Source organism: Lysinibacillus sp. S1 (assembly GCF_044986265.1).
GTDB lineage: Bacteria > Bacillota > Bacilli > Bacillales_A > Planococcaceae > Lysinibacillus > Lysinibacillus capsici.
In genome coordinates this window covers 4,547,162-4,662,504 of the sequence record NZ_CP173154.1, presented here as the reverse complement: position 1 = coordinate 4,662,504, position 115,343 = coordinate 4,547,162, and the positions used below count along the sequence as shown (strand labels likewise).

The following is a 115,343-nucleotide window of genomic DNA, read 5'->3' as shown; positions in this document are numbered from 1 at the left end:
TAAACTGATAATGCATCCATATCTGCACGTAAGGCAACGGTTTTTCCTTCCTTGCCCCCTTTTAACTCCGCAATAATGCCTGTTGGCTCTGTTCGTCTATACGGAATACCAAGGTTCTCTAAATATGCTGCTACATAATTCGTTGTTTCATATTCTTCCCAAGAAAGCTCTGGCTCACTGTGCAATTTTTGACGAATTGCCACAAGCTCACTATTTAATTCCGCAATAATTTCTTTCATTTTATTCATGCTGACTCTCTCCTTCTTTATAGCCAATTGACAAAAATACCCGCTAAAATCACAGATGTTATCGTTACACTAATGAAACCTCCCACAAGCATCGGTGGTAACATATGACTTAACAGCATTTCTCGTTCTTTTTGATCGGCTGTGGACGATTTCACTACTTCATTCGTTAAAATATAATCTGCTGGGAACCCATAGAGCGCTGTTAAGGATACAGCAAACGCTAAATTCGGGCTGACCTTTAAAACTTTTCCTGCGATGAAAGAGAAAATATACATACCAATGACTGCTAAGACAATAGACACTACTAATGGCACAATAATACGCATCAGCATTTCAGGGGAAGCCTGTTTTAAGCCATCAAATATAAAGAGCATTAACCCCATAATGGCAAAACCGAAGCCATTTGCTTTTTGCAATGGTTGTCTTTCTAAAAAACCAAATGTCGATGCAAGGACACCAAACACTAGGCATAGCACTAACGCATTGACTGTCACAACAGGTGCTAATGCTGTAGATGTACCATACGCTAATAATCCAACAAGCGCTAAACGGAAAAATTTAAAGTATTCTGTATTGTACTTGGTAGGAATTTTCCTAAATAATTTTGGTTGCTCAGATGCCTGTTCAACATCTTCCTCTACCTGTGTTACCGATTGTATATTCCCTTGCTGATGTTCTTTTAATAAACGTYTTGCTTCACGCTTCAATACAATGGACGTGATGGGATATCCTGCAAAACCTTGAATGACATAAATTACAATGGCAAAGACGGCTAAATCCTCTAAGCCAGCTGCAGAAGCGCCTTCTGACATTACTAGCGCTGCCACAACACCACCGACTAATGGTGGAACTGCAACAATCATCGTTTTTAAATCAAATAGCAAGGCACCAATTGTAAATAATATGGCGATGATGCCTACAATACCAGCTAAAGAAATAACGATGGCTTTCCACTGGTTTTTCAATTCCTTAAGGGACAGAAGTGTACCCATATTCGTAATTAATAAATACATTAACATCGTGGCAACGACTGGACCAATCCCGGCAATACTAACAATATCTTTCGGGAAGAATGTCCAATAGCCAATTAAAAATAATACCGCACAGACGAACACAGATGGAATCCACGCCTTCGTTCTTGTTGCTACGATATCTCCGATGTAAAGAATAGCAAGTACTATCGTCAGTGCTAACATTTGCGACATATCAAAGAATTCTCCTAACTTAGTAATTTTTTAATGTCATCTATAATAATACTAATTATTCTTAAAATTCTATTTTTACAGAAAAGAAGAAAAACAGCGCATGAACGAGCATATTCGTGACACTAAAATTACGGTTTTCCAAATATTTAGATTTTAAAGAATTCTCATAAAGCGCTTACAAAAAAATAGAACCATTATAAAATGGTTCTACTTTCTCTTACATGCTATTTTTTGAAACGATTACCTGTGTTCGCATAGAWCAAAWAWAATATCGTAAKGGMGWCAAAAWGTACAAGACCTACATGAAATAACCATTSTGTATKGMAAAATTCGTTTAKTMTCCATAAAAGGACAMAAAAACAGTAGCCATACAWCATTWTTCCCATAAATCTTGCCAGTGCCTTTTCATCATATTGTTCTTTATCTTCCTGTGCCATCGTATGAAAGCCTTCAAGTAGAAAAGCTCCTTTACCTTGCGATAGAACAATGGCGAAGATGAGAAACGGCAGCATGATTATTAAATAGACAAGTACTCCCAAGGTTAATCATCCTACTTTTCATTTTTAATAAATTGCTCAATTGCTGGTAGTAATTCTTCATGCAGTGGCAGCGAAGGGTCTGCATAGGTTGCTAAGTTTTTGGCGCGATCTGCCGGTGCCTTTTTCAATACGTGATTCATACCCGCTAGATAAAGTAATTTTGAGTCTTGTTTGCCTTTCTTCAATGCCTCAGCATCGGCTTCCTTCACTTGTAAATCCGTTGTTCCTTGTACTAGCAATACACGGCTTTTTACTTTTGCAAGCTCATTAGCAGGTTGATATTTTAGCAAGGAAATCAGGAAAGGCTGTACAGATGGACGGAAAAGGGCCTGTAGCTCTGGCGAAATATTTTTCACTTGCTCCCCTTGCTTTAAAGCTGTCAAAATATTCGTGGATTCATTAAAAAGCTTTGGTGCTAATTGACCTTTTAATTGCTCTAAAAGCACTTCATCTAACGATCTACCTGCACCGGCAATGGAGACAAAGGATGCTACGCCTGTCTTTTGAGCCGCGAGCAAACCAATGAGTGAGCCTTCGCTATGACCAATCACATGGACACTTGTGTAGGCTTTATCAGCCATCAATGTTTGGATAATTTGTACAGCATCATCAACGTATTGGTCAAACGTTCCTTCCTCTTCCTTTGTTAAGAGCGCTTGATTGTCACCAAGTCCTCGCTTATCATAACGCACCGTCGCAATGCCCTGTTGTGCTAAACCTTCGGCCAACATTTTCAAGCTATTATTTTTTCCAGCCAAAGCGGAATTACCATCTTTATCAGTTGGCCCCGATCCTGCTATTATCAGTGCCACTGGTGATGGAGATGGAGAAGCCTTTTGTACAGCTACCGTTAAGTTACCGTTTTGAACGGGAATTTTTAATGTGTCATAGGTAACAGGTTGCTCTTTATAAGCCTTTAGTATTAAAGGAAATTTCCCACCATTTTGTTGAAATGTAGCCTCTATTTGTTCATTTTTGATTGTGCCATTAATGGCAATAGCAGAGCCGTTTAAATTTATGGACACTTTTACTTTATCACCTGTATACGTCACACTTTGAAATGGAAAATTAGATAAGCCCTGTGCTGGCACGGATAATGTACCACTTTCCTTCTTTAAATCGATAATAATCGGTAATGGTCCATTTGGCGTTTCAATAGTTCCTTCCCATTTTCCAATAAACTGTTCATTCATTGCATTTGTCCCCTTTGATCCTTGATGTTGTGCAGTGACCTCTTTTTGCCCACAGGCAGCTAAAAGTAAAATTGTACAGCAAATCAATAACCATTTTTTCATCTAATCTTCCTTTCTATATGAAAATCACCAATAAAATTGGCAGTAACGTAATCGCTATTAAGATGTAACACCATTTGTTCGCGAAATTTACAGTCCAACCAATCCCGAACTTTTTAGGCACTAATAAGGATGGATCATTTTTATTGCAATAAAAAATACCCCATTTCCAGTATTGATCATCTGTGGCAGCTGTTTCATTTGTATGTACCTCATCAAAACGTTCATTACTTTTACTGAGCTTCCAAATGAACACTAGTAAACCACCCAACGTAACGACATTAAAGACAAGAAAAAGTGGGAAGAAGTAGGGAGCCGTTTGGTCTTGTAAAATAACAGTTGTATAGTGTAAAACAACAAATAGAATTGTCATACTAAAATTAATGGCTGCCAGGTACCAGCTTCCGTATTTACGCTGAGTTAACTCCCGATGAATGGATGCTTCTTTGGCCTGTGCACTTAATTGAATTTTGGCACTTTTCATGCCTTKACTCATCATGAAAAAACAAATTTGTATTGCCAATAATATAAGTGGCATACTGATGACTGAGAGCCGCGATTTTTGAGTCCAACCATCGACCTCTCCTGCCCCATTCCAATGAGTTGCGAAAACCTTAGGGATTAAMTCATAGTTCATGTACGTAAAAGCGATTAATGCAAGTGTGATGATAATGGGTACACTAAAAAATATAGGTGATAATGTTTCCTCTTTCTGGCGGATAGACAAATCTGTCACATATACTGTTTTTATTTGTGCCTCCCACTGCTCCTGCACCTTTAATTTTTTCGTTTTAGCATGATAACTCATGTAAAGACCTGATGATAAAAGGAGCATGACATACAAAAGGATAAAGGAAATTAAAGATACCTTCTCCTCTTGTATAGGTGAAAGATAGAGAGCGATTTGACCTACTAAGAATAAGCCAGCAATCCCTGCGATGATTTGGCTATAATGCTTCTTCCACAGCTTTAATTGTGGATGTTTGACATATGGTTCGGGTATGGAAACACCAAAAACAAGTGTTTTTCTTGTTAAATGTGGTGTCATCATTTCCATAATTCCGACAATGATAAAGATGCCTACAATTATAAGCATACTACCCCTACTTCCATTGTTTTAAAATTCGCTGGAACAAACTTGTCATTTGCTCTTTCTCGAGGCCACGCGCAAAAGCCTCCGCCATGATAGGCTTCAAGGCATTTTCGACTTTTTCAACCTCCGTTTCTTCCAGCGCTCTCTTTTGACCACCAATAATGACCGCTTTTGCTTTCGGCTTCAATTCAATTAAACCCTTCTCTTCAAGCTCATGATAACTTTTACTGACCGTGCTAACATTGATGCCTAGATCTGTAGCCATCGAACGTACAGACGGTAAAGTATCACCATTTTTCAGCTCACCTTGCGCAATGCATTCTAWTATTTGAWTGGCCAATTRTTTATAWARCTNNAATTCAMTGTTWGGATCTAATWGTATTTSSATAATAACCMTMYWATYTRTAYTGCTTATAACCAAACAGAAATCTGTTATGCATRGAGTAATACAGATTTTCTTTAATGTCAAATGAAGGAATTTTTTATGGTGTTGAGTAGAGGTTTTTTCACAATAAGAGCGGGAGCCCTTCCTTAGGAGCGCTTTAATCTTCATTTAGAGCGGGTTCTCCTTCCTTAGGAGCGCTTTGAACTTCATTTAGAGCGGATCTTGAGTACTTTAGACCCCAAATAAGAAACAAAAAGGACCCAGAATAATTCTGGATCCATGGACACTTATTGCTTCTATTTGATTTTTAACTGATATGGTTTACACTTCTTCTTAATCTATAGCAAAACAGAATGTTCTGTTTCACCTTTAGGCTTAAGATTTAGAAGCTTCAACCTTCAACAGTTGTGGCGGACTTTCCTGAGATTCTTGGTCTTTGGGTGTTTGACTATTACTACTCATTCTGCATCCTCCYCATCAGATTAGATTAATAAGTGGTTCCTCTCTTATTATGAGCCTTCTTCTATTTTTTATACATGCTTTAGCTTTTCTCTGCAAAGAGTTGTTGGGCTATCGTTAAAGCATTTTGCACTCTTGGAAAACCGATGTAGGGTGCTAATTGTAAAAGTGCCTCGACCACTTCTGTCTGTGTCAAGCCTGCATGTAATCCACGCTGAATATGCGTTTTGGTTTGTGGTGCAGCACCTTGTGTAACTACCGCTGTTATCACGACGAGTGCTCGACTCTTTGCATCCAGCCCAGGCCGTGCATAGACATCACCGTAAGCAAATTCAATAATCATTTTGCGTAAATCGGGTGCTATATCGGCTAATGCATCGGATTCAATCATCCGTGCTGCTTCTTCTTCTGTCACATATTGTTTAATTGTTTCGAGCCCCTTTGTAAAACGTTCATTCATTTCTTCATCCCTCCTACATTTACTTATACAAAAACCCCAATTCCGCGTCTCCAGAATTGGGGATTGTCCTTCACATATGTAAGGTTCTCTTCTTCACGTCACCCTCTGGCTCAGTGAAAAAGGATAAAGGTTTTCATAGTGCCTCACAGGACAGCTTTAATGAATATCTATGCAAAAAGTCACAAGGACATGCACGCAAAAATTAAATGGCTACAAGACAGGCTTTCGCTTTTTCAATTTGGATTTTTACTTGTTCAAAGCCAGTACCACCTAAGGAATGGCGGCGACGAACAGCAGCTTCTGGCGCTAGTACATCATAAATATCCGCTTCAATTAACGTACTTTCTTGCTGCATTTCTTCCAATGGCAAGTCTAATAAATAAATGCCCTTTTGAATACATGTAAAGACAAGCTTACCAGTCACCTCATGTGCCTCACGGAATGGCATCCCCTTTGTAGCAAGATAATCTGCTAGCTCCGTTGCATTTGAAAAATCAGCGTGAACAGCCTGATGTAAGCGTTCCGTGTTGACAGTCATTGTACTAACCATACCTTCAAAGATTTTAAGTGAACCAAGAATCGTATGAACAGTGTCAAACATCCCCTCTTTGTCCTCCTGCATATCTTTGTTATATGTTAATGGTGTGCCTTTTAACACCGTTAATAAGCCCATTAGATTCCCATAAACACGCCCTGTTTTACCACGAATAAGCTCTGCCATATCTGGGTTTTTCTTTTGTGGCATAATCGAAGAACCTGTTGAGAAGGCATCATCCAGTTCGATAAATTTAAATTCATCTGTAGACCAGATAATAATTTCCTCAGCAAAGCGTGATAAATGCGCCATAAGTAAGGAGGAATGACTTAAAAATTCAACGATAAAATCACGATCACTTACAGCATCCATGGAGTTTGCGTAAACCTCGCTAAACCCTAATAACTCTGCTGATTTTAAACGGTCAATCGGGAAAGTTGTCCCTGCCATTGCCCCAGCACCTAAAGGTAAAATATCAATACGTTTTATGGATTCTGTAAAACGTTGTTTATCACGCTCTAGCATCCAAAAATAAGCCATTAAATGGTGTGCAAAGGAGATTGGCTGTGCACGTTGTAGATGCGTATAACCTGGTGCAATCGTTTCAATATGCTCTTGTGCTTTGTCTAATAGTGTTTGTTGGAACGTCACAATTAAATCWATTGCTTCCTGCACACGCTTTTTCAAGAAAAGATGCATATCCGTTGCTACTTGGTCATTTCGGCTACGTCCTGTATGTAGTTTGCCACCGACAGGACCTATTAAATCAATTAACATTTTTTCTAAATTTAAGTGTATATCTTCATTGGCAACGCTAAATTCAAGCTCACCTGCGATTGCCTTATCTTTTAATTGGGCAAGACCACCTAGTATGGCCTCTACATCAGCTGCTGGTAAAATTCCTGTAGCACCAAGCATTGTGACATGTGCAACACTACCTTCAAGGTCCTCTAGCACAAGTTGCTGGTCAAAGCCAATGGATGCGCCAAATTCGTCTACCCATGCTTCTGCTGATTTTTGGAAACGTCCACMCCAAAGTTTTGTCATGTCAGCTCACCTTTTCCTCGATTACTTATCAAAAGGTGTRKTWAAAGSACRARTGCCTCACMMCACCTTGSWTGTTYAACATTACTTTKTATTCACAGATGAGTTCACTACAGTTGGTAGCCCCCATAACTCGATAAAGCCTACAGCGGAAGCATGATTGAATTGATCTTCCTTCGAGWATGTTGCTAGCTTTTCACTGTATAATGAATTTGGTGATTTACGTCCTTCTACAATCGCATGTCCTTTAAATAGTTTCACACGTACTGTACCATTCACATATTGTTGTGTTTGCGCAAGGAATGCTTCCAGAGCATCACGTAATGGTGAGAACCATAGACCGTCGTAAATTAATTCGGATAGTTTTTTCTCGATTACTGGCTTGAAGTGTGCTAATTCTTTTACAAGCGTTAAGTCCTCAAGCTCTTTATGCGCTGTTAACAGCACTTTTGCACCTGGAATTTCATAAACCTCACGAGATTTAATACCAACTAAACGATTTTCAACGTGATCGATACGTCCTACACCATGAGCACCTGCTACTGCATTTAATTCTTGAATTAAATCAGCAAGCTTCATTTCTTTTCCATTTAATGCTACTGGTTTACCAGCTACAAACTCGATTTCCACATACTCTGCTTCATTCGGTGCATTTTCAACAGAAACAGTTAAGCCATAAGCTTCTTCTGGTGGTGACACCCATGGGTCTTCCATAATGCCAGCTTCATTCGCACGGCCCCATAGGTTTTGGTCGATTGAGAATGGTGAATCCAATGTTGCAGGAATCGGTACATTATGCTTCATTGCATATTCGATTTCCTCATCACGGCTCCAGCCCCACTCACGTACTGGTGCTAATACCTCTAAATCTGGATTTAATGCTTTAATCGATACTTCAAAACGAACTTGGTCATTCCCTTTACCTGTGCAACCATGCGCAACAGCATCTGCGCCTACTTGATTAGCAATCTCTACTAGTTTTTTCGAGATAAGTGGACGGGAAAGTGCTGATACTAATGGATACTTTTGCTCATACCAAGTATGTGCTTGTAAAGAAATTAATGCATACCCTTCAGCAAATTCGTCTTTCGCATCTACCATATAAGATTCAATCGCTCCTACTTGAAGAGCTTTATTTTTTACGAATTCAAGATCTTTCCCTTCGCCAACGTCAAGACATACTGCAATTACGTCCCAACCTTGTTCTTTTAACCATGGAATTGCTACCGAAGTATCAAGTCCACCCGAATAAGCTAATACCACTTTTTTATTTGCCATTAAAAATGCGCCTCCATTGCTCTATCGATATGTATGTTTATACATTCATTTAAAAGTTTATACACGAATAGTATCATGTTATAAAAATAAATACAAGTGTATTTTTATAAATTCATAGACTTTTATTTTTATTGTCAAAAGTAAGTCGTTCCYTGTATAAGGTTGACAAGAAATCCATGGCAATTCACTCGAAAAAACGTTTTTTTACTATATATATAAATGTATACTATATAAATTTAGCAACGGACGAAAAAAAAGAATCCATGATACAAACTGGATTCTTTCTAGTTACTCGGCTGATTGTATCTTATACAAGACTTTTTTAGGATTAATCAAAATCAGTAGAACGGCCGCCGCCGAATATAAAATAGCATTATACATAATTAAATCAATTAGGTTTCCATTAATGGAGCCGATAAAAAAATTAAAGAGCTGATGAATAATAATAGGAATGATTAAATTCTGATTGATCGTATAAAATACTGTCATGATGATGGTCGTAGCTATAATCGTTAACATAAAGAAGAAGCTATATTTGATCAAATCCATTCCCATAAACCCTGTTGTAAGCCATATCGGTAAATGCCACATTCCCCACCAAAAGCCTATGATAATTGAAGCTATTAATGGCGAATACTTCTTTTGCAGCTCCAGCAGTGCAAAGCCCCTCCATCCTAACTCCTCACCCAGTGGTCCTGACAAAAGCGTTTTAACAAAATAAAAACTGAGCATGCCCCATGAAGACAGCGTAAAAATAGAGGTTTCTTCATAATTATTCATGATATGAAACAAAATCATGATAAAGATAGCTGTTTGTATCATCACGATTAAAACAATTACTGAAAGTGACAATTTGTTTTTGAATTTTTGTTTGACAAAGTGGATAAAACGTTGCCCAGGATAGATTCTTGGAAATAGTAACGCAAAGGCAAAGGTGGATGACCAAGCCGATAGACAGCGTACGGTATCAAATAGCCAAGTAGGATAGCCTAATAGCTTGACGGCTCCTACAACACAGAAAAGTGGCCAAAAAATAATATTGGTTAAAATAATAAAGCTTGCTACTGGTTTTTTTAATTTCTTTTTTCTACGCAAGTAGATCCCCCATTTCATCTGAATATCTTCAGCATAAACCTAGGGGTTGCTCACAGGTCAAACCCATTTTGCCATTATTTTATCGGTACATACATTTCTAAAAAAATACGTTCAAGCCCTTCTTCATAAGTGGTAAGCAATAAGTTGATATAAACAAGCCCTAAAAGCTCATAGCCATTTTCCTTAGCTACTTTTCTTATACTAGCCTCTACTTTATTGTCTGTATTTTTGCCACCTGTTGACCAGCGCCCATCTTCAATAACTGTATAAAGACATTTGGGATGCGCTAAAACTTCACCTTTAATTGGATGATCGCTATTTTCTACTTTCCTGACAACCATAAATTTATTTTCGAGCATTCCGCTATCATCGAATCTAATAACTCTTCTTAAAGAAGTAAGAATTACCGCTTTCTTTATACTGTCTGCATTTTCTTTTAACGAATCATATTCATCATAGGCTGTATAATGATCTATTACGCCCATTATTTCTAATGGTTTCATTTCCTTTATAGTATACGTGCCTAGATATTGGCTAATTTTTTGACAATCCTCTTTTACAAGCTGGAGCTTTTTTAATTGTAGCTTTTTATAAGCTATTTCCTCTAACATTACTTGTTCTTTTTCTACTAACAATGATTGGATGCCCTCTATACTCTTGCCTTTTCTCAATTCCTGAATCTTTTTGATTTCAAAATCAATTTCTCTATAAAAATTGATTGTTGTGATATCGTATATATCAAAATGATTGTATGTTCTATACCCATTTTCACTATTTTGCTGGGGCTTTACTAATCCCTTTTCTTCATAAAATTTTAAGGTATCTCTAGAAACTCCTAAAAATTTTGCAACTTGACCAATTGTATACATCTATGTCTCCTTTTCAACTCTTCCTTTTTACTACTATAGCTACAATTATATGTAAATATGAAAAAACCGTAGACATGCACGTGAAGCATGTTTACAGTTTCAAATGTTGTTATTTCTTATGGAAAAATGATTTGCCTAGCCATTCAATGGTTGCAGGGGCTAATGCATACAATTTACTCGACAATCCCATAATTCTAGGTAGATTAATCTCACGAACAGGACGATCAATCGTTTTCACTGTCTCTTGAGCTACTTCCTCCGCTGACAATAAAAAGCGCCCTAAGGATTCTCGGTAGCCACTTGTATCATTGGCTTTATCTAAAAATGGTGTATCAATGGGACCAGGATGGATGGCTGTCACTTTTACATTGTAAGGAGCTAATTCCATACGCAATCCATTGGTAAAACCGACAATAGCATGTTTCGTCGCAGCATAGACACTCGCTTTTGGTGTGGCCACCTTCCCAGCCTGAGAACCAATGAATATTAAATGGCCCTGTTTGCGCTCTATCATCTTAGAGGCTAATCGTTTGGCAAGATAAATGGGTACGCTAACATTTAATTCGATCATTTGCGCAATATCCTCATCCTGTAAAGCAGGGGCTACAGCAAACTTCCCTACACCTGCTGAAAGAATCGCTACATCAATCGGTGGTAGCTGCGCACAAACATCATCAAGTGTATGTAGATTGGTTAAATCCGCTTGGATCACTTGAGCACCTAAACGCTCTAGCACCTTTAGTGCAACGGCATTGCGACCTGTGGCATAAACGATATGCCCTTGAGCTACTAGTAATTCAGTTATTTTTAAGCCAACCCCACTTGTAGCTCCTGTCACAAAGATTGTTTTGTTAGGATGTTTCATGTATAAACCTACTTCCTTTGAAATAAAAAGATACCTGCTTCTGTCTTTGTTGACGTAATATACTCATTGGCCTCTAGGTAATCTAAATGACCAAGTGTTTTAGATAAAGTTAAACCAAGCTGATGCTGGAAGATAGCCGGATACAAGCGTTTTGTTACTTGGACAACTGTTAATTGATCATCGCCTAATAATTCAAAAACCTTCATTGATTGTTGGTGCTGTCGCTCTAATCGTTTATCAATTAACAACGGAATATCCTCTAGCTCTGCTCCATGCCCTGTATGCATCATTTTGACAGGTAATTGACGTAGAATTTCAAGGGATGCATTATATTGTAGTAAAGATTTTGTACGTCCTACAGTACGATCCAATGGTGGCTCTATTAATGGATTGGGTGTTATTTTTTCAAGCAATAAATCTCCACCAATCACATGATGAGTTTTTTCATCCCAAAAAATAAAGTGACTTTGTGCGTGACCTAATGTTTCGATTGCCTTTAATCCTGGATGCCCAGGAACTTCATCTCCATCTGCCAAAATTTGCGTTAATGGTCGTTCCCCTACAAGCTCCAATTCACGACGAACATGGACACTTTTTGCAATATATTCTTGTGGTACCCCATGCTCCAATAAACGTTCACTGTAAAATTGTTCATGATAGCGTAAAAAGTCTTCATCATGACGAAGCCATTTGTCATTATAGGCATGCCCTAAAATTTCTGCATATGGAAAAGCATCGACCCATCCCGCATGATCTGGATGATGATGGGTTAACACAACCTGTTCAATATCTTGCATGTCAAAGCCTGCTGCTCGAATCCCCCATTTTAAAGCATCATAGGCTTCCATTGTTTTTGGGCCAACATCAAAAATGCTAAGTGCATCGCCTTTTACAATAAATGCATTGACATCTCCTACTGCATAGGGTGTTGGTATTTCTATTTTGTATATAGACAAAGTTGTCTCCCCCTTTTCACGCACTTGTGAATACTGATTCATTCTATTTTACAAGTTTTTTCTGTTTTCGTCATCCTCCTGTTGACAGGTTGCCTATTCCTCACTATAATTTTGAATAATCTAATTATTTATGTGCGTTGAAGAAGACGAGTACGTATCTGGTGAAGGTGTTAGAGAGTGTTACATTTGCTGAGAGTAACATCACCCGCTCCCATTACCGAACCTACTTCTGAGCAGTTATGCAAACATAACCGTTTCCCTTGCGATAAGAGGGCTAAGAGTTGTGCCAACAATTGGCAAACAAAGGTGGTACCGCGGAAACGAGAGCGTTTTCGTCCTTCTAGATAAGGACGAGAGCGCTTTTTTATTTTGAACTGGAGGTTTTGTTCATGAAAAAAATTTTATTTATCGGTGCAGGCTCAATGGCGGAAGCATTGATGCAAGGCTGGATTAAACAAAAGGTGTTCACACCACAGGAAATTTACGTCACCAATCGCTCAGACAAGGAACGCTTACATTTCCTACATGAAACATATGGTGTCCATTGTGTGTTTGATCCTGCGATTTTTCAACAGGCAGATCTGATTATCTTAGCGATGAAGCCGAAAGATGCTATTGCTGCTATGTGTGATTTAAAGCCTAAACTTACGGCACACACTGCTGTACTATCTATTTTAGCAGGCATTGCGATTGATACAATTACAGAATTTTTAGGGAGTCGCCCAGTAGCAAGGGTGATGCCGAATACTTCCGCTACAATCGGCATGTCAGCAAGTGGCATTGCATTCAATAACGAGGTATCTGCAGACCAGCGTATCCTATTCCTCCAGTTATTAGAGGCTGTTGGCTCCGTTATTGAAGTCGATGAAGATCAGTTACATGCAGTCACAGCCCTTTCAGGTAGCGGCCCTGCCTATATCTATTATTTAATGGAAGCTTTTGAACGAGTAGGGACGAAGGTAGGCTTATCGAAAGATACGGTGCGCTTGCTAATGACTCAAACACTTGCGGGGACAGCTGAGATGCTCAAGCAGTCATTAGATGAACCAGATGTCTTACGCAAAAAGGTGACGAGTCCTGGTGGCACGACGGAGGCAGGGATACAGGCATTAGAGCAATATCAATTTAATGAAGCCATCGAAGCCTGCATTAAAGAAGCGGAGGCACGATCTCGTTCACTTGCAAATGGGTAGCATTATGTGCAAAATAGAGTGTATCACTAGGAATTAGGAGGCTTTATTTTGAGTAAATTATTCGAACCCTATACATTGCAATCTATCACCTTAAAAAACCGTGTTGTGATGGCACCTATGTGCATGTACTCAGCACAAGACGATGGCATGGTAACACCCTTTCATTTCGTCCATTATGCAACACGTGCAGCTGGTCAAGTAGGCTTAATCATTTTAGAAGCTACTGGTGTTGTGCCAGAAGGTCGTATCTCAAATAAGGATTTAGGGATTTGGGATGATGCACATATTGAAGGATTAAGTCAATTAGTTGAGGGGATGAAAGCGTACGGCGCTAAAACAGGCATCCAGCTTGCACATGCTGGTCGCAAAGCAACAGTAGATGGCGAAATTTTTGCTCCATCAGCTATTGCCTTTAGTTCAGACTATAAAACACCAACAGAAATGACAGAAGAGGACATTCACTATGTCATCGAGGCATTTAAACAAGCAGCTATTCGTGCCGCAAAGGCTGGCTTTGATGTACTAGAAATTCATGGCGCACATGGCTATTTAATTAGCGAGTTTTTATCACCTGCTACGAATAAACGTCAAGATCAATATGGGGGCTCACAGGAAAATCGATATCGCATTCTACGTCAAGTCATCGATGCTGTTCGCAGTGTATGGGATGGTCCTTTATTGGTACGTGTCTCTGCGGAAGATTATGCGGAAGATGGTACAACAATGGATGACTTTATTGTTTTTAGCCGCTGGATGAAATCTCAAGGTGTTGATTTAGTTGATGTGTCAACAGGGGGCGTTGTACCAGCAGCCATCAATGTCTTTCCAGGCTATCAGGTACCACATGCAGAAGCGATTAAGCATGGGGCTGATATTCCTACTGGTGCAGTTGGTCTTATTACCACAGCCATTCAAGCCGAAGAGATACTCCAAAATAATCGTGCAGATTTAATATTCTTAGCGCGTGTTTTATTACGAGACCCTTACTGGGCACTACATGCAGCTAAAGAGCTAGGAGAAGACGTGCAGCCTCCCGTACAATACGTTCGTGGTTGGTAATTACATTTCCATCAAAAAACAGCTTGTGCTCCAGCAAGCTGTTTTTTCATTAGAAAAGTGGATTTTGTTTTAATTCTACATCAATAGCCTGTACCAATGTCTCCGCGTCATCTGCTGTCACAACTTCCCCATTTACTATCGCAAAAATACCTTGCTCACAGATTTCACAATGGGATGTACAACCAGATTCCTCTATCTCAATATCTTCTCGTTCTACTAATACATCATACGCATCTGCCGCACCAAGTGCTAAATTAGTGATACAAAACTCCACTCTATTTTTTAGCTGCTGTGGTTCCTTCTTTTTTTTAAAAAGAGAAAATACCATGTTTATTGCCCCCCCTACTCTCTAAAAATAATCATACCACAATTCCATAAACTTCATGAAAACTGTAGCGTTAAGCAAAATGATTATCATAAAATACTATTAATCTTTCAGCTCAATCAACATAAGTTTTTCTTATGAAATTAATGTACAACCATTAAACGAAGATGACTGCCTTGAAAAAAGGTAGTTACAAACTTATCATGCAAAACCTTCAAGTACAATTTTGCAGTCAACTAAAATAGCTATTTATGTTGTTCAATCAAATCATCAGTCTACTCCATACATCGTGTAAACAAAACTCCCACACAAATGTAGTGCTTTTATTAAGTAAATATTAAAAACAACCAAGTCTCTTATGTATGACCTGGTTGTTTTATCTCTTATTTAACGTATTGTGTCTTTTTAATAACCGATTTTAACGCCACCCCTACTACACATATAAATCCAATAACTAACAATAAAAATCCTATTGGAATAAGAAAGAATGGTTCTTCTAATGTACCATCAGGTGCTACATTACTCCCTTTCACCATAAAGATTAAAAAACTAAGTACGCCTAATATGATTGGCATTAATGCAAAAATATATTTTTTCATAACTTTTTCTTCTCTCCTAAATATTTTTATGTTTAATTCCTACACTGCAGCTTTCTACAACTCGCTGTAACAATCATAAATCCAAAATATATTCTAAGTCAATTATTTTTTATTGATAAACAATAAATTTTTATTCTAATTCAACCAATCTCAAAATTGACATTTTGAAATTCTAACTATAAAATGACCATAATCTCAAGTGATAATATGGAAGGGTGATTTGTATGAACTATGAAGATTTAATGCAATGGAAAGGTTATTTGTTTTTAGATAATATAGTAGAGCCAGGGACAAACTCTTTGAGAGTTTCTATTTCTAGAGCTTCCGTCAGCGCCGAAAGCGAGGATATAAGTTTTGAGGAATATACTATAAATGATGTCTATCCTATTGAAATTGATAAGACATTACCGGCCATACATATAGAATTCGATTCATATGTAGCCTATACTGTTTTTGACGAATCATTTCATTTTGTCAATCAAGAAGATGATTTCTTGGGTAACTCAGTACGTCTTTTTACAAAATCAACTTATTTAGATTTTATAAGTAAAGGAACTATAGCTCTCGATATCTATTCCTACAAGGAGCTATTCCATTATCAGATTGTTTGTTTAGACCATATTATTGATATTGTCTCATTCGATAAACCCACTATTATAAGCGAATAAGTAGTTTTTAAAACAGTCAATGAAATCTTGTTGTCTGTTTTCTTTATTTCTATTAAAGCATCTCGTAAAAGAGCTCCCGTAAGTTCAATTATTTTTTAATAGAAACTTTAAAATATTTTTTGTAAACTCTTCGTATGAAGTATTCTTTCCACGTTGGTTATACCACTTTCGTATTGTTTCTACTAACCAAAACGGCACAGAATTTCCATCAATTAAATGATAGTATTGCTCATATCCTTTTTTTAAATGCTCCCATCGATGATCATTACCCTGTAGTGTGTACTCAGAGACATCAATTATTTTTGCCCTTCCATTCTGTAGCAAAATATTTTTCAAATGAATATCACGAGGGTTAAGGCCCTTCTTCCGAACATATTCTCTTGCATCCTCTACTTCATTTATAACCTGTTTTGGAATGTGAATACCTTGTAGAATGCAATCAAAAAGCGTTTTTCCTTCTTCGTAACTTAAAACAAGGTATTCTTCATGTGAAGCAAAGCATGTTGAAAAGAAAGGTGAATCTCCAAGTATTTGATACACATTTGCTTCAACTTTTACTTTGTGCACTTTGTCTTTGGCATATAGTTTAAATGCATACGCTGGGGCGGAAAGAGCTTGAAAAACAGCCGCATCTGTCCCAACACCTATACATTTCAAATCATCAGCTTCACCACTTATGGTAACAGGCTCGTTATTTGGATTTGAAAAAACGTTTATTTTAGAAAGAGAACCTATAGCTTTATCCCAATCGTTTTCCATTTCCATCTCTCCCATCATTTGCATTGAAGTATACTACACTATCTAATTACTTTAGTAGGGATTCTATATCGCCCCTAACAATATTCAAATCTCAAGTTTCCTACACACACTCTTTAATTTTAAAACGTTGGGAACTACTAGAAGTTTCTATATCCATTTCTCCATATGGAAAGTATACGGCTTTGTTAGCTACAGAAGAACCAGTTCTATCCTCTATTTACCCTTAACCACCTTTATTAAAAACTCAAAGTGATTTGGGTTTTATTTTTATCATGATTGTCACGAACTTATAGCTAGCCTTGACACAAAAAGAAACGCTGTGTCAGACTACTTCACAGCGTTTCTTCTATTAATCTTTAAAAATCATATTCAGCATCTTTTTTGGCTCGAATTTCTGCAAAAGCCTCTGTAACCATCACGGTATCCTCTGCTAACCGTTCTAAACGAAAAAGGACATCATCATTGACAATTTCTTTACGTAAAAAATCCTTTTCTTCTATAAATACATAGGTCGGTACGATGTGCGCTTTCATATAAGCAAGGATCGGCTTTAGTTGCTGTTCCACCATTAAATAATGCTTGGATGTACCCGCTGTAACAATAACACTGACGACTTTATCGCGGAAGGCATTGACAGGTAAAAGGTCAAAGATGTTTTTTAATGTAGCTGGTATAGATGCTTGGAATGTTGGCGTCCCAATAACGATCGCATCTGCAGCCATAATGGTTTCCGTCACATATTTTGTATCGCCTTCATATTCAAAGTAATTACGTCCATCACTAAAAACTAGCTGATAGTCAGCAAGATCTAGTAATGTTACTTCATGCTGTGGGTATTTTTCTTGTAACATCTCGACTAACTTTTGTGTAGCTGTTCTTGTCTTTGAGCCGACAATAGAACCCGCAAGTGCGACAATTTTCATAATGAGCCACTCCTTATTTTGCTGTGTGTTTTTTTATCGCTGGAATTATATCATTACCAATGATTTCAATATTTTTCATCAATTTTTCGAACGGTACGCCACCAAAATCGATTTGTGCCATAAAGCGTTGCATGCCATATAGTTCGTATTGATAAAGTAGTTTTTCAATAATTTGCTCTTTACTGCCCACCATTAAAGCATCACGTGTATCAGGCGCTTGTGCAAATTGTTGCTTTGGATAGCCCCCACCACGAATCGCTTGGAATCCACCGTTTAAATGTGGATACATGCCCTGTAATGCCTCTTTTGTTGTGTCTGCTACATAAAACAAGCTTGTTGTAGCAATAGGTAATTCATTTGGGTCAAAGCCTTTGCGCTCTGCCGCTTCGCGATAGGCATCCACTGATGGTTTAAAGTTGATAGCAGGTCCACCTAATGTTGTAAGCATCATCGGAATGCCCATATAACCTGCTTTAATGGCACTGGTAGGTGGTCCACCCACCGCACGCCATATTGGCAACGAGCCGTTTTTTGGCTGCGGTAAAATTTGTGCATGGTGGAGAGGTGCTCTAAATTGCCCTTCCCAAGTCACAAGCTCCTCGTCATTGATTTTCATAAGAAGCTCTAGTTTTTCCTCAAAGATTTCTTCATAATCTTGTAAATCAACACCTAATAAGTGATAGGCACCTACACGTGAACCACGTCCCGCTACTATTTCTGCACGACCATTTGATAATAAATCAATTGTGGCAAAATCCTCATATACTCGTACAGGGTCTGAAACACTTAATACGGTTGCGGAGCTAGACAATTTAATAGTCGAAGTTGCTTGTGCGATAGCACCTAACACGACCGTATGTGCCTGTGTTGTAAAATAAGACTGATGACTTTCACCTATGCCAAATACATCAATTCCAGCTTGCTCTGCTAATTGACTTGCCTCGACTAGCTCTTTTAGTCGTTGTTGAGCAGAAATACGCTCGCCTGTTAGTGGATTAGGGATATGATCACCTAAAGAGTAAAGTCCGAATTCGAGTCCTTGTGCTTGATCAATACGATATTTTTCCATCATGTGTTATCTCTCCTTATTCTAGCGGTTCTAAAATAGCTTCAATTTCTGAACGTCTCTCTTCTAAAAATGGCGGGAGGTCTAACTCTTTGCCAAGTTCTTCGACTGCTGAATCTACCGTAAACCCTGGCCCATCTGTCGCCATTTCAAATAAAATACCGTTACGATCTCTAAAATATAGACTTTGGAAATAATAACGATCAACCACACCAGTACTATCCAATCCAAGCTCCTTAATTTTGGTATCCCATTGCTGTAATTCTTCAACGGTTGCAACACGTAACGCAAGATGGTGAATACTGCCTTTACCAGGTTTCTCGCTTGGTCCTTCTAATTCTTTGACAACAATCTCGCCAAGCACTTCCCCTTCTATTGATTGTAGGACCGTTTCTTTGTCCTTTTCTGCAATAACTGTATAGTGAAATAAATCTTGTAATAAATTGACCGTTCTTGATAAATATCGCACAGTGATTTCAATAGTTCCCATGCCTAAAATACGATGTTCCTGCGGTATATCATTTCCATCCCATGGTTGCCATTGAGCAGGGGTTTCTTGTCCTTGGTGGTTTAACAATACCATCCGTAAACCTTCATGATCTTCAAAAAATAAAGCCTCTTTGCCTGCATAAGTAGTGATTTCGCTATGTTCTACCTCTAGCTGCTGAAAGCGTTCTTTCCAATATAGTAGGCTTTCGGAGCTAGGTACAAGTAAGCCAATGCGCGTAATAGCATTCGTCCCTCGCACTGTACGTCCTGCAACAGGCATTTCAAAAAATGTTAATTCTGTACCTGCTGCGCCTGTTAAGTCTCCATAAAATAAGTGATACATGGAAGGTGAGTCTTGATTCACCGTTTTTTTCACACGTCGTAACCCTAAAATAGTTGTGTAAAAGTGATTATTCTGTTTACCATTTTTCGTTAGCATTGATATATGATGGTGTCCGCTTAATTTGTTCATCATAATTGTTCCTCCTCATTATTTTCACTTGACTAAGCAAGTGATTTCACAAAAAAAATTACACGGGCGGCAATTTTTTTTCTCGGCTATGTTTTTCAAGCTTTGTCATTGCAATATATAAAGATTTAATTTCTTCAGCTGATAATACTTCTTCAAAAAACGAAGACTGGAAGTGAAGTTGACTAGGTGTTGCTGCATCAATCATTTGCTCCCCTTTTGATGTCAATGAGATGGTTTTCGTCTTCCAATTTTGTTTACGCTCGATTAGTCCCTCTTTTTCTAGTCGGGCAAGCATGCGAGACATGCCACCTTGTGTTACAGTTACTTTTTCTGCTAATTGAGACTGTGTAATCGGGGCATATGTTTTAATCTGGATTAACACATCAAATTGTGCTGTCGTTAAGTCGAAACGTTTTAAAAATTCATTCGATAACTGATTACTTTGCGTTGTAAAGCGCATCATCCGAATCCACGTTAAGGTGCCTAGTGTATGATTTCTCATGACTTCACCCTCCCTTCAGTTATCACTTTACCACGCAAGTGATACTTCCGCAAGAAAAATATCTCGAATTCAAGATATTTTTTTAACATAGGGAGACCCCCTATATGATGCCAGGTGTTGTAACAGGATATAAATTGCCCTTAAGAGCAAAAGAAATTCTACCCGTTTCTTCTGATACAACCATTACAAGTGCATCACTTTGCTCACTCAATCCCAGCGCTGCACGATGCCTTGTTCCTAATTTCTTTTCCCCTGTATACCGCTCTGACAATGGCAGTACATTGGCAGCTGACTCAATTTGATTTTGATGGACAAGTACCGCTCCATCGTGAAGTGGATTACCAGGGAAGAAAATAGATTCTAATAAAGAATGGGTTAAATCTGCACCAATATGAATACCAGGCTGAATTAAATTCTCTAAAGCATCCTGTCTTTGAATAACAATTAAACCACCATGCCTTCTCAAAGACATATTTTGCACACTGTGTGATAGCTCTGGATACTTTTCAGTAAACGGGGAAAGATAACAATTTAAATAGAACGTTGCAGCTTTCATTTCAATTGTCATAAACTTCTCTTTAATTTTCTCAAAATTACCAAGGAGACAATTTGCATCTGTATCCATTTCCTGCACACTCTGCTGTAAGGACATGATCACTTCGAGAAGCTCATCTTTTAAAGTTTCTTTCATTGGTGAAAAATCACAATTTGTTGGATCCATATGATACACACCTCTTCATTTCATCACTGTTTACGATAGTTTTTCTCTCTATATGTTTTTTATTCTCCTTTAAGTAAAACGACCTCCTACAATGTTGAATAGGAAGTCGTTAATATCCTTACATATGCCCTGCTCGGATTTTCTTTACGATGCTGAAAGTCGTGTAGGCAGCAGCGGGTGCTAATACAACAATAAAAATAATCCACACAGTTAAATTATTTGTTGCTTTTAATGTTTCATAATTTGTCATGACAAAAATAATCAGACCGAATAATAGTAAATAGCTCAGCACATTGGGAAAAATGACGATTAATCGTAATAATGCTGGCGGCATCTTTTGTTGATTCATTTAAACCACACCCCTTTTTTCAATTATACGGGAATCTAGTGATTTATCGTACTATATTTTTCCTTTTATACTTTATATTTGCCTGCTGATAGTTGGAGGTTTGCCGCTGTTGTATTTAATTGGTCGATAAATGCGGTCATGCTCTCCATATTTTCCGCTTGATGTTTAGCCTTTTGAGCAACGGCATCAACACTTTGCGATGTCTGCTTAGCCAAGAGCGAAACATCTTCCATGGTAGCTGTTACTTCCTCTGTACTAGCAGCAATTTCCTCAGTGGAGCTTGATACTAAATCCACTTGTGTTGCTAACACCTGTACATCATTATGAATTCCTTCAAACGATTGCTGTGCTTCTTGTACGATTGCACGTCCTGCATGTAAGACATCTGCTGTTGCTTGGATGGTTGCTACAATATTGGCTGTTTCCTTTTGGACATTCATCACCACCTGGGTGATTCTATCCGCCGCACTCTTAGAATCTTCAGCTAATTTCCGAACTTCTTCAGCTACAACGGCAAAGCCTTTCCCCGCTTCACCAGCACGCGCCGCTTCAATAGATGCATTTAATGCCAGTAAATTCGTTTGATCAGAAATTCCCGTAATCACATTGGTAAATTCCCCGATCATTGTGGATAGTTTTTCAAGCTCCTGTGTTCCAATCACCGCAAAATTCGTTTTCTCATGAACAGTCACTAATTGCTTTTGTAAGGACTGCATAATTTGTAATCCATTATCTGCGTTTTCCTCGGTATTACGTGAAATACTAGAAATTTCTGCTATGGATTCCGAAATATATTGAATGCTACGCGCCAATTCCTCCATTGAATGCGCACTGTCTGCCGTATTATTCTGTTGTGCAAAGGAGGCCTGAGCTACCTGACTAGATTCTCCTTGGATAATTGCGGCTGATTCAAGTGTTTCATGAGCATTTTCTTGAATTGTATAGGTAGCTTCTTTTATTTGATTGGCCCCTTGCTTTATCTCACACATAATTTGTTGGAAATTATCCATCATCCCATTAAATGATGTCACTAATTGGCCAATCTCATCTTTTGCATGGATTGGAATACGCTTGGTTAAATCTGCTTCTCCTTTACTAATTTCCTCTAAGGAGTTGCGCACGTTTAAAATACGCGATACTTGTTTCGAAATAGACAGGCCCGTAGTGAAGAAAATCACACAGACAACGATCAATGAAGCTACAATTGTGCCTACCAAAATTTGTGAGAGGATAGCATTGGATACAATAATAGCTAAGTATGTACCGTTTGATAATGGCTTTACATATTGCGTGACACGTGTGCCATCGTAGCGTCCTGAAAATTCAGTCGACTTTTGTGCTGAAAATTGGGCTGGCTCAAAACCAATATTCGCAAAATTTTGTTTTGCTGTAGCGGCAATGGCTTGGCCTTTTTCATCTACAATAGCGGCGAATAATACGGTTGAGGATAAATAGTTGTTCAGTTGATCGATATAAGATTCACTGCCGATACTTGCTTCTAAATCTAGTAGCTGCTGTCCATGGCGAGCCACCTGTACAATTTGTGGAGTTGCCGGATTCCAGCTACCTACCCCGACAAATTTGAAAAATTGATCATCGACATCGCGAATTTGTGCTTTTTGGACAATTTCTTTCGCTCTTCCATCTAAAAGTTGCATATATTCGGCAGCTTGTCCGTTTGGATCAGCGCCAAAGTTAAAATCAACAGTTGGAGCTACTGATGTCACCGTTGTATTCCCTTTATCATCTGTACTCCAAATCTCGTCGAGGCCACCACGCTCAGCAATGGCCTTTAAATCCTCATATGTAGCACCTTTGTCAATGATATAAGAAGCCATTACAGATTCGGCAATCATTTCTTTTTCCATAATTTCTTCTGCTTTTTCTCTAGATTGAATTGCTCCTTCCAACCCCATGACAATGGAGTTGGCGATTGCTTCTCCATTGCTTTTTTCACTTTTATATGTAGCTTGATAAACATAAATAGAAAATGCCGCTATAATGAACACCACAATGCCCATAATCTCCAGAAGCATTTTCCATTTCATTGACTTTCTCATGATGAGATCCCCCTAAAAATTACGATTATTTCCACTTCATCATACAATATTACTTCCATATATTTCATTAACAATTTATTAAATATAAAATAATAATTTTTGAAGAAGTTTAAATTGTCATTAATTTGTAAAAATTCTGGAATAGATAAGCAAGGAGGATAAATCTAACTATTTTGTACTAGTAGAGGCATGCAAAAAAGGATCATTCTCATGATTAAACAGTAATATTTAAACAAAATTATCTACACACCTTTAGGACTATAAACTAAAAACATCTATTAGAAGAATCTCCTCTAATAGATGTTTCTCACTTAATAACTATATCAAAATAATTTATTATGTTGCCATGTATATACGGCTTGATCAGCTGTTAGGAATGTATTCGGAAAAATCCCCTGTGCTTCAGCTAAAAATTGAGGTAAGTCATATGGAAGAAAACGTGCGCTTAAATGATTTAATAATAAATAGTGTGCTCCAGCTTGCTGTGCGACTTTTGCTGCCTCCACATTTGTTGCATGACCGTAGCTTGCTGCTAAATCTGTTGTTGTACCATCAAAAGTTGCTTCATGGACAATGATATCAGCGCCCATTGATAATTGGATTGCTTCTTCACAATATTTCGTGTCGCCTAAGACTGACAATGTAAAGCCCTTTTTGGCTGGTGCCACCACGTCTTTCGCAAGCACCACATCACCATTTTCAAGTACAATATCGTGGCCATTTTTTAATTGGCCTAGTAAAGGTCCCTTTGGAACACCAAGTGCCTGTGCTTTGTCGATTAATAATTCGCCTGGTAAATCCTTTTGTTCGATACGATACCCATAGCAAGGTACAACATGGCGTAATTCCTTAGCATGAATTATAAAATGAGCATCCTCAAAAATAATGCCTTCTTGTACTTCTACAAAGCGTAAAGGATATGTTAAATGGGTTTTTGATAGGGCCAATGTTTGTTCAATCCACTGTTGTAAGTCAGATGGTCCGAAGATCGTTAGCGGCTCATCCCCACCTTGAAAGGAACGCGAGCTTAAAAAGCCTGGAAGTCCAAAAATATGATCCCCATGTAAATGTGTTATAAATATTTTCGTCACTTTCCGTGGCTTTAACGACGTATGAAGGATTTGATGCTGTGTCGCCTCCCCACAGTCAAATAGCCACATTTCACTCACTTCGTCTAATAGCTTTACCATCAGAGCACTTGTATTTCGTTCTTTTGAAGGCATGCCTGCGCCTGTCCCTAGAAAATGTAGCTGCAACATAAGCCACCTCACTTCTTATTTATATCGTTTTATTGTACCTTATCCATTCCCATAAGAAAAACCTTTGGTGTACAGTTTCTCCAAAGGTTTCTTGATTATTTTGGTTGCCATGAAACAAGCGCTGCATGGAAATCATGACGATAATAATAACGTCCATCCTTTTCTTCGATAAAAGGTAGCAGTGATTCTTCTACATGGGCTCGCTGAAAATTCGTCGTTAATATTTTTTTACTCTGCGTTGTCACAAGCTGTTCATAGCTTTCATATTCATAGACACGTTCGAGCGGGATAATCTGACAATCCGCGTAAATATCCATTTCATAGAGTAGATTCAAAAACTCGATATAATCTCTGCGCGGAAATTTAATGTCATAACCATACTTTTCATATAACTGTTCATAGTGTGGCTGAATGGGACCTGTCGTCATCCCAATGATAGCACGCTTTCTCGCCAGCCGATTCATGTGATATAAAGCTGCTTTTATTTCATACATTCGGTAAAAACAATTCACGCCCAAGACGATATCATGTGGTTCAATCTCATCATGCTCTAAACTTTCCCACTTTGCATGAATATAGGAAACATGCTCCTCCTGCGGCATACACTGTTGTAAGTAATGCAAAATGCTTTCAGAGCTATCCACACATGTGAGCTTCCTTACTTTATCAGCTAATGGAAATGTATAATTGCCCCACCCAGGACCAATTTCTAATACAGAATGCTGAGGTTCAATCTTTTTTTGAAGCTCCTGAAAAATCAATGCAGCATAACGATCTGTTTGTCCCACTTTTTTACGTGCCACTGATTGGGCCCAAAATTGCTCCTCTAGCTGATCATTCACCATTCGTTCAGGCATATTGCCATGCCAGTCCTTCATGCCTTCCTGCCATAATGCCTCATAGTTAATGGCTAACGGTCCTTTTCTCGTCATATAGATACCTCTAACGATAATATTTCATATATTTTTTTCATATCAAGATTTGCACGAACGTGGTCGGCTAACATATTATAGGCATCTTCTCTTCGTTCTGCGTCACTTTTCACATCACTTGGTAAAGCTGCTAGCCCTTTTTTCACTCGTATTTCATTGACGAGTTGGCGGGTAAAGGGACGATTATGGAACAAGCCGTGGAAATATGTGCCAATCACTTGCTCATCTTGACTAACCGCACCATCTTCTCTTCCATCCTCTAATAGTAAAAACGGTGATACCGCACCACGTAAAATTTTTGTACGCCCTAGATGGATTTCATAGCCTGTCAATGTGTCCTGCCCTCTTACGCCTGTCATTTGCACCGTTTTTTTATTGCCTACAAAAATGGTTTCCATCGGCAATAGCCCAAGACCATCTGCAGATTCACCATTCCCCTCCACTGCTTCTGGATCAAGTAATGTTTCACCAAGCATTTGGAAACCGCCACAAATGCCAATAATTTTAGTACCGCATTCACGTAAATGTGTGATGGCTTGATCGAAGCCCTGTGCTTTTAGCCAAGCTAAATCATCCATTGTACTTTTCGTTCCTGGCAGAATGAGTAAATCTGGTGTACCTAATTCATTGACATGACCAATTAAACGTACACCCACCTCAGGCTCATCGAAAAATGGATCAATATCGGTGAAGTTTGAAATACGAGGTAAACGAATCATGGCTACATCTACAGCAAATTCGCCTGGCTTTGGTTTTTTAAAACGTAGTGACGATAATGCAAGAGAATCCTCTGCTTCAATATTGACATCGACATAAGGAATCACACCAAGTACCGGAATACCAGTTTCGCGCTCCACCCATGCCAAACCATCATCCAGTAATTCACGCATGCCTCTAAACTTATTGATAATTAATCCCTTAACACGTGCTCGTTCTTCCTCATCTAACAATGCCAGTGTACCAACAATCGAGGCAAAGACACCGCCACGATCAATATCAGCAACGAGGACTACCGCTGCATCTGCTAAATGAGCCATTCGCATATTCGCAATATCGCGATCCTTTAAGTTAATTTCTGCTGGGCTACCAGCGCCCTCTAGGACAATAACATCATATGTATGTTGAAGCGTGCGAACTGATTTTTCTACGATTGGCATCGCTTCTTGCACAAAATTATTGCGGTAGCTTTTGGCATCCATATTTAAAAAATGCTTACCATGAACGATAACCTCTGACATCATATCTTGCTTCGGTTTCAGCAAGATAGGGTTCATATCTGTCGTTGCAACAACACGAGCCGCCTCTGCCTGTACCCCTTGTGCGCGGCCGATTTCACCGCCATCCTTTGTAACAAATGAATTAAGAGCCATATTTTGTGATTTAAATGGGACTACCTTCAGTCCATCATCTGAAAATATACGACATAGTGCAGTACAAATCATACTTTTTCCAACATCGGAAGCTGTTCCTTGAATCATGATTGATTTTGCTGGCATAGTCACTCTCCTCCGTAATTATTCTATGGCAGAACGCATGTATTCGTTTTCGCTTCGTGTGTATTTCCTCCAGCAATTGTAAAGGGCTTTAAAATTCGAGCCCTTTCACCGCTGGAATCCCTTCATCATAGTAATGCTTTGTCGCCTCAATGGTTGACACTAAATCAGCCATTGCTAGTAATGCTGGATTCGCACTTCGTCCTGTGACAACCAAATGCATTGTAGAAGGGCGGTGTTGGATTGCCTCGATGACTTCTGCTAGGGGAAGGACATCATCGATTGGAAACTTGGTGATCGCTAGGGCATTGTTGAGTTCATCTAGGACCAATAAATCAATGCTGTCATCCTGTAGAGCTGCCTTCGTTTTTTTCCAAGCCTTGGCTAATGCAGCTCGATGCTCCTCAGGTGTTTTTGTCCATGTAAAACCTATGCCCATTTGTTCCATTTCTACGCCTAGCTTACGAAGGGCAATTTGCTCTCCATAAGTACGTTCTGGGGATTTGATAAACTGCAGATAACGCACATTTAAGCCTCGACCAACTGCACGCAATGTAACGCCAAGAGATGCTGTCGTTTTGCCCTTACCTTCACCTGTATATACTAAAAACAAGCCTTTTCTTGCCATGCTGATAGCCTCCTTACAGCCATGTTGTCTTTTCTGCAAACGGTGTTCGTTTCTTGTCGGTTTGTTCTTGCTCCTGTGGGTAGCCAATAAATATTGTACCAACTACTTTTTGAGCGTCGCTTGCACCAATAAACGTATGCATACGAGGATCATGTACGAGGCCAACACCACGTGTACGCCAAACAAAGCCAAGACCTAGCTCCTCTGCTGTCAACCACATAGACATAATGGCACTACATACAGCAAAGACATTATCTTCTGTCGCATCTGTGTCCCCTTCTACTATGTCAGCTGTCACCACAATGGCTACAGGGGTTGTTTGTACAACCTTTAATGAACTTTCCACTAAATTTGGCTTCGTGGGAAAGCGTTCTTGTAAATAAGCACTTGCCATTTCTTCATAACGCTTCATGGCTTCATCTTGAATGACATAAAAATGCCAGGGCTCACGCATCCGGTCATTTGGTGCATAGGTTGCTGCCTGTAAAATTTGCTCAATTTTTTCTTTCTCTACTGGTTGTGTCGTGTAATTACGAATTGCTCGACGTTTTTTTAATGCTTCAATGACAGTCATAGTGCTTCCTCCTTGTGCGCTTATAAGAAATGATTATGAAAAGGTAAGACCTTGCTCTTCAAACCATTGAATTTTTTCCCGTACATTGACAACCTCGCCAACAACAATCATAGAAGGGTTATGGTACCCTTCACGCTCAATGATGCTGGCTATCTCATCTAGCGGCCCTGTAATCGTGCGTTGCTGAGCAGTTGTTCCCCACTCAATGACCGCTACTGGCGTTGTTGCCTTCCGTCCATTTTCGATTAATTTGCGAGCAATGTAGGCAATATTACCAACGCTCAAATAAAAGGCAACGGTATCTATACCCGTAGCTAAAGCGGGCCAATTCAAAAAATCTTGTCCTTTTTCTTCACGACCATGTCCAGTTACAAGGGCAAAGCTTGTCGCGAAGTCTCTATGTGTAACTGGAATTCCTGCGTATGCAGGAGCTGCAATTCCTGCTGTAATCCCCGGAACGATTTCATAGGCAATGCCATGATTTTTTAATATTTCAGCTTCCTCCGCGCCACGTCCAAAAACAAAGGGATCGCCACCTTTTAGGCGTGTAACAATTTTACCTTCTTGTGCTTTTTCAACGAGTAATGCATTTATTTCCTCTTGAATGAGATGATGCTTCCCAGGTAATTTGCCACAATAAACTAGCTCCGCATCCTTTTTTGCAAAATCAAGCAATTTAGGATTTACAAGACGGTCATAAGCAATTACATCAGACTTTTGAATACATTCCAGTCCATACACAGTAATGAGCTTCGGATCACCAGGACCTGCTCCCACGATATATACGATTCCATCCTTCATTGCGTTGCTCCCATCAATAGTTGTTGTAAATATGCTTCTCGTCGATCGATCTCACCATGACGTGTCCATTCAAGGATGTTTGGCTCTAGCAATGCTTGTAATGCCGCACGTCTTTGTGGACCTTTATCATACTTAGCAGCAATCATTAATCGAGCTTGCTGTAAAAAGCATACATAGTCATCATAAGCATCATCGAATTGCTCTTCTAAATCTGCTTTAATCTTGCGGGCTAGACTTGGGCTTGCTCCCGATGTCGAAACAGTTACCACCAATGGACCACGGCGAACAGTAGCAGGCGTAATAAAATCACTTTCACTTTGTTTATCTGTTCGGTTGATTAATTGCCAATGCTGTGCTGCTTCTTGAACGGCTTCGTTAACTGCTGTCACATTCGTTGCAGCGATAATGAGAATGGCGTCATCTAAATCACGAGGTTCAAATTCCTTTTGCTTCCAAGTAATTTGCCCTGACTCTGCAAGTGACTGTAATGTGTTATGTAAGGTTGGACTGACAATCACGATGTTTGCCTTTGCTGGTAACAGGGATGCTACCTTCTGCGTTGCCACGTGACCCCCGCCTACAATCACAACTGTTTTATATTCTAGATTGATATGAATAGGAAAATAATTAGTCATTACTTTTCACCTTCTTACAAGCTGTTAACCAATTGTCAACTAGCTTTGGGTTTGATACAAAATGGAAATGAGTATAGCCAGCCACTAAATTTCCTTCTTGATAGCCTTCTTTCTTTTTGCCAAAACGACCAATTGTTTCATAGGCTGCTGTATTGTGAGAACCACTATATTTGGAATAATGGAACTCATGGCCCTTCGCTTGTTCCTCAGCACCAATTAAGAAATTATCGGCTGTGCCAAAAATTTCACGATAACCAAGTGCTGCTAGTTTTGTTTGCATCGCCACTTCTCCAGGAATTACCCCTACCATGTCATAGCGGTCGCCATGGCTATTTGTAATGGCCTCTGTTAAATACATAAAGCCCCCACACTCAGCTAATGTTGGAAGACCTTCAGCAATGACTTGACGAATAGAGTCTTTAACGACTGTATTGGTAGCAAGTGACTCTGCAAATTCCTCAGGAAAGCCACCACCAATATACAAGCCATCTGCTTCAGCTGGTACAGGCTCATTCGCAAGCGGTGAGAAAAACTGTAGTGTCGCACCTTTCGCACGTAACAAAGCCAAGTTTTCTTCATAATAAAAATTAAAAGCTGCATCTCTTGCAACTGCTATACAAATATTTCGTGAAGGCTCCTCCCTAAATAAATGGCCTGATTCTTGCAAGATAGGAGCCTTTGTTAAATGTATTAATTGATCCAAATCAATCGTTTCCGCAATCAGGTTCCCTAGTTTATCAAAAAATGAATCTAGCTCTCCTCTTTCAATAGCAGGTACTAACCCTAAATGACGACTCGGGATATCGATCCCTTCCTCACGCTTTAGGTAGCCAATAACAGGTATGCCGCATTCTTGTTCAATAGCTGCCTTCGCAATTTCGTAATGACCGACACTACCAACCTGGTTCGCAATAACACCAACGATATTCGGCTTATCTGATAGTAATTGGAAGCCTTTCACAACTGCTGCTACGCTACGCGCCATGCTAGCACAATTAACAATTAAAATAACAGGACTCTCTGTCACTACGCTAATATCAGCAGCAGACCCAGCGTCAGATAAAGGGCTTTTACCGTCATAAAAGCCCATCACACCTTCAATAATAGATACATCTGCATCTATACTTGCACGTGCCACAATATCACGGACTGCTTCGTGTGAAAACATCCAGCTATCAATATTACGTGATACTCTGCCCGTTACAGCTGTATGATAGGTTGGGTCGATATAATCAGGACCGCATTTAAAGCCCTGCACCACGTTCCCTTTGTTTTGAAGTGCCTTCATCAGTCCAATGGTAAAAGTAGTTTTGCCTACACCACTACCCGTACCAGCTAGTACAAAGCGATTTGTTTGCATGGACTTCCTCCTTAAAATAGGTATCTAGCAACTGAAATCGTAGCATTACCCGATTTTTTCTTCTCTAATAGAAGTGATGGAACCTGTGCATAGCGCATAGCTGCTGGTTCACTCACTCCGTATGCACCTGTATATTTAAAGACTGTTTCAGAGGGTGATGGAAATTCGATTTCATTTAATTCATCCGGTGTATACGTAACGAACTCCCAATCATATTTCTTCGTAATCTCTAAGAAACATTGCTCATCTTTCTTCAAATCAATCGTGCATAAGGCTTTCACACTTTTTTTCGAAAGCTTTAGCTCTGCCAAGGTTTCATCGATTACTTGTTCAATTTCCTCTAAAGATGTACCACGGTTACAGCCCATTCCTAGCACAATGGATTTTGGGCGATAAATAACACCGTTTTCTAGAAGAACCTCTTCTTCAGGTTCAATGATTCGATCTGTTATTAATAATGTGGCATGGGGAGTAGCTTGGATGGCTGCCTGTGTTGATGGATAGATTTTAATTTGCTCTGGCATCGGTGTATCACGCATCCACCAATCACGTTCGCCTGTTTCCTGTACAATGGCTACATGTTCCTCATTTACAACAGATGCACTAACTGGTGTCAATTTATCCGCACTATCCCATACCCAGCCAAAGCGGGCTCCAAATAAATCAACTGGAATCGTCTTTTGTACATCAGAAGCCGTTGTAATAATCGGATTTGCACCAAGTGCAGCTGCCACCTCGTGTGTTAGCTCATTGGCACCACCTAAATGCCCTGATAATACGCTAATAACATTTTCCCCTCGATCATCAATCACCACAACACCTGGGTCTGTCTTTTTATCCTTTAAAATCGGCGCAATCATTCGTACAACTGCCCCTAGTGAAATAATTAAAATCAACCCTTTATATTGCTTAAATAGTGTTGGCAATAGCAGGCGCACTGTTCCTGTAAATAGTTGAATATGCTTTTCTTCTTCATCGCCTTGTTCAAATTTACTCATATAATATAAATCACTTGCTGCAAAGGTTTGCTGCAGACGACGTCCTATTTGGACACCATGCTTCGTAATGGCTACAACGGCATAAGGATTACGTTGATCAACCTCTGGTAACACACCCTCTTGTAACTCAATCACTTGTCTTCACACCTTTTCTAAAGCCGTGTGTAAAGCTTGCATCATATAACTTCGAACGATATTGATCTTTATCATGAATGTTCGGGTCTAATGCCCAGCCCGCTAAAATCATCGCATGCTTACGAATACCATTCACACGCATCGCTTCATCTAATTCGATTAAAGTTGTTCGTACGATTTTTTGATCGGGCCATGAAGCTCGTTGAATAACTGCTACAGGCGTGTCATCAGCCCAACCAGCACTTTGTAGCTCTTTGACAATTTTTTTYGTYRGSGTTGCASTAAKGWATAAGGCAATTGTACAATGATGGCTCGCTAAATCACGCAGCTTTTCAAATTCTGGTACAGGTGTGCGCCCCTCTGCACGTGTTAGAATAAGGGTTTGTGTTAGATCAGGAATTGTTAGCTCAGCTCCGATTGCAGCGGCCGATGCAAATACAGAGCTAACTCCTGGAATGACTTCATACCCAATGCCTTCCTTTTTTAATAGCGCAACTTGCTCCATAATGGCACCATACATCGCTGGATCACCTGTATGCATACGTGCCACTGTTTTACCAGCATTGACTCGGTCCACCATCACAGCAACCATTTCCTCCAAATGCATACCAGCTGTACGAATGACCTCCGCATCTGGTCTAGCTTTCGCAATAAGGTCCTCACTCACTAAAGAATCTGTATACATGACAACGTCCGCTGTTTGTAACATATGTAAACCTTTGACTGTAATTAAATCCGGATCACCAGGACCAGCGCCGACAATATAGATTTTTTTCATTATTTACGCACCACCATTAATGTTAAATATTCTAAATCGACACCATCCAACTCACGCACATCCCAAATGATTTCTTCATCAGATGTTACCTTTGTCACCACGGATGCTTTATCTAATAAATCTAAATCGCGTAGCACTTCAAGCATTAAATCAATCACTTTCGCCACTTTAATAAAAACAACAGCATCATGTGTTTCAATCGCTTCACGCATAGCTTCGTAATTGTCATACGCAGGAATAATCGCAACACGATCATCACCATCCGCTAACGCAATGCCTAAGCGTGATGCAGAGCCATTAAACGAAGAAATTCCTGGTACCGTGCGAATTTCGACATCTGGATGCTTGTCCTGCATTAGCTTCATCATATGAATAAACGTACTATACAATAAAGGATCGCCCTCTGTAACAAAGGCTACATCTTTGCCTGCTTGTAATTTTTCGTAGACAAGTTCTACTGACTTTGTCCATTCACGTTCTAGAACAGCCTCATCTTTCGTCATTGGGAATACAAGACCAAGCATATCTTTTTCTTCTGGATTAATATACACATCTACAATACGATGGGCATAGCTTTTACTGCCTTTTAGCTTTTTTGGGTAAGCAATAACAGGTGATTCCTGAATCACTCGAAATGCCTTTACTGTAATTAATTCTGGATCGCCAGGACCAACGCCCAAGCCATATAAAATTCCTAGATTACTCATGATTTTCTTCCTTTCGATAAGCGGAAATAATGTATATTGGATTTAATGGAACAAAGCGTGTCATATCTAAAATTGGTTTACTGCGTGCCAGCTGAGCCTGTAAAATGTCAACAGCAAAACCACAAGCTTTAAATGCCTCAACAGCTTTATATAAATTTTCAATAGTCGCCGCATTTAAGACAATGCGCCCATTTTGCTTTAAACGCTGACAGCATAATTGCAGTAACTCAACCATTTCACCACCAGTGCCCCCGATGAAAATGGCATCAGGGTCTGGAAAGTTGTCTAAACCCTCTGGTGCTTTACTATGGATAGCAGTTATATCGACTCGAAACTTTTGTTGGTTTTGAAGACAGTTTTCTAAATCAGGGGCATTTTTTTCTACGGCAAAAACTTGTCCCTCAGGAGCAAGCTTACCTGCCTCAATGGCCATTGATCCCGTACATGTGCCAATATCCCAAATAATGCTATCCCGTTGAAGCTGCATGGCTTGCAAACTTAAAACTCGAATTTCTTTCTTCGTAATAAGTCCTTTATCTGGCTTTCGTTGTGAAAATTCCTCATCATCAATCCCGAGCGTGTAGCGTTTCGGTGCTATTGTTTGTTTTAAAATCACGACATTTAAAGGAGAAAAATGAGTAACTTCCATTTCATCGAGCGAGTACCAGCCACTTTTTTCGTTGTCGCCCTGTAAATTTTCGGCTACAAAGGCACGATATTCCGTCATACCAAAATGCTTTAGATATTTAGCAAGAGCATTCGGACTATTCTCTACATCTGTTAAAAGTGCTACTTTCTTTTTGCCATCAATTCGCTGTGCCAAGCCCTTCATTGGTCGTCCATGAATACTCGTTACGTAAKCATCCTGCCAGCTCTCTCCCATTTTCGCAAAGGCCAGCTGGACAGAGCTCATATAGGGATAAACCTCTATTTGTAGCTTTTTGGCTAAATAGCCTCCGACGCCATAAAATAATGGATCTCCAGATGCAAGAATCACGGTATTTCTTGTTTCTTCAGACAATCTTTCAACAAGTGTTGAAAGACCTCCTTTTATCAGGATTTTTTCACCCCTAAAGTCTGGGAAAAAATCAAGTACTCGCTCACCACCAACAAGTACCTCACAGTCTTCAATCCACTGAAGGTATTGGGGTAATAAGCTTGCTAATCCGTTATCCCCGATCCCAATCAACTTCATCGATCGATGCAATGTCATCAGCCCTTCCTAATAATTGTCCCTGCATCGAATAGATCGATGTGGAAAGCGTTAAACCGCCCTTAATATGATGGATAGAGGAATAGCAGCAGGCCTCACATAAACGATGGAAGAACGCATCATAGCCCTTCTCCATCATCATCTCACCCACTTGTGAAGCTGTATTTGCCTCCAGAACTTGTGCTATCGTTTCTCTATCTGCCCCTATATCCTCTGCCAGTTGTGCTAAAAAATTAAAATCGATTGGTGCACTTTTGGAATGCACCATCATGACTCCTTGTGCGACTTTAGAAAATTTCCCCATCATCCCAACGAGTGAAACTTGTTTGATGCCTAGACGCTTACAATGCTTTAATGTAAAACCTACAAAGTCACCCATTTCAATAAACGCTTCTTCTGCTAGATGTGGGTATTGTTTCATCGCAAACTTCTCACTTCGTCCACCTGTTGTCACCACTAAATGCTCACAGCCAGMCTCTTTCGCTACACTGATGGCTTGGACAATACTGGCCATATAAGCAGAACTCGAAAAAGGCACGACGGTTCCCCTTGTGCCTAAGATTGAGATGCCCCCAAGTATACCGAGTCGTCCATTTAACGTTTTTTTAGCAATCTCCTCACCCTTAGGTACAGAAATCACCACATTCACGCCTCGAGTAATGTGAAATTCGTCCAACACACCTTGGACCGTGCTATAAATCATTTTACGGGGTACAGGATTAATGGCTGCCTCTCCGACAGGCACTGGCAGGCCAGGCTTTGTGACACGCCCGACGCCAATACCTCCATCTAAATGAATCCCAGGTGTATCTGCCCAGCTCACTGTGCCAACGATGAGTGCCTGATGGGTCGCATCAGGATCATCACCAGCATCTTTAATCGTTTCACAGCTGACAGCATTTTCTTCAAATATGCATTTTTCAATTGTAAAGGTTGCATCTCGACCAATAGGTAAATGAATCGTACTTGTCTCTTGCTCCTCCTTGGTAATAAGGGCAAGCAGTGCAGCCTTTGATACAGCAGTTGCACAGGCTCCCGTCGTATAACCGTGACGCATGTCCTTGGGGTCCTTTTTTGGCTTCCGCTCCATTATTTTTTCGCCTKTTCGTCCGCTAAAASKGAGATGGCATTTAAARCAGCMMCCGTCACTGTACTACCGCCTTTACGACCAACATTTGTAATGTACGGAATCCCTTCTAGTTTAAGCAGCTCTTCTTTTGACTCAGCTGCTGACACAAAACCAACAGGCATACCGATAATTAAATCTGGTTTTGCTAGCCCTTCTTTAATTAATCGAATCAATTCCAGCAATGCAGTTGGTGCATTACCAATGGCATAAATACCACCTTCATGTAATTTTGATGCCTTTTGCATCGAAATAATGGCACGTGTTGTATTTTGTTTTTTCGCTTCTATTGATACATCTTCATCCGCAATATAGCAATGCAAATCACCACCATGTTTTTGGAAACGCTTTTTACCAGAGCCACTTTCAATCATTTGCACATCTGCAATGACATGACGTCCTGCAAGAATAGACTTGATACCCGCTTCAATAGCACCTGGTGTAATGATGACACTACGACCTAGCTCGAAATCAGCTGATGCATGGATAATGCGACGTACAACTTTCCATTCATCTTCTGAGAAGTCATGCTCGCCCATTTCCTCTGCAATAATAGAGAAACTGTAATCGTAAATTTTATCTGGGTCTACCGTTAATGGTTTAAAATCTGTTTTAAAATCCATGGAAAATGCCTCCTAAATTGTATGTTCAACAGCCTGTAATACTTCTTCAAATGTTGAATATTGTTGGCCGTACTGTATATTTGGTCGTGCAATAAGAATCGTTTCAATCTGGCATGCGAGAGCTGCCTCTAGCTTCTCATCAACTGAGCCCACTTTACCGCTTTCTTTGGTAATCATCAACGTCACTCCGTATTGACGAAATAGAGCTTCATTTAATTCCTTTGAAAACGGACCTTGAATAGCCACAATATCTCGCTGCGCCACGCCAAGTGCCTCACATTTTTCCATATTATCTAGTCGTGGAAGCATACGAGCGATTACTCTTGTGTTTTCTAAGCCCTGTAAAACCCTTGTAAATGTAGCGAGTGTTTTACTACCTGTCGTTAGCATAATGACACCGCGTTTTTCTGCAGCTAGCTGAGCTGCCTCCTCATAATCCTTTACAACAGTAATCAAAGGATGGGCATAATGTTCATGAGCTCTTTCATAGCGAATATAAGGAATCTTTGCCTGCTCTGCCGCTGCCATCGCATTTTTAGAGGCTTCCTCCGCAAATGGATGAGAAGCATCTACCACCAATTGATAGCCCTGCTCTGTCATGATGGTCGCCATTTCCTCAGCTGTCAGTCTACCGATTAAATGTGGCAGGCCAACGTCAGCAAGACTAGAGGCTGCCGATTCAGTGACGACCGTAGCGGTTACCGCATAACCTGCGCTTTGTAATGCAAGGGCTAGATCCCTTGCATCACTTGTCCCTGCTAACATGAAAATCATTTTACCGGCTCCTCTTCATGATGATGGTCATGGTCATGCCCATGATCGTGATCGTGATCGTGATGATGATGATGCGCATGTCCATGATCGTGATCGTGAKCAKGATKGTKATGATGATGKGCATGTCCATGTACTGCCGCATAGGCGCGATAATCTTCTAGATCTTGCATACCTGTTGATGTACCGTTGATTGCCTGTTCAWTAYGCTNTRWTWRWWTATTTTGTAACCGTTCATGGTAGCCAAAATAGTTAGCAATTTGAATATCACAATCTGGATAAAGTTCATTAAACTTCTCACACATGCCATGCATGCGTTCCATCAAAATGCCTGTGAATAAAAAGTATGGTAACATGATGATTTTTTTTGCACCTAGTTTGACACAACGTTCAATTCCTTCTTCAACTCGTGGATCTGTGACACCCATAAAAGCACTTTCTACGTATTTYAYRGGTAGTTTTTCCCATAAGAGTCGCGTAATTTTATAAAAATCACCATTAGCAGATGGATCACTGCCACCTCGTGCAATCAATAAAATCGCTGTGTMTTCCTGCTCTTGTTCTGAATTAAAGCCAATTTCAGCTAGGCGATCTTGTAAAATGGCAAAGATTTCATCATGGATACCAATTGTTTGACCATATGTGAAGGTAATCGTTGGATAATGCTCACGTGCATGCTCGATTTCCGCTGGAATATGCAGCTTTGAATGGCCTGCATGCAGTAAAATGATTGGAATTACATGTACCTCTGTAGCTCCCTTTTTCACACAGTTTGTAATACCTTCTTCGATGTTAGGTGAAGCAAATTCAAGGAAACAAGTTTCCACTAAAAATTGTTCATCAATACGCGGTGTCATTTGTTCGATAAATGTACGAACCTCATCATTTCCTGCTGCTAAACGGCTCCCATGGCCGACAAATAAAATAGCTTTCATCTCTCTACTCCTTACTAGTCGCCGCACGGAGCTGGCTCTACTTTTATTTTDGAAGACATAHCBTGATACGTAAAATGCAGTATTTTTTTCACACGTTTAAAATATTTAAATAAGCGTTCATTTGGATGAGCATTTGCTTTATATTCTTCAATAATATCTGTAATGAGTGGAATCAGCTGCTCAGGCTCCAGCCCTTCTACAACAGGCTGTGCTGCGTGTGCTGTACGACCGACTGGTTTTGCTCCAATAAAGACATCAAATTTACTTTTGCGGTAGACGATGCCAATATCATCAAATACAGCCCGATAACAGGCCATCCCACAGCCATTAAAGCCAATATTTAATGTCTTCGGTAAGGACATACCGCCTAGTTTTTCTTGTATTTCCTCTGCATATGGTATTGAATCAGCCTTTTCACCGTAGCAAAAATCACAAGCCTTCAGTGATAACACATCACCAATCGGGGATAATAAAAACCCTACTTCCTGTAATTTCTCTSTGAKCTGTTCAGRGGCAGTCGTTGGTATTTTYAAATGAATTTGWTGATCTGGTGTGTATTCCATCGTCCCCTCATCCCCAACGACCTCCGCTAACATCATCATTTGCTGGGGAGTAAAAAACTTATTGGCTACACCAGGACTTACTGCTAATTCAAAAATAGAKTCTATTTTTTGCTGTACAAGCTTCGGTGTTACTTTGACTGCGCTTGTCCCTTTTACCATTGCAAGTGCCGCTGTAGCCATTTCAAGAGCTGTTTTTTTCGGCTTTGGCGTAGCGGCTATACTGGGTTTATTAAAGCGCCCTGCATTAGGGTCAGCCGTAAAGTCATTTCGCGCTGTTCCTGTCTCTTGGTTCATTGCYCAAGGTTCATTTTCTTCGCGTAAACGTTGATGTGGACGTAATGGCTGTTTCTCTTCACCCAGGGTATATTTACGTTGGTAACCGCGGGGCGTAATCATCTTATTGTCATAGAAAAATGTTGACGAATTCCCGATAATGACAGTTGTCAACATACCAATATCATGTTCTAGCATTTCTGCTAGTGTTGTCATGGTCACTTCTTGACGTTCTCGATAGGCACTTTTCACAAGCCCAACTGGTGTGTCTGGCGAACGATATTCTAAGAGTATTCGTTGAGCCTCGACAATTTGTCTTGTTCGACGTCCACTTTTAGGATTGTATAAAGCAATGACAAAGTCCGCCATTGCAGCTGCCTCGACACGCTTTGCAATTAAATTCCAAGGTGTTAGATGGTCACTCAAACTGATTGTACAAGCATCATGCATAATAGGTGCACCAAGTATGCTAGCGCATGAATTAATCGCAGAAATCCCAGGAACAATTTCAACTTCAATTCCTGTTGCTTCTGTCCAGCCTAGCTCAATTAACACCTCATAGACTAATCCTGCCATGCCATAGACGCCTGCATCACCACTCGAAATTACTGAGACGATGTTCCCTGCTTCGGCTTGACGAACGGCTTCCTGTGCACGCGACACTTCTTCTGTCATGCCTGTACTAACAATCGATTTTGCACTTACTAAATCTTGAATCAGCTCTACATAGGTTTTATAGCCTATAATCATATCACTTTGTTGTAAAGCCTCTACTGCACGTGTCGTAATATGCTTAAAATCTCCAGGTCCAAAGCCTACTACGAAAATTTTTCCTTTTTGCGCCATGTTGTTACCCCTCTTTCACCTTTTCGATCCCTTTAATGGCAGTTGTTTGAGCAGTACGCTGTAATGTACCTTCACGAAGTGTAAAGACATGTTCGTTGTATAAGGATTCATGATGTAAATCTTGTACTAGTGTTCTAGCATGCTCTGTTGATGGCACACGATACCAGTTTCCTTGAGGATAAGCGATTACCACACAAGCATCCTTGCAGCGTCCATTACAGCGCGTTCTTGTCGTATGTATTTCCTGATCGAGTGCTTGCCGTTGTATCTCATCTCGAATGGCTAAGGTAATTTCCTCCCCATCCTTTTTCATGCAGCTACTGCCATTGCAAATAAAGAGATGTGTTTTCATCCCCTCTAAATTCCAAGTTGTCATCTTCTGTCTCCCCTCATTTGCTTTTTGGAAAAAGAAAAACCTTTACTCTATAACGAAGAGTAAAGGTTTTGTAGAAGCCAAATAAAAACGAATAGAATGAAATACAGGTACCCGCTTTCGCTTCAACTTCTCCCTCCGAAAAGTTTGCATGCACAATCAAATAAGCAGGTTTCCTGACTTAAGCTTCATTTTACTGTCGCACCTTCCCAAGTTTGTACCAGTGGCTTTGCGATTTCATCAGCTATTACAGTAGCGGGGGCTGTATTGGATTTTCACCAATTTCCCTATTATCTCGAGCTATTCGAGCACTTATTGACGTTTTATATGAAATTTTTATTAGAATTTTAAATAGAAAACTGTCTTTATCATATCTTATTATTTTAAAATTTCAATATTTCTTTAAAAATTTATGACAAATTTATCAATTTTGAATGGAACTAGATATGAAATTTATATAAATCTATATAATTTGCGCACAAACTTTTATCAGAATATTCACCGTTGACCTTTAATTTTAAAAATTTTATAAAAGGTATAGCATATTTATGGAAATTCATGTTACACTTTGTCGTGAAATCTCACAATTTGAATGTTTTTCGGTGCAAAGTGCTTGTCATTTTGCTTAAAAGGGAAGCCGGTTTGAGTCCGGCGCGGTCCCGCCACTGTAATAGGGAGCTTTATAGAATATGTCACTGTCCAACGGATGGGAAGACCTATAAAGCATTGAACTAGAGCCAGGAGACCTGCCGAAAAATAAGTGATCGTTTCAACCTACGAGGATAGGTGTGCGGCTTAGCAGATGAGACTGTTATTTGCTTTTTTAGCTATGCACTTTTCCACCTAAGGAGAAGTGCTTTTTTTAATTACGCACGCAATATTCTAAAAATCTATTAATTAGTTAGGAGGAAAGCTTTTTGAAATTATCATGGTGGAAACTTAGTTATTTTTTACTGGCCTTTTTAATCGTGCCAAAACGTGCCTTTGCCATGCATATCATGGAAGGTTTTTTACCAATCGAATGGGCTATTTTTTGGTGGGTGATCTCTATCCCATTTATCATTCTAGGATTGCGTTCTATTCGAAAAACCATTGATGAAAATCCTGAAACAAAAATGCTTTTGGGGCTTTCAGGGGCCTTTGCCTTTGTGCTATCCGCCCTAAAAATCCCTTCAGTTACAGGTAGTTGCTCTCACCCAACTGGTGTAGGACTTGGGACAGTACTCTTTGGCCCTCTAGCAATGAGTGTAATTGGAACAATCGTTTTATTATTTCAATCTTTATTATTAGCTCATGGAGGAATTACAACTTTAGGGGCTAATGCCTTTTCTATGGCTATTGTTGGTCCTTTTATTGCTTACTTTGTCTTTAAAGGGGCTCAAAAAGTAGGGTTGTCATTTTCACTAGCCATATTCTTTGCAGCTATGCTTGGTGATTTAGGTACCTACATTGTGACTTCTGTACAACTAGCACTAGCCTTTCCTTCAGAGGTTGGAGGCTTTATGGCATCCTTTACAAAGTTTGCAGGTATTTTTGCCTTAACTCAAATTCCTTTAGCAKTGAGTGAAGGAATTTTAACGGTCATTGTGATGAATTTCTTGAAAAAATACAATGTTAGCGAATTAAAAACGTTACGTGTTTTCTCAACAAAGGAGGCACATTAACAAATGAAAAAAAATTTATTGTTATTAGCAATTGTTGTGTTGTTAGCCATCATTCCCTTATTCATACAAAAAGGTGCTGAATTTGGTGGTGCTGATGGAGAAGCAGAAGCAGCTATCGGTGAAATCAATGCGGAATATGAACCATGGTTTGAAAGTCTATGGGAGCCACCAAGTGGTGAAATCGAAAGCTTATTATTCGTGCTACAGGCAGCTATAGGAGCTGGCTTTATTGGCTACTTCATCGGCTATATGCGTGGCAAACCCAAAGAAGGTTAACCATTATGTTACTCATTGATAAGTATGCCTATCTGAATAAGCYAGCGTCCGTTCATCCGYTAGAAAAAATGATATTTTCACTTGGACTACTTCTCATAACGCTCAWCATGAGAGATGAACGACTTTCACTCATWACATKTWTTGTAATGAGTKCTTTTATCAWTTTAGGTGCAAAAATTCCGCTTGCATACTACGGCAAATTATTATTGCTACCTAGCTTTTTCTTATTAACAAGTCTCGTATCTATTTTACTTTCCTTTACATCATCAACGAATACACTCCCTGCCCATATTTGGTCGTTTACATTTAGGAATTGGACTGTCTTTATTGGGAATGCAAGTGTTTTAGCAGCGCAACAGCTGTTCTTTATTGTCCTTGGTAGCATTAGTTGTTTATACTTTTTAATTCTAACCACTTCCGTACAAGGAATATGTTATGTGCTACGACAATGGCGACTTCCCTCTTTATTAGTGGAGCTCGTCGAACTAATCTATCGTTTTATTTTTATGTTTTTAGAAAGCATGCAAAATATACATCTCGCCCAGCAAGCACGTCTTGGCTATCATTCACCGATGCAATGGCTACGCTCTGTCTCCATGCTTATTGTGGCATTATTTGTGGAAATGTTTCAGCGTAGCCGAGAGCTCAACAATGCCATGCAATCACGTGGAGGCGAGGCTGTCTACTGGCAAGAGATGGGCTCTTATAGCAAGAAAAATTGGCTAGGCATGGCAGCTATTTTACTAGTCCTCATCGTATATGGAGGGTATTTTACATGACAGCATTTTATTTTAAACTCAACCAATTATCTTATGCCTATGCGGATGGTACGAAGGCGTTGTCAGATATTACATTAGACATTCCAAAAGGTAAAAAAATCGCCATACTCGGGCATAATGGCGCAGGAAAATCGACTTTATTTCAGCATCTTAACGGTATTTTAAAACCTACAGCTGGAACGATTGTATTCGAAGGCAACGATCTGGAATATAGTCGAAAAGCTTTAAAGGCCCTACGCCAAAAAGTCGGCATTGTTTTTCAGAATGCAGATCATCAGCTTTTTTCAGGGACCGTCAAGCAAGATATAGCATTTGGCCCATTGAATCTCGGCTGGTCTACTGAAAAAACGGAAGAAAAAATAGCATGGGCCGTTGCGCAAACCGAAGTGAAAGATTTGCTTGATAAACCCATTCATTTTTTAAGCGTAGGTCAGAAAAAACGTGTAGCAATGGCAGGTGTTTTAGCGATGGAGCCCTCTGTCCTTTTGTTAGATGAACCAACAGCAGGTCTTGATAATTATTATGCTACACAAGTATTACAATACTTAGCCAAATTAGATGATGGTGAGAGAACCATTTTACTAGCAACCCATGACATACCTCTCGCCTATGAATGGGCAGATCTAATCATTGTTATGGAGGCTGGAAAAATTATTTATAACGGTGATCCAATCACCTTGTTTTATGAAGACGAATTGTTACATCGCGCGCATCTTGAACGTCCATGGATTTTTGAAATGGTCATAGCTTTGCAAAAAAAGAAGCTATTGCAGGAAAATATCAACATCCCTCGTTCCAAGCAGGAGCTACAACAATTAATAGAACAGATCTAAAGCTTTTAATAATGCTAGGTTTTTTCGTTATACCTACCAAAAATTAAAATAGCAAAGAAAAATTTTCCTCCATTACGAAACTTTTCTAATCTTTGTCCKTATTAATATAGTCGAGATTTAATTTATAACACCAAGGAGAGATAACAATTGAAAAGTTGGTATAAAAAATCAGTCGCTGTTGTAGCATCTGCTGCACTCATGGTTCCTGCTGCTTCTGCCTTTGCTGAGGCACCTCAGCATAAAGCGAAAAACATGCTGGCAAACAGTGCGAAACAAACAGAGAAGAATGAAGAAAAATGGATGAGTAAGGATACAATTGTTATCAAGCATTCAGGTCTTGATAAAAACGTACATAAAAAAATTGGCTCCAAGGTCATCCGCTCCATTCCTTCATTAGGGTATGATGTTGTACAACTAAATAAAGGCGTATCGATCGAAAAAGCCGTCTCTTACTATTTAAAGCAAAACGGAATATCAAGTGTATCTCCTAGTTACATCTATCATTCTTTTAATAAAGAAGCTGATCCTAAAAAACAAGAGATGTATCATTTAAACTTACTGCAAATGGATAAGGCACTAGAATTAGCAGGCAACCATGATGTCACAGTTGCTGTCATTGATTCTGGTGTAGATTTTAAACACCCCGATCTAAAGTCACAAGTACTCCCACCCTATAATGCAGCAGCACCTGCTAATACTACCTATTCAGGCGATCACGGAACACATGTGGCAGGTATTATCGCCGCAGCAAAAGATAATGGCGTAGGTGGGCATGGGATTAATCCGAATGCAAAGTTACTGCCAATTGATGTATTTAACGGCAAAGAAGGTGCTAATGATTTCATCATTGCACAGGGTATTCTTTATGCAATTGAGCAGGGCGTTGACGTCATTAATATGAGTCTAGGAGGCTATGGTGAATCTCCCCTGATGAAGGAAGCCGTTCAGAAAGCGATTGATAGTGGGATTACAATTGTGGCGGCCGCAGGAAATGAATCGACAGATGAATATTCCTTCCCCGCTTCTTTCGAAGGTGTCATTAGTGTTGGTTCAACAAACGAACGTAACAAACTATCGAGCTACTCCAATTACGGACCATCTGTGGATATTGTTGCACCAGGTGAAGACATTTATAGTACCGTTCATGATGCGAAGAAAGGATCATCTTTTGTCAAGTTTAGTGGAACATCCATGGCCTCTCCTGTCGTGGCAGGTATCGCCTCTCTTCTTAAATCCAAAGACCCATCTTTAAAACCGCATCAAATAGAAGCGATTTTAGAAATGACCGCACAAGATTTGGGCGAGAAAGGCTATGATCTTACTTATGGTCACGGATTAGTTGATCCTGTAAAAGCATTACAATTTGATTTAAATAAATTGCCTAAGCATTATTCAGAGACAAAGGAAGATCGTATTAAGAACGCCAAGATCCTTGCTAAAAATAAGCTAAATACAGAACAGGGTGCTTTTGAACAGCAAGACGAAAAGAAATGGTATAAAGTCGATTTAGAAGAAAATGAATATGCTCAATTAACATTAAAAGGCGCTGACAAATACGACTATGCCTTTGATTTATATTTCTACCCAAATAGCGGGATAGGTGATGTAGAGCCTATCCATGTCAATGATGTTCGCGTAGGAAAAAAAGAAGGTTATCTATTTAAAGCAGATCAAAAGGGAACGCTTGTCATTGGTGTCAAAGATCATAATGGAAGCTATAGTTTAAAAGGCAAATCTACTTACATTTTTACAGCACAAACGACGAAGGACTTGCCAATTGATACAATAGACAAGTCTACAATGGAGCCTATTAAAAAGTTCCCATATAGTACAGCAGGTAAAAACTATACATTACTGTCAAAAGATCAACAACAAGATCAAGATTACTTCACGTTCTCTGTCAAAAAACCGACGACGTTACAATTTGATCTATCGGGAATTCCAGGTGTCACTGCCTCTATGGAGCTTTATCTAAAAGATGACTTTAATCCTGTGCCACCAGAAGAAATCGATCAAGCTGAAAATGATGAAGGTGAAGAAGAAGCCTATCCAATGCAGACCGCTTATGGTACAGCAAAAGGTGAACCGGTTCGTATGATTATCGACGCTGTTCCAGATCAAGAGTACGTTTTAAGTGTATCTAATGAAAGTAATAGCGAGTTTTCTATGGAGATGTTCTTTAGTGGCGGCATCGAAAAAGAAGAAACGATCAGCGAATCGATGATCCCTTACACATTAAAAGGTGAAGTAGTTTCCCTCCCACCTGATGAGGATGGTCTACCTGTAGATGAAGCCATGATCGAAGAAAATGTTCCAGAGAGCCAATTACCGCTTATAGAAAACAACATAAAAAAACGTAATGAAATTGACAGCCTGATGAGTATGTTATTGAATCCTACGGCTTCAGGCAACCTAGAAAATGTTGACCCTATCATTAAGCAGGCAATCCGCTTTGAAATAGGTGACGATCAAAAAGCTTATTTCCAAACAGATTATGATGAGGATTATTTCTTATTTAAAGCGAAGGAAGACGCCCTTTATAGCTTCAGCTTTTTGAAAGGCATGAACCAAATGCCGACAGGTACAGTGTTTGAATATGATGAAGAAACAAAAGAATTAATTCCCGTTTCTTCCTTAACTAATGACCTTGGTATACTGGCACTACTACTTGGTTCAGCTGGTAACGAAGACGATGCAAAGGTCATACCATTGAAAAAGGACAAAACATACGTGGTAGCCGTTGTCAATGCTGGAGAAAGGTCTGCTGAGCCTTATACATTGAAAACAAAGAAAATAGGCGATATTCCAGCAGAGTACAATCCAAACAATCATGAGGAAGCAAAAGCGCTAAAAATTCAACCAGGTACTACTTATAGAGACCACCTGATTTATCAAGATGATGTAGATTATTACTACTATAAGCAACAAGGCAATGATGAAGTCATGAGTCTGCTTCTTTCTTCAGTTCCTTTTACTAATGAACAATTGGCTCAGCTACCTAAAGAACTGCAAAAGGACTTGAAATTTGCAGGAGCTATTATCGAAGATACGAACGGCAATATGAAGATTGATGCCAAAGAAATGGAGACAGAAATTCCATTTGGCTTAGGTGATAATATTCTTGAAATGTTACTTGGAATGATGGGTACAAACGATGTAAATACATCGTTTAAGGCAAAGAAGGATCGAGGCTATTTTATTCTAGTCAACAGTATGGGGCTTGGCCAAGTATCGATTCAGCCTTATACATTAACATTGTTTGATCATAAGCATGTGGATGAAGATGCGGATTCAAAGTTAGTAAATGGTGTACCTAGCAAGCCATCTGTTCTTGTGAAAAAGGATGAGAAATGGGTTGCAACGCAATATTTAAATGCAGGTATACCATTTGGTGATAAAGACTATTTTGAATGGAATAACGACCAGAAACGCGAAGTCTTCTTCTCACTCCAAACAGAAAAAGCGTTGGATGGTGTTATTCGAGTGTTAGATGCAAACGGAAAAACCGTCAAAACATTCGATCTTTACGGTGTTGGTGATGCCGAGGTTGGTACGTTGGAGCTTGATGCAGGCAAATACTATATTGAAGTAAGTGAGTTTGATGGCAAAGCTAGCACACAACCCTATACGCTTGAAATAAAATAGTTAGAATTAAAAACATCCCCTAGATCAAAACGATCTAGGGGATATTTATGATCTGAAAGAAGCATTTTCATCCAACGATGAGATTCACCACTTCGGCTTACATAAAATATTTAACATAATTACAATATTCATCTTGCTTCATTTGTAGCTTTTCATAAAGCTTACGTGCATTTACATTATCAGCCGCCGTTTGTAACGTGACATAGCGAGCATACTGTTGCTCGCAATAATGAAATACCTTTTCCATCAATGCCTTGCCCACCCCTAGGCCTCTAGCATCTTCTGTTACATAAATATCATTTAAAATATAGGCTCGCTGTAAAGCAATGGACGAAAATGTTGGATATAATTGTGTAAATCCAATTATCTTGTCATCCATCAGCGCGATAAAAATGACGGATTCTTTCAAGGCCAATCGTAATTGTAAAAATGCCTTGGCACTGCTTATATCTGACTCAATTCSWKRWRWYYKWYGWTAYWCWNYAANNAGTTTTGCTAAGTCCTCTAGTTCWTCCATTGTTGCTTGTAGTATTTCCATTCTAGTCTCCCCTTGTGTCTACCCATGTTTGTCTAGCTTTATAAAACTAGTGTTTATTATATAGGAAATACTGGTATAAAGAAAAGAATACTCCTCTCAAYCCASAAAAGATTCACTTTTATTCACCTAAATAATTGGCAACCTTCTTGACGATCTGCCTCCAATTTAATTCCTTGCGGGCAAATGCTTGAAGCTGGACACAAGTATCTGCCAATAATGATTCCTGTGCTGCAACTTGTTGCAATGTCTGACCTATCGCCTCCCAATCATGTGTAGGATGGATTGTACCAAAACGCTGTTGTTGTGTAATATCAGCAGCACCATCCACATCTGTTGTCACGATATAGCAACCATTTTTAGCTGCCTCCGCAAAGACATGGGCATAGCATTCGACTAAAGACGTTAAGCAAAAAATTTTAGCCTTACGATACTCCTCTTCTAGCTGAACCTTATCAACAATAGGTCCTACCATGGTTACTTGAGCGGCAAGCGGATGACTATCTAGTAATAGTCTCAGCTCTTCTTGAAATGAGACTGACATCGGCCCTACTAAACGAAGCTCCCAATCTGGCAGTTGTGCTGCTAAAAATGCCTTGACTGTCAAAATTGTTTGCTTCTCTGGTGCATCCAATCGCCCAACTGTTAGAATTCTATTTTCTTTCTCGTGAAACGGCACTGGCTCTGTGGGAAAATGTTCATAAAAACCATTGGGTATATGTTTCRCADCCAATTGTGAAAAGTCTTTGATTGCTGTTTGAATAGATATGCATTCAGAGGTAAGGAGATCACAAAGCTGCAACAACTCTAAAAAATAGGGATAGGTTTTTAATCGATTTAGCCAAAATCGATTGACATCTAATTTCATATAAATTTTGCCATTTGGATTAAAATGCTTATAGGTTTTCAAAATAGCTAAATAGGATGGATAGGGTCCAATAGCAAAGGCAATGTCGATGTCCCTTGCATGCTGGGCTAAATAAGCATTCATATTCACCACATAATCATCTTCAAATGGTACAGACTCAAATTTTACAGTGGGAAAGACTTGTTGAAGTAGAGCTTCATTCATTTCTGTCGTGACAATAGTGACCTCATAGCCTAAATGTTCCCCCAATAAAATAGGCACTAGACACAAATCTTTGAAAATATGGGCATCCGAAAGTTTGTAAGATTCCACGCTACAAATAAATGCTAGTCTTTTTGTCATCGTATCCCTCTTTCTAAAAAAAGCGCTCTCGCTAGTTTATGACCTCTCTTGCTAAATGTGATTATGTTAGTAAATTTTCGTCTTTCTTATGCCATATCTCTAGTAAACATAAAAATTCTATCTAAAAACACTCTCTTAAAAACATCCTAAAATAAGCAATTGCCTACAGTAGCACTACGTCTACGCATATTGTATTAAAGGATCTACTCAGTCACATGGAACAACTCTACTAATGAACATAGAATGGAGGGATCAGATGAAGATTAGTTTTTTATCACCTGCATTTAATAGCGAAGAATGGATCGTAACGATGCTTGATAGTATTCCTAAAGAATATGCCTATGAAATTATTGTGGTAGATGATGGCTCTACAGACAATACGCTAGCCATTTTACAGGATTATCAGAAAAACTGTACAGCTTTAAAAATCATCGTTCACCCAACGAATTTAGGTGCGAGTATTGCCTACAATCGCTGCATTGCAGAAGCGACAGGAGATTATATAGCCATCATCGATAGTGATGACCACTATTTACCTGCTATTCGCAATGTACTAGCACAARTGKATKGCHCATTTGATATTTACTATTACAACATGATTATTAAAAATGGCTTTGCTTTTATTAAAGATGAATCCAACCGCTATTCCTTACCTGGGCAATTTAAGATTATCAGGAGAAGTTTAATTGGAGATGCGAAATTTACGATACGCAAAGATATTGCAGGAGATTGGGATTTTAATTGCGCCCTAATGGATAAAAATCCGACAAGTAAATATACTAACGAATTTGCTTATTGGTACAACTACCCTAGGGAGAACTCAGAATGTGACCTACATCAAAGAGGATTGAAATAATAGCATGCAGGAGGTGTAACGAACTATACAATGTTTACAGATAAAATATTATTGATTACTGGAGGCACGGGCTCTTTCGGGAACGCCGTATTAAAGCTTTTCTTATACACAGATATCAAGGAAATTCGGATTTTTTCAAGGGATGAAAAAAAGCAAGATGATATGCGAAAACACTATCAGCATACAAAAATTAAATTTTATATCGGGGATGTCCGCGATATTCAAAGCATTCACAATGCGATGTATAATGTTGACTATGTATTTCATGCCGCCGCTCTCAAGCAAGTTCCCTCCTGCGAATTTTTTCCCTTAGAAGCTGTGAAAACCAATATTTTAGGAACAGATCACGTACTAACAGCCGCCATTCAAGCTGGCGTCAAGAAAATCATTTGCCTGTCAACAGATAAGGCAGCGTACCCTGTCAATGCGATGGGTATATCCAAGGCAATGATGGAAAAAACGTTTATTGCAAAGTCACGAATGGTTGACCCTCACCATTCCCTAATTTGTGGCACTCGATACGGTAATGTCATGGCTTCACGAGGCTCGGTTATCCCATTATTCATTGAACAAATAAAGGCTGGGAAACCTTTAACGATTACGGACCCTCATATGACACGTTTTATGATGAGCCTTGAGGAAGCGGTAGAATTGGTATTGTACGCATTCTCGCATGCTCAAAACGGGGATATTATGGTGCAAAAATCACCTGCTGCCACAATAGCAAATTTAGCACAGGCTTTACTTGAGATCTTTCAAGCGAACAACGCCATGCAAATTATCGGAACACGGCACGGAGAAAAAATGTATGAAGTATTATGTACGAAAGAAGAAGCGGCAAAAGCTATTGATATGGGCCATTTCTATCGAATCCCCGCGGATAATCGGGATTTAAATTATGGAAAATACCTCGATGAAGGCTCTCCAAAAATTACATTAACGGATGAATATAACTCGAACAATACCCAACAATTAAGTGTGGCTGACATTAAAGTAAAGCTATTAACATTGCCTCTTATACAAGAAGAGCTCCTTCATTGGACAGGAGGAAAACCATGAAATTTTTAGTGCTCGGTGCTACAGGCATGGCTGGTCATACCATTGCCATCTATTTATGTGAACAAGGGCATGATGTAACAACATACTCTCGAACCCCTTTTCCCTATGGCAATAATAGAACAGGTGATGTGACAGACTCCCATTTTTTAAGGTCGCTACTACTAGACAATGAGGTAGATGTCGTCATTAATTGTATTGGTGTTTTAAACAATGCTTGTGAGGCTCATCCTGCCCAAAGTGTTTTACTGAATAGCTATTTACCGCATGCCATTGTATCTCTCCTTGAAAATCGACACACAAAGCTTATTCATCTAAGTACCGACTGCGTATTTTCAGGCAAAAGTGCTCCCTACTATGAAAATAGTGTACTAGACGGGGAAACCTTTTATGACCGCACCAAAGGTATAGGGGAAGTGAATAACGACAAGCACATAACATTTCGTAATTCCATAATTGGTCCTGATTTGAAAAAGGATGGCATCGGACTCTTCAATTGGTTTATGCAACAAAAAAGTCCCGTCTATGGCTATTCGGGTGCTATTTGGACGGGAGTGACAACACTTACTTTGGCTAAAGCCATTGAACGCGCTGCACAACAAGATTTAACAGGACTCTATCATCTCGTCAATACGACAAATATTTCTAAACACGATCTACTGCATCTATTTAATAAGCACTTCTTGAACAACAGTATAAAAATTCTTCCTCATCACGTTGTTCAAATCAATAAAACATTAATAAATACAAGAAATGACTTTTCATTTATTGTCCCTAGCTACGAAGAAATGATGATAGAGATGAAGGAATGGATATTGCAGCATAAACACTTATATCCTCACTATTTTCAATGATCCATACATCAACTCCATTATGGATGACGATTCGTAATGGGGTTCCCCTACCGAATAACTGTCCCTTCAGGTAATTGACCATCCTTAATCCAATTCTCTACAAAGCGATTAAAAAATGCAGGTTGGGCTAATGAGACGCCGTGACCGATGTTCTTCAATAACACACCCTTGCTATTTGGATGACTTCGCACAAGTGCTTTAGCAGATTTTCTCATGTTGCTTTTCTCTTTTTCTCCCACAGTTATTAGAATCTTTCCTTGAGCTTTGTTAAAGTCAGCTGGGATGGAAAACGACATATTTTCTCGCAAAATTTGAATCAATGTATCTACTTTCATCGTGGCACTCTCTTGATAGTAACGCTCAAAATAATCTTCTTGAATGTACAGGGCTTTTGCTTGAAGTTTCGCAAATGTTTTATTTTTTATAAGCGGAAATGACAGTCGAATAAAAGGTTGAAGCATCCTTTCTACAGTAGGAGAGGGTATCACGAGCGCACTATTGATGATCGTAAAATCGATTAAACTAGGCTGTAGACTTAGCATTTGAATAGCGATTTGCGCTCCTAAAGAGAAACCAATTACTATAACAGGCTTCCCATTGGCTTTTTTCTCAATAAGCAGAAGAAGCTCTTTCGCACTTTGTTCAATGGAAAATGGATTGTGTGTCATTAGCTCAGGTATAACACAGTGATAATGGGAAAAATGGTGAACTTGCTGATCCCACATCCACCCTCCAACGCCCCCTCCATGAATAAACATCATGAAAGGATTGTTAGCATCCCCATACTCCTTGTATTGCATAGATACACCTACTTTCATTCTTTCTCATTCATGGTCATCTAAAAAATCTTTACTAAAGCTTGTTTGGGATTGATAGGAGGAACGTTTCCCTAAATCTACACCACGTTTTATAATCCCCTTGCCAAACCGTCCCTCAATTTCATCGACAAGCTTGAGAATCGGTTCATCTTTCGCATGCTCCTGAAAATCAAATATCGATAATTGCTGTGAATAATCTTTACGATCCACCACATTGGAAACCGTTACACCAAGTAATCTTACAGGAGATTCATCCCAATGCTTATCAAATAAAGTACAAGCAATGTCGTAAATTTCATCATAACGATACAGGACATTGGACATTGTTTTCGAACGTGTATGATTATGCCAATCAGCATCCCGAATTTGAATGCTCACAGTTGAACCTGCTAAGCGCTTCGCATCAAGACGCTCCACCACTTTTTTACATAGACCTTCGATTGTTTTATGAAGTGTACGAACATCTGTTACATCTTCTGGTAATGTTGTTGAATTCCCAACGCTTTTCGTATCAAAGATTGCCTCAGGATCGACCATGCGCTGATCCACCCCATTGGCCCTTGCTCGAAGCCGTACCCCATTCTTCCCTAAAATTTGCTTCATTTTAAATTCTTCTGTCTTAGCTAAATCACCTATTGTAAAGATGCCTTGTGCATTTAATTTTTTAGCAGTACTTGCTCCAATCCCATGCATGTTGACAACCTCACGATGCCATAATTGCTGTTCAATATCCCGTATTCGTAGTACGGTAATCCCCATTGGTTTCTTCATATCAGAGGCTGTTTTCGCTAAAAATTTATTCGGTGCAATACCGATGGAACAAGGTAAATCCAGCTCAGCTAAAATGCGCGCTTGTATTTCCTGGGCAATACTTAAGGCATGCCGTTCCTTGCTTAGCTCAGTCACATCCAAGTAGCCCTCATCAATCGAAACAGGCTCTACTAATGGTGTATAGCTTCGAAGAATGGTGAACATTTCTTTAGATGCATGACGATACTTTTGAAAATCTGGAGGTAATAACAATAGCTCAGGACATTTACGCTTCGCTTCATGAACAGTCATAGTTGTATAAATGCCTAGCGCTCTTGCTTCATATGAACAAGTTACTAAAATGCCACGCCGTTCCTTTGGGTTCCCTGCAATTGCGATAGGCTTCCCCTTTAAACTTGGGTCATGTGCTTGCTCCACAGAAGCATAGAAACTGTTCATATCCACATGCAAAATAACACGCCCTTTATGTGCCATGCTCATCACCTCGTTTCTTTCTTAGCCTTATTATACGCCCCATAACCTCTAATCAACAAATGCATAATCACCATTACTTTCGAGGAGGTCCTTTAAAATAATTAACGCTTGCTCAAGTTGAGATTCTGGTGCTGCAATGGCTAAACGAACGGCATTGACAGGCTTTGTATTCCCTACGGCAAAGCGTTCCGCTGCATAGACTTGTACACCAGCTTTCGAAGCTAACAATTCAAATTGAACACCCGTAAATTTGTCAGGCAATTGGATCCACCTAAAAATACATTCCTCATCCCCTAATATGTGATAATCCCCTAAATACTGATCGACAAGCGCATTTTGCTGCTTGGCATATGCTCGGTGTTTTTCTAATATCGTTTGGGCAACACCTTCATGGATTAATCGTGCTGCAAGCTCCAGCATGATAGGAGAAACGGAAATGTTGATATTATAGAGCGTTTCCATTATTTTTTTACGTAGCGCAGGTGGTGTCACAAGGAAGGATAATCGTAAACCAGGTGATAGTGTTTTAGATAGGCTAGCAATGTAAACAACCTTATCAGGTGCATAAGAAGCAATCGGAGCAAGCGGTTGCTCCTTGAGAAAGCTATAGATAGCATCCTCGATTACAAGCAAATCCTTCTGTCTTGCCACGTCTGCAATCATTTTTCTTGTTTCTACTGACATCGTATGAGTCGTTGGGTTATGAAAATCAGGGATCACATAGATTCCTTTGATATGTTCATTTTTACAAGCATATAGTAATCCTTCTTTTGTCATTTCACCCTGACATTGTTGGATAGCCACAAGCTGGATACCAAGCATATTTGCAGCTGTTTTAATGCCTGCATAGGTAATTGGATCTGTACCAATGCGGTCGCCTGGCTGAAATAAAGCTGCAAGGGTTCCCACAATGGCATTTTGTCCGCCTGCTCCTAGAAGAATAGGCTGGTCTGTTTGAAAATTTACTAGTTCGAGTAGCTTCATCACGGCTTCGTTTTGCCATGCATTGCCCTCTGGTCGTCCATATTGAAATAGCATGCTAAAACTAGGTTCGTTTATCATTTTCTTCATAAAGCGTGTAATATCATCATTAACAAAATTATCTGGTAAAACAGAGCCCATTTCAATGATAGGTGTGGCATGGTTGGTTGGCAGTAACATTTTATTGCTAGCCGCATCTGTTGAAACGAATGTACCGCTGCCAATTGAGGCATAAATTAATCCTTTTTGGCCACAAAGCTTAAAGGCTCTTGTAATCGTACTCAAATTCACATCTAAAAAATCAGCTAATTCACGCTGGGGTGGCAATTTTGTTCCTGGTACTAGCTTTCCATCCTTAATATCTTGTTCTAGCTGATGTGCGATGGCTATATATAACGGAGCAGAAATATTGCTAATATCCGGCTTCCAACTCATTGGATACTCGTCAAATGAATTAATAGGCATTCACTAGGCCCTTCTTTCTCTTAATTTGCATACAATAGTTTAATTGTCTTGCATACAATGATAATATTGTATGCACACGATGACAATGATATAATTTTTAAAAAATCAGAAAAAAAGGACCGATAATTATGCAATATTCTGAAAGAATCTTAAAAACACCATCCTCATTTATTCGAAATATTTTAAAAGTGACAGATGCCGAGGACGTTATTTCCTTTGCAGGCGGGCTTCCAAACCCGATTTCTTTCCCGATTGATGCATTGAGAGCATCCGTAGACCATGCTATTACAGTAAATGGCAGCCGATTATTCCAATATTCATCCACACAGGGTTATGCACCATTGCGTGAATATATTGCCGCGAAATATCAACGTGTCCATGGACTTGATGTACATGCTGACGATGTCTTTATTACTACAGGTTCACAGCAAGCGCTTGAACTAATTGGTAAAGTACTTATCAATAAAGGCGATGGCATTATCATCGAAGAGCCAGGTTACCTAGGGGCTATTCAAGCCTTTACTTTAACAGAGCCAACTTTCCATGGTGTTACGCTAGAAAATGATGGTCTTAACTTAGAAGAGTTAGAGCGTGCTCTACAACAACCAAATGTAAAATTCATTTATACGGTGCCGAACTTCCAAAACCCAACAGGACTCACATATTCGAAAGAAAAGCGTGAGCAAATTTGCGAAATAGTGGCAAAATATGATGTTGCTTTAATTGAGGATGATCCATACGGGGAGCTACGTTTCCAAGGGGAGCCACTTCCATATATCGGTGCTGGAAAATTAGAAAATAGTATTTTACTAGGTTCTTTCTCTAAAACGGTCACACCAGGCATGCGTCTTGGCTTTATTATCACAAAAAACAAAGAGCTATTGCAGCATATTGAAACAGCGAAGCAAGCGTCTGATCTTCATACTAATATTTTTTCACAATATGTTATCTACGATTACTTAGCAAGTAATGATTATACCGAACATGTAAAGAAAATTATTGCTTTATATAAAAATCAGTCGGATGCGATGCTTGATGCTATGCAGGAGTTTTTCCCTGCCCATGTTGAATATACTCGACCTGAGGGTGGCATGTTCATTTGGGCAACAATGAAGGACGGTACACCGGCCCTTGATGTATTCAATAAAGCGATGGAACAAAAGGTAGCCTTCGTGCCTGGCGATCCATTCTACACATCAAAAACGAATGTGAATACAATGCGTCTTAACTATACAAATGCAACACCTGAAGTCATCCGTGAGGGAATTAAACGTTTAGCTAGTATTTTATAAAACGAAAACGTATAAACGCTGTGAAAAGCGTTTATACGTTTTTTAATGTGGATAGTAAATAGTCATACTAAGTCGTGTTACTGTACTACCTGGATTGCTGTATGTGTGTGGACGGTCAGCCTTAAATCGTATGGCATCACCACTTGTTAATCGATAATCCTGACCCTGTATATGGATGATTAATTCCCCATCAAAAACGGTTATATATTCCTCCGTTCCTTCTCGATGAGCCTCAGCATCTAACGTTCCATTTTCTTTGATTTCAATTGTATATATTTCAAAACGACTATCCTTTTGATAGGGGAAATGAGGATAAACCATATATCGGCCATGATCTTCCTTCAATACTTGAATTTCTTTACCGCGAATAACCTCCGTCTCAGGTTGGGGAGGATGAATAAGCTCTGTAAACGAAACCTTTAATCCATTTGCAATTTTCCAAATTGTTGTCAAAGTTGGACTGGATTCTCCCCTCTCAATTTGACCAATCATCGTTTTACTCACGCCACTAAGCTGAGAAACCTTCTCTAAGCTTAATTTCTCCCTTTCTCGAATTGCCTTTAAATTTCTCGCAAAGACGAGATGAATTTCTTCCATCCAAAAGCCCTCCTTGTATGTACAATATAACGCACGTTTTGTATAATAAAAAGACCGACGTTATACAGTCTATTTCGTGCATTATATCATACAACTTGAAAGAAGGGATTGTTTTGCCTGTATTTTCCTTTTTATTATTTATCATCATTACAAGCTTTACACCTGGCCCGAATAATTTTATGGCGATGGTTTTTGCTAAACAATATGGCTTAGCGAAAACGATTCCATTCTGTTTAGGTGTAGGGATTGGTTTTTTCATCATTATTGGTCTTAGTAGCTTTTTTAACACGATCATGTTAAACATTTTACCTGCCATTGAATTACCCCTAACCATATTTGGTGTAGGCTATATGTTGTACCTGGCTTATAAAATTTTAACAAGCAAAGAATTAGAGGATCACGACAATGAAGAAAAAAAACGAAACCTATTTTTTTTAGGAGCGTTCGTTCAATTTATTAACCCAAAAGGTATTTTATTTGGTCTTACTGTTGTCGTAACTTACATCCTACCCTACTACTCATCCTACATAAGCTATCTACTCTTCTCGTTCTTTTTAGCGCTAGTAGGGGTAATCAGTACATTTAGTTGGGCATTATGTGGCTCCGTTTTTCAAAAAGCACTACAGCAATACCGAAAACCATTTAACATGATTATGGCACTATTATTAATGTACAGTGCTGTTTCCATTGTTGTACATTAAAAAACAGCCCTCTGTCGGTAGAGGGCTGCTTTATCAGCAACTCATTTTGTATACGTTAAAACGGCATTTTTCTTGAATTTTGCTAAAGCTTCTGTTGCCTCATTTTTGCTCGCGTACTCAAAAATTCGAACGTCCTTTTTATCAAAAACTGTAATAACCCACATGTGAAAAGCTCCCTTCACTCATTATTTTTGTAATATAACAACCACCAAAATTTGTGATATGACTTATCAACTGTTTTATAACAATTCCTTACTTGATTCTTATTTTACGCTGATTTTTTTAAAAAGAAAGCTTTATGTGAAGGTCTTCACAAACTGTTCAATTTCAAAACGCTTTCATTGAACAATTTGTGAAAACCTTGATTTTATAGGTATATCCACTGCCAGTGATGTCAGGTCTATCCGTCTCTTTTCACTACAACCAAAAAACCGTACAATAGTACGGTTTTTGCTGTAGTAGTAGATTTACATGTCATAAGTTTAACAAAATACTTCTTCTTGTTTATGTGTTAATTCTATTTCGAAGCCCAAATCCTCCAGCATGCGATAATCGCTATTCGCTTCCTGTCCTGCTGTTGTTAAATAATCCCCAACAAAAATACTATTAGCTGCATAGAGACCAAGTGGCTGAAGTGAGCCCAAATTGATTTCACGACCACCCGAAATACGGATTTCCTTTGTCGGATTGATGTAGCGGAATAAAGCTAAAACCTTTAAACAATAACGGGGATTTAAATCCTTAGTCCCTTCTAGCTTTGTGCCATCAATTGCATTTAAAAAGTTTACAGGAATAGAATCAGCGTCCAATTGATGGAGGGCGCGTGCAATATTGACGACATCCTCTTTTGTTTCCTTCATCCCAATAATGGCACCCGAGCAAGGTGAAATTCCATGCTTTTTCACAATCTCTACCGTATTGACACGATCCTCATATGTATGTGAGGTCGTGATGAAGGAATGATGACGTTCCGATGTATTTAAATTATGATTGTAGCGATCCACCCCCGCTTCCTTTAGTTGCTGTGCCTGTTCTTCTTTTAGTAAGCCAAGACAGGCACAAACCTTCAAGCCATACTTTTCTTTTATTTCAGCAACCGCCTCACTCACGACATTGACATCCTTACGTGTTGGCCCACGACCACTGGCTACAATACAATACGTCCCAATCTTATTGTCAAACGCTCGTTTTGCACCTGCTAAAATTTCCTCTTTTGTAATAAATGGATATTTCTCAATAGGAGCCGTTGATTTAGAGGACTGGGAGCAATAGCCACAATCCTCGGGGCAATATCCGCTTTTGGCGTTCATAATCATATTCAATTTAACTTTTTTACCATAATAATGACGACGAATCGTAAAAGCACCATCCATAAGCTGTAATAGCGCATCATCCTCACTATTTAATATGGCAAGTGCCTCTTCATTGCTAATGATCTTTCCAGCAATAACTTCTTGTGCTAATTGGTAATAATTCATATTACATTCTCCCCCTCTACGTGTGAAAATTTCACATTTCTTGCTGACTGAAATACTTTATACAAGCGCTCAGCTAATAGCGCTGATGTAATAGCTAAGCAAAAATCAGCGACAATACTACTTAAAAAGCCGACAACAAACACATGTGACCAGCTTGACTTCATGTCTAACCAGAAATTCAATGCTACATACAAATAAGGAACAGCCACAGCATAAATAATAACCAGCCCAATAATGGTTGCTGCAATAAAATGCTTTTTCGTCGGCGTCTCAATCCTTTCAATAATGAACCCAATCACATAGGCGGCTAGGGCAAAGCCAATCAGATAACCAAAAGTTGGCTGTAAGACATATGTGATACCACCACCCTGTGTAAAAACAGGTAAGCCTACTAAGCCCACGCTGATATAGACAAGTTGACTATAAAAACCATTCCGACTTCCCAATAAACAGCCTGCTAAAAATACAAAAACAATTTGTAATGTAAACGGTACGACAGGCAATGGAATTTTAACAAAAGCTCCGATTGCTGTTAGAGCAGCAAACATGGCAATCATGACTAGCGCTAATGTTTGTTGTCGCTTACCCAACCTTAGCCCCCCTGTCCTGGAAAAATTGTTCGATTGTCTCTTTCGTTGTATGAATCATAAATGACATTTCCTCTTCAGAAATAATATAAGGTGGCATAAAATACAGAACATTGCCGAGCGGTCTGATGAGTAAGCCTTTCGTTAAAGCCCGTTGATAAATTTGATAGCCGATACGCTCCTCACTGGCGAACGCTTCCTTTGTCCTCCGGTCCTTTACTAGTTCAATCGCTCCCACTAAACCAACTTGTCGGTATTCACCCACATAAGGCATATCACAAAAAGCTTCCATGGCTAACGCTCGCATGTATTGTCCCTTGTGCTGAATCATCTCCATCACTTGTTCCTCTTGAAACATCGTTAATACTTCCAGTGCCACACGACAGGCCAATGTATTGCCTGAATAGCTATGCGAATGTAAAAAAGCCTTCATTGTTCCGTAATCATCATAAAAAGCGTCATAGATTTGCTCCGTCGTTAAGACAACTGATAAAGGTAAATAACCACCTGTTAGCCCCTTTGATAAACACATAAAATCTGGCATGATGTCCGCTTGTTGACAGGCAAATAATGTACCGGTCCGACCAAAACCGACAGCAATTTCATCTGCAATGAAATGCACATCATAATGTGAGCACAACGCCCGTAAGCGCTGTAAATAGACAGGTGGGTACATTTTCATACCTGCTGCAGCCTGAATTAATGGTTCAATAATAACTGCCGTGATTTCCTCATGATGCGCTTGAAGTTGTTCCTCAACAAATTGACTACATGGTGCATTACAGCTTGCTGGATCTTCCTGAAATGGACAGCGGAAGCAATCTGGCCCTTTAGCACGAACAGTATCTAATAACAGAGGCTGATAAACTTCATTGTAAAGCCCTACCCCTCCTATGGATAAAGCACCAATAGTTTCTCCATGATAGGCATCCGTCAAGGCGAGAAAGCGCTTTTTTGCTGGTTTCCCCGTCTGCATATGGTATTGAAAGCTCATTTTCAGTGCAACTTCAATAGCAGATGAGCCATTATCGGCAAAAAAGACTTTATGTAATCCCTGTGGTGCTAATGCGGTTAATTTTTCAGCCAATTGTATGGCTGGTTCATGTGTAAAATTAGCAAAGATCGTATGCTCTAATGTAAATGCTTGCTCACTTAAAGCTTTGCTAATACGCGGATTGGCATGTCCAAATAAATTAACCCACCAAGAAGATACAGCATCCAAATAACGCTGATCATGTTCGTCATAAAGCCACACGCCTTGCCCCTTTTTTATGACGATGGGTGGAAATGCCTCATAGTCCTTCATTTGTGAGCATGGATGCCAAACATGACGTAAATCTCTTAGCTGTAAATCAGTTAATACTTGTTTCATAGTTAAAAAGCCTTTCAAACAGTGTTGTGTGCGTCATGGCATAATCCATTAGCTGTGACAAATTTTGTAGCTTTGGAATAATCGCATTGGGCAAGGGATGGTACTGTAAAATCGTTTGTATATTATCTTGCTCCATACTGCTACCTGTGTTCCCATTAAACACTATGCCAAGAACGTCAACTTCACGAGAGCGCAATGCATCTATTGTTAATAATGTGTGATTGATCGTTCCTAGGGATGTCCTTGTAACAAGCACTACTGGCAGCTTGCTACTGACGATGACATCAAGCAGCGTCATCCCATGGGGAGCAGTAAAAGGAACAAAAAGCCCACCCGCTCCTTCACATATCACAACATCATAGGACGCTTGTAATAATTGAATCCGCAATAATAGCTCATTGACATCAATTTGCTGCCCCTCCAGTTGTGCAGCAAAATGTGGCGATGCAGCTTCTCTAAATGAATAGCTATTGAGATGCTCTTGTTGAAGCTTTTGTAAGGAATACTTTTCATACATGGCTGTATCATGATAATAGCCACGACCGTTTTCGTATACCTCTCCTGTTTGCACAGGCTTGTATGGTGAAACTTTCAAGCCTTGTTTTTGTAAATGACACATCAACATGGTGGTGACAATTGTTTTCCCAACATCCGTATCTGTACCGACAACCCAAAAATGTTGCATTGTTAACCTCCCTCTTTTAAGTTAACCATTAACACTATTTAAGTTAACACATATATTTTTGTTTTGTAAATGCTATTTCTATATTTTTCTGAATACACTATTTTTGTTAATAAAAACAGCAAATTTTGTATTAAAATAAGAAAACGCTAAACTCCCACCATTTATGGCAGAAATCTAGCGTTCATTGATAGTCATGATAATAATCTCTCAAAAATGATTTCATAGTCTGTTGGTTTCCCATGACCATTATAAGCAATCGGCAATACTTGCACTAAACGCCAACCTTGCTTCGCGTATTCTTCGATTGTTTTCCGATAGGTAGATTCCTGAAAAAAGCTACCTAAATGTGTTTGTACAAATTTATACTCATACATTGACTCACCCCCTGTAAATCTTTACGTAACTACGGAGTCAGGGTTTCAATAATTAGCAGGTTCTCGCTTTTGAATATTATGATTATTTTAAAGGATTTTAATCTTCACTCGTAGTATTAAACTACATGGGGGTGGTAGTATGTTTGGCATTTTTAAAGAACCAGCGAAGATCATCGATACATATGAACAAGTGCATTCAATTTTAAAATCATTACTTACCTATGAACTAAAAGAATTACCTAATCGTTATGAATTTTGGTATCGTGTAGCCATCCGTCAAGAGGAGTATCGGACATTACAAGCAGAGCATCGGGCAAAAATCTCAATGACTTCTGCAGTAGGACGTTTTCATCAAACACAATATGAAGTGATGACACAGAAATTAGCAAAGTTTGAACGCTTATCCGATATTTATAAACTATTTTGTATTGAAGAAGAACGAGAGCTATTAAACCATCGTCTCTCTTTTCATCAAGAAACGATTGCTGCCATCTATGAGCATGTTCAACATAAAGAGCTTTATACGTACAGTGATAGTGTTCAACAGCAATTTTGGGAGGCCATCCGTGACGATCTACTCCATGCTATCGCACACCTAGATTAATTTTTTAGAGACTTCATTTTCTCATGGGAAATAGAAGTCTTTATTTTTTTAGTAAACTTGCATGATTATTTTGACTAAGGTTATGAGGGATTCTAAAATCATTCGACCTCTAAGTCTTCTAATTCCCAACCTAGACAAAAGTTGGTATATTTGAAATAGGAAGGTGATTAATAGATATGTCGAACGAGAAAATTTTAATAGTGGAAGATGATATAGATATTATGGAGGTTTTATCGCTCACGCTAGCTAATGCTAACTATAATGTATTAAAGGCATCATCTCTATCCAGTGGCTGGCATCTCGCTGTCACGCAACAACCAGATTTAATCTTGTTAGATGTTAATTTACCAGATGGTACAGGCTTCGAGTTAGCCAAAAGAATCCGTGATGTGTCGGATGTCATTATCATTTTTGTGACCGTCAATCACCTAATTGAACAGAAACTTGAGGGCTTTGAGGTGGGGGCTGATGATTATATGACAAAGCCATTTATTCCAAAAGAATTATTGGCCCGTATCCAAGCAAATTTAAAAAGAAGAAACCCAACAAAGAAAAGTAATATTGTACATATAGATAATTTGTCCATACATTTAGATGAGAAAAATGTTTATAAGGATGGACAGCTTTTAAATTTATTTACGAAGGAGAAGCTACTCCTCTTTTTTCTAATTGAGCATGCGAATCAAGTGATTAGTGTCGATCAACTCATTGATCATGTGTGGGGCTATGACGGTGTCACTGATTTGAAAACCGTATCTGTCCATATTAGTACGCTTCGTCGTAAAATTGAAGATATCCCCTCAAAGCCGAAATGGATTCAAACAGTGAGAGGTTTTGGCTACCAATTCGTTTATAAAAAAGAGAGTGGTGAGAAGTAAGAAAACACTCACCACCCCTTTTTAATTTTTTACCAATACCTTAACTAGTGGTAATGTAAAGCTAAATATGCTTCCTTCATTTTCAAGACTTTCAACAAAAATCTCACCATTATGCTGGCGAACAATTTGTTTACAGATAGCTAAGCCAATGCCATGCGAATGCGCTTCATGAGTGTTAGTTGCTCGATAATAGCTATCAAAAATAAAGGGAAGATCACTCTCAGCAATACCAATGCCACTATCTGCAATCGAACAAAACAAGTGCTTGTCCTCTACATGGAAGGACAATTGAATACCACCATTTGATGTATATTTCATTGCATTGGTCATGATATTTTCAATCACTTGATTGATTCGCGTTTTATCAATCAGTAGCTGAGCTTCTTCATGACCGTAAAAGTGAGCACTGAATGTTAATCCTGATTGTTTTACTTCATCCTCATAACGGGTTGCCATTTGTAAAAATAATTCCTTTGCCTTTACCTCTGTAAAAGAAAATTCTGCTCTACCAGCTTCTAGATTTGCTAAATCAAACAAATCTTGAATTAAGTTATTTAATGATAATAGCCTTTCTTTACTTCGTATTAAATATTTCTTTCTGGCTACTGCGTCATCAATCACGCCCTCTAGCATAAGTTCTATATACCCTAATGTAGAGGTTAACGGGGAGCGTAATTCATGGGAAATACTATGCAAGAGTTTTTTACGTTCCAGTTCATTTTTTTCTAAACGTTCATTCATTTTTATCAAATGCCGATTCGTCTCATCTAGCTCCCTAGTACGCAACTGAACACGTTTTTCTAAATCTCCATATATTTTCGCATTTTCAAAAGAAACGGCAATTTGAGCCGCAATTACTTTCAATAGCTGAACATGAGATGGATGGAAGGCATTCGTCATTAAGGTATTCTCAAAATACAATATCGAAATAATTTCATTTTGATGGATAATCGGTAGGCAAAGAATAGATTTAGCCGTCGAATAGGAGAAAGGAGGATGCTGTGTTATTTGTGTATTGTCGATAATCACATGCTCTTTACTATTAAGAACATAGCGTATAATCGATTGCATATTCGCATTAAAATTCTCCATACTTTGTTGATCATACATCGTAAATGTTTTTTCCGCAGCTTCCGCCTTTGCTAACACCAATAATTCATGCTGCTGTTTATGAATGAAATAGCCACTATCTGCCCCCACATGCTTTAACAGTGAAAACAATATTTTATGCAGTAATTCTTCCATACGAATAGCTGTTGCAAATGATTGAGTCGTTTCAAAAACCGTCATCATATCAAACGTGAGTGATTCTCTACTGTGATTCTCCAGTTTGCGATGCACTTGATATTCTCTTGCCCATCTGCTAGCAACTGTTTCTGCTCCCCACGTTTCAATACTTTGAATACCATTCAATATATAATGCCTTGCCGTTTTCTTTTGCTGTTTTGCGAGATAATAGTTAGCAGCTCGTTCATATGCTAAGGCTGTATCCTGGACAAAACCATTCATACTTGCTAATCGTATTGCTCGGTCATAATAGAGTTCTGCCTCACTGTCGTTGTTGTGTAAACGGTAATTCTCTGCCATTAATAAAGCATAGAGATGCTCATAATTTTCTGAAGAATAAACAGCCCATTTCTTAAATTTCTTGAGGCTTTGACGTATATCCGTTAAAAATAACCTCTGCTCCTGTACCTGACAATTTTGACTATGCAGAAAGTGAAATTGCCACATGGCCCGATAAAAATAATAGACTGTGGTGATTGGTAATGTATAACTGTCCTTACTTAGCTTCTTTAATTCAATCAGAATCGCTTTCCCTTGTATTTCATCCGCTAATAAAAAGGACATTTGTAAACGCACTGTATAATGCATGATTTTAATAGCAGGCTGATCCTGTATTGTGATGGGACAAGCCCAATGTACAGGATGATGTGGAGAGCGGAGGATATTCATCCATCTCCCCATTTCGGCTAAAAAGTCAATCGAAAGGGTACTTGCATGAATAGAAAATTCCTCTTGTTGTCGTCTAATTTCTTGTTGTAAATCCTCTAGGTTAACACCCTGAATAAGGCGTATAGCGACAATAAAACATGATGCTGAGGATACTAAATGATATAAGCCAAGCTCTTGGCTTTTTGCTTGAGCCTCATTAATATATTGAATACTGGTTTCATAGGGCTCTGTCCAATGACTGATAAACACGCCATACACATAATAAGTATGGCCCTTGATATATATGCTTTCTTGGTTATCCGCAACAATGATGGCAAGTTTGCCAAAGCGAGTGGCTTCTTTTATATTGGCAAAACCTGCATTTAAAAGCATAGCATAGTTAATCAATACCATGCCGCTTTTCGATGTAGCGCCATACTTCAACTGTAAACGCAGCCCTTTCATTAAAAGAATGCCTGTTAAGTTAGGATTTAATAGGAAAGCACTTGCCGTCATATTAATAATTAAATGAATCAAAATATCAATTTCTTTACTATTCGTTGGCGGATGCTGAAACAAGTCTTGGTCAGACATATGTCGCAATGCCCATTTCAACAATAGATACTCTTTTAGAAGCTGTGACTTTTTAGGATATGCTGAAATTTTAAGATTCGCAACTTGAAAACCTGCCAAGCCTGCTTCTAGACCAATAGTAGGGTTATCGGACTCAATGTATAATACCGTTTTCAAATTGTTAATCATCAGTTTTTCTAATTTTGTCTCTGCGTGCTGCAAAGCTTCTGTTAAATGCATTTCCGATTGTTCGTAGTGGCCAGTTAAATATTCACATTCACCTAAATTTGCATATAATTTAACCGACTGTTCTCTCCTAGTCTCCCAATGATCAGGCGTCAATAGTTCTTTACTAGTTGTAAAAAATTTTAGCGCATTATCAAAGAGCCCTATTCTTTTAGCCTCAATACCGAGTTGATAATTCCAGATAGCCAGCTTTTGCTTTTCTTCCCCAGTCAATAAGTGGCGACTGTAATTGAAATGCATGACGATTTCGCTTAATCGATCATGATCTGCAGCCATTTGAGAGTCATCTGTTAAAAGCTGGCCAATTTGATAATGGTATTTAGCACGCAATTGCCCTGATAAGTCCTGATAAGCTACTTGTTGAATACGATCATGAACAAATCGGAATTTGGTAGAAAATGTATGTAAAATCCCTTCATGCTCTAACGTACTTGCCCATTTATAATGGGCATCTAACGGAATAATAAAGCCATTTTCAACAAGTGTTTCCAGGTGTTTTAATAACGCTTGAGCTGATAAGGACACGAGCTTTAAGACATCTGTAAATTCAAAGCGCTGACCAAAACATGCAACTATGCGTAAAATCTCATGGGCTTCTGTTGTTAAATTAGCCATTCTAGTTTCAATAAAGACAAGTAGCTCGTTGTTCAATCGGGATAAATTAAATTTCTTACGATTAAACTCCCATTCTTTTGTTGTTGCATTAAAATAAATTGTGTTATCTTGCTGGAGTGATCGAAACGCCTCTTTCACAAATAACGGATTCCCTTTGGTCAAATTAAATAATTGCTTGGCAATTATCTGTATGGTATGAGGCTTTGCCTGGAAAGATGCCTCCAACCATTGTTGAACATGTTGTTCCTGAAGCAAGGGTAAATGGATATGATGACCGCTCGAAAAACTAGAAGTTCTTTGCTGATTTTCCTCCTCTGCGCTGTCCTTATTCACTCGGAATGTACCAATCATCATAAAGTATCCTGCTCGGTGTTGCTCAAAAATTTGGGTCATAATTTCAACTGTACTTTGATTGGCCCAATGCAAATCATCTACAAACCATATAACTGGTTTCTTCTGCATAGCAAATGTTAATAAAATTTTTTGAATCGATATAAACGTATAGGAATGGAGCTGTTTTGTATTTTGGCTAACTTCTTTTTGGAAGTGTACTTCCTCCTTCACAAACCATTTAAGTTCAGGTAATAGATGGATAAGTTCATCTGTCACAACTAATTTAACCTCTTGAAATAATTTTTTCCATAAATGGACAGACCTTTCACCTTCCATATAAATAAATTTCAATAAACTCCTTAAAGGATGGATAACAATGGAATAGTCATTTTCTAATTGCAATTGCTCATACTTAGTTGTAATAAAATAGCCTTTTGCGGCCGCTATTTCACCCTTTAATTCTTGAACTAACTTGGACTTTCCATACCCTGCTTGTCCTGATATCGTAACCATCTTTTTGTCACCTTTTGCAACCTGACGAAAAACAGAGGAAAGCTCTGCGAATTGCGATTCTCTCCCATAAAGCTTAGTAGACAGTCCCGTATTCAGATGCAAATCCTGTTCACCAAGCAGGAAATTTTCAAGCGGTTCGTTTACTAAAAGTTTCTGTTGGATTTGTAGCAAATCCTCTCTCAAACCAATGGCACTTTGATAACGATCAGCTGGGTTTTTAGCTAATAGCTTTTCAATCATTTCCCAAAGCAATGAATGATAACGACTGTCTAAACTTACCAATGGTTCTGGTTTTTTTGTGATGATTTCATAAATCAAATCGACAGCATCCTTTGCTTGAAAAGGCAATTGACCGCCCAGTATTTCGTAAAAAATGGTCCCCAGTGCATATAAATCTGTCCGATAGTCTACCTCTAAATGAAGTCTGCCAGTTTGCTCAGGTGCATAATAGGGTAGCTGTTCTAGTCGTTCATAGGGATTTTCAATCACAACTGGAGATTCTACATCATATTTTGTACTAAATTCAGAGCTTAATAGTTTTATTTTTAAAGAATTAGGATTGATTAAGATTTGATTAGGATGTAGGTGTAGATAAAGTAAACCACTTTGTTGCATTTTCATACAAATATTGACAAGGTCAATGGCAATCTGGAGAAATTGATGCAAAGAAATCAAGTTATTACTGAATTGCTTTAAGGGGACTCCATTAAAATTTTCATAGATGATTGCATATTGATCATCTATATAATCAATAGCTATTGGCTTTAATAACCAAGGATTTTGCTCATTCGAAAACAAGGAAAATTCATATTGTAGTTTGGCTCTTGTCTCTGCTGAATTATGATGAACACTTTTTACCAGTACCAGTTTGTTAAACTTCTTCATATACATTCTCTGTAGATGCCAATCTTGACTAGACTGTAAAAGAATGCAATCGTTCATACACAATCCCTCCTCTTCTATGCTAGTTATTTATCATCTTTGTAACCGCTTTATATTTTTGCAATGCTACTCTTCGAATGAACAGATAGTAGCGTTTCTCAATAACTCCTCTTTACTTGTTGTAGTGTCGATCATAGTAGGACGGATATCCTTTACATAAAAAACACCAGTAAAGGAATACTTGCTCGTAGATTTTGATCGACTAGAAAGATGCAGAGGTTTTTGTTTTCGTATCTTTTGTTACTCTTACATTTTCATTTTCTAACATTACTTGTTCTTTAAGAACATCGATTGGATGTACGGGAATAAAAATTTTTGTAATGCTGTCAGAAATGGTATGTTGTTCAATAAGCTTATTATAATATTTCTCCAATAAATGCGCTTCGCCTTTTAATAAAGAAAATTTTGGAACAAGTGATCTGGTGTTTCTACATAATATGTAATCTGCTCATATCGTCTTTCTGTCCTTAATTCTGCTAGTGCAGGCTGGAATTTTGTCATTTCAATCCGTTCACTACATACCAAAGGATGGCTGTTGCTCTGTCATAGACTGTATTTGATTGATCTCTTCGTTATTGGAACTTCCATATAGCCCTGTTGAACATTGCGGTTTTTTAATCATGTACTAATTCGTGCTGTTATTACACTTCCCCTTTTATCTCAGGCATACAATTTTCTCAATCTTTCGCTAAAACAAAGCCCTCCTGTAAATCAATCATTCTCAGTACATTAAAACTATAAAATCCGAAGGTTAAAATTAGTTTAAATAGTATTAAAATCAATCAATAAAAAAATAGTCAATGTTTTGATCACAAAACATTGACTACTACTTTTTTATACTAATTTTAATGATGTTGACTCATTGCCATTCCTTCTACAAGCATTTGTCTAAATTCTTGAACCTGGTCTGCTTTAATGGCTATGTGACTATAGTGCTTCTTGATCCCTAGCATAAACGTTACTTCCACAGGCTCCTTCATTTTCAAAATAAAATGCGGATAGGCCTCACCAAAATCACGTGCTATAAAGTCTATCGTATCTTTTGATAATTTTCCCTCTAACCGCTCCTTGTCTTCGATGATTTCAGCAATATGATCAAAACGAATTTCAGTACGTTTCATTAATCCCAGAGATAAGTACAATGTATCATTTGTGACATAAACAGGATTTAGGCGAATAGCCTGCATATCCGCAAGAAAGAAGATTACTGAATAAATATTAAAAACAAGCAACACAATGGAAAGTATCATTGACTTTTCATGTAGCCACCAGTGAATACCAATCGTTTCAATAGCAATCCCATGAATAATCATGAGCTGAAAAGCGATATAGCTAGAATTTTTATGCAAAGATAAACCTTGTCGTTCTTGTCTTTTCCAACTCGCGAAACCATAATAAAGCACTAATAAATCAGCACAGATCATCTGAATAACTGGATGCTTGGGTGCATGTTGTTCTACAGCTTTTGAAAATGAAAAGAGATCTGGTAAAGAGCTTCTCCGCACTTCCCCTAGGATTTTTGGCAGGTATCGTACAAGTGTTGCCACTAGGATAATTTCTAATAGAATAATAGACCCTTCAATCGCAAAGCCAGCCCATGTCACTGCCACATAAGGCTGAAGGTGTTCCATAGGAATGATAAAACGTGCAGCAATACAGCCAGCTGCAGCTAATAGGATGGCTTGCTTTAATGAAAATTTACCTTTATAAAGCATAAATAGCACAGGCACCACCACAATACAGTCAATTAATGAGCCCATGACAACACCATTTGTTTCGATAGGTAAAAGGGATGTGCCAAATCCTGTATTATAGAGTGTATAGTTACTCGCTAATACCACTAATAATAAGGCTAGCCAAATATTTTGCTTACTTTTTAAGACCATCATTCACAATGCCCCCTCTCTACTAATAATTTTACTTTATGCCAAATGGTTCATCTTGTATAGAATTTGAGAATAAAAGATGGTCCTATTTCCATTCACGTTCAATTATTTTTCACACTTAAAAACTTCTTACGATAAACATGTGGCGGATAGCCAGTGTATTCTTTAAACTTTTCAATATAATAACTGACGGTACTAAAGCCTGTATTAACAGCTATTTCTGTTATCGATAGCTCATTACCCTTCAATAATTCTATGCTTTTGCGCAGTCGATATTGGCATAAATAGGTAAACGGTGTCATGCCCACTATTTTCTTAAAAAAACGACTACATTCAGCGCGACTTATATACACATGGCTAGCTAAATCTTCTAATGCTATTTTCTGCTGATAATGTGCATGTAAAAAATCTAGCATAGCTTTTGCTCGTTCATGCTGCACAATAGTGGCAGAATCCATTATTTGTTCTGTCAATAAGGATTGGGTTAGCATGGATTCCCAAATAAATAGAAGCTCTCTCCGTACCTTTAACTCAAAAAAAGCGGTTTGCTCTCGCATTAATTCCGCAATCGTTGCTACTTTCTGTGCCAACTCTCCTGTTAGTTTGACATAAGGTATTCGATTTCTTGTAATATACGGTTCTACATATTTTGAGAAAAAGATACTGCCCTCATGCCCCCCCATTAACTTTGGATCTACATTTACACAATAAACGATCGCTTGCTCAATTTGATAAGGCTTTGCTTCATGTAATCCAGAGGCATTAATAAAGAGCCCCTCGCCTTGGTTCAAAACAAAAACGTCGGTCCCCACTCGATACTGAGCACATCCCTTTTTTATCAAAACAAATTGTATTTCTTTATGCCAATGGAGAGGTAGAAAATCCATGCTTTCTAATCGCATAATCGTTTCATACAAGGCAACTGGAAATTCTTTTGTTCCATGCAAGGTTAATTCTTGTAAATCCTTGGCAATTTTAATATGTGTTAACGGCATCTCTAACACCTCAATATATTGATATTTTATTGGATTAAATCGATATTTATTTCCACTTAGTCACTTTATAATCATCTTATATTGATAGTTTAGGAGATGTAAACAGATGAATCAAATTATCCAAAATAAACGTACACTGGGCTTTCTACTAGTTATTCTTGGAGCAAGTTTCTGGGGAATCGGAGGGGCCGTTGCCCAACGACTATTTCAGCAGGACAATTTAGAGGTCGGCTGGCTTGTTTCTAGTCGTTTACTTTTAGCAGGTCTGTTACTAATAGCTATATATAAAATGACCCATCGGCATGAATCCATTTTCGTCATATGGCGCACAAAGCAAAATGCTTTTAGACAAATTTTATTTAGCCTACTCGGCATGCTTGCTGTCCAATACACCTATATGATGTCAATCGCTATTGGTAATTCAGCTGTAGCCACATTATTGCAATATTTAGCACCACTGTTTATCATGGCTTATTACTTTCTAACGAGGCAAAGTCCATTGACAAAGCAGGATGGTATAGCTGTGTCACTTACACTTGTGGGGACCTTTTTATTATTAACAAACGGTTCTTTTTCAACATTGTCCGTTCCTTTAATGGCTGTGTTATGGGGTATCTTATCTGGTCTTTCTGTTGCATTTTATACCATTTATGCCGTCCCACTTTTACGGCAATTCCATTCATTACTAGTTGTCGGCTGGTCGATGATCATCGGTGGTATAGTAATGAGTATAGCTCACCCACCATGGGCTATCGATCTATCTGATTGGACGTTTTCAACCATTGCCTATTTTCTCTTTATTGTTATTTTTGGGACAATGCTCGCTTTTTGGTTTTATATTGCTAGCTTGCACTATCTTTCACCAAAGGAGTCAAGCCTACTAGGTAGTCTTGAACCATTAATGGCTGTCATCACAAGTGTTTGGTGGTTAAAGATTGCTTTTGGTGGCTATCAGTTTATTGGTACATTGCTAATTCTTCTTATGATTTTATACCTTACAGTATTTCAGAAAAAGCAAGCTTGAAAACAGAAAATTAAGAGAGTTATGAATTTTAATAGTCAATACCTCCTATTACCGAGATAGTAATATATGAATTTATACATAAAATTTACATATTTTATCTATCTTTTCTCCTTATTTGTCTACTATACTGAACATAACAACAGATATAAGGAGGTATTTTATGGATAAAAAAGTTATTTTTTTCGAGGTGGAAGGCGGCACAGATAAAGGCCCAGATGGCTATCGCCCAGATACAATGCCAATGGTGGAAGCGCTACAGCAACGTGGACAGGATGCAGAGGTACTCTTCTTTGATATCACAAAAAAGCAGGAAATCTTTCACTATGTTAAGGAACATGGTATTGCCTATGTATCTCGCATTAACCCAGGCAACTTACAGCATGAGGAAGAGTACTTTGCTATGCTACGCGAGCTATGCCAAGCTGGCGTTATAGGGATGCCACATCCAGACGCCATGATTAGCTATGGTTCAAAAGACGTATTATCAAAACTGACGACAACAAATTTAGTACCTGATGATACATTTGCCTACTACACAATCGAAGCATTCAAAAAACAATTCCCTACTTCCTTAGCTTTAACAGAGCGTGTTTTGAAGCAAAATCGTGGTTCAACTGGAGAAGGTATTTGGCGTGTAAAATTGGTGGAACCGCTAGCAGAGGGTATCACTGAAGTGCCACTTGATGCACAAATCAAATGTACTGAAGCAAAAGATAATCATGTAGAATATTGGCAGCTTGGCGACTTTATGACATTTTGTGAGCAGTATATTACAGGGACGAATGGTATGTTAATCGATATGCGCTTTCTTCCAAGGATTACAGAAGGCGAAATCCGCTTATTCATGTTGCGCGATCATCCTGTACACGTCGTACATAAAAAACCAGCTGCTACCGAGGATGCCTTTAGTGCAACTCTATTCTCTGGCGCTCAATATCGCTATGACAAACCTGAAGACTGGCAAGAGCTGGTACAAAACTTTTTAAAGCAGCTCCCTCAAGTAACAAACCTACTAGGCAATTATGATTTACCGCTAATCTGGACAGCCGACTTTATGCTAGATACCAATGAAGTCGGAGAAGATTGCTATATTTTAGGTGAGATGAATTGTTCTTGTGTTGGCTTTACTTCAGAACTAGCATTAGCGCATGAAGTAGCAGAAGAAATTTTAGCTTGTTTAAAAGAGCATACTGAGGCTATTGCGCAATAAAAAAAGTGCGATCTTTAGGGATCGCACTTTTCATATATAAATCTTAATTCCTTGTATAAATTCATAGATAAAATAACAAGCAAAACCAATCAATAAGAATCCTGCGACAATGGTAAATGTCCTAATCATCTTCCGATTCATAGCTTTACGAGTAACCGAGACAATGGTCAGCAAACCGATATCGTGGAGTAAAATTCCACTTAAAACACCAGCAGCAATAATTAAAAAGCTCGTTGACTCCCCTTGTCCATAAGATTTTGCTAGCACCACACCAAATACGTTGACCCAAAAAACAAGATTACCAGGCGAAATGGCCACTAGTAAGCCGTTAAAATAAGAGGCAAAAAACGATTTGGTTACTTTTTCTCCTGCCAATGTAATATCATGGTCAGCGTTCTTGATAGAATCATAGCCTAACAAGAATAAAAAGCCCGCTCCAATAATCCACATAGGTAGTTGAATTAAAGGCATAGCCAAGATGGAAGCTAGTCCCATATACAAAGCAAAAACCAATACAATATCAATGGTCATGCCACCAAGTCCAACTGCCCAGCCGTGCATAAAACCATTTTTGAGTCCTTGCTTTGTCATTTCTACTGTAATAGCTCCTACAGGCATGGCAATGGCAAGTCCTACCAATACATACGCTACATATAAACTCAAAAAAACACTTCTTTCATGTCATCGATAAGCTTCATACGTCCGTTTATGGTTTCACTATAGCATAATTATACTTGAAAGGAAATAATTATTAATAGATACCTGTTAGAGCATTTGCTTTTTCCATTGCGCTAACAAATCTTTTGACTTCTCCAAATCCAATTTCAATGTGACCTGCTTAGCTGTACAACGTTTTTCAGCTTTCTCCCATGCTTCTTCCAAGGCAGGTAAATAGCTTAAATTTTTTGTCGCTGCTACTAGCTGGAAAAATATATTACCTTGAATATAGTGCCAACGAGGATTCATTCCATCTAGGAGTATTGCTTCTTCAATCAGTCTTAATGCCGAATAAGGGCTACCTTCGTGACGATTTAAAAACTGTGCAAATGCTCCCCAATACAATGCCTTATTAGGCTGCAATTTGATTGCCTCCGCATACTGTACTGATGCCTTATCCTGTTCTTTTGCAAGGACATAATATTCTGCCATTGTATAGTAGGCGTTCGCCTGCGCTTCTATAGGTCCTGCTAATAATTCATCGACCACTTTACCAAATTGCTCATCATCCTGACTACCTATATAAGCTGCGAGAACATCTCGTTCTGGATATGAACCATCTATACGTTCCACACTTTGCTTTGCTTTGTCATCAGTAGGCTGAGGCATATTTGCATACCCATTTGCCTCTAGCATTGCCACATGCTGCTGAATGACTTGATAGGCCTCTTCTGCGATCGCTGTATCATTGCCCAATATTTCTTTGGCTAGTTGATAACTTTCCTTTACTTGACCACTCAAAAATAAGTCATTGACTTGTTGAACTTGCTCGTTCATTTGTTTTACCACCATTAAAATCCTCACCTTCGCAAAAGAAAAATCTTATTGCTAGTTTACCATTTAAGTAGTATTAGCAAAAGCCAACATGTCCTAATCTTTCTATTATTCTTTTAATTTAAACGCCTTTACATGCTGTTCGAGTGTGTGTGCCATGTGATTTGTTTCATTAGAGCCATGTGCCACCTCATCAATGCTTGCAGTTGTTTGCTGTGCTGCGACAGTAATCATATTCATCGTTTCTTCTATATCACGAATAGATTCTGTTAATTGTTGAATCATCTGCACAATACGTGTAGATTTTTCGTTTTCAGCGGTCATAGCATTAGAAATGGTAATCATTTCTTCTACTGTGGCAGCCACTGCTGTAGAAATATTTCCTAAAGATTGTGCGGTTAGACGTACTGTCTCTGTTCCTTTTTCAATATATTGCGTATTATCATTCGTAGATGACATGACCTGCTGCACATGCTTCATTATATCCTGAATAAGCTGTTCAACTTGCAATACCTCTTGATTAGATTGCTCAGCAAGCTTCCGTACTTCCTCAGCAACAATAGCAAAGCCTTTGCCATGCTCCCCTGCTCTAGCCGCTTCAATGGAAGCATTCAGTGCTAGCAAATTTGTTTGTGATGCGATGTTTGCAATAGACGTTGTAATCGTTTGAATTTTGGTTGCAGATGTAACCAAGTTTTCTACTGTTTGTTGTACCTCACCCGATCCGCTGTGGATTAATGCCATATCATTGCTTATATCTTTTGCTAGTCGCTCACCCTCTGTTGCTAATTCCATCGTTTGTCTAGCATTATCAGCACTGTTATTGGTATTGCTTTGAATCATTTGAAGGTCCTGCGCTAAAGAAGTAAGAACATCTGTCGCATTTTCAGCATGGTGCATCCCTGCCGTCACGGCACTTGTTACCTCTTCGATATTATTAGCGACACCTTGAATGGTATTGCTCATATCGTTCAGGGTGGAAGCGGTTTCATCTGCGTTATTCGTTAAAGTGTTAGAAGTGGAACGCATCGTCATAATCATATTTTGTAAATTAGCTGTCATTCGATTTAATGTATTCGCTAAATCCGCTACTTCATCTTTACTGTTAATTTTTGTTTCAGGTACAGCTAAATTACCATTGGCAATTTCTTTCGCCTGCTGAATCAGCACACTAATCGGTCTTACTTTACGACGAATTAAAAAGCCTGTAATGATGGAAGCAATTAGCATAGGGAAAATACTAATTAAAATCCCATTTCGTACAACATCCCATGTTCGCTCCTTCACGATATTAGCATCAAAGTCGATGACACTAATGGCAATAATTTCTTTACTGGAATCATGGTCTTTAAAAATAGGGGCATAGCCAGATAAACGGTCCATCCCTGCATAGGTATAAGGCTGTGAATATGTTGGATGCTTATGTGTAAGCAACATATCAATAGCTTCTTTATCTAAATAAAATTGATCACCAGGGGCATAACCTTTTTCAGCCAAATGATCATCAAGCGCTAATAATGTGCCATCCAACGATAAAATATATTGTGTTTGGAAAATATCTTTATGACCTGTTGTCCAGTTCAAATCGTTCCCAATGCTTTCCTGTACAGCCTTGTCGCCTTGAATGGCCTTGTCCAATTGTTGCGGATTGATCAAACCTGTCGTAATATTGGCACAGCCATAGGCCTCAACACCAGCAGCATCATAAAGTTTATTGTAAGCAGTTATGTATGTAGCGAACGAAGTAATCCCTAGCATCACCACTAAAATACCAGCGATAATCGTCCCAAGTTGAAAAGTTAATGAATTGCGTAATTTCACGATCCATCCTCTCCCCTTTCTTGTAATAATCTATGAATATTCCTTTTGTGTTTCATCATACTACAAAAAGATGTATTAAAAAAGCATCTTTAATTATTCTAGTAAGATAAAAACATTGGAAAAAGTTCTGAATTGTGCGATAATTGAAGTTAATTATCTTAAATCCTGAGCATTACCAATTCATCTAATAGGAGGGCTTGCTATGAATAAACGCTTTCATCTAGTATCGATTGTTACAGGCAACTTGTTAACAATAGGGGCCATTTTTATTTATGCCATGCAAAGTCAAGTGGGAGTAGCCCTCAGTACGTATGCTCTTGTGATGGGTTTTTTTAGTACTTTGCTTGTGATTTTCTTCTATATATGGGGGGAAGAAAAACAACAAGTATCCAATCGTTTTCTGAAATAATATGCATCATTTTCCAGTACACAGATTTAATGTGGTTCCTTCCCTTTCTATATGTAGAGGGATTTTTTTATGTAAAGTTAGTAGAAATGATTTAGTAGATGGTATCAAATCGTCAATCGGAAGAGATACTATGTCAAAACATTCATTTAGAAAAATATTTACTTGATGTCGTAGTATCGTGGATAAATTGTGATGAAACTTCACCAATTATTTAGGTCTATACAACAGCAATTTTTACTAAAATGGCGTTGTAGATTTATTCATGATTCCCTTCTTTTCCGAGGCATTCCCCTCCGTATACGTCTAATTGTTGTAGAAAAATAAAMTTTTTTGTWKAAAWTTTTAAAACRATGATTGAGTAGTATATCAATTTTCTGTATAATCAGCTTGTTTGACAATACTTTATATGAACTTGGGGGTAGACAATTGGGTAAAGCATTGATTATCGGAGCTGGCGGAGTTGCCAGTGTTGTGGTACACAAGTGTGTTCAAAATTCGGACGTATTTGAGGAAATTTGTATCGCAAGTAGAACTGTTTCAAAATGTGACGCTCTAAAAGAAAAACTAGACGGCGGAAAAACAAAAATTCATACTGCACAGGTAGACGCAGACAATACAGAAGAGGTTATTGAGCTTATTAAAGCTTTCGGACCAGATGTAGTGATTAACGTGGCTCTACCTTATCAGGACTTAACGATTATGGATGCTTGCTTAGCGACAGGTGTGCACTATGTGGATACTGCAAACTACGAGCCACCTGAAACGGCAAAATTTGAATATAAATGGCAATGGGCTTATAAAGAGAAGTTTGAAAAAGCTGGCTTAACTGCATTACTTGGAAGCGGTTTTGACCCAGGTGTAACAGGCGTTTTCACAGCTCATGCACAAAAACATGAATTTGATGAAATCCACTATATCGATATCGTGGATGCCAATGCGGGAGATCATGGATATCATTTCGCAACAAACTTCAACCCAGAAATTAACATTCGTGAAATTACAGCGAATGGTCGTTACTGGAAAGAAGGCGAGTGGATTGAAACTGCACCACTTGAGAAAAAAGAAGTGTATAACCTACCTGAAATCGGACCAAAAGATATTTACCTTCTATACCATGAAGAGCTTGAATCCCTTGCAAAAAATATCAAAGGTTTAAAACAAATCCGCTTCTGGATGACGTTCTCTGAAAAATACTTAACACACTTAAAAGTGTTAGAAAACGTAGGTATGACATCAATTGAGCCAATCGAATTCGAAGGGCAAATGATTCAACCAATCCACTTCCTTAAAGCGGTATTACCAGATCCAGCTTCACTTGGACCACGTACAAAAGGTAAAACAAACATCGGTTGTATCATTCGCGGTCTAAAAGATGGCAAAGAAAAAACGTACTATGTGTACAACGTATGTGACCACGAAGAGTGCTACAACGARGTKGGWTCACAAGSGATTTSTTACACAACTGGCGTACCAGCTATGATCGGTGCAATGCTTGTGATGAACGGTGAATGGCGTAAACCAGGTGTATGGAATGTGGAAGATTTCAATCCAGATCCATTCATGGATGCACTAAATAAATGGGGTCTACCATGGCAAGAAAGCCATAACCCAGAATTATTAGACCTTGATTTAGATGCAAAGGAATTAAGCCGATGAAACCAATTGATTTTTCAAAAGTTCCATCCCCTTCTTATGTAGTGGATGAGCGATTATTAACAAAGAATCTTGAGCTTTTAAAATCAATTCAAGATCGAACAGGCTGCCGCATTTTATTAGCCCTTAAAGGCTTCTCTATGCATTCAACATTCCCACTAGTAGGGGAATATTTAGCGGGCATTACATCTAGCTCACTGCATGAGGCACGTCTTGGCTATGAAAAAATGGGCAAAGAAGTTCACGTTTATGCACCTGCTTATATTGAGCATGAAATGGACGAGCTTCTAGGCTATGTGGATCACATCGTATTTAACTCATTTAACCAATGGGCTCAGTTCAAGGATAAAGTTAAATCTGCTGGTAAAACAATTGAATGTGGTATTCGTGTGAATCCTGAATACTCTGAAATTGAAACAGCTCTTTATGATCCTTGTTACACAAACTCTCGCCTTGGTACAACATTGGCTAACTTTGATAAATCACAGCTTGATGGTATCGATGGCTTACACTTCCATGCGATGTGTGAACAAAATTCTGATACATTAGAGCGTATTATTGAAGTAGTTGAGGAAAAATTTGGTGATGTTTTACACCAAATGAAATGGTTAAACTTCGGTGGCGGTCACCATATTACACGTGATGATTATGATGTAGAAAAACTTGTGAACATCATTAATTATATTCAAGAAAAGTATAACCTGCTTGTTTATCTTGAGCCAGGTGAAGCAGTAGCCCTTAATACAGGCTATTTAGTAGCAACGGTGCTAGATATTCAAGAAAATGGAATGGATCTTGCTATTTTAGATACATCAGCAACATGTCACATGCCTGATGTACTTGAAATGCCTTACCGTCCAATGATTATTGGTTCTGGACAAGCAAATGAATTAGCACACACATATCGCTTAGGCGGACTAACATGTCTAGCTGGTGATGTGATTGGCGATTATTCGTTTGAACAGCCATTAAAACCAGGTGATCGTCTTGTATTCACAGATATGGCTCATTATTCAATGGTGAAAAACCATATGTTTAACGGTGTCAACTTACCATCTATCGTTTCTTATAATGATGAAGAAGGTATTAAAGTCATTCGTGAATTTAAATTCGAGGACTACAGTGGTCGACTGTCCTAATACTCATGGACAAGCCCTTTCCGTTTAACACTGGCAGGCCTATATTTCTGGACGCATGTTACTCCATTTTCCCTCGTAATGAATGTATCCTCATTGCATCGCATCGATTTTTCAATCCTGTTGCTGAAAAACTATAAGCTGGTCATTCATCAAGGCCTCTCCTTTATCATCAACAGTAATATTTTCCCCTTCCTCTGAAGCGCCTGTTTCTACACCAATTACAATTGATTTATTCACAGTGGAAGCATAAGCGATTTCATGTTCTACAATAGAGATAATATCTTTTGCAGCATCACGATAGGCCATGATCGTCACACTATCCGTATGGTCAATGACCCAATCAGCTAATAACCCTTTTCCAAATTGGTTATTATACTGAACTTCATCAAACCAAAATGGCATATCTACTTCTAAAGTAAGTTGTAACTGACTTGCTTTCTCACTTGCTTTCATTATTAGTGTTTGATAGGATTCTATCGTTTGTGCTTGATGTAAGCTCCATCCACTATTTAAATAAGGTTCTACATCAAGATGAACCCCAGAAAATTGCTCAGATTCAGTTGAATTCTCATTATATGTATGTAACCAATTAAACAATTCGTCTTGGCTTCGACTACCCTCAGCTGAAACCCAGCTTGCAGCACCATCCAATGCATAAATGCGAATACCTCTGTGAGAAGCGTTACTAATAAAATGCTTATAGTCATTGCTCGCTATGCCTTGATCGATTTGCAGATAAACTTTATTGACATCGTTATGTTCTAAAAATAATAATATTTTTTCTTGGTCATCAATGATGAGGGATGTATCCCACAGCCAAGTAGCCTTTTCCTGTATAGACATTGCATCAACCTTTCCACTTGATAAAGCTAATGAACTAATCATGATGACGATTAGTGCGGTCCATACTTTTAATTGTCTCTTCATACGAACTTACTCCATTCTACTCGCCACGGCTCCTAGAACAGAACCTGGCAACCTGACAATCTTGCACTGAAATTATAGTGTTTAGACTCATGGCTTTGCGTCCCTCCCTTTCGGTGAAGTTTGCCTTTTTCAGTTTTTTCTTAATCATTATCATACGCGGTTAGCAATTGTTTGTCTGTAGGTATAATGCATAATTGTCACATGTATGATCAGGTAAAAACGACAAAATACAGGTTAAATTTACTATTCAAACATAAAAAAACGTAGAGTACTTAAGCCTCTACGTTTTCCTTTTCATTTTCAAGCATTTTGTGTAAATAATCGATAATTTCTCGAATGCCCTCTAATGAATTAACCAGTATTTTTGGATCAACATATGTTATCATTCGATTTTCAAGATTAGCTACCGCAGTAAAATAGCGTGTTTTACTATAATTGACTAGACCCAATTGCTGAAGTACTGATTCATCGAAATCAAGAATTTCACGTGCTTCTGTAACAAGTAATCCATAATTAACAACATCTGTATTCAACACAATGATACGAGCAGTTGCTGTATTCGATGAACGATTGTACAGTATGCGTTCAAAATCAAGAACAGGTACAAGCTCACCGCGAATTCTTGTAAAGCCTAGAAGATAGTTAGGTAAATGAGGAATAGGTGTTACTTGCTCTAATTTTTCAATTGAAATCGCTTGCTCCACAGGCACAGCATACTCCTCTGTCCCACAAGCAAAAACGACTGCTTTGACACTTTCCATAGGGTCACATCCTTATTCGACTGTTAGTTTTTCGCCGATTCTTTGACGATTTCTACTAGTAAATCTGCTAATTTTTCAAGTTCTTCTACTGGTATTTTTTCATTTGTTGTATGGATATCCTCGTATCCAACAGATAAATTAACTGTAGGAATACCAAAGCCTGCGATGACGTTTGCATCTGAGCCTCCACCAGAAATGCCTAGTGTCGGTGTACGATCAATATTGCGTGCAGCTGCCATAGCTACCTGAACTACTTTATCCGATTCCGTTACACGGAAGCCTGGATACATCAGCTTCACTTCTACCTCTGCACGTGCGCCTAAAGAAGCAGCTACTTGTTCAMACGTATCTTKCATATGCTTTGTTTGCGCATCCAMTTTAGCTTTGTCTATAGAGCGTGCTTCTGCAAGGATTGTCACTTCGTCACAAACAATATTCGTCGCTTGTCCACCTTCAAAACGCCCAATATTCGCTGTCGTTTCTTCATCTAAACGACCTAGTTTCATTTGAGCAATGCATTTTGATGCGACTGTTATGGCAGAAATGCCCTTTTCAGGAGCAACCCCTGCATGTGCCGTTTTTCCAATAATCTTTGTAAAAATTTTCGCTTGGAATGGTGCTGCTGTCACGATACCACCAACTTTGCCATCGCTATCAACCGCAAATCCATATTTTGCTTTAATGTTAGCTGGATCTAACTCTTTAGCGCCAACAAGGCCACTTTCTTCACCAGCCGTAATAATAAATTCAATATCGCCATGTGCAATATTTTGCTCTTTCAAACGTTTGACCATCTCAAATAGAGCAGCTAGTCCTGCTTTATCATCGGCACCTAAAATCGTCGTACCATCTGATACGATATAGCCATCCTCACGCAAAGACGGTTTAATGCCTTTTCCTGGAACGACAGTATCCATATGAGAAGTGAAATAGATTGGCTCTACATCCAGTGTGCCTTTTAATGTGGCAATAATATTACCTGCCCCATGTCCATTACGCGTATGTGCATCGTCTTGAATCACTGAAAATCCAAGTGCAGTTAACTTATCTACAAGAATTGGTGCTATTAGTTGTTCATGTTTTGTTTCGGAATCAATTTGTACGAGCTCAAAAAACTCTTCTACTAAACGACTTGTCATGTTGTAAAACTCCCTTAGTTTACGTGTATTTCCACGTTATAGTATATGTATCATTTTAGCACAACGTCAGAAGAGTTGAAATCATTGAACAATAATACCAAAATAAAAAGTCTGAGAAAAATCTCAGACTTTCCCTAGTCATTGAAAATAAGCTCTTTTTCTTTTTCTAATGATTGTWRGTAGTTKACAGCTTTATTATGTTTATCCTGTAAGCGCCAAATCGTATTATGTACATCATCTTGAACACGTGAGACCTGTTCCCTTGCTGTCGAGATTTTAGAATGAACAGACCATGCTGAAAAAATATCATCAAAAAAGTAATCAGCAAACTTAACAAACCCATCTGTTTCAATATGCAGCGATTTCGTAGACATTTCATGAACATCTAATAATTCATTATGAAACCTTTGTAACGCAATTTGAGCACTATGTAAATAGTTTTCAGACTGATCGAGTGCATCATGCTTTAAGTGCGTAGCAATCAGCCCACCGCCAAAAAATGTATCCCATGTGGAATATCCATTGGCCGAATGTAATGAAGCTGCTGCTTGCCCTAGCCTTGTAAGAGCTACTTCTCCCGCTTCCTCCACCTCTTTAATTTCTCTAATGAGCTGCTTTGTTAGCATTTCCTCATGTGCTAAATGCTCTAGCCTTTCTGCTTGGGCAGCATCATGAATCTGTAAATACTTCTTCTTTTTAAGGTAGACCTGTTGAAGTGATTGCTGTAGCGCATTTTCATCAATCTGGGCAAGCTGATTCATCACTTGCACGTTGTCCTCTGCTAAATCATTTTGCATTTTCTTTGCTTCATTCAGCTTTAATTCAAGTACTGCCGCCTTATCAATTTTTTCTGCCCTCAGTTCATCTTGTTGCCCTGTCCATGTACGAATCATATTCATAAACGAGAAACCATCCAATTTATCAAGTTTGGATCGAATTTGGTGGAGTGCTGCTGTATGAGTGTCTATTTCCTGTTGTGTATGTTTAATTTGCCCATCAATTAACTGATTTTGTTCGTTTAATCTAGATGCTTTTCTAAGTTGTGCATGAATCTTTTCTTGCTCTGTTTGTAATTGCTGCCATTCCATTCATCTCAACTCCTCATATCTATCAGTACGGATGACAAACAAAAATGTTTCACTTTTTGGCAATGAAAAACCTAGCAACTTTTGAGCTGCTAGGCTTGTATGACTATTATAGAGGAATATTACCGTGCTTTTTCTCTGGACGTGTTTCATGTTTGTTTGACAGCATATCAAGTCCTTGAATCAGCTTGATACGTGTATCTCGTGGATCGATTACGTCGTCTACCATACCGCGAGATGCTGCAACATATGGGTTAGCAAATTTCTCTTTATATTCTTCGATTTTTGCTGCACGAGTTGCTTCTGGGTCATCTGATTTTGCAATTTCACGGGCAAAAATGATGTTAGCTGCGCCAGCAGCACCCATAACAGCGATTTCAGCATTTGGCCATGCAAATACAAGGTCAGCACCAATTGATTTAGAGTTTAAGGCAACGTAAGCGCCTMCATAAKCTTTTCGTAAAATCACTGTAATTTTTGGAACAGTCGCTTCTGAATAAGCATAAAGAATTTTCGCACCATGACGAATAATACCACCATGTTMTTGTTTAACACCTRGGAAGAAGCCAGAAACGTCTTCAAATGTGATGATTGGGATATTGTATGCATCACAAGTACGAATGAAACGAGCAGCTTTATCAGAAGAATCGATATCTAAGCCACCAGCAAGAACTTTTGGTTGGTTACAAACAAGTCCAACTGATTCGCCAGCAATACGTGCAAAACCGACTACTACGTTTTTAGCAAACTCTGCATGTACTTCCATGAACGAACCTTCATCCACTACTTGCTCAACAACTTTACGTACATCATATGGACGTGTTGTTTCGATTGGTACTGTATCTACGATTTCTGGACGGTAGTCATCCCCTTCAGGTCTAGCTTGACGAGGTGCCTTTTCTTTATTGTTTTGTGGTAAGTAGCTTAATAGTTTTTTAATTTCATCAATCGCTGCCTCTTCAGAAGGAGCACGGAAATGAGCATTCCCACTGACCGCATTATTTACTTTCGAACCACCTAAATCTTCAGCAGAAATTTTCTCTCCTGTTACCGTTTCGATTACTTTAGGTCCTGTAATGAACATTTGAGATGTCTTATCCACCATTAGAATAAAGTCAGTAATAGCTGGAGAATAAACAGCTCCACCAGCACAAGGTCCCATAATCACAGAGATTTGTGGAATCACACCAGAATAAATGGCATTTCGGTAGAAGATATGACCATAGCCATCTAATGAAAGAACACCCTCTTGAATACGTGCACCGCCTGAGTCATTGATGCCGATAAATGGTGTACCATTTTTAGCAGCTAGATCCATCACTGTTGCCATTTTTTTCGCATGCATTTCACCAAGCGCCCCACCAAACACTGTGAAATCTTGAGAGAATAAGTATACTGGACGTCCGTTAATTTTACCGAATCCAGTTACGACACCATCACCAGGTCCCTCCATTTTTTCCATGCCGAAGTCTACTGTACGATGTGTAATAAATGGGTTGATTTCGAAAAATGTACCTTCGTCTAGCAACAAGTCTATACGCTCACGAGCAGTAAGTTTCCCCTTCTCATGCTGCTTATCGATGCGATCATAGCCACCACCAAGTTCAATTACCGTTTTACGGTCATACAAGTCATTGATTTTGTCGAACATATCCATACTAATCACTTATCCCCTTTTCCACTTTTATCACATAATTCATATAACACCCCAAATGAGGATTTAGGATGCATAAACGCAACCTCTGCCCCTCCAGCACCTGGCCCTGGCTCTTCGGATAAGAGACGTACACCTTTTTCACGAAGCTCTGCCATTCGTTCACGAATTCCCGTCACACCAAACGCAACATGATGAATTCCTTCTCCACGTTTTTCAATAAAACCATGGATGGCACTTTTATCACTCATTGGTTCTAATAGCTCGATTTTCACGTTCCCTGCATCGATAAATGCCACACGAACCTCTTGAGACTCTACTTCTTCCACTTTCATCAACTTTAAGCCCAAAGTTTCTGTATAATATGTAATGCGTTCATCAAGATCGCGCACTGCAATCCCAATATGGTCTACTTTCTCCATGGTGACATCTCCTTCTGTTATGGTACATACTCTATTTTACAGACTTTTTTGTCAAAACTCTACTACTTGAGAAATTTTTCAGATTTGCTAAACTATTTATAAGAAAAGAAGGAGCGAACGAGAATATGAGTAATAAAAAATTTCAAAAAGTCGTTATTTATAGTATGATCGCAATTATGCTAATCTCATCTCTAGCATTCGGATTATCTATGATAATTTAAGGCAAMGCACGAGGCGTCCACACTACTGTGGGCGCTCTTTTTTAGCCTTTAACCCTTTAAATGACTGCTTTATTTCTAAATACCTGTCCATTTCCTCTATAAACTGATACAAGGCTGCCTGAGCGATAAATTGCTCATGGCTTTGTGGTAAAGGAAGCTGAGAAAAATCGCGCTTAACATGTTCGAGCTTTTCGCGGTACTGACTAGCCGTATTCCCCGAATGAACATGCTCACCTAGGTCTTGTAAAAAATCTGCCACAATTTCAGCCTCTTGTACTATAACAGGTAATGTCGTCACTTTTGGTAGCACTCTTTCGATAATTTCTAGCTGCTGCTCTCGCATATCGAAATATACATAGTAATCATTTTTACGTCTTGTAAAATGGTTTTGAACATCTTTAAACGCTAATGATTTTGCCTCTTCTAGTGCTTTGATTGCATCGATAATTTCTTGGCCGTTCCACAACGTATCTCCTTGCCGTAAATAGCTGGCAATTTCTAAAAAAATCTTACTATATAGCTCCTCTATTTTGACTCTGTAGTAATTTAATTCCTTTTGAATGTCTGGCATATACATATTAATGGCAATCCCTGTTCCATAACCGATAGCCATCAACGCTAATTCATTATAAACAAGTGTTAATGAATAACCTTCAGCAGCGTAAATATGCATAATAATCACGACACTGGAGATAAATCCATCCGCAACCTTTAAAGATACAATAGTAGGAATAAAGAGTATAAGCATGCCTGCTAGTGTAAGTGGATGATAAGCAAATAACTCAAAGCTTACAAAGGCAAAAAGCATTGCTACAATACTTGCAACCAATCGTGTATAGGCTGCATAAATGGATTTCTTTTTTGTTGGTTGCACACATAATATGGTTAGAATACCAGCAGATGCATATGAGGCTAAATCAAAATACTGTGCAATGGCAATAGCGATGGCCGCACCAATTGCTGTTTTTAAAGTTCGATAGCCGATTGAAAACTTCTTCAGGCCGACTGCCTCCCATCCTTTAGTACTCTTCACTCATTCAGCTAATTATTTAGCCAATATTACAAAAATTTTAATAATAATGAAACTACCTATACATGAGGATCAGTAGGAAGCCTACATAGATAGCATGATCTATGAGGCTTTTCTACTTGATTGAAAATGATTTTTCTTATGCAAGAATAGACTTAAAGTTCGTCACAATATTCTTCAAAGTTTGCTTGTAAATTTGTCACAACTGACATTGGGTCATGCCCTTCAATTTCATAGCGTCCCACTTCTGCGACAACTTGTCCGTCTTTTAATAAAACGAATGATGGTGATGAAGGTAGATGATCTTCTCCAAAATGGTAACGCGCTGCTGCAGTTGCCTCTTTGTGTTGTAATGAGAACACTGTTACTAAATGGTCTGGACGTTTATCATAATGAACGCATTGTGCTGCTGCTGGACGAGCGATACCACCCGCMCAACCACACACTGAGTTCACCATTACTAATGTTGTACCTGGACGAGCAAACGCCTCTTCTACAGCTTCTGGTGTTGTTAATTGTTCATAACCAGCTGCCTCAATTTCAGCACGTGCTGTTTTTAAAATTTCCTGCATAAATAAATCGTAATCCATATTCATATAGCGATAGCTCCTTTCAAGTTCGCGCCAATTTAGTTATATTTCAGATAGTAGGTTTTTGACGCTTATCCATCTCTTATCATAGCAGTTTGCAAGCAATTTGTGCACCTACTTGCTCAACACATTTCAGTTGAAATTACTACGATTTCAATAAGACTCGTTTACTTGTCTTCCTGCTCCTCGCTAAATAAACGATCCACACCTTGTGTAACTGTCAACTGTCCACTTAAAATTTGACGTTCAAGCTGTTGTACTTGTGCTTTACGTTGCGGGTTTCCATAAAAGAGATCTATTAAATGATCGGTAATCATCGATTGGAACCACTCTTTTGTTTGTTGCTGGCGTCGGGTAGCCCAATAGTGATTTGCTTCTACGATTTGCTTGAATTCCCCAATTGTTTCCCAAACCTTATCAAGTCCTCGATTTTCTAGTGAACTAACAGGCATGGCAGTTGACATCCAACCAGGTGTAGCAGGCTGTAAAAAGTGCAAAATTTGTTTGTACTCTGCAACCGTTTTTTTAGCTAGACGTACATTATCACCATCCGCCTTATGCACGACAATTGCATCTGCTAATTCCATAATGCCTTTTTTCATGCCCTGCAATTCATCCCCCGCTCCTGTTAAAACAAGAAGCAGGAAGAAGTCAACCATGCCACGGACATAGGTTTCACTTTGTCCAACACCAACTGTTTCAATTAAAATCACATCATAGCCTGCTGCCTCACAAACTAACATGGTTTCTCGTGTCTTTTTGTGAACACCCCCTAGGGTACCTGCCGATGGCGATGGACGCACAAATGCACTAGGCTTCTTAACGAGCTCTTCCATACGCGTTTTATCGCCAAGTATACTTCCTCCCGATAGAGAAGAACTTGGATCAATGGCAAGAACAGCAACTCGTTTCCCCATATCACAAAGCATAGTACCGAAAGCCTCTATGAATGAGCTTTTTCCTGCCCCAGGCACACCTGTTATGCCAATTCGGATACTATTGCCTGTATGTGGAAGAAGCTCCTGCAATAGTTCTTGTGCCTGTACTTTATGGGTAGCGTTTGAACTTTCAATGAGGGTAATGGCTTTTGATAAATGTGTGCGAGAGCCCGCACGTACTTGTTGTGCAAGCTCTCCTACATTTAGAGTGTCTGCCTTTTTCTTTCGGAACTTTTTGGGTGTACCATATTGCATCCCGTCGTGAGTCGCCTCTACTCCGTCCATGACAAATAGCGCACTTTCTTCCATTCCTTTATTTTTGTCCATTATTCAGACACTTCCTCATAGCCTAAACGTTTGTAGATTTCTTCAATAATTTTTTGTGCTGATACAGGAATCACTGTACCTGGTCCGAAAATGGCTACTGCACCAGCATTATAAAGGAAATCATAATCTTGTGCTGGTATAACACCACCCACAATAATGATAATATCTTCACGACCTAGTTTTTCAAGCTCAGCTATCAATTCAGGCACTAATGTTTTATGTCCTGCTGCTAGTGAAGACACACCAATAACATGAACATCATTTTCAACAGCCATTTGAGCAGCCTCAGCAGGCGTCATAAATAATGGAGAAATATCTACGTCAAAGCCTAAATCTGCATAACCAGTTGCGACAACCTTTGCACCACGGTCATGTCCATCTTGTCCCATTTTAGCAACTAAAATACGCGGACGACGACCTTCATTTTCAAGGAATTCTTCTGTCATTTGTTTCACTTCCGCAATTTGCTCCTCATCAGAGAAGTTTGCAGAGTAAACACCAGARATCGAACGAATRACCGCTTTATGACGACCAGAAACTGCTTCAATCGCATCAGATATTTCACCTAAAGAAGCACGAGCGCGCGCTGCATCCACTGCTACCGCTAGCAGGTTTTCTTCTCCATCTTGAGCCGCCTTCGTTAAGCGAGCTAAATGTTTTTGAACTTCCGCTTCATCACGAGCTGCCTTCATCGCTTCTAAACGTTCAATTTGTTTTTGACGAACAATGGTATTATCGATATCTAAAATATCGATTGGCTCTTCTTTTGCTAAGCGATACTTATTCACGCCAACAATCGTTTCTGTTTTAGAATCAATTTTCGCTTGACGTTTTGCTGCAGCTTCCTCAACCTTCATTTTTGGAAGTCCCGTTTCAATCGCTTTAGCCATACCACCAAGCGCTTCAATTTCTTCGATTAACGCCCAAGCAGATTTCGTAATTTCTTCTGTTAATTTCTCTACGTAGTACGAACCACCCCAAGGATCAATGACTTTTGTCATCGCTGTTTCCTCTTGTAAAAATAACTGTGTATTACGCGCGATACGTGCTGAGAAATCTGTTGGAAGTGCAATCGCTTCATCTAATGCATTTGTATGAAGGGATTGCGTATGTCCCATCGAAGAGGCATTTGCTTCGATTAAAGTACGTGCAACATTGTTAAATGGATCTTGCTCAGTTAATTACCAGCCAGATGTTTGGGAGTGCGTACGTAATGCTAATGTCTTTGGATTTTTCGGGTTAAACGTAGACATCATTTGTGCCCAAATACGACGTGCTGCACGCATTTTAGCAACTTCCATGTAATAGTTCATACCAATTGCCCAGAAGAACGATAAGCGAGGTGCAAATGCATCAATATCAATGCCTGCTTTTAATCCTGTTCGTACATACTCCAAGCCATCTGCTAATGTATAGGCAAGCTCAATGTCATTTGTTGCGCCTGCTTCTTGAATATGGTAACCAGAAATTGAAATAGAGTTAAATTTTGGCATATACTTCGCTGTATATTCAAAAATATCTGCAATGATTTTCATTGACATAGCTGGTGGGTAAATATATGTATTACGCACCATGTATTCTTTTAAAATATCATTTTGAATAGTACCTGCTAATTGATCTGGCGTTACCCCTTGTTCTTCTGCTGCTACAATATAGAATGCAAGGACGGGTAATACGGCACCATTCATTGTCATTGAAACTGACATTTGGTCTAACGGGATTTGATCGAAAAGGATTTTCATATCCTCAACTGAGTCAATCGCAACCCCAGCTTTTCCTACGTCCCCTGTTACACGTGGATGATCAGAGTCATAGCCTCGGTGTGTTGCTAAATCAAACGCGACAGAAAGACCTTTTTGTCCCATGGCCAAATTTCGTTTGTAAAAGGCATTGGATTCTTCAGCAGTTGAGAAACCAGCGTATTGCCGAACCGTCCATGGACGTGCTACATACATAGTAGGGTATGGTCCACGTGTGTTGGGTGCAATCCCTGCCACATCATTTAGATGTTTAGCCTCTTTAATATCTTCTTTTGTGTAAATATCTTTAATTTCAATCCCCTCATTTGTCATGAACTTGTCTTCAGACGCTTGAGGTGCTTCAGCTGTCAAAACCTTTTCTATTTCTACTGCATTAAAATTTGGCTTGCTCATCGTTGGACCTCCTTCATGCTCGCAAACACGGACTGTAATTTTTCAATGATGTTTTGTCCTGCGAAAATAAAGCCGTTTAAGCCATTTGCTAACCATGCTTCTTCTTCGTCTTTAAATTTGCCCGCTACATCTACAAGCACATTTGCTGGTTTTTCAGCTAAAATGGCCGATACAAATGCTTTTGTATCATCATCATTGCCTGCAATCACTACATACTTAGCCTCTGTCGCCTTCAGCCAAGCTACTGCCTCTTCTACAGTTGTCACTGGCTCACTTTTTTCTGGTACAAGACCCACTGTGTTTAAGAAGCCCGCTACAAAATCTGCGCGTGGTTTAGAGCTTTTTAATGATCCTAATGCTAAAATACCTGTTTTTACATCTGCTGCTGTCATGTCTGCACGTAAGTCCTCAAATGGAGCAGCGATACGCTTAAWATCAGCAAATAATGRATWWGTATCCNNTTCAAGAATATCATCTSGATYAGCAWAAATMTTCRTTMCAATTAWTGWTGGCTTACGTGTTTGGGCAGCTTWGATGCGTTTTTGATAGGATGCTTCCACTTCTTCTGCAAGCTTGCCAGAGGCTGTATATTCATCGATACCGCCAGCTGCCTGGATGTCTAAAAATAGTGCCCATGCTTCTTTCACAAAATCTGCTGTTAACGACTCGATAAAGTAAGAGCCCCCTGCTGGATCTTTTACTTTTAAGACATTTGTTTCTTCTCTTAAAATTAATGATACATTACGAGCGATACGAATGGATTGATCCGTAGGTTTTGTTAACACGTCATGTGGATGAACCGTAAAGAGATCAGCACCACCGATTAAACCAGAAAGCGCTTCATTTGAAGAGCGTAATAAATTTACATACACATCTAATTTAGAAAAGCTTCTTAATGATGTTTCAGCAACAGTAGGGATTTTGATATGATCTGTTACGCCATAAGCGGATGAGAACGCTTTCCAAAGTACTTTAAAAGCACGTAGCTTTGCAATCTCCGTAAAGAATTGTGTATCAATGGCAAATGATACAAAGAATTTCTTCGAGAACGCTTCAAAGCTTTCTTCTTGTTCTGCAAATTTGGCTGCTAATGCAAGTGCATAGGCTAATTCTTGTACAGCGTTAGCACCTTCATTATGATAAACCGTTGTGTCTGCACTGACTGAGCGCACGTTCGGAAATGCAGTCAAAGTGATAGGGTCTTTTGAAATAATGTAACCTTTAATGGCTTCTTGTTGATCTACTGGAATGTTGTCGAATACTGCTAATAATGGGTCTTTTGAATTTTCAATAGTAATTTTAAACGAATATTCTGAGAAATATGATGCTAATTTGACCAATACTTCTTCTGTCCAAGCAAAGCTCACTCGGCTATCAATCGTAATAACTTCATTGCCTCGAGCTAGACTATCCTCAAGCTGTGCAAAAAAAGCTTCGCTTGAATCAGCGTGAATTTGTTGTGCCACCTGAAATACTTGATCATTTTGTAGGSAACGGATTGTGGCAACTTGTAAATCAAGCTCTTCTCCAAGCTTAGCTACTAAACTTTCTTGCGTGTAAAGCGGCTGTAGTGTAACACCTTCATTTGTTTTTGTGAATAGTGACTCAAATGTTTTCCCTTTTAAAGCTTTGATTGCTGCATCTTGCCAGTCTGAATAGGCTGGTATTTCAAATTCAATATTTTTCATGTTGTTTGACATGCGGACGCTTAATCAGCTTCCCCCCTTAGTAGTTTCTATTTGTTATTCTACATGACAAATTGCGACTCGAAAAGCATAAAAAAAATCGGAAACCCTTATACAGCAGGTTTCCGACAAGTCATCAGTAGACTGACGTTGAAGATTTATTTGTATTTTCGAGTATTTCTTTTACTCTATTTAGGAATTTACCACAGACAAGTCCATCAAGCACACGATGATCTAATGATAAACATAAATTCACAATATCACGTGCAGCAAACATTCCACCTGGTAAAACAACAGGTTTTTTTACAATACTTTCCACTTGTAGAATCGCTGCTTGTGGGTAATTGATGATGCCCATTGATTGAACAGAGCCAAATGCACCTGTATTATTCACTGTAAATGTACCACCAGTAATGTCATCCATTGCTAATTTTCCTGTACGAACTTTGATAGCCAGTTCATTGATTTCTTTCGCAATTCCTTTAATGGATTTTTCATCTGCGTGTTTTATAACAGGTACAAATAAGGCATCATCCGTTGCTACTGCAATCGAAATATTGATGTCATGTTTTTGAATGATTTTATCTTCCGCCCACATCGAATTCAGCATTGGGAATTCTTTTAAAGCTTGAGCAACCGCTTTTACAAAGAAGGCGAAATATGTAAGATTAAAGCCTTCTTTTTGCTTAAATTCATTCTTTAAGCTATCACGATAAGTCACTAAATCTGTTACATCCACTTCCATCATCATCCAAGCATGCGGCGCTTCATGTACACTTTTCACCATATTATTCGCAATGGCACGACGGACCTTCGTCACTGGAATTTCGATATCTCCTGGATGAATAGGTTGTACAGGTGCAGCTGCTTTTTCCACTTGTTGCTGTGGTGCAGAAGCTGCTGTAGGTGCTGATGTCGTTTGAACGGTTGGAGCTGCTTGTGCTACATCATTTGCCGTTGGGATATTACCTGTTTCAATTAGCTTTAACAGGTCTTTTCGTGTAATACGACCACCCTCGCCAGTACCTGTTACAAGGTCTAAAGCTATATCATGCTCCTGTGCAAGTCGAAGAACAGCTGGTGAATAACGTACTTTACCCGTACGTGCCTCTTTTGGTGCAGATACTGGAGCTGCTACCTGCTGTGGTGCCTCCTGTTTCTTTTGAACACCTGCATTTAAAATAGCCGTACTTACCGTTGATTTTTTTTCAGGTGGCGGTGCTGGTAATTCACCTTCTCCCGCTATTTCAATCGAGCAAACGACTGCTCCAACTGGTAATGTCTGACCTTCTTGCGCAAGAAGCTCCGTGATAATCCCTTCAAATGATGACGGGATTTCAGCATTTACTTTATCTGTAACAACCTCTGCTAATGGATCATACTTTTTAACTGTATCTCCAGGCTTTACAAGCCATTTTTCAATTGTACCTTCTGTTACACTTTCGCCGAGCTGTGGCATTGTAATATTTTGAACCGACATCTTTTATTCCTCCCATCAATTAAGCCTAGGCGTCATTGTACCTGATGCAGCGCTAAAAACATTAAACGTAGACAGGCATTTAGACAGATTTTGACTTTCATATGTGCAAAGTCAAAATCTGTTGTTCCGTCTGAGGCTTTTATTTTTTCATTCAGCCTTGTTGTAATCTATTAGAACGCAGCAAGTTCTCGCATAGCACGTTCCACTTTATCAGGATTAATCATAAAATATTTCTCCATCGTTGGTGCATATGGCATGGCTGGCACATCAGGTCCCGCGAGACGTTGAATTGGTGCATCAAGCTCAAATAAACAATGTTCTGCAATAATTGCAGCAACCTCACTCATGATACTACCTTCTTTATTATCCTCTGTGACAAGCAATACTTTACCTGTCTTACTTGCAGCCTCAATAATCGCTTCTTTATCCAGAGGGTAAACTGTACGCAAGTCAAGGATATGAGCGGAAATACCATCCGCAGCTAGGCGTTCTGCCGCTTGTAAAGCAAAGTGGACTGCTAAACCATAGGTAATGACTGTCACGTCATCTCCTTCACGTTTTACATCTGCTTTACCAATTGGCAATGTGTAATCATCTAGTGGTACTTCCCCTTTAATTAAACGATAGGCACGTTTATGTTCGAAAAATAATACTGGATCTTCATCACGAATAGCAGCTTTCAATAAGCCTTTTGCATCATACGGTGTTGATGGAATGACAATTTTCAAACCAGGTGTACCAGCAAAAAGTGCTTCAACGGATTGTGAATGATAAAGTGCCCCGTGAATACCTCCGCCAAAAGGTGCGCGGATGACCATTGGACAAGTCCAGTCATTATTAGAACGGTAACGAATTTTGGCTGCCTCTGAGACGATTTGATTGACAGCTGGCATAATAAAATCAGCAAATTGCATTTCAGCAATCGGACGCATACCGTACATCGCAGCACCAATACCCACACCAGCTATTGCACTTTCTGCAAGCGGTGTATCAAGCACGCGGTATTCACCAAATTGATCGTATAGCCCAGTAGTGGCTTTGAATACACCACCTTTACGACCAACGTCCTCTCCTAAAATGAAAACTCGTTCGTCACGTTCCATCTCTTCTTTCATTGCTAATGTAATCGCATCAATATAAGACATTACTGCCATTACATGTCACCTCCGTCCACTGGTGCATAAACATATTTAAGTGCATGCTCTGGTTGTGCATATGGAGCCGCTTCAGCATAATCAGTTGCTTCATTTACTTCTGCCATAACACGCTCTTCGATTTCAGTACGTATCGCGTCAGTCATCACGCCAGTATCCATTAAATACTTTTCAAATAATACAATTGGATCCTTCGCTTTGCCTTCTGCAATATCTTCAGCCGTACGGTATTGACGGTCATCATCATCTGAAGAATGGGCTGTTAAACGATAAGTTACTGTTTCGATTAAGCTTGGACCTTCCCCATTACGTGCACGATCTGCAGCCTCTTTCACCACTTTATACACTTGTAACGGATTTTTCCCATCCACGGTCACTCCTGGCATTCCATAGCCAATCCCACGATCAGATACTTTTGCACAGCCTAGTTGACGCTCTACTGGCACAGAAATCGCATATTGATTGTTTTCTACCATAATAATGACTGGTAGCTTATGCACACCTGCAAAGTTCGCTCCTTCATGGAAGTCTCCTTGGTTGGATGAACCTTCACCAAGCGTAACGAAAGAAACAAAATCTTCATTTTGTAGACGTCCTGCAAGTGCAACGCCCACTGCGTGAGGAACTTGAGTCGTAACAGGAGATGAACCTGTTAAAATACGATTTTTCTTTTGACCAAAGTGGCCTGGCATTTGACGACCCCCAGAGTTTGGATCTTCTGCTTTAGCAAACGCAGATAACATCAGTTCTCTTGGTGTCATACCAAAATGTAAAACAACACCCATATCACGATAATAAGGTGCAATATAATCCTTACTTTTATCCAGTGCAAAGGCTGCTCCAACCTGTGCCGCCTCTTGACCTTGACAGGAAATTACAAACGGAATTTTACCAGAACGGTTTAACAACCACATACGCTCATCCAGTCTTCTGGCCATTAACATTGTTTCGAACATAGCAAGTACATCTTCATTTGACAAACCTAAATCTTCATGTTTGATTTGAACATCTTGCATACGAACACCCCTTTCGTATTATAGAGAAATAACTATCTTATCCTATATCCCCACATTTGGATATGTTAGTTATGAAATTCAGAAAATTAAAAATGGATAGCGCGATCATCCACTGCTAGAGCAGATTCCACTAACACCTCATTTAAGGATGGATGTGGATGAATTGCCTGACTAATTTCCCATGGTGTTGCATCTAACACTTTTGCTAAGGATGCTTCACCAATTAAATCTGTTACATGAGGCCCTACCATATGAATACCCAAAATATCATCTGTTTCTTCATCAGCAATAATTTTGACAAAGCCTTCTGTCTCTCCATTTACTAATGCTTTACCAATGGCCTTAAACGGGAATTTACCAATCTTTAATGAAAATCCTTGTTCTTTAGCAGCACTTTCTGTTAATCCAATGCTAGCAACTTCTGGATAGGAATAAACACATTTCGGTACTTTTAGTGCATCCAATGTCTCGGTTTTCCCTGTTGCTATATGCTCAATAGCTGAAAGCCCTTCATGAGAAGCAACATGCGCTAATTGTAAGCCACCAATCACATCTCCTATGGCATACATATGAGACTCTTTCGTTTGATAGGAACCATTCACTTTAATAAAGCCATTTTCCACTTCAATCTCTGTATTTTCTAGACCAATACCTTGCGTATTCGCCTCACGTCCTACACAAAGTAATAGTTTATCAGCCTCAAAAACTTCTTCTTTTTCATTCACTTGCGCAGAAATGAAAACGTTATCATTTTCAATTTTGAATGTATTTGTATCTAAGCGAGCATTCGTAACAATACGAACGCCTCGTTTCTCAAGTTGTTTCGTCACTTCTTTAACGATGTCCGCATCTTCAGCTGGTAAAATGGATGGACCATATTCTACTACTGTTACATATACACCAAAATCGCATAGCATAGATGCCCACTCAATTCCAATAACACCACCACCAACGATTAGGAGTGACTTTGGTAAACTTTCTAACTGTAATGCGTGGTCTGAATTCAGCACATATTGCCCATCTATCGTTAACCCTGCCATACCACGAGGCTTTGAGCCCGTTGCAATGACAACATTCGTAGGCACAAGCATTTCATTTTCATCGCCATTGGACATTTCTACAGATATTGTACCAGGCATAGGTGAGAAAATAGATGGACCCAAAATTCGCCCTGTACCATGATAAACATCTATTTTGCCTTTTTTCATCAGTGTATTCACACCCTGGCTTAATTGCTCAACGATTGCTTGTTTCCTAGCTTGAACTTTGTCAAATTGTAATGTTACACCTTCAATATCGACACCATATTCGCTAGCTGTTTTATTAGCCATACGATATACTTCGGCACTTCGGAGTAACGCTTTACTTGGAATACAGCCTTTATGCAAGCATGTACCTCCTAAACGCTCACGCTCTACAATGGCTGTTTTTAAGCCTAGCTGAGCAGCTCGGATGGCTGCAACATATCCACCTGTACCTCCACCTAAAATGACAACATCATAATTTTGAGCCATGTTTATTCCCCCTATTGAGAAAAGTGCTAAAGGATTCTATTAAACAATAACCAAGTGATTTTTTTAACAGTCAGTGCTTTAGAAAAACTTTAGCTTTACTTCATTAAAGCCCTAATTTCTTTGTTGAAAATAGAAGAAGTCGACAATGCGACTTCTCTTCATGTATCAACTGTCTAAATTAGCGACCGTGTAAAATATTTTTTTCATTTTTTAAAAATTGGCTGCGCGATTTTGCTACGCGAGCGATACGTTCCTCAGCTAAGCGGTTCGCTGCCACATATGTTGGAATGCCATCTCGTTTTGAAATAGCAAAGATTTTTTCAATACTATCATAAATGCCATCAACGCGTTTCATTGCACGTTCACGATTATAGCCATATAATTCATCCGCAACATTAATAACGCCACCAGCATTGATTACATAATCTGGTGCATAGACGATACCTAATTCATGTAGGTAGTCACCATGACGTGAATCTTTTAATTGGTTATTTGCAGATCCAGCAATCACTTTCGCTTTTAATTGCGGAATTGTTTCATCATTTAAAATTGCCCCTAATGCACAAGGTGAGAAGATATCTACTTCTTGCGCATAGATTTCATCTGGTGCCACTGCAATCGCGTCGAAGTCATTAACAACTCGATCAATAGCTGCCTGATTGATATCTGTTACAACAAGTTTTGCCCCTTCATTATGTAAATACTCGCAAAGCTTGTAGGCTACATTTCCTAGACCCTGTACAGAAACTTTTAATCCTTCTAGTGAGTCTGAACCGAATGCTTCTTTTGCAGCTGCCTTCATACCACGGTAAACACCATAAGCTGTTACTGGAGATGGGTTACCTGAAGAACCGAATGCAGGAGAAATTCCTGTTACATAATTTGTTTCTTCATGGATTAAATCCATATCTGATACCGTTGTACCTACATCCTCAGCTGTAATATAGCGGCCATTTAATCCTTGAATGAAACGACCTAACGCACGGAACATCTCTTCGTTTTTATCTTTAAATGGGTCACCAATAATGACCGTTTTTCCACCGCCAAGGTTTAAACCAGCTGCAGCATTTTTGTAAGTCATTCCTCGTGCTAAACGTAATGCATCTTCAATTGCATTTTCTTCCGACGCATACGTCCACATACGTGCTCCACCTAGTGCTGGTCCAAGTGTTGTATCATGGATAGCGATAACCGCTTTTAACCCTGATGCTTCATCTTGGCAAAATACCAATTGTTCGTAATCATACTTTTCCATATACTTGAAGATTTCCATGAAACTCGCCCCTTTGCTTTGGAAAGTGCATCCCCAAATGCCCATCCAATCAAGTTTTATCTAACAATCTAATCTTCATAGCGTCCTCACTCAGCAAATTCTGAGCTCCTATTCGGTAGTAGGTGTTTAGACCCTAATACTTAAAGAAGAAATTGTTTAGTAATGGATAATATTGCTCCACTTATTTTTACAATACTGACAAATTCACAATTTCGCAACTATTATTACATATTCTTATTTAAGTAAGAATTTTCTAAACATTCAGTTACAATCGCTACTTTCTGTCCTGTCACGTTTTTAGCTAAAAATATTATATTGGTTTATACCCTTCCTTGACATTCCCCCATCCACAGGTAAAATTAATCATAGGAATAAGGAGGGGTATACATGGCCCGTTTAGCTGCATTTATTGTAATGCTTATTCCAGGTCTTATGGCTGCAGGTGGCATTAAATTTATGCGTGATACATTATTTGGTAAGCTCATTTCACCATTCCCATTTTTATGGCTGCAATTTGTAGTTGGTGTCATTTTCTTCGTCATAGGCTTTGGGTTTTTCGCTGGATTTTTACTGCATCGCGATCGAAAAAACGGAAAAGTAGCACCACGCTTCCAAAAAAAATAAAAAAAGCTATCCAAATAAGTCATGCAAGACTTACTGGATAGCTCTTTTTATATCCGCTGCTGAGATGTGATAACTTTATCAGGAAAATCCGTAATCCAACCAATAACAGAAGGATGCGGATTAGTTAAAAATGGTTCCGTGCCATCAATAGCATAAAAACGACAGGCTTTTTCACTTGTAACACAGGCCTCCAAATATCTTGGTTTGTAGTACCTTTTATGCATATGCACACTATCAGCCGCTTTATAATCAGCTAGAAGATCCCATTTTATTTTTTTCGTAGCAATAAGGGCCGTTTCAAATTCAGGTCTATGCTTTTTTACGATCTCTAAAAGCTCATAGTGAAAGGATGAAAAATGACTACCTTTTGGCAGAGCCAAGCCTCCAAGAAAATGAATTAGCCCACTCTTATTGTCCAAGATCGTTGATTTTAATTCAATATTCAACGGCATCTGCTGTATATTTGCCCATGCTAAAACTGCCTCAAACGCTGGCATTTTATAGGACGAAAATAGACGTCTCCAAGGCTTGCCAAGTTTAAAGCGCAGAAGCTCCTCCATCGTACAATCGCTCACCAATTTATTGGTGCCTACTAACCTCGATAATTGTGGATCATGATACACTACAGGTAATCCATCTTTTGAGAATTGAATATCTAGTTCAATCCCATCAGCACCTAGCTCTAATGCCTTTTCAAAAGCTTGAAAGGTATTCTCTAATGCATAAGCAGAAGCACCTCGATGTGCAAAAACAGGGATAAAAGCTGCCTTAGACATTTAACTCACCAAATTCTAGTAGGAATTTACCATTCGTCATTTTGCTTAATAAAGATGATTTTCTACCAATTTGAATATAAGTTCCAGGGTGCGCCTCTTTTGTCACAATAATCTCTTCTTTCCCTACATGACGCATTTCATCCATTAATAGTTTTATTTCACGATCTAATGTAATCGCTTCAGCCTTTAATTTAGTTAAGGCTTGTTTTGTTACCTCAAATGACGCTGATTGTTCTTTGGACATTTGATTGAGAAAAGGTAATAAATTTTTCATGCTATTCTCGTGTGCTGAAATCTCTGTTTGCAATTGTTTTAGCTGTGCTGCTTTTTCCTGCATCACGGTGTTATTTTCCTGCTTATTAATACTTTCTATTATTAAATCTGTTCGACGCTCTAATCGGTTTCCTGAAATGGCCGTAACAATCGTATTTTTAGCTACTGCACGTCCCCCAATAATTTTACCTTTTCGTTCATCCACATATATTGAATGAGCAGAAAGTTGTGAACCTAGTGCGTAAAAACCAATATGAATACTATTAGCTGCAAATAAATTTGCTTCATTTACATGTTTAACAACTATATTGCCACCTGCTTCTACCACTGTTGAACCAAGCCCAAAGATGCCCCCACGAATATATACATCACCCTCAATGGATTTAATAAGCTTGGCACCGCTTACACCCTCAGCACCTTCAATGGAAATATCGCCAGTCGCAATAACTGTATAGCCATTAGTTACTGTACCTTTAATACTAAGTGAACCATTAAATTCAAGGTTACCTGTTTCTACTCCTACATCACCATTTATAGGAAGGTGCCTGTTTACACCAATCATGCCTTTGACATCATCTAAAACGCCAGCAATTTTCGAGCGAATGACGATTTTTCCGTCTTCTTCCACTTCATAGGCAGATTTTGTATCATATTTGATAGGATAATCTCGTCCAGGTACAGCAGCAACTTCTTGACCTAGCACATTTTTCCCTGGTTTACCTAATGTAGCAGGAATCTTTTCACCTAGCCAAGAGCCTTCTGAAATTTCCGAAATAAAATTCATATCATAGTAATCCGCTTTACCGTCTTCACGAATGACTGGCTTTCTCTCGGGTTTAGGTAAGTATGTAATTTGTGCATCTATTCCTGCTATAGGTTGCTCACCTTGAGCAATTAAGAATGCTTTTCCTGGTTCAGCCTTCAATATATCAAAATCTAATATGCCATGTATAATTCCATTTTCATTGAGTGTTTCTCGGATTTGTTGTGTTAATTTTTCTTTATTATTTTGAATATAATCATGCGTTTCATATATAAAAACAGAGGCTGACATCTTATCACGTGCCACTTCTGCTTCAATGTTCGGAAGCCAGCGTCCAATTTCAACAGGATTGGTATTCTGGGTTGATAACACATTTTTTAAAATTGAAAAATTAGATAATTTCAGTCGTGGATGACTACGTAGGATGCTATCAAATTCTTTTAATGGGAAACCTGCGCTAAAAGTAAGCATAAATACCTTGCCATTTTCCTCAGAAATTTCGAAGTTTTCATTTCGAACTAGAATCAAGCTACCTCCTCCTTCCCTCTATATGTAAGTATATACAATCCACTTACATTTGTTTAGAGACCATTGTCACTACCGAGAAAGAAAATAGTACCACTTAATCATTAAAATATAAGACAATATTTTATTTACCCTAAAAGATTATAGATATTTAGTACTAATAAATTGTTTGTTTTTGAGTTTTTTTATTAAAATTACCGATAAATTCAAAGTAATTCCATCAGGCTATTTTGAATATATCATCTTCCAAGTACAGGTATCCACGGGTGCTTCCCACTAAACTATAGGTCTAAATAGGTCTTTTTAACTAACGGTGTATTGATATTCCTTTCAATTCGGAAAGTAGAACCTAGTTGTATCAATTGCTGTCGATTCATATATTGCATACTTATTTTACCATCGAATGCTAAACGCACCTCAAATAGCTCTTCTGTTATCTGTGTGATTTCGAGCGAATTCATTCCCTCTAATTGAAAATTTATACTTTTTATTGTAATCACCTACTATAAGTTTGTAGAAAGGTCTCAAATGATTTTACTCTTCATCTTTAGACGTTAAATCCACTATACATGTATATATCGTGTTTTTTAGCTGATTTGACGTTCTTTTAACGATTTCAATGTTAAAGGTCAGCCACAGAAATTTCCACAGTATTTGTTCAAGTAACAAAAAAAGCGCCCCTTTAAACTATAGATTTAAAAAGGCGCTATACTATGCGAAGTATAATTGCTGTATATGTTAATGATATATATCGGTACTAGCTAGCCATCATATCAATACGAATTTTGTCTGCGATCATGGCGATGAATTCGCTATTTGTTGAGAGTAAAAACGGTAATTTAATGTCTAAAACAGTTATACCACGTAAGTTTACCGTATATTCTATCGGTAGCCTTCGCAGTTTTTCTCGACTTGTATTTACCGATAATATTACAGTCAATTAAACGGAATATCAAGCAAAAATATTGCTTTATTTAGAAATCTACTAGGAACTCAGCCATTCGATGGCGCTCTAAAAACTCAATTAAATCCGTTATTGCAAAACGATGATCTCTCGTTGTCTCATAAGTGTTTCGGTATATTCGATACGCCTCTACTTCTACATCTGAAAATTTCAACCTACCACGTTCGAAAGCGAACCATGGTTTATACATTCTAATCGTGTCCACATCCATGCTGACTTTCATAGGTAATATTCCAAATTTTTTTGCCACTTGTTTTTCATTCATTACCACTTTCTCCATTTTCAAAACCGCTAGCGAGTTATATTTGACGTCGAATCAAACTATACAACTTACGATTATAAAACGCAAGAACAAAAACACCTTGAAACCGCGTCACTACTGCGTTAATTACGTTTTCAGTAATTAATAACGTTTAGAGTTATTTCCTATTATATATTGTGTCAATTCTACGTAAAAACACCATTGAGACGATTCGAGACAATCAACTATCCGATTCAACGATTCTCGATGCGTCTGACAGCGCTGAATACTGTAGTTGGCGATTGACCGCCCGAGTTTTAAAAATTATAGCGAAAATTTTCTGAGGCCAAATATTAAGCTAAAACCCCGTTAGTAAATAAGAACCTGTGATACTAACTAATACTAGTGAATGAATAAAAAGCGATAATAGACAATACTGCAAAGGTTTGAATGATAATCCCGATTACATTACAAATTAAACCAGAAATTGCTAAACCTTTACCATTTTCATTTCTTTTAGCAATTTCCTTTGTTGCTATTCTTGATAAAACTACTCCGAGAATACCAAGAACTAATCCAATAAGTGGTACTATGATTGAAAGAATACCAAGAGTTAATGAAATTATAGATTTACTATTCGTTTTAATTTGTCCAACCATTTTTTTCACCCCTCAACTATAAGATTTTACTTATCTAATCACTTCTTCAACACACCTGCTCTGTTAATTTTATCAATATTTTTTAAAATCATCTATGATTTACCAAAATTATTAAAAATTGTATGTAAGGTCAGATCAGCAGAAAGCGCCTGTCAGAATCGAGGCCTTTGGGGTCACGCAGTTTTAACGCAAAAAAAGAACGACCAACAAACGAGTTTTAATTCGTTCATTGATCGTTTTGTTATCGTTTTATTCCTTCACGCTCAAGCAGTCGATAAATTGTTCCTGTTCCAACTTTGTAAGTCTTGCGAATATCAGCGATTGAAACGCCGTCTTGATAATCCTTAATGATTGCGTTGCGTCTGACTTCTTCTTCTCCGCCTTCAACTAACTTCGTTTTACGTCCTTTAAACTTTCCTTTGGCTTTAGCGATTTCAATTCCCTCACGTTGACGACGCTTAATCTTCTTACGTTCTTGCTCCGCAACATACGCTAACATTGATAGGAATTGATCCTCTAATAGCTTACCGATGTCACCCATAGACTTAAACCGTCTACTATCGAATAGCTCTGCATTGGACGATATAACGATGTCCGCGCCTACCTTCCGCGTGATATATTTCCACTCGTCTATTACATCGTCATACGAGCGCCCTAATCGATCCAAGTCGTCCATATAGATTAAGTCGCCACTTTGTATGATGCTGCGTAACTCTTGATATTGCGGACGGTTCGTATCCTTCCCCGACGCTTTATCGACGTATACATTCTTACGCTCAACTCCTAGCTCCTTCATTGTTGCTAACTGACGAGCCTCGTTCTGCTCAACTGTTGATACACGTACATAACCGTAAGTTGTCATCGTATTACCGCCTTTACTCGTTATTGTTACCATTATCGTACCAACAATTACGGTAACAGTCAAACGGTAATTTAAGAATAGCGCTATATCAACGATTGTAATCATTCATTTTCGTTACCAGATAAGTGTACTCTAACGGTAATGAACCCCTCGAGTTTTAGACCGCCCCGTCCAATCCGACTTCCTGCCCCCTGTAATCTGCGTTAACATTACGTTATCTTACTTATGTAAATCGTACAAAATCCACGTTCCTTCTATTATATGTAACGCAAAACTAACGCATTTTACAAAGTAATGTGACTTCCCAAAGTGTTTTAAGGGCGTGTCCACAAAAGGCGTCTGCCCGACATTTTACGCCCCCCCAAAACGTTCTCTGACTCTGAAAAATGTAACATTAAAAATGCATCATATATAGTGATTTGCGCAATTTGTAATTTCACCTTTACGTTAAACCCATCATCATCATTACATTGGCATAATCGCTCATTATCGATTCAGAGGATGGCTTACGTCTACTGCTCCGGCGAAACTCTTTCGAATAATGCTCGCTCATAAGGTCATACTGACGTTCTAACTCGTACTGATAAACGTAGTCATAGTGTCTCCATCGATACAGCGTCATTCTTCTAACGCCGACTAATTGTGCGACTTGTTCTTGCGTCAAATATCCGTCATTTTGAGCGAGTAGAACGATCGCAGTAAACTTCGCTTCGTGTCCCTTTAGCTCGCGCATAAGGCGGGCTTTTTCCGTATCTGATACTAAGTACGGTTTATAGAATCGTTTTCCGTATATCATTTCCTAACCCCCTTCTTTTCGTTAAATAAAAAAAACGGCAAGCAACGCTATAAAAGCCGATGCCCGCCAATTGTCATTTATTATTAACCGTTGTGAAATCGAAAGGAGATTCGCGGTTGATTGTTTCGGGATTGACCGGAAATTGCTTATAAACGTTGTTACGATCTTTTAGCCATAGACCGATAGTGCTTTTAGCCAACTTGCTTCCTCTCCTTTTCGATTAATTTCGCTAGTTCGTAAGCGATTCGCTGCACGTCCGCATCCTCGCGCACAGTAAAGTTGTTGCCTGTAATAACGACTCCACCACTCATGCCTCCGCCACCTTGCGCTTGCTCTTTGTTTTCTTGCGCAGTAAGTACGCGTTCGCCTTTGTGTAATCGCGCGGAATATCCGTCATATGGAACGTTGCTAATTCCGTGATAATGCGATTTAGCATTGTCGTTGCCACCGCCTGGTATCAACTTCTTCGCCCAACTAACGGCCCCTGACCCGATTTTACCGATCCAATCCGGCACTTTAATCTTGCCTAAAATCGACGCAAACTCTTTAAGATAGCCTGCCGCTGTACTAATCCAGCTACCTACTGTTTTAAATACTGGAGTTAACGCCTTTACAATTTCTGTAGCTGCTCCGAATACTTGTGTAAATGTTCCCGCAAGAAACGCAACAAACGGGCCGACAATTGTATCCCACACCAAACGCAATACCGCGAATGCTGCGCCAATTACTGAACCCATAAGCTCCATAATCGGACCAACGACCGCCCATAGCATCGTGAATGCTTTCATAACGAATGTGATCGCCGGTGCAAGGATATTATTCCAAGCGAGCATCGCAACGTCAGCTACGATTTTTAATGCGTTCCACAAGGCGCCAAGTATCGGCTGAGACGCAGCCCAAAACGCTTGAATTACAGGCATCACGTAGCCAGCGATGCTAGAAAATACGCTGACAAACTGCTCCTTCAATGTTGCAAAGCGCGCCATTATTGCGTCAATGGCTTCAGGAGATATTAGCGTCTCAAGCACGCCTCTAAATCCGCCTTCTTTGAACGCAGTCATTAATCCGGAAATCTTCGTCTTGATTTCGTCAACTGCCGAATTTACTTTCGCAGCAATATCAGGCGGGAATAGTGCGTTAATTAAGCCGCCTGTTCCGCCTGTCTTGAATGCGGACATTAGTGTTTTAACCTTGCCGACTATGCCGTCGATAGCTCCTCGGAATATCTCGCTATTGTCATAGAGCGTTTTAAAACCAAATATAAGTCCGGTTATACCAGCGGCAATCAATCCGATTGGACTCGCGACAAATGCTAAGGCCATACCAACTAATTTGACGATTCCAACGACTGCTAGTATGGATCCAGCAACTAACGCAAATGTTCCTATTACCTTCGCTACTTTGATAACTGATGGTCCAATCGTTTGCCACACTTGATATAACGACTTTACTACGCTAAATACCTTCGACAAACCATTGGCTGCTATCTTCACGAAGCTATGCGCCTTGTTTTCGATCTTTTCAAATGTCTTTGAGTTAACGAAGCCAATAAACTGGTCAAATAGCGGTTCAAACACCCGTTTGGCACTACTCTTAAATACCGTTACAGCTTGCGAGAAAGTCATAGGCATATTACCGAATTTCTCCTCTATCTCGTCTGCAGCATTAAATAAGGATCGCTTAATTAAATCCGCTGTAATAGTACCTTCTGAACTCATTTCCTTTAACGCTCCCATACTCACGCCCGCAGTATTTGAGATTGCTTGCGCTAATAAAGGTGCGTTCTCCATGATTGACCTAAATTCATCGCCTTGAAGCTTTCCTGACGCCATGGCTTGAGTTAATTGATACATACCCGATTCCATTTCCTGTTGTCCTGCACCGCTGACAGAAAAGGATTTCGTCATCAATTCCGTAAACCTAATAGCTTCATCGTTACTTGAAAAGGCGTCCTTTGCGAGTAGATTCAATTTAGCTACACTGGATGCCATTTCATCATAGGATGACCGGCTCCGTCGGGACGCCTTGAATATCTTGTCTTGTAACTGTGATTGAGTTTGCAGTCCATCATTAATGTTAGCTAGGCGAGCGTTGATATTCGAATATGAGTCTGCAGCTTGAGTAAAATTGCTGAATCCACTCGCTAATCCTGATGCAGTCAAGAACGCACTTGCAATGCCTAGCAAAGCAGTCTGAGTTCCTCCGAGAGACGCGCTTAAGCCATTAGTTCCAACTCGTAGACTATTAACGCGTGTGGCTAACGAGCCAGTAGCGTTGGTCGCTCGGCTGGTCTCCGATACAAATCGCCCCATCGAATCGTGTAGCCGACCATTAGCATCTCGATATAAGTTCGAACTTTGCGTAGCTGAGCGAGTTGTACGATTCATCCTATCCATCATCTGAGTGATTCGTCTTAGGCGGCTTGTTCCGTTAATATCTCTAACACGAAACACCGCTGTTAAATTTACGGCCATTAGATTCTATCAACTCTCTTTGCTACTAAATCTGCTAGACGGTCAGCTTGTTGACTTGCCGTAATGTATCGTTTGCGTGCGCTTCTATCACCCTCGGCATATTCGATAGCTGCATTCAGCGCCTCTAATCGTTTACGAGCATGGTCCGCTTGTATTCGCACACTCATTGCGATAGCTAATAATGGTACTTTTAAATCGGTTGCCTGTTTAATTTTTAATTGCGGCACTTTACCGTGAAGGCGTTCAACTTCTACTACAAACTTAGCTGCAGCAAGTATTACTTCGTTATCGTCTAGTAATTGCGTTATTTCCTGCTTACGTTTGATTAGTTTCATCCCTTGTATCCCCCTTATTTTTTATGAAATGAAAAAAAGACACGACGTTAATTACCGGCATGTCTTTCGTTAATATTGCGTTATTCAGTTTGTTGTGTTTCATGCTCTTGTTGTGCAGCTCGTTTAATGTTTGCGTATAAAACACGCGATCTTAACGAACCAATTTCACTTGCGACTCGTAATGCGATTGCTACGTCCTGTTGTTGAATTGTACCGTCTTTCAATTTTTGCCTTAATCCAGATTCTAAAACGCGGTAATTAGTGCCTTTACCCTTCGCTTGTTGTGCCATCAATGCTTCTACTTGATCGTTATATTCGCTCATAATTATTTCGCTCCTTTAATCTTTGTTGGTACTTCTGCGATATATTCAAAATCGTTCGGCTTATGCCCGTATGTGAATCGACTAACCTGGCTGATTACTTCATGTACTCCATTTGTAACTCCCAGACTTCCCATAACTTTCGCTGTACTTGTCGGGTGATCTATTACCGGACTCTCACTCGTCTTACCTTGACTGCGATTTGCTCTAGTTATTTCAGCTATTTCTTCACGTAAATATCCGTAAGCATCTTCACCATCGCGGTGATCAATAATACAGCTAATTAGCAAATCCCTCGCCATTTTTAATTTTGCATCAACAATCGGTTCATACTCCGACCTAACTTTTGGTACAAACACATCTACGTATTCCTTGACTACGTCTACAGAAGAAATCTTACCTTCTGGCATAGCCGCATGTGCTAAACGAGCATCACGCTCCCGTCGTGCTACAACCTCTTTTTGTAGCGCAATGTCATCGTCAATTTTAGCTAGTTGCTCAGTTGCATCTGTGCCATGTTTAACGCTCTCAGTAAATGTGTGCTCATACTGAGTCTGCAACTCACTTAAACGTGTACGAACACTTTCCAAGTCTGCTTGATATCGCTGGTGTTTAGCTGCTCGTTCAGCGCCTTCTTCTTTATAATCTTGCAGCAGTTTAAATTCGTGCGTCTTAATTGTCATCTAGTTTTATCCCCTTTGTTTTTAGCATTTGAATAATTTTTTCTAGCTTGTTGATGCACCACAACCGCCACATCGGAATAACAGGCGTTGGCTGTTCGTCTTGCTTGTCCAACTCGAATAATTCGACTAACATTTCCTCGTTACGAGTAATCTGCTCGCGCGTTCCTTCGACTTCTCTGCGATAAATCACAGGGTACTGAGCGCTTATTAAGTCTCGATACAACTCTTGGCTATCCGTCTGCAGCTCGCTAATTTCAAACGCATATAAATCGTCTAGCAAGTCGATAACATCGTCATAAGGCTTTGAAATTTCACCAATTAAATTGGATATGCCTCGTTCATCCGTTTGATAAATTAACAGTGAAATGAACGGAACATCTCGCAAATTGACGATTGAAAGTAAGGCGAAGCGCATTTAATCACCGCCTTTTAACAGCTGTTGAATTACGTAATTAGCTGCCTCTGATTGCACAAAATATCGCGCATCCAGTGTGGCCACTTCTTTCGGCAAGAATATCTGATACTGGTGTTCTCCCTCATCGATGTAAACGCAATGTTCTTTGTTGTCATTACTGTAGTAAATCTGCATTAATAAAACACCATCCCATTAATTACTCGCGGCCTTGGCGGTCGCTGTCCGTGGATTTCGATACCATTGCGATTGAATTGTTTCCTTCTTCGTTTCGGCTTTGCTCGCTTACCTTCGCCGTGATAATTAGATGAATACTTTTTATGCTCCATATCGTTTCATTTCCTCGCTTTCTTCTTTAAAGCCTTGTTTCCAGGCTTCGATTTCTTGTTCGTTTGGCTCACGCCTCAATAATCGACTTGCAAATTGTTTAACGAATTCATTCCACAACTCGTCTGTGAAACTAGCTGACCGTCGGTAATAGTCATAGATGTGTAATTGTCCTTTTGAAGTATTACAGCTACGACAGCAAACAACCACGTTATCATCGATATTGTGACCGAGATATACGTGATCGAGCGTCGCTTGTTTCGCATGTTCCTTTTCCCGTGTAAGTTCGTCACCACAGTAACAGCATTTATCTGCAGTTAATACAGCGTTAATAGTCACATCTGTATAAAACATAGTGCTATTATGACGATACTGATGTTTACGAAATCGCTCTCGTATGTAAGCTCCATTTTCATAACGAGCTTTACTACGACATGCCTTGCATTGGTACTCTCGTCCTTGTGGCGCTTTTGGACGTCGGGTAAATTCGGTTAAATTCTTAACTTCTTTGCAAGTGCGACATTTGCGTGTCATTTCATTAACCATTGATGCTCACCTTCTTTTTCTGCATATAAAAAACGGTCAAACGCTTCATTCCGAGGAAATTCACGTCTAACCGTCGCTTTAAATTTATCTGATGCTGGTTTTCTTCTATTCTCAACATCGTTAATATGTCCGATTGAATAGTTAATACGTTCTGATAGTTGACTAAGTGTTAAGCCATAGAAAAATCTCGTTTTTCGTAGGAAATCGCTAAAATCCATAATAAACTCCCCTCCCGTTTTGTAGTCTTTTGTTGTTATTTACGCTAAATATCTAAATAAAATAGCCGACTTTTCCGTATCGGCTTCCTCATATATAGCCGAGGTGTCCACACCTAAATTCTCCCGATTGATTTAGCATGGCCAAGCGCTCTTTGGCGAGCATTTTCGAGTTTTCTTTCCCCGTACCGAGCCAATAACTCTGCTTCTATTTCTTCTCGAGTCATCTTGATTATTTTGCACTTTCCACCTGTTGTTGGCGTATCGCCCCAAAACTCAGGTAGTCTTTGAGTTTCAGCAGTACTCCACTCACCTTCATAAAGCCCGAAGTTAGTTGTGATACGTTTCTTTCCTCCCATTTGTGCTCGGCGCTGTGCTCTAGCCACCACTTCTTCTAAATCCTCACCGTGCTTATAAATTTTATGCTTACGATCATACTCAAACATTGCGTCATCATTAATCCAAAACGGGTACTCCCCTCCAAAATACCGACCGTGTTTATAAGATTTGCGGGCCGTACCTTGCTGTTCTGCCTTCACTCTACGTTTGTATGTTTTTAAAACTACATCTTTACCTGCTTTGCATTCTGCAGAACAAGTTGTCGCGCTGTTATTTTTAGTTTTATCACGATAGTAGAACCCACAGCATTGACAACGTTTTACCTTTTTATCATGTACCTCAGTGAAATAACCGTCTATTATATCTGACATAATTTCGAGCATTTCATCATAATCATGCCCTGGTCCAATATAACTACGTGCAAATTCGATTGCTCCTGTGCCTGGATTTTTAAAAGCAGTATCTTTTAACACTTCGCCCTGTTTTAGTTTATAAGTAGTAGTCATAATCTAATTTCCCCTTTGCAGAATAGTTTTTTGAAGAGTTTTATCATTAGATTTCGTATCGTGCCCATTTTTCGAGTAGTTCTCGCATACGTCTAGCAGGCATATATAGATTGATAGATTCGCCTTTACGGATGCGTGAGCGCCAAACCCATTGAAGTAAGTCTGATACCGCTAGCTTATCCTCACTAACAGTTATATCGTGATCTTGAAAGAACGACTTCTCGATAGGATGCATGTAACGGTTGTAGCAGTACATTAACGTTGAACGGTCTGCGTATTCGTTAGACGCACGGGCATTACACGCTAGAAAACCCTTTGTGTAGCCCTTACCTTTTAAATCCGTTTGATAACTTTTAATCGTCGTCCATAAAACTTCGTCAGTCTTTGCTTTGATGATATTTCGGACATACGACTGCATACTAGAACGAATTGCAGCCATTTCTCCATCGCTTCGACGGCTCAGCCAACCTTTAGAAAACGCGGTCGGAACACTGCCATGATCGTTGTGCGGTCCGTCATAGAGAGTAATTAATGAACGAAGGTGCTCTCGTCCTTCCTGGCGCTTGTCATACTCGATTAATTGGCCGTCTTTGACTGCTTTTAAATCGTAAGGAATCGAATACAACTCGAAATAATATTTCATTAACTGCGCCTCAAATAGATATGTCAAAACGTATACACTAGTAAAAGTTTCGAAGATTGAAGGCGGAAACGCATAAATTAAGTATTTGTCACGGTGATAAAAAAGCGTCCCAGCTTGCGCTAATAACTTGATGCGGTCGAATACCCCGTACTCATATTCAACTTCGCTCGCAGTCCAAACGACTTTGTTGTTCTCCATTTTTACTAAGCCTTTATCGAGTAGTAGTCGCATATCAGACGGTGAAACGCCTGCCTTATCTATGACGCTTATAACCTCGTCCAAAATCAACGTGTAGTTATTCTCACGCAACAAGTAGCGCAGTTCATCGTCTGCCATTTCAAATAGGCTATGCGTCGCTACGATGTCTCTACCGTCCTCAATCAATCGCTTTAGGCTCGTTAATTTACTACCGCCTTCTACGTTATTCGTTGGTTGTACAAACTCGCGACCCGTTACCGAGCTAATCACACGGTCGACCTCAGCTAAGAACGGCGTAACATAAATGAAACGCTCCAATGGACTCGCACCGTTAATGTAGTCAATAGCATAAGTCGTCTTACCTGCTCCCATCACCGAATCAATTACCGTTACGTTTTTCATTTCCATTTGAAAACCTCCGATTTGTAGAATTATTGTTGTAGACGACGACCCCACCGCCTCAGCACTTTTTATATGCCTATCTTTAAGGGACAAAACGATATACACGAATAAATGACAACAAAACTGAATTTACGAGAATATAAGTTACATAGAATTAGCGTTAAGCACTTTTATATCGATATAAGTGTTTATCAACAGATATCATTTTTGCGATTAGCAAAAATAGAAGTATGAGCGTTAGCGAATGCTTCGTAAAGAACTCTACGGCTCATTTCATTCGCCTATCGCTGCCAGTAAACTGTCATCGATGATAAGCACTTTTTATATACCTCTCTTTAAGGACGACACCTCACAAACGTTGATATGACGAGGTTTCTAACGGTCAATAAGCACTTTTTATTTCGGATAAGTGTTGCGGTTGAGGTCGTCGAGAACTACGGGTCAGAATTTCATCGATAAGATGTGATCGTTCAAATATAAAGACAAGTTTGCCTCGCCTATGTCGACTTGGCTCCATTTTGATTAAAGCTTGTCCCGCATCGATAATTTCCTGTGCTACTTGGCGAGAATGGATTACTATAAATTTTTCGATTTTCGCTTGCATTGTTGTTCATCCTCCTGTATAATGACATTATAAATAATAAAAATGTTATGATGGTTATATTTTGCGCAAAAATATAAATACCAACTTTTATTATATCGTCAGCACTTGCGGAATGTAAAGTGCTTTTTTGCATTTTTTTAAACTTTTTTCCTTCACTTCCATTCAATCTTACTCGCTCTAAGCGTTAAGCCACTTTTGATATGCAATATTCGTGCCCCAGATCGTCAAATGTTCGGACGTCCGAATTTCTGCAAAACTTTCATCTACTATATAATGCACACTAAAACGTCCTATTTAGGGACAACTTTTCGATAAAATATATTTCCTCGGCTATTTGTCGGGCAGATTCGGCTTGCTCTGCTTTTTCCGTAGCCTGTTTGGCTTGC

At 39.1% G+C, this 115,343-nt stretch carries 111 protein-coding genes, 5 pseudogenes and 3 riboswitches (2 of these 119 running past the window's edge); of the genes and pseudogenes, 22 read left to right on the top strand and 94 right to left on the bottom strand.

All coding sequences use genetic code 11. The annotated features are described in order from the left end of the window. The 13 genes and pseudogenes from ACHZEU_RS23505 to ACHZEU_RS23445 form a co-directional block, all read right to left on the bottom strand. Positions 1–248, bottom strand: the 5' portion of a protein-coding gene (locus ACHZEU_RS23505; protein WP_404803828.1) for an amidohydrolase. The gene continues 925 nt to the left of window position 1, outside the view; the window shows 248 of its 1,173 coding nt (coding positions 1–248); it begins with the start codon at positions 246–248; its stop codon lies off the left edge, out of view. 17 nt (positions 249–265) lie between these two features. Next, on the bottom strand, positions 266–1,453 hold the full coding sequence (locus tag ACHZEU_RS23500) for a hypothetical protein (RefSeq protein WP_404803827.1): 1,188 nt from the start codon (positions 1,451–1,453) through the stop codon (positions 266–268). 224 nt (positions 1,454–1,677) lie between these two features. Further along, a pseudogene (locus ACHZEU_RS23495) lies at positions 1,678–1,965 on the bottom strand (DUF3784 domain-containing protein). Between the two features lie 38 nt (positions 1,966–2,003). Then, positions 2,004–3,287 carry an alpha/beta hydrolase gene (locus ACHZEU_RS23490; RefSeq protein ID WP_048392373.1) on the bottom strand — a complete coding sequence of 428 codons (1,284 nt, stop codon included), beginning with the start codon at positions 3,285–3,287 and terminating at the stop codon, positions 2,004–2,006. Positions 3,288–3,300: 13 nt separating this feature from the next. Next, positions 3,301–4,380, bottom strand: coding sequence for a DUF1648 domain-containing protein (locus tag ACHZEU_RS23485; RefSeq protein WP_404803826.1), 1,080 nt, complete (start codon positions 4,378–4,380; stop codon positions 3,301–3,303). A 7-nt stretch (positions 4,381–4,387) separates the two neighbouring features. Continuing rightward, the gene (locus tag ACHZEU_RS23480; protein ID WP_404803825.1) at positions 4,388–4,930 is read right to left on the bottom strand and encodes a GntR family transcriptional regulator; all 543 of its coding nucleotides are present in this window, start codon (positions 4,928–4,930) and stop codon (positions 4,388–4,390) included. Positions 4,931–5,303: 373 nt separating this feature from the next. Further along, the gene (locus ACHZEU_RS23475) at positions 5,304–5,681 is read right to left on the bottom strand and encodes a carboxymuconolactone decarboxylase family protein (RefSeq protein WP_048392371.1); all 378 of its coding nucleotides are present in this window, start codon (positions 5,679–5,681) and stop codon (positions 5,304–5,306) included. A 202-nt stretch (positions 5,682–5,883) separates the two neighbouring features. Further along, entirely contained in the window at positions 5,884–7,263 is a 1,380-nt protein-coding gene (argH, locus tag ACHZEU_RS23470; RefSeq protein WP_404803824.1) for an argininosuccinate lyase, read from the bottom strand. Between the two features lie 81 nt (positions 7,264–7,344). Continuing rightward, positions 7,345–8,538, bottom strand: a complete 1,194-nt coding sequence (locus tag ACHZEU_RS23465; protein ID WP_404803823.1) for an argininosuccinate synthase — start codon at positions 8,536–8,538, stop codon at positions 7,345–7,347. A gap of 288 nt (positions 8,539–8,826) precedes the next feature. Beyond that, positions 8,827–9,633: a CPBP family intramembrane glutamic endopeptidase gene (locus ACHZEU_RS23460; RefSeq protein ID WP_054549213.1), complete on the bottom strand. Its 807-nt coding sequence runs from the start codon at positions 9,631–9,633 to the stop codon at positions 8,827–8,829. Between the two features lie 74 nt (positions 9,634–9,707). Next, on the bottom strand, positions 9,708–10,502 hold the full coding sequence (locus tag ACHZEU_RS23455; protein ID WP_004231362.1) for a MerR family transcriptional regulator: 795 nt from the start codon (positions 10,500–10,502) through the stop codon (positions 9,708–9,710). A 109-nt stretch (positions 10,503–10,611) separates the two neighbouring features. Beyond that, entirely contained in the window at positions 10,612–11,367 is a 756-nt protein-coding gene (locus tag ACHZEU_RS23450; RefSeq protein ID WP_048392368.1) for an SDR family oxidoreductase, read from the bottom strand. A gap of 8 nt (positions 11,368–11,375) precedes the next feature. Then, positions 11,376–12,365 (bottom strand): MBL fold metallo-hydrolase, encoded by a 990-nt coding sequence (locus ACHZEU_RS23445; protein WP_279495387.1) that lies wholly within the window; start codon positions 12,363–12,365, stop codon positions 11,376–11,378. A gap of 347 nt (positions 12,366–12,712) precedes the next feature. On the opposite strand from ACHZEU_RS23445, the gene proC reads away from it, so the two are divergent. Beyond that, positions 12,713–13,516, top strand: a complete 804-nt coding sequence (gene proC, locus ACHZEU_RS23440) for a pyrroline-5-carboxylate reductase (RefSeq protein WP_004231357.1) — start codon at positions 12,713–12,715, stop codon at positions 13,514–13,516. A 48-nt stretch (positions 13,517–13,564) separates the two neighbouring features. Further along, complete coding sequence (gene namA / locus ACHZEU_RS23435; RefSeq protein ID WP_048392367.1) at positions 13,565–14,575, top strand: NADPH dehydrogenase NamA; 1,011 nt, start codon at positions 13,565–13,567, stop codon at positions 14,573–14,575. 49 nt (positions 14,576–14,624) lie between these two features. On the opposite strand, the gene ACHZEU_RS23430 is transcribed toward namA, so the two are convergent. Both ACHZEU_RS23430 and ACHZEU_RS23425 read right to left on the bottom strand, forming a co-directional pair. After that, on the bottom strand, positions 14,625–14,903 hold the full coding sequence (locus ACHZEU_RS23430; protein WP_279495389.1) for a DUF1450 domain-containing protein: 279 nt from the start codon (positions 14,901–14,903) through the stop codon (positions 14,625–14,627). A 380-nt stretch (positions 14,904–15,283) separates the two neighbouring features. Next, on the bottom strand, positions 15,284–15,499 hold the full coding sequence (locus ACHZEU_RS23425; protein WP_048392365.1) for a DUF3955 domain-containing protein: 216 nt from the start codon (positions 15,497–15,499) through the stop codon (positions 15,284–15,286). Between the two features lie 224 nt (positions 15,500–15,723). Here ACHZEU_RS23425 and ACHZEU_RS23420 point away from each other — a divergent pair, with 224 nt between their 5' ends. After that, on the top strand, positions 15,724–16,167 hold the full coding sequence (locus tag ACHZEU_RS23420) for a hypothetical protein (protein WP_279495391.1): 444 nt from the start codon (positions 15,724–15,726) through the stop codon (positions 16,165–16,167). An 84-nt stretch (positions 16,168–16,251) separates the two neighbouring features. On the opposite strand, the gene ACHZEU_RS23415 is transcribed toward ACHZEU_RS23420, so the two are convergent. From ACHZEU_RS23415 to ACHZEU_RS23290, 26 genes and pseudogenes are all read right to left on the bottom strand, one after another. Next, positions 16,252–16,926: a serine/threonine protein kinase gene (locus tag ACHZEU_RS23415; protein WP_115673351.1), complete on the bottom strand. Its 675-nt coding sequence runs from the start codon at positions 16,924–16,926 to the stop codon at positions 16,252–16,254. 356 nt (positions 16,927–17,282) lie between these two features. Then, positions 17,283–17,849, bottom strand: a complete 567-nt coding sequence (locus ACHZEU_RS23410) for an NADPH-dependent FMN reductase (RefSeq protein WP_269898231.1) — start codon at positions 17,847–17,849, stop codon at positions 17,283–17,285. 13 nt (positions 17,850–17,862) lie between these two features. Next, entirely contained in the window at positions 17,863–18,918 is a 1,056-nt protein-coding gene (locus ACHZEU_RS23405) for an LLM class flavin-dependent oxidoreductase (protein ID WP_279496357.1), read from the bottom strand. A gap of 16 nt (positions 18,919–18,934) precedes the next feature. Then, the gene (locus tag ACHZEU_RS23400) at positions 18,935–19,876 is read right to left on the bottom strand and encodes a ring-cleaving dioxygenase (protein ID WP_103119093.1); all 942 of its coding nucleotides are present in this window, start codon (positions 19,874–19,876) and stop codon (positions 18,935–18,937) included. Between the two features lie 58 nt (positions 19,877–19,934). Beyond that, positions 19,935–20,378, bottom strand: coding sequence for a MarR family winged helix-turn-helix transcriptional regulator (locus tag ACHZEU_RS23395; protein ID WP_048392361.1), 444 nt, complete (start codon positions 20,376–20,378; stop codon positions 19,935–19,937). A 100-nt stretch (positions 20,379–20,478) separates the two neighbouring features. Continuing rightward, positions 20,479–21,099, bottom strand: coding sequence for a sporulation-specific diadenylate cyclase CdaS (gene cdaS, locus ACHZEU_RS23390; protein WP_054549207.1), 621 nt, complete (start codon positions 21,097–21,099; stop codon positions 20,479–20,481). Between the two features lie 118 nt (positions 21,100–21,217). Further along, the gene (locus ACHZEU_RS23385) at positions 21,218–21,448 is read right to left on the bottom strand and encodes a hypothetical protein (protein ID WP_009370265.1); all 231 of its coding nucleotides are present in this window, start codon (positions 21,446–21,448) and stop codon (positions 21,218–21,220) included. A 65-nt stretch (positions 21,449–21,513) separates the two neighbouring features. Continuing rightward, positions 21,514–23,508, bottom strand: a complete 1,995-nt coding sequence (locus ACHZEU_RS23380) for a HAMP domain-containing methyl-accepting chemotaxis protein (RefSeq protein ID WP_279495394.1) — start codon at positions 23,506–23,508, stop codon at positions 21,514–21,516. 323 nt (positions 23,509–23,831) lie between these two features. Beyond that, complete coding sequence (gene rnz, locus ACHZEU_RS23375; protein ID WP_279495396.1) at positions 23,832–24,764, bottom strand: ribonuclease Z; 933 nt, start codon at positions 24,762–24,764, stop codon at positions 23,832–23,834. A 98-nt stretch (positions 24,765–24,862) separates the two neighbouring features. Further along, on the bottom strand, positions 24,863–25,699 hold the full coding sequence (locus ACHZEU_RS23370) for a class I SAM-dependent methyltransferase (protein WP_279495398.1): 837 nt from the start codon (positions 25,697–25,699) through the stop codon (positions 24,863–24,865). Then, positions 25,696–27,195, bottom strand: coding sequence for a cobyric acid synthase (locus ACHZEU_RS23365; RefSeq protein ID WP_279495399.1), 1,500 nt, complete (start codon positions 27,193–27,195; stop codon positions 25,696–25,698). The genes ACHZEU_RS23370 and ACHZEU_RS23365 overlap by 4 nt, the downstream gene beginning before the upstream one ends. Positions 27,196–27,283: 88 nt before the next feature. Further along, positions 27,284–27,820 (bottom strand): cob(I)yrinic acid a,c-diamide adenosyltransferase, encoded by a 537-nt coding sequence (locus tag ACHZEU_RS23360; protein WP_048392354.1) that lies wholly within the window; start codon positions 27,818–27,820, stop codon positions 27,284–27,286. 13 nt (positions 27,821–27,833) lie between these two features. Then, positions 27,834–28,394 (bottom strand): nitroreductase, encoded by a 561-nt coding sequence (locus tag ACHZEU_RS23355; RefSeq protein ID WP_048392353.1) that lies wholly within the window; start codon positions 28,392–28,394, stop codon positions 27,834–27,836. A gap of 33 nt (positions 28,395–28,427) precedes the next feature. After that, positions 28,428–29,195: a uroporphyrinogen-III C-methyltransferase gene (cobA, locus tag ACHZEU_RS23350; protein WP_404803822.1), complete on the bottom strand. Its 768-nt coding sequence runs from the start codon at positions 29,193–29,195 to the stop codon at positions 28,428–28,430. Continuing rightward, positions 29,192–29,830, bottom strand: coding sequence for a bifunctional precorrin-2 dehydrogenase/sirohydrochlorin ferrochelatase (locus tag ACHZEU_RS23345; RefSeq protein ID WP_009370253.1), 639 nt, complete (start codon positions 29,828–29,830; stop codon positions 29,192–29,194). Before ACHZEU_RS23345 ends, cobA begins: the two co-directional genes overlap by 4 nt. Next, on the bottom strand, positions 29,823–31,190 hold the full coding sequence (locus tag ACHZEU_RS23340) for a cobyrinate a,c-diamide synthase (protein WP_279495404.1): 1,368 nt from the start codon (positions 31,188–31,190) through the stop codon (positions 29,823–29,825). The genes ACHZEU_RS23345 and ACHZEU_RS23340 overlap by 8 nt, the downstream gene beginning before the upstream one ends. Before the next feature lie 11 nt (positions 31,191–31,201). After that, positions 31,202–32,323, bottom strand: coding sequence for a cobalt-precorrin 5A hydrolase (locus tag ACHZEU_RS23335; RefSeq protein ID WP_048392350.1), 1,122 nt, complete (start codon positions 32,321–32,323; stop codon positions 31,202–31,204). Continuing rightward, complete coding sequence (cobM, locus tag ACHZEU_RS23330) at positions 32,316–33,101, bottom strand: precorrin-4 C(11)-methyltransferase (protein ID WP_404803821.1); 786 nt, start codon at positions 33,099–33,101, stop codon at positions 32,316–32,318. Before cobM ends, ACHZEU_RS23335 begins: the two co-directional genes overlap by 8 nt. Next, positions 33,101–33,808 carry a precorrin-2 C(20)-methyltransferase gene (cobI, locus tag ACHZEU_RS23325; protein WP_004231310.1) on the bottom strand — a complete coding sequence of 236 codons (708 nt, stop codon included), beginning with the start codon at positions 33,806–33,808 and terminating at the stop codon, positions 33,101–33,103. Before cobI ends, cobM begins: the two co-directional genes overlap by 1 nt. Then, positions 33,801–35,021 (bottom strand): precorrin-6y C5,15-methyltransferase (decarboxylating) subunit CbiE, encoded by a 1,221-nt coding sequence (gene cbiE / locus ACHZEU_RS23320; protein WP_404803820.1) that lies wholly within the window; start codon positions 35,019–35,021, stop codon positions 33,801–33,803. The genes cobI and cbiE overlap by 8 nt, the downstream gene beginning before the upstream one ends. Then, positions 34,978–36,111, bottom strand: coding sequence for a cobalt-precorrin-5B (C(1))-methyltransferase (locus tag ACHZEU_RS23315; protein WP_404803819.1), 1,134 nt, complete (start codon positions 36,109–36,111; stop codon positions 34,978–34,980). Before ACHZEU_RS23315 ends, cbiE begins: the two co-directional genes overlap by 44 nt. Continuing rightward, complete coding sequence (locus ACHZEU_RS23310; protein WP_404803818.1) at positions 36,111–36,770, bottom strand: precorrin-8X methylmutase; 660 nt, start codon at positions 36,768–36,770, stop codon at positions 36,111–36,113. Before ACHZEU_RS23310 ends, ACHZEU_RS23315 begins: the two co-directional genes overlap by 1 nt. A gap of 12 nt (positions 36,771–36,782) precedes the next feature. Next, a complete protein-coding gene (gene cobK, locus ACHZEU_RS23305) occupies positions 36,783–37,544 on the bottom strand; it encodes a precorrin-6A reductase (protein WP_048392346.1) in 762 nt (253 codons plus the stop codon). After that, a pseudogene (locus ACHZEU_RS23300) lies at positions 37,541–38,476 on the bottom strand (sirohydrochlorin chelatase). The gene cobK and the pseudogene ACHZEU_RS23300 overlap by 4 nt, the downstream one beginning before the upstream one ends. A gap of 14 nt (positions 38,477–38,490) precedes the next feature. Then, a complete protein-coding gene (gene cobJ, locus ACHZEU_RS23295) occupies positions 38,491–40,158 on the bottom strand; it encodes a precorrin-3B C(17)-methyltransferase (RefSeq protein WP_404803817.1) in 1,668 nt (555 codons plus the stop codon). A gap of 4 nt (positions 40,159–40,162) precedes the next feature. Then, a complete protein-coding gene (locus tag ACHZEU_RS23290; RefSeq protein ID WP_004231296.1) occupies positions 40,163–40,534 on the bottom strand; it encodes a ferredoxin in 372 nt (123 codons plus the stop codon). Positions 40,535–40,679: 145 nt separating this feature from the next. Next, a riboswitch (cobalamin riboswitch) is annotated at positions 40,680–40,862 on the bottom strand. A 252-nt stretch (positions 40,863–41,114) separates the two neighbouring features. Next, a riboswitch (cobalamin riboswitch) is annotated at positions 41,115–41,300 on the top strand. 148 nt (positions 41,301–41,448) lie between these two features. Between ACHZEU_RS23290 and ACHZEU_RS23285 the strand changes: the two genes are divergently transcribed. The 5 genes from ACHZEU_RS23285 (at position 41,449) to ACHZEU_RS23265 (ending at position 47,728) form a co-directional block, all read left to right on the top strand. Next, positions 41,449–42,195 (top strand): energy-coupling factor ABC transporter permease, encoded by a 747-nt coding sequence (locus ACHZEU_RS23285; protein WP_404803816.1) that lies wholly within the window; start codon positions 41,449–41,451, stop codon positions 42,193–42,195. Between the two features lie 3 nt (positions 42,196–42,198). Continuing rightward, complete coding sequence (locus ACHZEU_RS23280) at positions 42,199–42,471, top strand: energy-coupling factor ABC transporter substrate-binding protein (RefSeq protein ID WP_404803815.1); 273 nt, start codon at positions 42,199–42,201, stop codon at positions 42,469–42,471. Between the two features lie 5 nt (positions 42,472–42,476). Next, the gene (gene cbiQ / locus ACHZEU_RS23275) at positions 42,477–43,250 is read left to right on the top strand and encodes a cobalt ECF transporter T component CbiQ (protein ID WP_404803814.1); all 774 of its coding nucleotides are present in this window, start codon (positions 42,477–42,479) and stop codon (positions 43,248–43,250) included. Continuing rightward, positions 43,247–44,083, top strand: coding sequence for an energy-coupling factor ABC transporter ATP-binding protein (locus ACHZEU_RS23270; RefSeq protein ID WP_404803813.1), 837 nt, complete (start codon positions 43,247–43,249; stop codon positions 44,081–44,083). The genes cbiQ and ACHZEU_RS23270 overlap by 4 nt, the downstream gene beginning before the upstream one ends. A 147-nt stretch (positions 44,084–44,230) precedes the next feature. Next, entirely contained in the window at positions 44,231–47,728 is a 3,498-nt protein-coding gene (locus ACHZEU_RS23265; RefSeq protein ID WP_315061173.1) for a S8 family peptidase, read from the top strand. A gap of 97 nt (positions 47,729–47,825) precedes the next feature. Here ACHZEU_RS23265 and ACHZEU_RS23260 read toward each other — a convergent pair. Then, positions 47,826–48,266 (bottom strand): annotated as a pseudogene (locus ACHZEU_RS23260) (GNAT family N-acetyltransferase). A gap of 118 nt (positions 48,267–48,384) precedes the next feature. Continuing rightward, the gene (locus ACHZEU_RS23255; protein ID WP_404803812.1) at positions 48,385–49,473 is read right to left on the bottom strand and encodes a glycosyltransferase; all 1,089 of its coding nucleotides are present in this window, start codon (positions 49,471–49,473) and stop codon (positions 48,385–48,387) included. A gap of 256 nt (positions 49,474–49,729) precedes the next feature. Here ACHZEU_RS23255 and ACHZEU_RS23250 point away from each other — a divergent pair. The 3 genes and pseudogenes from ACHZEU_RS23250 to ACHZEU_RS23240 all read left to right on the top strand — a co-directional run bounded on the left by ACHZEU_RS23250 (position 49,730) and on the right by ACHZEU_RS23240 (position 52,239). After that, positions 49,730–50,329, top strand: a pseudogene (locus ACHZEU_RS23250) (glycosyltransferase family 2 protein). Between the two features lie 30 nt (positions 50,330–50,359). Then, positions 50,360–51,388: a polysaccharide biosynthesis protein gene (locus tag ACHZEU_RS23245; protein ID WP_404803811.1), complete on the top strand. Its 1,029-nt coding sequence runs from the start codon at positions 50,360–50,362 to the stop codon at positions 51,386–51,388. Further along, positions 51,385–52,239 carry a sugar nucleotide-binding protein gene (locus tag ACHZEU_RS23240; RefSeq protein WP_054549191.1) on the top strand — a complete coding sequence of 285 codons (855 nt, stop codon included), beginning with the start codon at positions 51,385–51,387 and terminating at the stop codon, positions 52,237–52,239. The genes ACHZEU_RS23245 and ACHZEU_RS23240 overlap by 4 nt, the downstream gene beginning before the upstream one ends. A 47-nt stretch (positions 52,240–52,286) precedes the next feature. On the opposite strand, the gene ACHZEU_RS23235 is transcribed toward ACHZEU_RS23240, so the two are convergent. The 3 genes from ACHZEU_RS23235 to ACHZEU_RS23225 are packed head-to-tail and all read right to left on the bottom strand — an operon-like array spanning position 52,287 to position 55,748. After that, complete coding sequence (locus ACHZEU_RS23235) at positions 52,287–53,039, bottom strand: alpha/beta fold hydrolase (RefSeq protein ID WP_112118346.1); 753 nt, start codon at positions 53,037–53,039, stop codon at positions 52,287–52,289. A 24-nt stretch (positions 53,040–53,063) separates the two neighbouring features. Then, a complete protein-coding gene (locus ACHZEU_RS23230) occupies positions 53,064–54,302 on the bottom strand; it encodes a DNA polymerase IV (RefSeq protein WP_112118345.1) in 1,239 nt (412 codons plus the stop codon). A 48-nt stretch (positions 54,303–54,350) separates the two neighbouring features. Beyond that, complete coding sequence (locus ACHZEU_RS23225; protein WP_279495426.1) at positions 54,351–55,748, bottom strand: PLP-dependent aminotransferase family protein; 1,398 nt, start codon at positions 55,746–55,748, stop codon at positions 54,351–54,353. A 128-nt stretch (positions 55,749–55,876) separates the two neighbouring features. Here ACHZEU_RS23225 and ACHZEU_RS23220 point away from each other — a divergent pair, with 128 nt between their 5' ends. After that, on the top strand, positions 55,877–57,040 hold the full coding sequence (locus tag ACHZEU_RS23220) for a PLP-dependent aminotransferase family protein (protein WP_048392333.1): 1,164 nt from the start codon (positions 55,877–55,879) through the stop codon (positions 57,038–57,040). 42 nt (positions 57,041–57,082) lie between these two features. Here the strand turns inward: ACHZEU_RS23220 and ACHZEU_RS23215 are convergent, their stop codons facing one another. Beyond that, entirely contained in the window at positions 57,083–57,637 is a 555-nt protein-coding gene (locus ACHZEU_RS23215) for a helix-turn-helix domain-containing protein (protein WP_054549190.1), read from the bottom strand. Positions 57,638–57,750: 113 nt separating this feature from the next. Between ACHZEU_RS23215 and ACHZEU_RS23210 the strand changes: the two genes are divergently transcribed. After that, on the top strand, positions 57,751–58,338 hold the full coding sequence (locus ACHZEU_RS23210; protein WP_279496359.1) for a LysE family transporter: 588 nt from the start codon (positions 57,751–57,753) through the stop codon (positions 58,336–58,338). Between the two features lie 41 nt (positions 58,339–58,379). On the opposite strand, the gene ACHZEU_RS23205 is transcribed toward ACHZEU_RS23210, so the two are convergent. The 6 genes from ACHZEU_RS23205 to ACHZEU_RS23180 all read right to left on the bottom strand — a co-directional run bounded on the left by ACHZEU_RS23205 (position 58,380) and on the right by ACHZEU_RS23180 (position 62,834). Next, positions 58,380–58,502 (bottom strand): hypothetical protein, encoded by a 123-nt coding sequence (locus tag ACHZEU_RS23205; protein ID WP_004231260.1) that lies wholly within the window; start codon positions 58,500–58,502, stop codon positions 58,380–58,382. A gap of 318 nt (positions 58,503–58,820) precedes the next feature. After that, the gene (gene bioB, locus ACHZEU_RS23200; RefSeq protein ID WP_112118343.1) at positions 58,821–59,816 is read right to left on the bottom strand and encodes a biotin synthase BioB; all 996 of its coding nucleotides are present in this window, start codon (positions 59,814–59,816) and stop codon (positions 58,821–58,823) included. After that, on the bottom strand, positions 59,813–60,406 hold the full coding sequence (locus ACHZEU_RS23195) for a biotin transporter BioY (RefSeq protein ID WP_048392329.1): 594 nt from the start codon (positions 60,404–60,406) through the stop codon (positions 59,813–59,815). Before ACHZEU_RS23195 ends, bioB begins: the two co-directional genes overlap by 4 nt. Then, positions 60,399–61,775, bottom strand: coding sequence for an adenosylmethionine--8-amino-7-oxononanoate transaminase (gene bioA / locus ACHZEU_RS23190; protein WP_066036230.1), 1,377 nt, complete (start codon positions 61,773–61,775; stop codon positions 60,399–60,401). The genes ACHZEU_RS23195 and bioA overlap by 8 nt, the downstream gene beginning before the upstream one ends. Then, entirely contained in the window at positions 61,756–62,460 is a 705-nt protein-coding gene (gene bioD / locus ACHZEU_RS23185; protein ID WP_279495431.1) for a dethiobiotin synthase, read from the bottom strand. The genes bioA and bioD overlap by 20 nt, the downstream gene beginning before the upstream one ends. 191 nt (positions 62,461–62,651) lie before the next feature. Next, positions 62,652–62,834 carry a DUF4177 domain-containing protein gene (locus ACHZEU_RS23180; RefSeq protein ID WP_048392326.1) on the bottom strand — a complete coding sequence of 61 codons (183 nt, stop codon included), beginning with the start codon at positions 62,832–62,834 and terminating at the stop codon, positions 62,652–62,654. Positions 62,835–62,973: 139 nt separating this feature from the next. Between ACHZEU_RS23180 and ACHZEU_RS23175 the strand changes: the two genes are divergently transcribed. Together ACHZEU_RS23175 and ACHZEU_RS23170 are read left to right on the top strand one after the other, a co-directional pair. Further along, a complete protein-coding gene (locus tag ACHZEU_RS23175; protein WP_103118398.1) occupies positions 62,974–63,438 on the top strand; it encodes a hypothetical protein in 465 nt (154 codons plus the stop codon). 176 nt (positions 63,439–63,614) lie between these two features. Further along, on the top strand, positions 63,615–64,316 hold the full coding sequence (locus tag ACHZEU_RS23170; RefSeq protein WP_048392324.1) for a response regulator transcription factor: 702 nt from the start codon (positions 63,615–63,617) through the stop codon (positions 64,314–64,316). A gap of 21 nt (positions 64,317–64,337) precedes the next feature. Here ACHZEU_RS23170 and ACHZEU_RS23165 read toward each other — a convergent pair whose 3' ends face one another. From ACHZEU_RS23165 to ACHZEU_RS23150, 4 genes are all read right to left on the bottom strand, one after another. Continuing rightward, positions 64,338–69,473 (bottom strand): ATP-binding protein, encoded by a 5,136-nt coding sequence (locus ACHZEU_RS23165; RefSeq protein ID WP_279495433.1) that lies wholly within the window; start codon positions 69,471–69,473, stop codon positions 64,338–64,340. 202 nt (positions 69,474–69,675) lie between these two features. After that, positions 69,676–69,846, bottom strand: a complete 171-nt coding sequence (locus tag ACHZEU_RS23160) for a hypothetical protein (protein WP_233732034.1) — start codon at positions 69,844–69,846, stop codon at positions 69,676–69,678. A gap of 472 nt (positions 69,847–70,318) precedes the next feature. Continuing rightward, positions 70,319–71,362 carry a beta-carotene 15,15'-monooxygenase gene (locus ACHZEU_RS23155; RefSeq protein ID WP_279495436.1) on the bottom strand — a complete coding sequence of 348 codons (1,044 nt, stop codon included), beginning with the start codon at positions 71,360–71,362 and terminating at the stop codon, positions 70,319–70,321. Positions 71,363–71,460: 98 nt separating this feature from the next. Next, on the bottom strand, positions 71,461–72,354 hold the full coding sequence (locus ACHZEU_RS23150; RefSeq protein WP_112118334.1) for an AraC family transcriptional regulator: 894 nt from the start codon (positions 72,352–72,354) through the stop codon (positions 71,461–71,463). A gap of 106 nt (positions 72,355–72,460) precedes the next feature. Here ACHZEU_RS23150 and ACHZEU_RS23145 point away from each other — a divergent pair, with 106 nt between their 5' ends. Next, on the top strand, positions 72,461–73,378 hold the full coding sequence (locus ACHZEU_RS23145) for a DMT family transporter (protein ID WP_279495437.1): 918 nt from the start codon (positions 72,461–72,463) through the stop codon (positions 73,376–73,378). Between the two features lie 160 nt (positions 73,379–73,538). Beyond that, the gene (locus ACHZEU_RS23140) at positions 73,539–74,588 is read left to right on the top strand and encodes a Cj0069 family protein (RefSeq protein ID WP_048392318.1); all 1,050 of its coding nucleotides are present in this window, start codon (positions 73,539–73,541) and stop codon (positions 74,586–74,588) included. 30 nt (positions 74,589–74,618) lie between these two features. On the opposite strand, the gene ACHZEU_RS23135 is transcribed toward ACHZEU_RS23140, so the two are convergent. From ACHZEU_RS23135 to ACHZEU_RS23125, 3 genes are all read right to left on the bottom strand, one after another. Beyond that, the gene (locus ACHZEU_RS23135; RefSeq protein ID WP_048392317.1) at positions 74,619–75,251 is read right to left on the bottom strand and encodes a LysE family translocator; all 633 of its coding nucleotides are present in this window, start codon (positions 75,249–75,251) and stop codon (positions 74,619–74,621) included. 102 nt (positions 75,252–75,353) lie between these two features. Further along, complete coding sequence (locus ACHZEU_RS23130) at positions 75,354–76,097, bottom strand: hypothetical protein (RefSeq protein ID WP_103118403.1); 744 nt, start codon at positions 76,095–76,097, stop codon at positions 75,354–75,356. Positions 76,098–76,187: 90 nt separating this feature from the next. Continuing rightward, on the bottom strand, positions 76,188–77,900 hold the full coding sequence (locus ACHZEU_RS23125) for a methyl-accepting chemotaxis protein (protein ID WP_054549178.1): 1,713 nt from the start codon (positions 77,898–77,900) through the stop codon (positions 76,188–76,190). A gap of 202 nt (positions 77,901–78,102) precedes the next feature. Between ACHZEU_RS23125 and ACHZEU_RS23120 the strand changes: the two genes are divergently transcribed. The 3 genes from ACHZEU_RS23120 (at position 78,103) to nspC (ending at position 81,101) form a co-directional block, all read left to right on the top strand. Continuing rightward, positions 78,103–78,309 (top strand): hypothetical protein, encoded by a 207-nt coding sequence (locus ACHZEU_RS23120; RefSeq protein WP_054549177.1) that lies wholly within the window; start codon positions 78,103–78,105, stop codon positions 78,307–78,309. A gap of 426 nt (positions 78,310–78,735) precedes the next feature. Continuing rightward, positions 78,736–79,965, top strand: a complete 1,230-nt coding sequence (locus tag ACHZEU_RS23115; protein WP_404803810.1) for a saccharopine dehydrogenase family protein — start codon at positions 78,736–78,738, stop codon at positions 79,963–79,965. Then, positions 79,962–81,101, top strand: coding sequence for a carboxynorspermidine decarboxylase (gene nspC, locus ACHZEU_RS23110; RefSeq protein WP_004231219.1), 1,140 nt, complete (start codon positions 79,962–79,964; stop codon positions 81,099–81,101). The genes ACHZEU_RS23115 and nspC overlap by 4 nt, the downstream gene beginning before the upstream one ends. A gap of 111 nt (positions 81,102–81,212) precedes the next feature. On the opposite strand, the gene ACHZEU_RS23105 is transcribed toward nspC, so the two are convergent. The 6 genes from ACHZEU_RS23105 to mce all read right to left on the bottom strand — a co-directional run bounded on the left by ACHZEU_RS23105 (position 81,213) and on the right by mce (position 87,089). Next, a complete protein-coding gene (locus ACHZEU_RS23105; RefSeq protein ID WP_404803809.1) occupies positions 81,213–82,028 on the bottom strand; it encodes an amidase in 816 nt (271 codons plus the stop codon). Between the two features lie 43 nt (positions 82,029–82,071). Next, positions 82,072–82,163: riboswitch (cyclic di-GMP riboswitch) on the bottom strand. A 137-nt stretch (positions 82,164–82,300) separates the two neighbouring features. After that, complete coding sequence (locus ACHZEU_RS23100; RefSeq protein ID WP_004231214.1) at positions 82,301–82,789, bottom strand: chemotaxis protein CheW; 489 nt, start codon at positions 82,787–82,789, stop codon at positions 82,301–82,303. A 23-nt stretch (positions 82,790–82,812) separates the two neighbouring features. After that, positions 82,813–83,928, bottom strand: coding sequence for a M20/M25/M40 family metallo-hydrolase (locus tag ACHZEU_RS23095; protein ID WP_404803808.1), 1,116 nt, complete (start codon positions 83,926–83,928; stop codon positions 82,813–82,815). A gap of 134 nt (positions 83,929–84,062) precedes the next feature. Beyond that, positions 84,063–85,016 carry a hypothetical protein gene (locus ACHZEU_RS23090; RefSeq protein ID WP_404803807.1) on the bottom strand — a complete coding sequence of 318 codons (954 nt, stop codon included), beginning with the start codon at positions 85,014–85,016 and terminating at the stop codon, positions 84,063–84,065. A gap of 106 nt (positions 85,017–85,122) precedes the next feature. Continuing rightward, entirely contained in the window at positions 85,123–86,670 is a 1,548-nt protein-coding gene (locus ACHZEU_RS23085; protein WP_404803806.1) for an acyl-CoA carboxylase subunit beta, read from the bottom strand. A gap of 5 nt (positions 86,671–86,675) precedes the next feature. Next, positions 86,676–87,089, bottom strand: a complete 414-nt coding sequence (mce, locus tag ACHZEU_RS23080; RefSeq protein WP_404803805.1) for a methylmalonyl-CoA epimerase — start codon at positions 87,087–87,089, stop codon at positions 86,676–86,678. A 125-nt stretch (positions 87,090–87,214) separates the two neighbouring features. Between mce and prli42 the strand changes: the two genes are divergently transcribed. Continuing rightward, a complete protein-coding gene (gene prli42 / locus ACHZEU_RS23075) occupies positions 87,215–87,310 on the top strand; it encodes a stressosome-associated protein Prli42 (RefSeq protein WP_009370219.1) in 96 nt (31 codons plus the stop codon). 22 nt (positions 87,311–87,332) lie between these two features. Here prli42 and ACHZEU_RS23070 read toward each other — a convergent pair whose 3' ends face one another. The 10 genes and pseudogenes from ACHZEU_RS23070 to ACHZEU_RS23025 all read right to left on the bottom strand — a co-directional run bounded on the left by ACHZEU_RS23070 (position 87,333) and on the right by ACHZEU_RS23025 (position 100,470). Beyond that, complete coding sequence (locus ACHZEU_RS23070) at positions 87,333–88,343, bottom strand: aromatic acid exporter family protein (protein ID WP_081010952.1); 1,011 nt, start codon at positions 88,341–88,343, stop codon at positions 87,333–87,335. 152 nt (positions 88,344–88,495) lie between these two features. Beyond that, positions 88,496–88,936 carry a BrxA/BrxB family bacilliredoxin gene (locus ACHZEU_RS23065; RefSeq protein ID WP_404803804.1) on the bottom strand — a complete coding sequence of 147 codons (441 nt, stop codon included), beginning with the start codon at positions 88,934–88,936 and terminating at the stop codon, positions 88,496–88,498. A 161-nt stretch (positions 88,937–89,097) separates the two neighbouring features. Further along, entirely contained in the window at positions 89,098–90,195 is a 1,098-nt protein-coding gene (meaB, locus tag ACHZEU_RS23060) for a methylmalonyl Co-A mutase-associated GTPase MeaB (RefSeq protein WP_048392309.1), read from the bottom strand. Next, a pseudogene (scpA, locus tag ACHZEU_RS23055) lies at positions 90,195–92,348 on the bottom strand (methylmalonyl-CoA mutase). Before scpA ends, meaB begins: the two are co-directional and overlap by 1 nt. Next, positions 92,345–94,036, bottom strand: coding sequence for a methylmalonyl-CoA mutase family protein (locus ACHZEU_RS23050; protein WP_404803803.1), 1,692 nt, complete (start codon positions 94,034–94,036; stop codon positions 92,345–92,347). Before ACHZEU_RS23050 ends, scpA begins: the two are co-directional and overlap by 4 nt. 133 nt (positions 94,037–94,169) lie before the next feature. Further along, on the bottom strand, positions 94,170–95,513 hold the full coding sequence (locus ACHZEU_RS23045; protein ID WP_404803802.1) for a dihydrolipoamide acetyltransferase family protein: 1,344 nt from the start codon (positions 95,511–95,513) through the stop codon (positions 94,170–94,172). 170 nt (positions 95,514–95,683) lie between these two features. Continuing rightward, positions 95,684–96,667: an alpha-ketoacid dehydrogenase subunit beta gene (locus ACHZEU_RS23040; protein WP_016993882.1), complete on the bottom strand. Its 984-nt coding sequence runs from the start codon at positions 96,665–96,667 to the stop codon at positions 95,684–95,686. Beyond that, positions 96,667–97,683, bottom strand: coding sequence for a thiamine pyrophosphate-dependent dehydrogenase E1 component subunit alpha (locus ACHZEU_RS23035; RefSeq protein WP_048392305.1), 1,017 nt, complete (start codon positions 97,681–97,683; stop codon positions 96,667–96,669). Before ACHZEU_RS23035 ends, ACHZEU_RS23040 begins: the two co-directional genes overlap by 1 nt. 86 nt (positions 97,684–97,769) lie before the next feature. Then, the gene (gene lpdA / locus ACHZEU_RS23030) at positions 97,770–99,197 is read right to left on the bottom strand and encodes a dihydrolipoyl dehydrogenase (protein WP_054549169.1); all 1,428 of its coding nucleotides are present in this window, start codon (positions 99,195–99,197) and stop codon (positions 97,770–97,772) included. Between the two features lie 178 nt (positions 99,198–99,375). Beyond that, positions 99,376–100,470, bottom strand: coding sequence for a Glu/Leu/Phe/Val dehydrogenase (locus ACHZEU_RS23025; protein ID WP_048392303.1), 1,095 nt, complete (start codon positions 100,468–100,470; stop codon positions 99,376–99,378). Between the two features lie 387 nt (positions 100,471–100,857). Between ACHZEU_RS23025 and ACHZEU_RS23020 the strand changes: the two genes are divergently transcribed. After that, positions 100,858–101,094, top strand: a complete 237-nt coding sequence (locus ACHZEU_RS23020) for a DUF2627 domain-containing protein (protein WP_004231186.1) — start codon at positions 100,858–100,860, stop codon at positions 101,092–101,094. A 47-nt stretch (positions 101,095–101,141) separates the two neighbouring features. Here the strand turns inward: ACHZEU_RS23020 and ACHZEU_RS23015 are convergent, their stop codons facing one another. The 18 genes from ACHZEU_RS23015 to ACHZEU_RS22930 form a co-directional block, all read right to left on the bottom strand. Next, positions 101,142–101,870, bottom strand: a complete 729-nt coding sequence (locus tag ACHZEU_RS23015) for a glycerophosphodiester phosphodiesterase (RefSeq protein ID WP_279495447.1) — start codon at positions 101,868–101,870, stop codon at positions 101,142–101,144. Next, a complete protein-coding gene (locus tag ACHZEU_RS23010) occupies positions 101,863–103,434 on the bottom strand; it encodes a DUF342 domain-containing protein (protein WP_404803801.1) in 1,572 nt (523 codons plus the stop codon). Before ACHZEU_RS23010 ends, ACHZEU_RS23015 begins: the two co-directional genes overlap by 8 nt. A 278-nt stretch (positions 103,435–103,712) precedes the next feature. After that, complete coding sequence (locus tag ACHZEU_RS23005) at positions 103,713–103,892, bottom strand: hypothetical protein (RefSeq protein WP_081010951.1); 180 nt, start codon at positions 103,890–103,892, stop codon at positions 103,713–103,715. A 513-nt stretch (positions 103,893–104,405) separates the two neighbouring features. Then, entirely contained in the window at positions 104,406–104,660 is a 255-nt protein-coding gene (locus ACHZEU_RS23000) for a hypothetical protein (protein WP_131521578.1), read from the bottom strand. A 368-nt stretch (positions 104,661–105,028) separates the two neighbouring features. Next, positions 105,029–105,295, bottom strand: a complete 267-nt coding sequence (locus ACHZEU_RS22995) for a DUF4190 domain-containing protein (protein ID WP_279495449.1) — start codon at positions 105,293–105,295, stop codon at positions 105,029–105,031. A gap of 241 nt (positions 105,296–105,536) precedes the next feature. Continuing rightward, positions 105,537–106,190, bottom strand: coding sequence for a recombinase family protein (locus tag ACHZEU_RS22990; protein ID WP_404804612.1), 654 nt, complete (start codon positions 106,188–106,190; stop codon positions 105,537–105,539). 409 nt (positions 106,191–106,599) lie between these two features. Continuing rightward, positions 106,600–106,953: a phBC6A51 family helix-turn-helix protein gene (locus tag ACHZEU_RS22985; RefSeq protein WP_279495450.1), complete on the bottom strand. Its 354-nt coding sequence runs from the start codon at positions 106,951–106,953 to the stop codon at positions 106,600–106,602. Positions 106,954–107,144: 191 nt separating this feature from the next. After that, positions 107,145–109,139 carry a tape measure protein gene (locus ACHZEU_RS22980; protein ID WP_279495451.1) on the bottom strand — a complete coding sequence of 665 codons (1,995 nt, stop codon included), beginning with the start codon at positions 109,137–109,139 and terminating at the stop codon, positions 107,145–107,147. Positions 109,140–109,426: 287 nt separating this feature from the next. Beyond that, on the bottom strand, positions 109,427–109,762 hold the full coding sequence (locus ACHZEU_RS22975; protein WP_279495452.1) for a hypothetical protein: 336 nt from the start codon (positions 109,760–109,762) through the stop codon (positions 109,427–109,429). An 80-nt stretch (positions 109,763–109,842) separates the two neighbouring features. Further along, complete coding sequence (locus ACHZEU_RS22970; protein WP_279495453.1) at positions 109,843–110,085, bottom strand: hypothetical protein; 243 nt, start codon at positions 110,083–110,085, stop codon at positions 109,843–109,845. A 2-nt stretch (positions 110,086–110,087) separates the two neighbouring features. Further along, positions 110,088–110,765 carry a hypothetical protein gene (locus ACHZEU_RS22965; protein WP_279495454.1) on the bottom strand — a complete coding sequence of 226 codons (678 nt, stop codon included), beginning with the start codon at positions 110,763–110,765 and terminating at the stop codon, positions 110,088–110,090. Then, complete coding sequence (locus tag ACHZEU_RS22960; protein ID WP_279495455.1) at positions 110,755–111,180, bottom strand: hypothetical protein; 426 nt, start codon at positions 111,178–111,180, stop codon at positions 110,755–110,757. Before ACHZEU_RS22960 ends, ACHZEU_RS22965 begins: the two co-directional genes overlap by 11 nt. 315 nt (positions 111,181–111,495) lie before the next feature. Continuing rightward, positions 111,496–112,038, bottom strand: coding sequence for a hypothetical protein (locus ACHZEU_RS22955; protein WP_279495456.1), 543 nt, complete (start codon positions 112,036–112,038; stop codon positions 111,496–111,498). Next, the gene (locus ACHZEU_RS22950) at positions 112,035–112,268 is read right to left on the bottom strand and encodes a helix-turn-helix transcriptional regulator (protein ID WP_279495457.1); all 234 of its coding nucleotides are present in this window, start codon (positions 112,266–112,268) and stop codon (positions 112,035–112,037) included. The genes ACHZEU_RS22955 and ACHZEU_RS22950 overlap by 4 nt, the downstream gene beginning before the upstream one ends. 113 nt (positions 112,269–112,381) lie before the next feature. Continuing rightward, the gene (locus ACHZEU_RS22945; RefSeq protein WP_279495458.1) at positions 112,382–113,110 is read right to left on the bottom strand and encodes a hypothetical protein; all 729 of its coding nucleotides are present in this window, start codon (positions 113,108–113,110) and stop codon (positions 112,382–112,384) included. Positions 113,111–113,156: 46 nt separating this feature from the next. Continuing rightward, a complete protein-coding gene (locus ACHZEU_RS22940) occupies positions 113,157–114,359 on the bottom strand; it encodes a DEAD/DEAH box helicase family protein (RefSeq protein ID WP_279495459.1) in 1,203 nt (400 codons plus the stop codon). Positions 114,360–114,735: 376 nt separating this feature from the next. Beyond that, the gene (locus tag ACHZEU_RS22935; protein ID WP_279495460.1) at positions 114,736–114,957 is read right to left on the bottom strand and encodes a hypothetical protein; all 222 of its coding nucleotides are present in this window, start codon (positions 114,955–114,957) and stop codon (positions 114,736–114,738) included. A gap of 280 nt (positions 114,958–115,237) precedes the next feature. Beyond that, positions 115,238–115,343: the end of a hypothetical protein gene (locus tag ACHZEU_RS22930; RefSeq protein ID WP_279495461.1), read on the bottom strand. The gene runs 425 nt beyond the window's last position; only the last 106 of its 531 coding nucleotides appear in the window; the start codon falls outside the window, past its right edge; the stop codon is at positions 115,238–115,240.

Coding starts and splice junctions, on each gene's coding strand:
- ACHZEU_RS23360 (WP_048392354.1), bottom strand. CDS start 27,820: ATGGCAAGAAAAGGCTTGTTTTTAGTATATACAGGTGAAGGTAAGGGC.
- ACHZEU_RS23205 (WP_004231260.1), bottom strand. CDS start 58,502: ATGTGGGTTATTACAGTTTTTGATAAAAAGGACGTTCGAATTTTTGAG.
- ACHZEU_RS22955 (WP_279495456.1), bottom strand. CDS start 112,038: ATGACACGCAAATGTCGCACTTGCAAAGAAGTTAAGAATTTAACCGAA.
- ACHZEU_RS23400 (WP_103119093.1), bottom strand. CDS start 19,876: ATGAACAAATTAAGCGGACACCATCATATATCAATGCTAACGAAAAAT.
- ACHZEU_RS23180 (WP_048392326.1), bottom strand. CDS start 62,834: ATGTATGAGTATAAATTTGTACAAACACATTTAGGTAGCTTTTTTCAG.
- ACHZEU_RS22935 (WP_279495460.1), bottom strand. CDS start 114,957: ATGCAAGCGAAAATCGAAAAATTTATAGTAATCCATTCTCGCCAAGTA.
- ACHZEU_RS23015 (WP_279495447.1), bottom strand. CDS start 101,870: ATGTCTAAGGCAGCTTTTATCCCTGTTTTTGCACATCGAGGTGCTTCT.
- ACHZEU_RS23450 (WP_048392368.1), bottom strand. CDS start 11,367: ATGAAACATCCTAACAAAACAATCTTTGTGACAGGAGCTACAAGTGGG.
- ACHZEU_RS22990 (WP_404804612.1), bottom strand. CDS start 106,190: ATGGTAACAATAACGAGTAAAGGCGGTAATACGATGACAACTTACGGT.
- ACHZEU_RS22945 (WP_279495458.1), bottom strand. CDS start 113,110: ATGACTACTACTTATAAACTAAAACAGGGCGAAGTGTTAAAAGATACT.
- ACHZEU_RS23410 (WP_269898231.1), bottom strand. CDS start 17,849: ATGAAAATTGTCGCACTTGCGGGTTCTATTGTCGGCTCAAAGACAAGA.
- prli42 (WP_009370219.1), top strand. CDS start 87,215: ATGAGTAATAAAAAATTTCAAAAAGTCGTTATTTATAGTATGATCGCA.
- cdaS (WP_054549207.1), bottom strand. CDS start 21,099: ATGGATCCAACAAATTGTGATTTTTCACCAATGAAAGAAACTTTAAAA.
- ACHZEU_RS23105 (WP_404803809.1), bottom strand. CDS start 82,028: ATGAAGAGACAATTAAAAGTATGGACCGCACTAATCGTCATCATGATT.
- ACHZEU_RS23120 (WP_054549177.1), top strand. CDS start 78,103: ATGAATAAACGCTTTCATCTAGTATCGATTGTTACAGGCAACTTGTTA.
- ACHZEU_RS23225 (WP_279495426.1), bottom strand. CDS start 55,748: ATGCCTATTAATTCATTTGACGAGTATCCAATGAGTTGGAAGCCGGAT.
- cobI (WP_004231310.1), bottom strand. CDS start 33,808: ATGAGTAATCTAGGAATTTTATATGGCTTGGGCGTTGGTCCTGGCGAT.
- ACHZEU_RS23150 (WP_112118334.1), bottom strand. CDS start 72,354: ATGCCGTTAACACATATTAAAATTGCCAAGGATTTACAAGAATTAACC.
- ACHZEU_RS23370 (WP_279495398.1), bottom strand. CDS start 25,699: ATGACGAGAAAAGGACCGTTAGCCATTAACTATGAGGCATTATGGCAG.
- lpdA (WP_054549169.1), bottom strand. CDS start 99,197: ATGGCTCAAAATTATGATGTTGTCATTTTAGGTGGAGGTACAGGTGGA.
- ACHZEU_RS23280 (WP_404803815.1), top strand. CDS start 42,199: ATGAAAAAAAATTTATTGTTATTAGCAATTGTTGTGTTGTTAGCCATC.
- bioB (WP_112118343.1), bottom strand. CDS start 59,816: ATGAATTATTACCAATTAGCACAAGAAGTTATTGCTGGAAAGATCATT.
- ACHZEU_RS23415 (WP_115673351.1), bottom strand. CDS start 16,926: ATGGAAAACGATTGGGATAAAGCTATAGGTTCTCTTTCTAAAATAAAC.
- bioA (WP_066036230.1), bottom strand. CDS start 61,775: ATGAAACAAGTATTAACTGATTTACAGCTAAGAGATTTACGTCATGTT.
- ACHZEU_RS23035 (WP_048392305.1), bottom strand. CDS start 97,683: ATGCAAGATGTTCAAATCAAACATGAAGATTTAGGTTTGTCAAATGAA.
- ACHZEU_RS23445 (WP_279495387.1), bottom strand. CDS start 12,365: ATGAATCAGTATTCACAAGTGCGTGAAAAGGGGGAGACAACTTTGTCT.
- ACHZEU_RS23245 (WP_404803811.1), top strand. CDS start 50,360: ATGTTTACAGATAAAATATTATTGATTACTGGAGGCACGGGCTCTTTC.
- ACHZEU_RS23140 (WP_048392318.1), top strand. CDS start 73,539: ATGGATAAAAAAGTTATTTTTTTCGAGGTGGAAGGCGGCACAGATAAA.
- ACHZEU_RS23170 (WP_048392324.1), top strand. CDS start 63,615: ATGTCGAACGAGAAAATTTTAATAGTGGAAGATGATATAGATATTATG.
- ACHZEU_RS23020 (WP_004231186.1), top strand. CDS start 100,858: ATGGCCCGTTTAGCTGCATTTATTGTAATGCTTATTCCAGGTCTTATG.
- proC (WP_004231357.1), top strand. CDS start 12,713: ATGAAAAAAATTTTATTTATCGGTGCAGGCTCAATGGCGGAAGCATTG.
- ACHZEU_RS23100 (WP_004231214.1), bottom strand. CDS start 82,789: ATGGAAAGTGTCAAAGCAGTCGTTTTTGCTTGTGGGACAGAGGAGTAT.
- ACHZEU_RS22965 (WP_279495454.1), bottom strand. CDS start 110,765: ATGACAATTAAGACGCACGAATTTAAACTGCTGCAAGATTATAAAGAA.
- ACHZEU_RS23425 (WP_048392365.1), bottom strand. CDS start 15,499: ATGAAAAAATATATTTTTGCATTAATGCCAATCATATTAGGCGTACTT.
- ACHZEU_RS23385 (WP_009370265.1), bottom strand. CDS start 21,448: ATGAATCAACAAAAGATGCCGCCAGCATTATTACGATTAATCGTCATT.
- ACHZEU_RS22950 (WP_279495457.1), bottom strand. CDS start 112,268: ATGGATTTTAGCGATTTCCTACGAAAAACGAGATTTTTCTATGGCTTA.
- ACHZEU_RS23040 (WP_016993882.1), bottom strand. CDS start 96,667: ATGGCAGTAATGTCTTATATTGATGCGATTACATTAGCAATGAAAGAA.
- ACHZEU_RS23220 (WP_048392333.1), top strand. CDS start 55,877: ATGCAATATTCTGAAAGAATCTTAAAAACACCATCCTCATTTATTCGA.
- ACHZEU_RS23215 (WP_054549190.1), bottom strand. CDS start 57,637: ATGGAAGAAATTCATCTCGTCTTTGCGAGAAATTTAAAGGCAATTCGA.
- ACHZEU_RS23475 (WP_048392371.1), bottom strand. CDS start 5,681: ATGAATGAACGTTTTACAAAGGGGCTCGAAACAATTAAACAATATGTG.
- ACHZEU_RS23365 (WP_279495399.1), bottom strand. CDS start 27,195: ATGCCAGCAAAATCAATCATGATTCAAGGAACAGCTTCCGATGTTGGA.
- nspC (WP_004231219.1), top strand. CDS start 79,962: ATGAAACCAATTGATTTTTCAAAAGTTCCATCCCCTTCTTATGTAGTG.
- meaB (WP_048392309.1), bottom strand. CDS start 90,195: ATGGACAAAAATAAAGGAATGGAAGAAAGTGCGCTATTTGTCATGGAC.
- ACHZEU_RS22985 (WP_279495450.1), bottom strand. CDS start 106,953: ATGATATACGGAAAACGATTCTATAAACCGTACTTAGTATCAGATACG.
- ACHZEU_RS23430 (WP_279495389.1), bottom strand. CDS start 14,903: ATGGTATTTTCTCTTTTTAAAAAAAAGAAGGAACCACAGCAGCTAAAA.
- ACHZEU_RS23045 (WP_404803802.1), bottom strand. CDS start 95,513: ATGTCGGTTCAAAATATTACAATGCCACAGCTCGGCGAAAGTGTAACA.
- ACHZEU_RS22940 (WP_279495459.1), bottom strand. CDS start 114,359: ATGGAAATGAAAAACGTAACGGTAATTGATTCGGTGATGGGAGCAGGT.
- ACHZEU_RS23165 (WP_279495433.1), bottom strand. CDS start 69,473: ATGAACGATTGCATTCTTTTACAGTCTAGTCAAGATTGGCATCTACAG.
- ACHZEU_RS23380 (WP_279495394.1), bottom strand. CDS start 23,508: ATGAGAAAGTCAATGAAATGGAAAATGCTTCTGGAGATTATGGGCATT.
- ACHZEU_RS23345 (WP_009370253.1), bottom strand. CDS start 29,830: ATGACTAATTATTTTCCTATTCATATCAATCTAGAATATAAAACAGTT.
- ACHZEU_RS23270 (WP_404803813.1), top strand. CDS start 43,247: ATGACAGCATTTTATTTTAAACTCAACCAATTATCTTATGCCTATGCG.
- bioD (WP_279495431.1), bottom strand. CDS start 62,460: ATGCAACATTTTTGGGTTGTCGGTACAGATACGGATGTTGGGAAAACA.
- ACHZEU_RS23155 (WP_279495436.1), bottom strand. CDS start 71,362: ATGATGGTCTTAAAAAGTAAGCAAAATATTTGGCTAGCCTTATTATTA.
- ACHZEU_RS23235 (WP_112118346.1), bottom strand. CDS start 53,039: ATGCAATACAAGGAGTATGGGGATGCTAACAATCCTTTCATGATGTTT.
- ACHZEU_RS23405 (WP_279496357.1), bottom strand. CDS start 18,918: ATGGAAAAATATCGTATTGATCAAGCACAAGGACTCGAATTCGGACTT.
- cobK (WP_048392346.1), bottom strand. CDS start 37,544: ATGATTTTCATGTTAGCAGGGACAAGTGATGCAAGGGATCTAGCCCTT.
- ACHZEU_RS23005 (WP_081010951.1), bottom strand. CDS start 103,892: ATGAATTCGCTCGAAATCACACAGATAACAGAAGAGCTATTTGAGGTG.
- ACHZEU_RS23490 (WP_048392373.1), bottom strand. CDS start 3,287: ATGAAAAAATGGTTATTGATTTGCTGTACAATTTTACTTTTAGCTGCC.
- ACHZEU_RS23175 (WP_103118398.1), top strand. CDS start 62,974: ATGTTTGGCATTTTTAAAGAACCAGCGAAGATCATCGATACATATGAA.
- ACHZEU_RS23230 (WP_112118345.1), bottom strand. CDS start 54,302: ATGGCACATAAAGGGCGTGTTATTTTGCATGTGGATATGAACAGTTTC.
- ACHZEU_RS23240 (WP_054549191.1), top strand. CDS start 51,385: ATGAAATTTTTAGTGCTCGGTGCTACAGGCATGGCTGGTCATACCATT.
- cobA (WP_404803822.1), bottom strand. CDS start 29,195: ATGAAGGATGGAATCGTATATATCGTGGGAGCAGGTCCTGGTGATCCG.
- ACHZEU_RS22970 (WP_279495453.1), bottom strand. CDS start 110,085: ATGAGCGAATATAACGATCAAGTAGAAGCATTGATGGCACAACAAGCG.
- ACHZEU_RS23455 (WP_004231362.1), bottom strand. CDS start 10,502: ATGTATACAATTGGTCAAGTTGCAAAATTTTTAGGAGTTTCTAGAGAT.
- ACHZEU_RS22960 (WP_279495455.1), bottom strand. CDS start 111,180: ATGCGCTTCGCCTTACTTTCAATCGTCAATTTGCGAGATGTTCCGTTC.
- ACHZEU_RS22995 (WP_279495449.1), bottom strand. CDS start 105,295: ATGGTTGGACAAATTAAAACGAATAGTAAATCTATAATTTCATTAACT.
- ACHZEU_RS23420 (WP_279495391.1), top strand. CDS start 15,724: ATGAACTATGAAGATTTAATGCAATGGAAAGGTTATTTGTTTTTAGAT.
- ACHZEU_RS23130 (WP_103118403.1), bottom strand. CDS start 76,097: ATGGTGGTAAAACAAATGAACGAGCAAGTTCAACAAGTCAATGACTTA.
- ACHZEU_RS22975 (WP_279495452.1), bottom strand. CDS start 109,762: ATGAAACTAATCAAACGTAAGCAGGAAATAACGCAATTACTAGACGAT.
- ACHZEU_RS23395 (WP_048392361.1), bottom strand. CDS start 20,378: ATGAGAAATCATACACTAGGCACCTTAACGTGGATTCGGATGATGCGC.
- ACHZEU_RS23145 (WP_279495437.1), top strand. CDS start 72,461: ATGAATCAAATTATCCAAAATAAACGTACACTGGGCTTTCTACTAGTT.
- ACHZEU_RS23290 (WP_004231296.1), bottom strand. CDS start 40,534: ATGACAACTTGGAATTTAGAGGGGATGAAAACACATCTCTTTATTTGC.
- ACHZEU_RS23000 (WP_131521578.1), bottom strand. CDS start 104,660: ATGAATGAAAAACAAGTGGCAAAAAAATTTGGAATATTACCTATGAAA.
- ACHZEU_RS23355 (WP_048392353.1), bottom strand. CDS start 28,394: ATGACTGTCATTGAAGCATTAAAAAAACGTCGAGCAATTCGTAATTAC.
- ACHZEU_RS23025 (WP_048392303.1), bottom strand. CDS start 100,470: ATGGAAATCTTCAAGTATATGGAAAAGTATGATTACGAACAATTGGTA.
- mce (WP_404803805.1), bottom strand. CDS start 87,089: ATGGAGAAAGTAGACCATATTGGGATTGCAGTGCGCGATCTTGATGAA.
- ACHZEU_RS23340 (WP_279495404.1), bottom strand. CDS start 31,190: ATGCAAACAAATCGCTTTGTACTAGCTGGTACGGGTAGTGGTGTAGGC.